Raw genomic sequence first — 90870 nt, 5'->3', positions numbered from 1 at the left:
AACTAGAAAATCCGCAACCACGTCAAGCGCCAAGACGTTATGGGCAAGGCTGCAGAAAAAACACGAAAAACCTTTAAAAAACAAGACTTTTTAATGAATGGAATTGACTAAATAATTGTAAAAAACAAAGATAATTAACACATTAATATAACTTCAAAAAATGAAAAATAAATTTTTACTTCAAATTATTAACAATAAGGTTTACATCTTTATTTTAATCCTATTTTGTTTACTTATTACAAGTTGTAATAATTTACCACCAGACTTACAAAGTAAAAAAGATGCTTGTAATGCTAAATATAAAGAATTGGCAGATAAGGAAGAAAATGCCTCTGAAAGCTCTGACTATAAACAATTGATTACAGATTATACTAACTTTAAGAATGAAGTTATTAGTTATACTTCTGAATGTAACCAAAGAGGAATTAGCAAAGAAAATGATAAACTAATTAATAAAATTGACGAAAAATTATCAAAATTTGAAAAATTATCGGAAAGTGATAATTCATACAGTAGTGATTCCTCATATAGCAATAGTTCATCTTATTCAAGCAGTAATACTTGCTCTTGGTGTGGTAAATCATTTAGCGGTTCACATTATACGCATCTTGGTAAAATGTCTGATTGCTACAGTACTACTTCGTCATCCTCAATTGGAATATATTGTTCTATGAAATGTTGTAGTGAGGCTAGAAGGAGTTCTTGTCCAACTTGTAGATAATTTACTTAATGACAAATCGGGTTTAAATAGCGTTTATTAAATAATTAAAGAGTAAAATAAAGATGTCAAATAGTAATACAATAGTAAAAACGATAAATATACCTTACCGTTTTATAATAGGATTTTTTTGTTGTGTAATTGTATGTTCTTGCAATAATAATGTAAAAAATGCGGAATTTCAAGAAAGTAAACAGACTAATCAAGACTCTCTAAATACAATTCAGCAAGAAAGAGCAAACTTTATTTCAGATTCAATAAAAGCATCTATGAATAATACTTGGACTATTTATTATAGCTCTTTGGGAAATATAGGTAGTATACAAAACATAGAAGCAACTGATGATAATGGATGTGCTTTTACTACGATTGCTGATATAGAAATAAATGATGGTATGCAAATATCGAAGAAAAGAGTTTTCAAATTATATAAAGTTGATAGTCTTGGTAGTTTGGAGTGGGTTAAAAAAATTTCAGACTGGGATTTCCCCACTTTAACAGTAACCAAACAGCATAATTATTTTATTGCAACAGAAAAGAAACTTCAATTGTACGATAAATCAGGAACTTTAAAAATAGAAAAAGATATTAGTTCAAGTAAAATATTGGATAACTTAAACAACGCCTATTGTTTTAATGAAAATGAAATTACTTTAGTTGGCAAGCGAGAAGAAAGAGGAATTATTATTAAATTGGATATGCAACTAAACATAATAACAAGTCAAATTTTTGGAAATGAACCTGAAAGGAAATATTATTCTGACGGAAGTTCCGAAGTCATTGGCTCTCCAGAGTATTCGCAAATAAATTCAATGTCAAAATCCAGTAATGGAACATTTTATTTTACAGGGAAAAAGAAAGGGTCATTATGGATTGGACAAGTAGACAATAATTTAAAACCAATTTGGGAAAAGAATGATTATCATTTCGAACAAAATGGAAGTTCTCCAATTGAAGGAAACAAGATTTTATGCGAAGGTGCAAATAATGTTTTTGTTTCATCCAAATACAGAGGTAACAACTTTTCCTCTCTTTTGATGTGTGTAAATTCAAATGGTAATGTTTTGTGGCACAAAACATACAAAGGACAAATAGGTGATAATGATGTTAGTTTAATGAAATTCAATAATTCACTTTTTTTAATTACATTCGATTCAGATGGAAAATACTACTCATCAGATAACCCGTTATATTCAAAATTACACAATGTAAATTTTCAGGGTGAACTATTAAATGAATCAAATATCAATGTCAATGGGAATAATATCTTAGCATTTAAAATAGTTTCCAATACAAAAAATAGTTTTTTCGTTTTAGCCAGAAATGATAGCAAAGGCAAAAATAAAAACAAAGAATTTTCTGGAAAATCATTAATTTCTAAATTCAATTCAAATGGAAAAATAGGAGAAAACATTTATGATTTTTCAGAAGAAAAAGCCAAAGAATTATCAATTGATTTAGATTTTAATAACAATCAACAATTAGCTGATTTTTTAAAAATTTATGATTTTCGTTGTTCTATCGGAAATGGTTATAGTACAGTATTATCATTTTCTCAAAACAATAATGATGTTAACTCAGGTAAAATACAGTTTACTATGTTCCGCATAAAGGGTATGGGATTCGATATAGTATCTGAACGTTCATATAGGTATACAATTGATAAAACAAAATCTCAATCTAAGATATATTTTAATACAAATATGCAAGGTGAAATTTATTTAGAGAATGATGGAACACTTATAATGAATGACATTTCAAGAAATGAACGATATGTATATCGCTACTCAAAAAAATAATTTCATTTTACACAATAGGACTTTCGTATGAAATATTATTTTACAATTATAAAATTGTTGTATTTGTTCAAAACCCTTTTATTTTTTTTACCTTCTGTATAATATATAAATACAATAACAAAAAAACTAAACCAAATTAAATGACACAAGAACAAATAGATTTCGTCACTACAATAACAGACCTTCATTTATCAACATTTTTGAACTTAAAAGAAAAACAGTTTAATAATAAGTGGACAGACGAATGTGAAAGACTGTTTTTAGAAACAAGAATTGGAATTACACAAATCGCTGAAAATTTTTTATTACAACCTGTTAGAACATTAAACCCAACTAAATTAATATTTACCTCTGAGAACGAACCTTGCAGAGCTGAAATTGCTAATATGACTTCAAAAATATTTAACACTTGGAAACAGCAGAACTAAGAAGCCGAGCCCATAACAGCCGTTTGGCAAGATTGGGGATTTAGTGGAATTAGCGTTTTTTAATCACATTTACATTAAGCCGAAAATACTCGGTTTCATAAGTTCCCAACCACGCCAAGCGCCAAGACGTTAGGCAACATAATTTGAGCTGAAAAATCCTGAAATAGGTTGACTAAAAATTAAACACTTTTAGCATACTATGGAACCCACAAAAAATGGACACTGTCCAAAAATTGAGTACAAAAAAATTGGTTTCGACCTAAAACTTTCCATCATTGACCAAATTTCAAACGGTCAAATTTCAGTAAATCACGCTTCTAAATTACATGGAATTTCTCGCTCTTCAATAACCTATTGGATGAAAAAATTGCGTTCCTTTGAACAAAATTCTAAAACAATGAGCAAAAACGATGAAATCAAAAAACTCAAAGAACGTATCGAAGAACTCGAATTCGTTAAAGACTTTCAACAAATGATAATTGCTGATTTTGAAGTCAGTACTAATCTTGATTTCGCAAAAAAGTCATTACCCGAAGCATTACTAAAAGAAGTGGAGAAAAAGAAAAAAGACCTTTTAAAATCAAATGGTTCTCACAATGCTTCGGAATAAGCAAACAGGCTTATTACAAACGAATTAACAAGCAAAAAACGCAAGAGTCACAGGCTCATATAATCAAAGAAATCATCACTCCTATTCGTCAAAAAATGGCACGATATGGAGCAAAAAAATTATACCTAGACTTGCAAGATGACTTTCTAAAAAATGATATAAAAATAGGGAGAGATAAATTCTTTTACTTTTTAAAATATCACAATTTATTAATCAAAAAAACAAAGCTATATCATATAACAACCGATTCAAAACATGGGTTTTATAAGTCAAAAGACTTACTTATTAATCTTGAAATAAAGCATGCAGAACAAGTATTTGTTAGTGATATAACATACATCAAACTGGCTTCGCAACATGCCTATTTAGCCCTGGTTACTGACGTGTATTCCAAGAAAATTATGGGATACAAAATTGATACAAATATGAGAGTTCAACTCGTCAAAGACGCACTAAATATGGCAGTTAAAAATAGAATTTATAACAACGAAAATCTAATCCATCATTCCGATAGAGGGATACAATATTGCTGTCCAGACTTTGCTGAATTTGCCAAATCTAAGAATATTATTTTAAGTACAACTCAAAACTCAAGCCCTTATGAAAACGCAGTAGCAGAAAGAATTAACGGAATTTTAAAACATGAATTTGGACTAAACAAGACTATTCCTAATTTAAAAACAGCTGAAAAAATGGTTAAACAAGCTATCGAAATTTACAATAATGAGCGTAGACATTGCTCCCTTGAAATGAAAACTCCACAATATGCACATCAAAATCAAACACACAAATACAAGTCTTATAAAAACAAAAAAAATACTACTTTAGCTACGTAGGAATGTTGACAAGTTTGGAAAAAAATCCCTTCAAAGATTTTTTCTAAACTTATCAATATTACGTCAATAATAAACTATTTTTGAAATTATTAAGTAACCAAAAATAGTCAACCTATATCAGGACAAGACAAATCGCACTGAAAAACAGAAATTTATCTAAATGAAAACTCCAAATAAAGACATAAAATTTCCTCTTGAAAATTACGAAAGACTTTGTTTTCTTAAAAATGTAATTAAAAATCCAAATATAATTGTTGGCGATTTTACTTACTACGATGACTTTGAAAATGTAGAAAATTTTGAGAAAAATGTTAAATATCATTTTGACTTTATCGGTGATAAATTAATAATTGGAAAGTTTTGTATGATAGCATCTGATGTCAAATTCATTATGAATGGCGCAAATCATCTGTCAAAATCAATTAGTTCATTTCCTTTTGCAATATTTGGTGGAAATTGGAAAAATGCAATGGATGGAAAAACATATCCAAATAAAGGAAATACTGAAATTGGAAATGATGTTTGGATAGGATTTAACACTACAATTATGCCCGGAATAAAAATTGGAGATGGAGCAATAATTGCAAGTAATTCAACTGTAACTAAAAACGTTGAACCATATTCAATTGTTGGCGGAAATCCAGCAAAAGAAATAAAAAAAAGGTTTAATAAAGAGCAAATCGAAAAACTTTTAAAAATTGCTTGGTGGAATTGGGAAATTGAAAAAATCACCGAAAACTTGCAAAATTTGACAGGCGAAAATATCGATGATTTAAAAATATAGTAAATAAAAAAGCGATCGCACAACAGCCGTTTGGCGAGATTGCGAATTCTGTGGTTAATTCATATTTTTCTTTCGCAAGATATTCTATCTTAGCCGAAAGAACTCGGTTACGAAGTTCGCAACCTCGCCAAGCGCCAAGACGTTGGCAGTAATTTTAAAACCGACAGCAGAATTCAATGACCTATGAAGAAAATATCAGTAGTTATAATTATTATATTGTTTTATTCTTGTAACAATAAAACTGAAAATAAAACATCAGTTCCACATATTATAAAATCGAAAAGCAAAATTGATAATATAAAAAAAACAGAGAATATAACATACATAGACACCATGAGCTTTATTGAATATAATGATGACGGAGATTATACTTTATTAAACGCTAAAAAAGATAAAGAAAATTTCGGATTTATTAACGATAAAATTGATGACAGAGCTTTATTAAAGGGGGATATTGTAGAAATTAAATGGAAGAACGATACTATTTATATTGCTGGCGATGGAGAAACTCCTGAACTTGCGGAATGGACTGTTTCAGTAAAAAAAATTAAAGACGGAAATGTCTCTATTTTTAGAAAAGAATACAAGAATAAAATAAAATATAATTGGTCAAATGAAAATAACTATTCTGAAAGCTACTTAGATAAATTGTATCTAATTGTTGAATATTACATTGCTAATTCGAAAAATAAAATGATTAAATCTTGTATAACAGAGAAAAAGCAATTGGAATACTCAATAGAAGAACAAACAAGAGATGGTAAAGAATATACAGTAATTGGTATTGCATACATTTTTGAACATAGAGTAAATACTATGCAATGGTTATATTATGAACATGGCGATATAAACAAATTATATGAGTACGACTTGCCAAATGAGAATTTAATAGAATTAGAATAAAAAACTACTGCCAACAGCCGTTACAAGAAATTTGGGCATTTGGCTTAATTTAAATATAGTTTTGTATTTGGAAAATTTGTGCATAATGGAAAAATCTCGCATCTTTAATCCCAAACTTCTTGTAGCGCCAAGACGTTAGTGGCAAGATTGAAAAAATACAAAATATTGAAAAACAGTATTTTAGAAAAAATTATAATAATAAAATGTGATTTTAATTGCGAAGCTTTGACGATTAATCAAATAAAAGTACAACTTTTCTTACTTTAAAACATTTGAAAAATTTTAATCAGAAATGAATAAATAATAAATTTGTATTTTAGATCAAATCTTGAAAATTATAGTCTAAAAATAAAATGTAAAAGGTGCAAACGAGCAAATTTTGAATTCAACATTAATATTAAGACGTTATTAGCTGAAAATATTATGTAAAAGGTGCAAACGAACAATTTCGTAATTAACAATCGTCTTATGTGTTATATATTTAAATTCAAATTGTAAAAAGACATAAACTCAATTTTAGTATTTAATGCAATAATTTTAAGATAGAAATCTAGAAATAAAATTAGATGTTTAACAATTAAACCTTGGAAGTAAATTACTCAAAACTACTATATTAAAAATCCTGCCACTAACAGTCGTTACAAGAAATTTGGGTATTTGGCTTAATTTGAAAATGGTTTTGTTTCAGGAAAATTTGTGTTTAATGGAAAAATCTCGCATCTTTAATCCCAAACTTCTTGTAGCGACAAGACGTTATGCCTAATGTAAAAAAAACGTTGCGAACAAGCAGAACCACAAAAATGAATTCTTTAAATAATGAAAGCTAAAATTCTATTCTTTTTAAGTATTATTTTGATATTAATAGTTTACTCTTCTGAAATAAATTTTATGCCAAATTATATTGAGAAAAGTGATTCTTGGCATTTGTTTTATTGGATAATAACATTTTATACGATATTAGTTCTTATTGCTCTTTTGAATTTGTTTTTTATGATAAAGACTAGAAAAATTATTTGGGAAACGTTAGTTATAATCGGACTTTCTTTATTGTCTTTTGGAATATTAAACAATCCTAAATCAAATTCTTCAGAAATTGGATATATTGGTTTTATAACTATATTATTTTACTTTGGTTTAAGAATATTTAAAAAACCAAACGAGAAAATACACTAGGCATAACAGCGGTTTGCATAAATGGCGAAATATGTGGTAAATTCACGTTTATCTTTCGCAAGAAATTTTATCTTAGCCGAAAAATCTCGGTTACGAAGTTCGCCACTTCTGCAAGCCGCGAAACGTTAGCGGTCAGTTGAGAAAAACCGCGTAAAAAGAGTACGTTAAAAAAATAATTATTGATTTCATAGTTAATTGAAAGAATGAGTGATATGAAAAAATCTTGGTCAGAACTAACTTGGAATGAAAAGAAGGCGAAATTTTCAATATTCGCTGGGATTTTTTTATTATTGTCAATTTTCACTTTTTTCCAAACACCACATCCCAAAATAGAAGACTTAAAAGAAATTGAAATTAAACTAGACAGAGAACCAAAATTTAAAAAATCTAGAGGAAAAAATTCAAGCAATTGGCTAGGAATTTACAGCGAAAATATTGAATACAAGTTAGATGGTATAGATTATAAATATCTTAAAATAGAAAGTTTTAATAAAAATATTCATAAAGATACAATTATCACAATCAAATTATCAGAAGAGAATATTTACGAAATGGTTTATAAAAATGAGGATTTAACAGATTATAATTTAACTCAAATTCACAAAACAAAAAATAGAACTTTTTGCCAAATAATTTTTTTCTCTGGATTTATTTTAAATTCGTTTCCACTTTTTTTTAAGCGAAATCCAGTTTACAAAAATTATTATTCAGAAAAAAAAGAGATAAATTTTATTAAAATTTTTGCCTTTTTATGGTTTAGTTCAATAATTATTGCAATCATTTATTTAGGCGATTTGAAATATATTTCAGGTTCTGAATTTATAAATCATTAATTTTATTATACTTACTTTTATATTTGAAAATGGAGTTTTAAAAAATAAAATACAAAGAAGTAGAATTAATTTGTGTACTAGAAAACAAAGTTAACGAAAAAAAACAACCGAACCGCTAACAGCGGTTTGCAAAAATGGCGAGATATGTAGTAAATTCACGTTTATTTTTCGCAAGAAATTTTATCTTAGCCGAAAATAATCGGTTACGAAGTTCGCCACTTCTGCAAGCCGCGAGACGTTGGTAGCAAGCAAAAAAAAACGGAGAATCGAATGTGTTGTTTGAGATAATTCGTAATTTTGAAAAAAATATTTTATTATGGATATTCAAAGTAGAAAAATAGAATTTGTGCAAGCTTTCCTTAAGCTTCAAAGTGAAGAAGTGATTTCTCAATTAGAAAATATATTGAGAAAGAAATCTACTATTGAGTTAGAACAAAATTCAGATTTTAAACCTATGTCTTTAAAAGAATTTAACGACAGAATTGATAAATCAGAGAATGATTTCAAAAATGGTAAGTATAAAAGTACTTCTGAACTTCTAAAGAAATACAATTAATGAGCTATAAAGTAATATGGTCAAACTTTGCAGAAAGTGAACTTGATAAAATTTTCAAATATTATATTGAAAAGGCTAATAAAAAAGTTGCTAAAAACATACTTAAAAATATTTTAGCTGAACCAAATAGACTTCTACTAAATTCAGAAATGTTTCAAATCGAAGAATTATTGATTGACAGAGAAGATGATTATAGATATATAGTTTGTGATAATTATAAAATTATCTATTCAATCGATATTGAATTAAAACTTATAAAAATTGCAGACGTATTTGATACTCGTCAAAATCCAATTAAAATAAAACGGAATAAATAAATTGCCAGCTACCAACAGCCGTTTGGCGAGATTGGGGTTTTAGTGGAATTAGCGTTTTTTATCATATCTTCGTTTCGGCAGAAAATACTCTGCTTTAAAGTCCCCAACCTCACCAAGCGCCAAGACGTTAGCGGTCAGCAGCGTTGGTGACAAATCCTGAAATAGGTTGACTAAAAATTAAACACTTTTAGCAAACTATGGAACCCACAAAAAATGGACACTGTCCAAAAATTGAGTACAAAAAAATTGGTTTCGACCTAAAACTTTCCATCATTGACCAAATTTCAAACGGTCAAATTTCAGTAAATCACGCTTCTAAATTACATGGAATTTCTCGCTCTTCAATAACCTATTGGATGAAAAAATTGCGTTCCTTTGAACAAAATTCTAAAACAATGAGCAAAAACGATGAAATCAAAAAACTCAAAGAACGTATCGAAGAACTCGAATTCGTTAAAGACTTTCAACAAATGATAATTGCTGATTTTGAAGTCAGTACTAATCTTGATTTCGCAAAAAAGTCATTACCCGAAGCATTACTAAAAGAAGTGGAGAAAAAGAAAAAAGACCTTTTAAAATCAAATGGTTCTCACAATGCTTCGGAATAAGCAAACAGGCTTATTACAAACGAATTAACAAGCAAAAAACGCAAGAGTCACAGGCTCATATAATCAAAGAAATCATCACTCCTATTCGTCAAAAAATGGCACGATATGGAGCAAAAAAATTATACCTAGACTTGCAAGATGACTTTCTAAAAAATGATATAAAAATAGGGAGAGATAAATTCTTTTACTTTTTAAAATATCACAATTTATTAATCAAAAAAACAAAGCTATATCATATAACAACCGATTCAAAACATGGGTTTTATAAGTCAAAAGACTTACTTATTAATCTTGAAATAAAGCATGCAGAACAAGTATTTGTTAGTGATATAACATACATCAAACTGGCTTCGCAACATGCCTATTTAGCCCTGGTTACTGACGTGTATTCCAAGAAAATTATGGGATACAAAATTGATACAAATATGAGAGTTCAACTCGTCAAAGACGCACTAAATATGGCAGTTAAAAATAGAATTTATAACAACGAAAATCTAATCCATCATTCCGATAGAGGGATACAATATTGCTGTCCAGACTTTGCTGAATTTGCCAAATCTAAGAATATTATTTTAAGTACAACTCAAAACTCAAGCCCTTATGAAAACGCAGTAGCAGAAAGAATTAACGGAATTTTAAAACATGAATTTGGACTAAACAAGACTATTGCTAATTTAAAAACAGCTGAAAAAATGGTTAAACAAGCTATCGAAATTTACAATAATGAGCGTAGACATTGCTCCCTTGAAATGAAAACTCCACAATATGCACATCAAAATCAAACACACAAATACAAGTCTTATAAAAACAAAAAAAATACTACTTTAGCTACGTAGGAATGTTGACAAGTTTGGAAAAAAATCCCTTCAAAGATTTTTTCTAAACTTATCAATATTACGTCAATAATAAACTATTTTTGAAATTATACAGTAACCAAAAATAGTCAACCTATATTAGGACAAGACAAAAAAACAGAGAAATATTAAAAATGAAAAAATATATTTTAACAATATTCTTATTTAGCTTTTGCCTAATTTGGTCTCAAAAATCAAAATCTCTAAAAAATCAGAAAGTATATCTAAAAGAAGCACAAGAATCTCTTAATAAATCAGATAATGCGAGTGCAATAGGATTTTACATATATGTTTATGAACTAAATCCAAATAATGATTTAGGGAAAATTGCCAAAATAAAAACAGATTCTTTAAAATCGGTACCAAGAAAAAAGTATATAGAAAGTATTATTGGTAAATGGAATCTAAATAGAACTGGTTCAAATTGGGGGTTCGAAAACTATAAAGATTCATTAAATAATCAAATATTAATTATTGAAAAAAACAAACTTATCTTTTTCAATCAAAACAAATCTACAAAGGAATTAAAACTAGTAAAATCTGAAGATTTAATTTTTTTCACATCAGTAAATGAAGATAATTACTCAAATGAGTTATTATTTTCAGACAATGAAATTTGGAGTTTTAGCATAAATAAAAATAATTCTGAATTAAGACAATTTTATTCAGGACAAAAAACTGAAAACGGAAGAACTGAAATGGTTTGTGGAAATTCTGAATTATATTATACAAGATTAGAAGACTAATAAATGCATCGCCCAACAGCCGTTACAAGATATTTGGGAATTAGACTAAATTTAAAGATGGTTTTGTACTTGGAAAACTTGTGCATAATGGAAAAATCTCGCATCTTTAATCCCATATAACTTGTAGCGCCAAGACGTTAGCAGAAAGTTTACAAAATCGCAACAAATCGACAAATGAAGACAATTGTTCAACAATTAAGAAAAGAAAAAAACTTAACGCAAACTGAACTTGCTGAAAAAAGTGGGCTTTCCTTGCGAACAATCCAGCGAATTGAAGCTGGAAATATTCCAAAAGGATTTACATTAAAAACACTTGTAAAAACTTTTGAAATCGAGCCTGAAAAATTAATTTCTGCCAAAGAAATCACAAAAATAGACATAGCAAAATTAATTAATCTTTCCTCTTTAATGGGACTTGTACTACCATTTGGTGGTGTTATATTTCCATTAATATTAACAAACAAAACTAGAGACAAAAAAAACAAAGAATTGGGTAAAAACATCGTAAGTGTGCAAATTATATTAACCGTTTTGCTTTCGTTTTCGCTTATCATAAGTCCATTTATTCAAAAGGAATTATCGCTTAGTTTTCCACTTTTTTTAATCCCATTACTTACAATTATTTCTTTAAAATTAATGATCATCATCATAAATGGCATTAGTTTAAATAAAAAAGAAGATTTAAATAAGATTTTGAAAATCAATTATTTATAAATTTTGTCGTGTAATTGACATAAAATTGGCATATCGTTTTTTCAAAAAATATGGTTTTATAAATAGACTTTTGTAGAAAAGTAATCTTATGAAAATTTTAAAGAAAATCGTGCTCGTTTTTTTGGTTGTTTTGGTTTTAGGTTTGCTCGGTGCCTATATTTATTTTGACCAAAAATTCACACCCGAAAAAAATTACCTAACTGTAGAAAACGAAAGTGGAAATATCCCTTTTACTTGGCTGGGTAATTATAAAAATGTGCTGTTACTTCCAATTCATTTCCCAAATGACACAGCAACTTATTATTTGCAATTTGACACAGGTTCACCATCAACTGTTTTTTATTCAAAAGCAATTGATAAGCTAACGCAAATTAATGTAAATCGGGAACGAGCAAAAACAATATTTTACATTGGAAAATCCAAAATAATATCGGACAAGTTCCAAATTTTGAATATTGGTAATGATGATGATAAAAATGACACTTTAAAAATTATTGGAACAATTGGAGCAGATATTTTAGAAAATCGCAAAACCGTAATAAATTTCAAGGAAAATTACATTGCATTAAATCTATCAAATGAACCAATTCAATTTCAAGGAAAATTGTTTAATTTTAAATTCAAAAAAAGAAAAATTATATTTCGTGGTTTGTTAAATGGAACTGAAGAAAAATTTTTGTTTGACTCGGGAACAAGTGCTTACGAATTGCTAACAAACAAAGAACTTTGGGAAAAGCTGAAACTTCCAAATTCAAAAATCAACATCGAAAAATCAAAATCTTGGGATAAAGTCTTGACAACTTACACCGCAAATTGCAACCAAAATATTCAATTTTGCGACAAAAAGATAAAATTAACCAATGTTACCTATGTAGAAGGATTTTCACAAACTCAATATTCGATGATGAAATTTTCGGGAATGACAGGAATGTTGGGCAACAAAATATTTTTAAATAATTGTTTGTACATTGACTGCATCGAAAACAAAATTGGAATAGAATAAAAAACCTCTGCTAACAGCAGTTTCAAGAGATTTGGGCATTTGGCTGAATTTAAAGATGTTATTGCACTTGGAAAATTTGTGCATAATGGAAATAACTCGAATCTTTAATCCCCCTACTTCTTGTAGCGCCAAAACGTTGGCAAAAATTATAAAAGATGATCCAAGATAGAAAACATTTCAGAGGAATATTTATAATTTCAATTATTATTTTAATTGTAAATGATATATTTCTAAAAAGTTATTATTCTAATTTTTTTACTGGAAAATTATCAGATGTCGCAGGGCTTTTTGCATTTCCATACTTTTTGAGTTTATTGTTTCCCGAAAAAGTAAAAATTAACTATTTAGGAACTGCAATATTATTCATTTTGTGGAAATCCGAAATAATACAACCAATTCTTGTTTTTTTTCAATCTATTGGGATTGGGTTGAATAGAACAATTGATTATTCTGATTTAGTAACATTATTAATTTTACCAATTTCATATTTATATTGGAATTCCAATTTAAATGATTACTTGACAAGTAAAATTAATTTTAAACCTATTATTCTTTCCGTATGTTCTTTTGCATTTATTGCAACATCATTGCCTAAAGTACACGGAGAAATAAAATTAAAATCAAATTTAGAAATTACCTTAAAATTAGAAAAACAAGAAGTAATAAATAAATTAAAATTGGAAAAAGTTTATGGCAGTGCTCAAGATTATAATTATGTTTTTGAACTTGAAAAATCAAAAAGTAAAATAACTTCTACAATAAAATTAAAAAAACTAGATAATGGATTGATTAGTATAAAATTGGATAGTATTTTAGAATCAGAAACAAGAGGAAGTCTGTTTTTTGGTGTAAGTAAAGATGATATAGAATATTTAGACAAACTTACAATAAGAGATTATGAAAAGATTTTTTTAGAAAAAGAAATTACAAAATTATATGAAAAATAACTTCTACCAACGGCCGTTTGGCGAGATTGGAGTTTTAGGCTTAATTTGAAGATGGTTTTGTAGTTGGAAAATTTGTGTTTAACGGAAAAATCTCGCATCTTTATTCACAAACCGCTCGTAGCTCAAAGATGTATGCAAGTTTTTAGAATGTATTCATATCAAATCCTCAAAATTCAAATAAAAAATATTTATAAAACTATGAAAAACAATAAATGTTCCTTTTTAATTGTAATTCTTATTGTGCTGTTGATAAATAATTTATCGGCACAAAATAACAAAGTAAATCAAATTGATTCGATAATGAATAAGTATTATCAAAACGGAACTTTTAATGGAAATGTACTTATTTCAAAAAATAACAAATTAATATATAATAATTCGTTCGGGTATAGTGATGAAACTAAAACAACAAAATTAACCACTGATTATAGATTTAATATTGGTTCGATAACAAAAGAATTTAGTGCTGTTGCTTTATTAAAGTTGCAGGAACAAGGAAAATTGAATTTGGACGATAAGGTTTCAAAATTTATTCCAGAATTACCAAAATGGTCAAATGAGGTTGCCATTAAGGACTTACTAAAATATACAAGTGGCATACCAGACGTAAATTGGAAAAAAATAAAAAACGACAAAGATCTTTTTGAAGATTTAAAAATAATCGACAGTCTTGACTTTATACCTGGAACAAATTACGATTACAATAACAATAATATCTTTTTACGGCACTTTATTGTGGAAAGAGTAAGTGGAATCAATTATAAAGAATATGTAGAAAAATTCATATTCAAACCTTGCAAAATGAATTCCTCATTAATGACCCCTTTTGAAAATGAGCATAATATTGCCAAGGGATTTAATAGTAATCTAATAAGAGATAAAAAAGATTTACCAATTACAGGTGGAATTTATATAACTACAACTGATTTATTAAAATGGGCAAATTTACTACACTCCGGTAAAATAATAAATAAAAAATCTCTTTATGAAATTGGTCAAAGTTTTAATTCAGAAGAAACACAATCAGCTTTAGGTAATGCAACATACAAAAATCAAAATTTAATTTTACATTCCCATCACGGAAGAGTTGGAAATTATGAAGCATTATTAATTTCAGATATTGTTGAAAAATTCACAATAGTTTTGCTTGACAATAATTATAAAGGCAAAATTTTTGAAATATCAGAAGCAATTATAACAATCTTGAAAAAATAAAAAAATAGCATATTAGAATGACTTTTTTATGAAAAATAAAATTTAACATAATTAAAGCAATTAATAAAGTTATTATTTAATAAGGGAAAAGTCTCTGATTAAACTCAACAATGTCAACATCATATTATAAATCATTCAAAAAAAAATGCTTAAACTTTTAACAAAAAGATTAATTTTAATTCCTTTTACGATAGAAATATGTGAAACCATTTTGAAATCAGATTTTAGAAATTTACATTCCTTAAAATTAAATAGAGCCTTGGGTTGGCCGGATGCAGAGGTTCTTGAAACTTTACCAAAAATCATTGACAATTTATCAAAAGTGGAAAATCCTACGGGGTTTGAATCTTGGATGATTATCAAAAAAGAAAATTATGAAATAATTGGAGACCTAGGATTTAAAGGCTTTAATCCTCAGGATAATAATATAGATCTTGGCTATGGTATTATTGAGGAAGAACAAAAAAATGGATACGCTCTTGAAGCAACAAATGAACTTATTGCTTGGGCTTTTTTAAATCCAATTGTAAAAGAAATTACTGCTAGATGTTTAATGGAAAATGAGGCGTCTATTCATTTACTAAAAAAATTAAATTTTAAAATAATAAAACAAGATAAAGAAATGATTTATTGGTGTTTGCCAAAAGTTTCTTTTAACTATTAAAATTAAATACTATCAAACTCAAAAAAAATAGTAATAACTATTTTAATCATTTTTTATCTTAATACTAAATTTTTCTTACAATAATAAATTCCTTTAGATTATATTTGAATGAAAATCTCTGATTTTTAATCTATTAATCATTTTTTAAAAAGTAATAAAATGAAAAAAAATATTGGAATATTTATTGTTTCATTTCTTATTTTTTCCTGTAACAATTCTGCCAAAAAAGAGCAATCTGAGGGAAAGGTAATTGATAGCTTACCCAAAATAGAAAATAAATCAGATGCTAAAATTAAAACAAATGTTGATTTTAAAATTGATGACATTGCTGAATCTTCTGCTGAACTTGGTGTTTTTCCCTATATAAATCCACCAGAAAATTATACTTATGGTTACGACAAAAATATTAATAAAAAATACATACGAGATTTTGATAGAGAATATTTTGCAGTTGCGGGCAAACTAATTCCTGTTGATGGAAAAACTTTTAAATCGACTATAGAGAAAGATAGAAGTGATGGAAAAAGATTTAATAGTTTACTAGTTGGAAAAAGCTTTGAAGAAGCAATTTTAGATTTAGGTGGTGTTAATGTTAATAACGTAACGGTTCCAAAATCAGAAATTGAAAGAATTGGCAATACAGAATTAATAGACAAACATTATGGTTTTTCTATAGATTATAACTTATTAGACGCAATCAACACATATATAATTAAAACCAAAGACAAAGAAATTTGGATTCAATATTATCTATTAAATGATGAAAGTGGTGCTATTGCAATTTTAGAAAAAAATACCAATAAAAAAACTTAAAATTTAAAAACAACACTTTTAGAAGATTCATAAATAACAGAATAAATGTCTACAATATTAATTATAAATTAGACAAATCACTAGATCTTTTTGATGGCAAAATAGCAGTATAATTACTTACAGCTGATAAAAAAATAAGACAAATAAATAAAAAGATGAAAACTATATTGTTTGTTATTCCACTACTGTTATGTAACAGCATTTTTGGACAAAATTTACACACTAGTGATACTATTGCAATGGGTCTTAATGAGTATAACACCATTTTTATAAAAGCTATTTTTAACCATAAAGACACTTTAAATTTAAATTTTGATACTGGAACAACAGAACTCGTTTTAACAAATGATGTTCTGAATAATAAAGTGAAGACAAAACCAGCACTTTATAACACTTTGTACGATTTACAAATAGGAAATACTACTTACAAAACTAAAGTTTATGATGCCGAATTAGCAGGACATGGAACTGAAGGAAGGTTTGGCTGGGATTTTTTTAAAGGAAAAGTTGTTGAAATTAATTACGATAAAAAGTATTTGATTATACACTCTTTGATGCCATCTTATGCATTGTTGGATTCTAACTTCACTTCATTAAAAATGGAGTTTTACAAAACTTTATTTTTTGTGTCAAGTGAAATAAAGCAGGGTGGAAAAATGGTAAAAGACCTTTTTCTATTCGATACTGGATTTGAAAGAACGCTTATGTTAGACCATAATCTCTTGCAAGCAGCTCACTTTCCTATTACAAAAATGAGATTTATAAAAAAAATAGTAATGAAAGGCGCACAAGGAAACGAAATATCGGTAACTACTTCAAACCTGAATCGTTTTAAGATAGGAAAATACGAACTCAAAGATATTCCTGTTCAGATCACAACTGCACAAAAACCAGTCTGGGACAAAAATGTACACGTTTTAGGAAATGAAATTTTAAAACAGTTCACGATTTTACTTGATTTTCAAAATAACCTTGTATTGATGAAACCTAATGCTTTATTCAATGATCCTTATATTGACCAAAAATAAAATAAGTTGTAAGATAAAGCAATTTGACCTCTTGTATTAATAGTGCTTTTAGAGTTTAATGAAAGTACTATTTTTAAGTTTTTAATTGTAATTAAAATACGTTTTAAATCTTAAAAAGTATTCAATTAATACAAACCTCGCTTGTTTTTTTTAAACGAGGTTTTACTAATTTCAGTTAATTAATCTAAAATTTGTGCTGCATGTTCTTTTGTCTTTACTTTTTCTATGACTGAATCAATAATTCCATTTTCATCAATAACAAAAGTGGTTCTGTGAATACCATCATATTCTTTGCCCATAAATTTTTTAGGACCCCAAACACCAAATGCTTCAATCACAGACTTATCTTCGTCTGCTAAAAGAGGGAAAGGAAATTCATACTTCTCTTTAAATTTTAATTGCGCTTTTGAAGAATCGGCACTAACACCCAGTAATTCATAATTGTTTGCTTGAAAACGTTCGAAATTATCTCTTAAATCACATGCTTCGGCTGTACATCCTGGTGTGCTTGCTTTAGGATAAAAGAAAACTACTAATTTTTTTCCCGCATAATCCGATAATTTATGCAATTGACCATCTTGATCTAATCCTGAGAAATTAGGCGCTTTATCTCCTTTTTTTAATGTTGTCATACATTTTATTTTAAATTATTTATAAATTCTTTCTGTATTGTGTACTTGCCCCAGATGGCACTGAAAAGCCCGGATTGAAAAAAACTATTTTTTCTTGTTTATAAAGAGCGACCGGCAGGAAGCTCCTTTATAAATTTAGAAAAAAAGTTTTATGAAGGAGGACTTGTAAGGAACAGCTGGATTAGGCACATCTTAAAAATTACACTATTTTTACAGTGCTAAAAATACAAAAATGAACAAACAGGAACGGGTAACTTTTGTTATAAATACGTTAAAAGAATTATATCCAACCATTCCGGTACCACTTGATCATAAGGATCCTTATACGTTGTTGATTGCGGTTTTATTGTCAGCACAATGTACTGATGTTCGCGTCAATCAGATTACTCCATTGCTATTTGAAAAGGCAGATAATCCGTATGATATGATTAAAATGTCTGTAGAGGAAATTAAGGAAATCATTCGGCCTTGCGGTTTATCACCTATGAAATCTAAGGGAATTCATGGTTTATCTCACATTTTGATTGACAAGCATGATGGGAAAATACCTCAAAGTTTTGAGTTTTTAGAAGAATTGCCAGCTGTTGGTCATAAAACGGCTAGTGTGGTGATGTCTCAAGCTTTTGGAGTACCTGCTTTTCCGGTTGATACACACATTCATCGATTGATGTATCGATGGAATTTGACTAATGGAAAAAATGTGGTTCAAACAGAAAAAGATGCCAAACGAATCTTTCCAGAAGAAATATGGAATGATTTGCACTTGCAGATCATTTGGTATGGAAGAGAATATTCGCCCGCACGTGGCTGGGATTTAGAGAAAGATATTATTACTAAAACCATTGGAAGAAAAACAGTTTTAGACCAATATTATAAAAAAAATAAATAAAAAAATCCCAATATTTAAACTTGAAAATATTGGGATTTTTTTATCTAATTAATACGTAATTAAGTATTTAATTAGAAATAATTTCGAAACTTTTATTATCAATTTTTACTATGCTTAATGCTTTAGAATAGCTTAATAAAAAAGAAACTGTTTCTTCACTAGGTTTCATTACTTTTGAAACTAATGCTTTTTTTGAGTAAATTTTTGCCATATCGTAATCCCTATTTGCTTTTATATAACAACGCAGGTCACTAAAATATATTGTTAATTGGTCAAAATAATTTGGTGTTTATCAATCACTTTTCTCAAATTCATCAGTGCATAACGCATTCTTCCTAATGCAGTATTGATGCTAACTCCCGTAGATTCTGAAATTTCTTTGAAACTCATATCCTGATACATACGCATCACTAAAACCTCTTTCTGGTCAATAGGAAGTTCTTCTATTAGTTTTTTGAGATCAATTTCTACTTGATCAGCAATGATTTTGTTTTCGATATTCATAGCATCATCAGACATAATAGAGAAAATAGAAAACTCTTCAGTTTCTCTATACAAAGGCATTTTTTTGTTTTTACGAAAATGATCTACTACTAAATTATGAGAAATACGCATTACCCAAGGTAAAAATTTACCTTCCTCATTATACGAATTTGATTTTAAGGTTTTAATTACTTTGATGAAAGTATCTTGAAAAACATCGTTAGTAATGTCTTTATCTGCTATTTTAGAATAAATGAATCCGTAGATTTTTGACTGGTGCCTTTTTATTAGTGTAGCTAAGGCATCCTCATTACCTGCAACATATTCCTTAACTAATGTCGCGTCTGGAAGTTGTATATTAACCATAATAATACTTTTTAGTTTTTAATTAAAATTGGTAGATTGCTCTAAAAAGTAGTTTTTGATTATAGGCTTTGTTTATTTGGGTTATTGTGTGGTCAAATTTAACTAATTATTATTTGAAGAAGCAAGTAATGTTAAAAAAATTTAACATATTAAAATTATAATTTGTTACAATAGCTCTTACTACTTTTCGACTGATGTAGGATTTTTTAATTTTTCAATGATACTGTAACTTAAGCTAAATTAGGTACATAAAAAAAAGAGTTAAAATAACTATTGATTATCAGAGAATTAAATTCACCCTTTATCATAGTTCTGGTTTACATTATAAATATTTTAGTACCAAGAAAAGTAAAAAGCAGTTATCGGAATAAGAAAATGAAAGTTGTGGGTTTTAATGGTTTTTGTTTAATTATTATTTTTAAAAAATTAGAATTTATTTTTTTAATGGTAAATACAAATACCTCACACCAAAAAAAGAGTATTTCCTCCCTACTTTAATCATTATTTGTGATTTGTTCATTCCTCTTTCTCTGTTTAAAATTGTTTACTTTTGTAAAAATTATCATTTTTATGCAAGTTGACCTTTCTAAATTAGATCCAAAGAAAAATATCATTATAAAAGGAGCACAAGTACATAACTTAAAAAATGTAGATGTTGCGATTCCTAGAAATAAATTAGTTGTTATTACTGGACTTTCAGGTTCGGGAAAATCAAGCTTAGCATTTGATACGCTTTATGCCGAAGGACAACGTCGCTATGTAGAAAGCTTATCTTCTTACGCGCGACAATTCTTGGGAAGATTAGACAAACCAAAGGTAGAATACATAAAAGGAATTGCTCCAGCTATTGCTATCGAACAGAAGGTAAATACAACCAATGCGCGTTCTACTGTAGGAACCTCTACAGAAATCTACGATTATATAAAACTACTTTTTGCTCGAATTGGAAGAACGTATTCCCCTGTTTCTGGTCGGGAAGTCAAAAAAAATACGGTAACAGATGTTGTTTCTGACGTAAAAACTTTTGAATTAGACAGCAAATGGTTACTCCTCGCTCCTATTCATTTAGAAGAAGGAAGAAAATTAGAAGACAAACTAAAAGTACTTTTGCAGCAAGGTTTTGCAAGAATTTTAGTAAATAACGAAATGGTTCGCTTAGATGATTTACCCGAATCATTACATAAAAAAGAAATACTTTTAATCATTGACAGAATTGTAGTTAAGGAAGAAGAAGAGTTTTATAATCGTCTTGCCGATGCCGTACAAACTGCTTTTTTTGAAGGCAAAGGAATTTGTTATTTACAGGAATTAAACGCTGATAAAAAATACTCCTATTCTAATAATTTTGAAATGGATGGCATTACTTTCTTGGAGCCAAATGTTCATTTATTCAGTTTTAATAATCCGTATGGAGCTTGTCCGGTTTGCGAAGGCTACGGAAATATTATAGGAATTGATGCCGAATTAGTAGTTCCTAATACTACTTTATCGGTTTTTGAAAATGCCATTTTTCCATGGCGTGGTGAAAGCATGAGTTGGTTTAGAGATGAATTGGTAAATAACGCTTATAAATTTGATTTTCCGATTCACAAACCTTTCTTTCAGTTATCTGAAGATCAAAAAGAATTAATTTGGACTGGAAATGAATATTTTCAAGGATTAAATGGCTTTTTTAAGGAATTAGAAGAAAAAAATTATAAAATACAAAATAGGGTAATGCTCTCTCGTTATCGCGGTAAAACCAAATGTTATTCTTGTAAAGGAAAACGCTTGAGAGTGGAAGCATCCTATGTAAAAATCAATTCAAAAACAGTTTCAGATTTGGTAGACTTACCAATCAAGCATTTGGTTCGCTTTTTTGAAAGTATCGATTTAGATGTTTATGAAAAACAAATTGCCAAACGTTTATTGCTAGAAATAAACAATAGATTATCGTTTCTAACCGAAGTAGGATTGGATTATCTAACACTAAATAGAAATTCTGCAACTCTTTCTGGTGGAGAATCACAACGTATTAATCTAGCCACTTCATTAGGTAGTAGTTTGGTGGGTTCGATGTATATTCTAGACGAACCTAGCATTGGTTTACACCCAAAAGACACAGAGCGATTGATAAAAGTATTGCTTTCTTTAAGAGATTTAGGAAATACTGTTATTGTGGTAGAACACGATGAAGACATTATGAAAGCAGCCGACATGATTATCGATATTGGTCCAGAAGCAGGAACTTTAGGAGGAAATCTTGTCGCTCAAGGCACATTTGAAGAAATTCTAAAATCGACTTCATTAACCGCAAAATATTTAAATGGAGACTTAGAAATTTCAGTTCCTAAAAAACGAAGATTATTTAAAAACTACATTGAAATAAAAGGAGCGAGAGAAAATAATCTTCAAAATATAGATGTTACTTTCCCTTTAGATGTTTTAACAGTAATTACTGGAGTTTCTGGAAGTGGAAAAAGTACCTTGATTAAGAAAATTTTGTTTCCAGCCATGCAGAAAAAGTTGGATAATATAGGCGAAAAGGCGGGTCAATTCACTGAAATAACTGGTTCTTTTTCTCAAATTAAACATATTGAATATGTAGATCAAAATCCTATTGGTCGCAGTTCACGCTCTAATCCGGTTACGTATATCAAAGCTTATGATGACATTAGAGAATTGTATGCAAAAGAAAAACTATCAAAAATAAGAGGATATCAAGCCAAACATTTTTCATTTAATGTAGATGGTGGGCGTTGTGAAACTTGCAAAGGAGAAGGTTCTATAAACGTAGAAATGGTCTTTATGGCCGATGTACAATTGCCTTGTGAAACCTGCAACGGAAAAAGATTTAAAAAAGAAGTACTAGAAGTTAACTTTGAAGGCAAAAATATACACGATATTCTTACGATGACTGTTGATGATGCAATTGCTTTCTTTATCGCTAACAAGCAAGCTAAAATCATTCAGAAATTACAACCGTTGCAAGATGTTGGATTAGGATATGTACAATTAGGACAATCTTCCTCAACACTTTCTGGTGGTGAAGCACAGCGTATTAAACTAGCCTCTTTCTTAGTAAAAGGAGCCACGAAAGACAAAGCACTTTTTGTTTTTGATGAGCCTACAACTGGATTGCATTTTCATGACATCAAGAAATTACTAACCTCTTTTGATGCTTTACTAGAGAAAGGACATTCTATTATTGTTATTGAACATAACCTTGATCTTATAAAATGTGCCGACTGGCTGATTGATCTAGGACCTGAAGGAGGAGAAAATGGAGGTCAATTATTAGCCGTTGGAACTCCTGAAGAAGTTGAAAAAAATAAGAAGTCTGTTACCGGAACCTATTTGAAAGCAGTATTAAAGAAATAAAAAAAAGCCGATAAATACAAAATCATTTATCGGCTTTTTTTATGTTATGGATTAATTAGAATCTGTAACCTAAGCTTAAACCGCTTCGAACTCCGCCCCATGGTCCACTGATGTTAATTGTAGCCCCGTTTGCATTAGCTTTAGCTTTAACATCTCCTAAAGGAAGATCAATATCGTCAAGTTCTCTTTGAAGTTGAGATTGCTCATAAGGTGTCAATAATCTATCTGTTTTTCCAACAAAATCACCTTTTGAAGTACCGTAATGTGGTCCTACGATCCACCAGTCAAGAATAATGTGTTTTCCTAAATTAAATTGAGCTCCAAACTGCAATCCAAAAGTATTTGCAGTAAGTTTACCACCCATATCAATATCTTCTTTTTGAGTACTAAGATCACTATTATATTCAAAATTAATTCCCGAAATATCATATTTTAAGTGTCTGTAAAAAGGAGCAATGTAAAATCCTTTTCCGTATCCTTGTCCTAGATAAAAACGAATTTCTGGTGTAATTGCTGAATATCCTAACTCTGTATTGTTAAGCATTCCTTGGCCTTCACTGTTATTAGAAACTAGCTCGTTTAATTGTGATTTGAATGGTACAGCACCTTTATTTATAAAGCTATATCCAATTACAACTCCAATACGTTTAGTTAAACTTCTTTCGTACTGTAATTGAAAATTTTTGAATGCAAGACTAGTTAAACTAATTTTTACATTATTTTTTTTAGGTCCATCAATATCATCCTTCACTGAAACTAAAGAACTTGAAACAGCAGTTATTGAAGTAGTCTGCGAAAAAGCGATTGCAAAATTAAATAAAATTGCAATAATTGTAAGTAAAGTTTTTTTCATAAGTAAATGTTAAAAATATATAATTCGGCAAATATATATTAAAAACACTTCTCTTCAAAAGGATTTCCATCTTCGTCAATCGCGATCAGAATTTTTTTGGCTTTAGAGGAAACTTGAGTTATATAAATCCAAGCAATAGACCATAATCCGAGTGTTGCACAGAACATAAAAAAATTAGATATATGATCTACTTTTTTCTTATTCTTCATTAAAATTGCATAAGGTAATTTATCATTTCTTTCTAATACTACAAATCCACTGTTCATTTTGTTTGTTAGAATAGATGAAAATTTTCTTAAATCTTCATCAATTTTACTTTTAGTCCTTTTCATATTCTAGCAGATATTTTTTGTCTTTTTTTCTTATTAAAGCTATTTCTAGCTCTTACAAATTTAAAGGCAAATTTAAAATCCTACAATACCCACTTTTAGTGATATTTGAGTTTTAAAAGGGATCAAAAACTATTTTATTTTTTTTAGAACGGAGTCAATAGCGTTATTAATTTCTTTAGAAACAACAAATTTATAATTAATGTAGACATAAAAAATAGTTACTAAAATTGATTTTAAACCTATTGAAATTATCGGATTAAAGGGAAATTCCCAGAAGTAAAACAATAAAAATAACAAAAAAGTAATTCCAAGAGAATGTAACGTTTGAACTGTAAAAGGAAACAAATGCAGTCGTTTAACCACAAAGAGCAACTTGGCTAAACTGTATAAAGTTATAGATAATAAAGTGGCAAAAGCACAACCCATAATACCATACATAGGAATAAATAACATATTTAAGCCAATCGCTACTGCTACTAAAAGAACACCAAGAAATAATACTGCTCTGTAATATTTAGTATTAAAAATAATAGCATTATTATTTCCTAGAATCAGATCAAAGTATTTTGATATTCCAATCATAAATACTACTAAAATTCCACCACTATATTCCTTAGGAACCATTTCGTACAATTGATTTATATTGACAAATATCCCTAACATCACATAACCACCAACTACTTGCAGATTAATAGAGGTTTTTTTATACAGAACATTTAGCTCTTTAAACTTATTATCGTGCATTAATTTGGCTGTAATAGGATATACAATTTGATGCATCGCTCGACTCGGGACTGAAATTACTAACGCGATAAAAGTAGCGATTGAATAAAAAGCAATATTATCGATAATCATATACTGGTTGAGCATTATTTTGTCTCCATCCAATAGTAAGTTAGCTACACTTCCTGACAAAATAATATAAAAAGTATACGTCAATATATCTTTAGTATTTTTGGGGAGTGCCAATTGAAAAGTTGGTTTTTGAATTCGAAAAGCATATAACATAGTGACTACAAATGCCAAGAAATACAATCCAGCAGTTGCATAAACAAAACCTTCAACGCTCATCCAATCGAAATAAACGCCAATTAATAGAACTAAAGAAAATAGTCTTAAACCTACTTCTTTTATAAAATTACCAAAAACAGAGTGCATGTGAACTCTTGCCCAAGCATAAAATATTTCGAAATAGGCCATACATAAGCCAATAAAAGGAATCAACCAAACATAATTTTTGACAATTTCATTCTTTTTTGAAAGAAAGAACAATATTTCGTCATAAAAATAAAGTGCTGTTAAAACCATTGGTACTATCACCACTAATGGAAATAATACCGTAAAAGATAAAAACCTAGATTTTTCAGCATCGGTTTCATACTGAGAATAAAATTTAACTAAAGTATTTTGCATACCAATGGCAAACAAAGGCATGATCACATTAGCGCAAGAAGTAATATAATTTGTTAACCCATAAAATGTAGCACCCAAAAGTACCGGATATAAATAAAGCGTATTTATGGCTCCAATCCCAAAACCCAAATAAGTAATTATTGTATTCTTTAAAGATTGATTTAGTACGATTCCCATGAAAGGTTAAGGGTGTTAGGTTTGATATTAAAAAGGGGACTGAATCAAATGAGCCAGTTCTTTGGTTAAACTTTTTCTAGAAAACTTTTGAAGTCCTACTCCATTTGATTGTAATTTCCCTTCTAAAAATTGATTATAAAAGTCTAAAATTACACTTTTTAACTTCATTTTTTCGGAATATTTGAAGAACACTCCGGTATTCGTATCGGTTATAATTTCTGCAAAATCAGAACCTTCAGGTCCAATAGCAATAATAGGTCTGTTAGAAACCATATATTCGAATAATTTGCCTGGAATAATACTTTTTGTATCCTCAGAGTCAATTTCTATCAACAATAAAACTTGCGATTTTCTTTGATGCGCTATGGCTTCTTTATGTGAAACGTATCCTAAATTATTTAAATAAAAATTTAAACCAAACTGAGTTATCGTTTCTAAAACCTCTTGGCTAACTGCGCCAATTAATTTAATTTCTAAATGCGATTTGAAATCAGGTATTTCTTGGACTAATTCTACTAAACTCTCCCATAAAATCAACGGATTTCGTTCCGATAGAAACGAACCAATATGAGCCAAACTGAATTTAGAATCTAAAGTCTGTTTCTCCACTTGTTCGGCATCATAACCATTTGTAATCACTGTAATTGGTTTTGCGGTAATTGCCTCAAATTCGGTTTTAGTTGTCTTACTTGTTACAATAATCATATCGGCTGAATTCAGAACTTGGTGTTCTAAAACTTTGTGTTTTTTTGCAGCAAAACTTGATAAACGCAACGATTTATGATAGCCAATAGTAGTCCATGGATCACGGAAATCAGCAAACCATTTTAGATCTAATTTCTGTTTTAATTCTAAACCAATAAGATGCAAACTATGCGGTGGCCCAGAAGTAATAATGGTATCAATATTATTTTGTACAATATATTTTTCTAAATAGGAAACAGAAGGTTTAACCCAAAACACACGGGCGTCTGGTATAAAAAGATTTCCTCGAATCCAAAGAAAGGTTTTGTCTAAAAAAGACTGTTTCTTTTGATTTGGAATAATGCCCGAGCTTATTTTTTTAGTTTTATTTTTGGAAAGAAATGAAGCCAGTTGATACGGTTCGAATATTTTATTTCTTAGAATAATTACTTTATCTGAAACTTCCTTTACCAAATTTTCGTCCACAATAGGATAAGTTGGATTTTCAGGAATATAAACAATAGGCTGAATTCCAAAATCTGGCAAATATTTCACAAATTTCAACCAACGTTGTACGCCAGGTCCTCCCGCAGGTGGCCAATAATAGGTTATTATAAGGATTTTTTTATTTTCCAAAAGTACATGGTCTATTAATATAATAAATGATTAAAGATTAACGAAGTTGGATTGTAGATTTAAGAAACCTTAAATCTACAATCGTTAATCAAAAATCCTAAATCTGAACTCTTTTCTTTCTTTCAAAATAAACTCCTCCCACTAAAAGCAATAAGATTCCAAAACCACTAACTAAAGTAATTGTACTTCCTGTTTGTATGACTTCCGGTTCAAATTTGAATTCTATTGTATGTTTTCCTGCTGGAATTTGCAATCCTCTTAGAACGTAATCTACTCGAATATGTTCTGTTTTCTTTCCATCGATATACGCATTCCATCCTTTTTTATAATACATTTCAGAAAAAACAGCTAAACCTTCGTTCGAATTATCTGACTTATATATTAAATGGTTGGGCTTGTAAGAATTCAAAGTAATTCTTGCTAGGCTATCTTTGGCGAAAGCCTTACCACTAATTTTAAAATCTTTATTATTGATAACAGCCACATTCTTAGAATCTAAACTGTCCAACGCTTTCATCTCTTGATCTGGAGAAGAAACGATTTTTACTTGACTCACAAACCAAGCATTCCCATTTGCATCTGGATTTACTGTTGGAAATTCATTTCCTTCTTTATCTCTTTGGATAACATACTTAACGTTAAGCATGCTTAGAATTTCGATATTGTTTTTAGCGATTTGATAATCTACTAATTGTTGCATTCTTCGAGGTCTAACAGCACTATAACCACCGATAGATTTATGAAAATAGGAAGCTCTTGCGCCTAACAAATCAGCTACTTCAAAAACTCTGTAATTAGAAGTATCTTTCAAAATCTGTGCATCTGCTGGTGTTTCAGTAAATGGCATTGTTACTTCACTACCTCTTACAAAATCTTTTGCAGAGACGTATTTTTTGTCCACAAAAAACAAATCAGAAACCATAATTAAACCAATAATTATAATAGCGGTTTTTTGAGCCAGTTTGTCTTTCATTGCAAACCACAAAATTCCTCCTGTCAATAGCATGAAGAATCCTGAACGCAATAAATCGGCACTGTATAAACTCATACGATCTAACTTAAGTGCCGCTACAAAATCAGGTCCGTAACTTTCTCTGTAAGCAGCATCACTGCCTCCAGAAAAACTAAACATACTTTTACTCAGGAATAGAATTATTATAATTCCTAAACCAAGAATTGCAGTTTCATATAGAGCTTTCCATTGTAGTTTTTTATCCAATTTAAAGTAGGATTGTAAACCCATGATAGCCAATACTGGAAAACACAACTCTAAAACAACTTGTATAGAAGAAACAGCCCTAAACTTATCATATAAAGGAATGTAATCTATAAAAAAGTTAGTCACAACAGGGAAGTTTTTCCCCCAAGAAAGAATTAATGCTACAATAGCTCCTGAAAGGAATACATATTTTATTTTACGTTGATCTATAAACAAAGCCAAAATCGCTAGAAAGAAAACTACAGCCCCAATATATGCGGGAGCTGCTACGATAGGCTGATCTCCCCAATAGGTTGGCATTCCCGATACAAAATCAGTTGCTTGCGCTTCAGGAACTCCTTGGCCAATCATAAATTCGTACATATGACTGTCCTTGCCTACCGCTTCATTATTAGAACCTCCAAATAATCGTGGGGCAATCAAATTGAAACTTTCCATAATCCCATAACTATACTCCGTAATATAGTCTCTACTCATTGAACTTGTTGTTTCGTTCTTTGAACCATTAGGATTAAAAGTCAATTCGCTTTTACCACGAATACTAAAATCGGTATATTCTGTTGTTGCTAATAAATTTGTAGCATTGGCGCCAATGGCAAAAATTCCAGCAATTGCTAATGTCCCCAAAGAGTAAAGCATCGCTTTGTACTCTTTATCTTTTATTTGTTGATAGATGAAATAAGCGCAAAGTATCAATAAGAAAATTAGAAGGTAATACGTCATTTGAAAGTGATTCGCACTAATTTCTAATGCTGTCGCAAAAAGGGTAAGAAGACCTCCGAGAATATACTTTTTTTGAAAAACTAAAATAAACCCCGCAATAACAAGAGGCATGTAAGCAATAGCATGTGCCTTTGCATTATGCCCTACTCCGAGAATAATAATCATATAAGTGGATAATCCGAACGCTAAGGCTCCAAAAAAAGCTTTCAAAGGATCTACTTTAAGGACTAACATTAGTCCATAAAAACCTAAAAAATATAAAAATAAATAATCGGCAGGACGCGGTAAAAAACGCAATGCATCATCAATAGCACCTATGTAATCATGAGGATATTTAGCCCCCAATTGGTAGGTTGGCATACCACCAAAAGCAGAGTTTGTCCAATAAGGTTCCGCATTATCAGTAGCTCTAAAGTCGTTTTGTTCTTTAGCCATTCCAGTATATTGCACAATATCTGATTGTGAAATTTGCTTTCCTTGCAATACAGGATAAAAATAGATTAAAGAAACCAATACAAAACCAAAAATGGCAAGTGCGTGCGGATAGAACTTATTTATTATTTTCAATTTAAAAAAAGTTTGAATTAAAGTATATTAGGTATTAAAACGGCAAACTTAATCTATTTCTTCGTAATCAACATAATCTCCAACTTTTTTGGTCTCGCGTGGATTTTTACTAGAGTTGCTATTGTATAAGATTTCCTCCTTAGTTTGAGTTTTTTGCCAAGTATCTTGTTGTTGCTGTTGCATATTTTGTCCTGCTTTTTCTACCACTTTTTTAACTAATAAAGGCAAAAACAACTTTGCCAAAAAGCGGAAAATATAGTAGAAAGCGATCATATAAAAAATTGCTTTTATAAAACCAGTAAAAGAAGCTGTTTGCATAAATATATTTTTTTTTTCAAAATTAATAAATCAAACGTTCAAAAGTAAGATATCATTCTTAAATAAATAATAAAATATAGTACATTTGAAAAGCATTGTTACTTTCTAATCTAAAAAACAATATGTCTAGAATTAAAATCACACTTTTGACTGCCTTTTTAATGTTTCCAATCCTACATTACGGGCAACATACGGATCAAATAAACTCTAATAGACCAGGTGAAACTATGTCTGCTTTTGCTGTTGGAAAATCAGTCATTCAAATAGAAACTGGAATTTACGGTATAAAACAAAATCATAGTCTTTTAAATTATGACGCCAATGGTTTCGGTTTAGACGCAACTTTAAGATGGGGTTTGTTCTTGGAAAATCTTGAATTGATTGCCGATATTCAATATCAAAATGAGAAATATACTTCTCTGTTTAAAAACACCAAGATAGCCGATTTTAAACAAACTGTTCTGGGAGCCAAATATTTGATTTACGATCCTTTTAAGAATTATGAAAAAAAGGTTAATCTATACAGCTGGAAAGCAAATCACGGTTTCAACTGGCGCCAATTTGTGCCTGCATTCTCTATTTTTGCTGGTGCAAATGTAATCATGAAAGACAATCCTTACTCGTTTTCTCCCCAATCTAGTGTGTCTCCAAAAATTATGTTAATTACTCAAAATCATTTTGGCGATGGTAAATGGGTTTTTGTAACCAATATTATTGGCGATTATATTACAACTGATTTTCCAAGTTATGGTTATGTGCTAACCCTTACTAGAGGATTTAATGACAACTGGTCTGGATTTATAGAAAATCAAGGTTTTAAGAGTGATTTTTATAGTGACGCAATCGTAAGAGGTGGCGCTGCCTATTTAGTCAATAAAAACATGCAAATTGACGCATCAATTAGCTCGAGTCTAAAAAATACACCTTCTATACTTTATGGCGGAATTGGTCTTTCTTGGCGTTATGATGCAAAATACAAAGAAGTAAGAATGAAAATTGATACAGGAAATGCTGCCAATCCTGATATCAAAGGAGATAAAAAAGCAAAAAAAACACAAAAAAAAATAAAAAAAGGATAATTGAATTTTAAAAAATAGCATGATTACAATTGAAGAAGCAAAATCGAAGAAGGAATTAAAAGAATTCATAAAATTTCCCTTTACATTATATAAGAACAATAAAAATTTTGTTCCACCTTTGATATTAGATGAGCTCGAGAGTTTTGATAAAATAACAAATCCCGCTTTTGAAACGGCAGAAGCCTATTTTTACGTTGCTAAAAAAAATAATGAAATAGTAGGAAGGATTACCGCCATCATTAACTGGAGTGAAGTAAATGATCAACAAAAAAAGAAGGTTCGTTTTGGTTGGTTTGATGTAATTGACGATATTGAAGTTACAAAAGCACTTTTAGAGAAGGTCTATGAACTAGGTCGAAAACACAAGTTGGATTACGTAGAAGGCCCTATGGGTTTTTCTAACCTTGACAAAGTAGGCGTATTAACAGAAGGATTTGATGAAGTAGGAACAATGATTACATGGTATAACAGTCCTTACTATGCTACACATTTTGAACAGTTGGGTTACGTTAAAGAAAAAGAATATATTGAAAGCAAGTTTCCTTTTGAAAACGTAAAACCTGAGTTTTTTGAAAAAGCGAATGATTTAGTAAAAAGAAGGTATCAGTTAAGACCTCTTAATTTTAAAACTACCAAAGAAGTAATGCCACTTGTGGACCAAATGTTCGATCTATTTAATAAATCTTACGCTTCTTTATCTACTTTTGTAGCTATTTCTGACACACAAAAAGAATATTTCAAAAAAAAATACATCAGCTTCATCAATCCTGAATTTATCAAATTTGTAATTGATAAAGACGATAACATTGTAGCATTCAGCATCGTTATGCCCTCTTTTACAGAAGCGTTGCAAAAAGCAAATGGAAAGTTATTTCCCTTTGGCTTTTTACATTTGTTAAGAGCGAAAAAACAAAGTAAAGATGTGCTTTTTTATCTTATAGGAGTACTTCCAGAATATCAAAATAAAGCAGTTACGGCTGTTATATTTAAAGAATACTACGAAACTTTTAAAGAAAAGGGAATCATTAATTGCTTTAGAACGCCTGAGTTAGCGGATAACGCTGCTAGTATTAATTTATGGAAACACTTTAACACAGTGGTACACAAAAGAAGATGTACCTACAAAAAAAGTTTAAACTAGATGATATAAAAAATCCCATTCACAAATTGTCAATGGGATTTTTTAATTATAAACTTTAAATTAAAAAAAAGACTACTTACACGCTGTTTTTGCAAGTACTAATTTTCCATCAAAAATTAATTTTTTCTTATCTTTAAATTTTACTTTTCCTTTATTATCATCAACGGTTTCACCAAAACCTTCAATATAATTATTACCTTCCTTTAAAAAAACAACTTCACGCACAGATAAAACACCTTCTGAGGTAAAAGTATAGTCTGCAAAAAGTGTATCTCCTTTTAACTGTCCAACAATCGAACCTTCATTTTTATCTTTTTCATAAAAATTATAAATTAAATTACCAGAAATCAGTTGATTCCCTTCAAAATTCAAATGCATTAAAACACTATCTTTTTTAATAACACCCAAGTAACATTCCGGAGTATTTACTTTTTTAATAGTATTTTTTTCTAGTTGGAGTTGATGGTCTTTACTTTCCTTTTTACACGAAATAAAGAAACTTATTAGTACGGCGCTAAAGATTATTTTTTTTATATTTTTTATTTAGAGTTCAATAAAGATAGATTATTCAATATGGATTTTAACAAAAAAAATCCATTCTTTGAAGAATGGATTTTTTTAAATCTACAGCTTTAAAAATTTTATTTTTATAAAATTAATTTGCTAGAGATTTTAACGAATAAAATTTAAGCGTCTAAATCTACTTTGGTTTTAGAAGCAATTTCTTTGTAAGTTCCGTTTTCTAATTTTTCACGAATGGCTTCAAAAGCAGTTAAAGTTTGATCAATATCTGCTAATGTATGCGGTGCAGTAGGGATTACTCTTAATAAAATCATTCCTTTTGGTATTACAGGATAAATTACAATAGACAAGAAAATACCGTAGTTCTCTCTTAAATCATTTACCATAACCATCGCTTCGGGCACACTTCCTTCTAAATAAACAGGTGTTACACAAGTATTTGTATCTCCAATATTAAATCCTTTACTTCTTAATCCGCTTTGTAATGCATTAACATTTTCCCATAATTTATCTTTCAATCCTGGGTTATCACGCAACAATTGTAAACGTTTTAATGATCCAATAGTTTGAATCATTGGCAATGATTTTGCAAACATTTGAGAGCGCATGTTGTATTTTAAATAATCGATAATATCTTTATCAGCAGCTACAAACGCACCAATATTTGCCATCGATTTAGCAAAAGTAGAAAAATAAACATCGATATCATCCTGAACTCCTTGCTCCTCACCTGCTCCAGCACCAGTTTTACCTAAAGTACCAAAACCATGTGCATCATCAACTAGTAAACGGAAATTATATTTTTGCTTCATAGCAACAACTTCTTTCAATTTTCCTTGCTGACCACGCATTCCAAAAACACCTTCTGTGATGAATAAAATTCCTCCACCAGTTTCTTCAGCTAATTTTGTTGCGCGTTGCAGGTTTTTCTCCATACTTTCCACATCGTTGTGGCGGTACGTAAAACGTTTTCCCATGTGCAAACGAACTCCATCTATAATACAAGCATGAGCGTCAACATCATAAACAATCACATCGTTTTTAGTAACTAAAGCATCAATTATTGACACCATTCCTTGGTATCCAAAATTCAATAAATAAGCGGATTCTTTCATTACGAAATCTGCCAACTCATTTTCTAACTGCTCGTGGTATTTAGTTTGTCCGCTCATCATACGAGCTCCCATTGGGTAAGCTGCACCATATTTAGCCGCTGCTTCAGTATCAACTTGACGCACTTCTGGGTGATTAGCAAGTCCTAAATAATCATTCAAACTCCAGTTCAAAATATCCTTTCCACCAAACTGCATTCTTGGACCTAGTTCTCCTTCTAATTTAGGAAAAACAAAATAACCTTCTGCTTGAGAAGCCCATTTTCCTAAAGGTCCTTTATTGTTTTGAATCCTTTCGAATAAATCTTTTACCATAATATATTAAGTAATAATTTTAATTTTAAGAAGTTGCAAAATTAATTATTTAAATCGTATAAAGGACTTGAAAATAAATTTATTTTTCGATGCTAAATTTAATCCTAAGCAACAGTAATATTCATGTAAACTATATCTTATAATCAAAATAAAAAATACTGCAAACGCTTTGATAATGGCATAAAATTAAATGGAATTTCTTTCTTTAATTTTAAAAAAAACTCCTGCAGTTTGTAAATTTAGAAGAAACAGAACATAAAAATGCACTTTAAATTTAAATTTTATCAAATTAATTTTTCTAAAAGAGCGCTAATAAGCAAAGTTTTATAAATTGTTAAATATCAAAAATCTTACTATTAAATTAAAAAAAGAAAGTCAATTCAATTGAAAAATGTTTTAATAATTTGGTTAATAGAATTACTACTTAAAAAATAAAAATACCAATTAAAATATTTATTTTTACCCTAAATCTGAGAATAAACCAACACGAATATAAATGTCACAAGATACAAAAGAATTAAAATTAGCTGTTTTGATTGATGCCGATAACGTTCCTTACAGCAATGTAAAAGGAATGATGGAAGAAATAGCTAAATTTGGAACACCAACTACTAAGCGTATTTATGCCGATTGGACTAAACCTAATGCAGGTGGGTGGAAAAGTGTTTTATTAGAGCACGCTATTACTCCCATACAACAATATAGCTATACTGTAGGTAAAAATTCTTCTGATTCGGCAATGATTATTGATGCCATGGATTTATTATACTCTGATAAAGTAGATGGTTTTTGTATCGTATCAAGTGATTCTGACTTTACCAGATTAGCCATTCGTTTGAGAGAATCAGGAATGAAAGTAATTGGTATAGGAGAGCAAAAAACTCCAAATTCTTTTATTGTTGCTTGCGATCGATTTATTTACATCGAAGTTTTAGATGGAGCTATTAAGAAAAAAGCTAAAAAACCTACTGCAGATACTAAAAAACCAATTGGTAAACCAGTTGAAAAACCAGTTGAAAAATCATTAAATAAAGTAGACGTACACACTATAGAACTTATAGAAACTACAATTGAGGATATTTGTGATGATGATGGTTGGGCATTTCTAGGAGATGTTGGAAACCTAATCGTAAAAAGAAAACCAGAATTTGACCCTAGAAATTATGGCTTTGCAAAATTAACTCCTATGTTGAAATCATTAACCGAAATCCTAGAAATAGATGAAAGAGATTCTGATAAAAAAGGAATAAAACATGTTTATGTTCGCCTGCGTTTCAGTTAATCTATTTTTTTAAACAGCATTATAAAAAGCTTCTTTCTAAACAGTAAGAGCTTTTTTTTTATAAAAGAATTAAATATTTATAAATAAAGTCTTTAAAATAAAAAAAGATTTAATTTTCTTAGTATTTTAGAGGATTAAACAAAAAATGAAATGAGAAATAAATTTTTTATTATAGGAATATCTATTTTAGTGCTAACTACAATTGTCTATATTTTATATGATGTTGGATTGGTTTTTATGGTTATTCTAACCTTAATATTGCTGGTAGGATACGCCAATACAATACAACAAAAACATGCTATTCTTAGAAATTTTCCGGTATTAGGTTATTTTAGATATTTATTTGAAATGATAGCTCCAGAAATTCAGCAGTATTTTATAGAACGTACTACTGATGGAAAACCTTTCTCTAGAAACCAACGTACAATTGTGTATCAAAGAGCAAAAAACATTGATGCAACCACTCCTTTTGGAACACAATTAGACATTAACCAATCAAATTATGAAGGCATAAAACATTCTATATTTCCAACTGTTGTAAATGAAGAATTGCCTCGTGTTTTAGTTGGAGGTCCCGACTGTAAACAACCTTATTCTGCCTCTTTGTTGAATATTTCAGCAATGAGCTTTGGTTCATTGAGTGAAAATGCAATTGTTGCACTAAACAAAGGAGCTCGGAAAGGAAATTTTTATCACAATACAGGAGAAGGCGGATTAACTCAATTTCATCAGCAAGGTGGCGATGTTACATGGCAAATTGGTACAGGATATTTTGGATGCCGTAACGCAAACGGAGGTTTTGATAAAGATAAATTTACCGAAAAAGCCAATTTGCCTGAAGTAAAAATGATAGAAATAAAACTTTCTCAAGGTGCAAAACCTGGTCATGGAGGAGTTTTACCTGCATCAAAAAACACAGAGGAAATAGCAAAAATAAGAGGGGTAGAACCGCATACAACGATTCTTTCTCCACCAGGACATTCCGCATTTTCAGATACGAAAGGATTAATAGAATTTGTTGCTCAACTTCGCCTACTTTCCAATGGAAAACCCATAGGTTTTAAATTATGCATTGGTAAAACCTCTGAATTTGAAGCCATTTGTCAAGAAATGATCACCCAAAACTGTTATCCTGATTTCATTACTGTTGATGGTGCCGAAGGAGGAACAGGTGCTGCTCCGCTTGAGTTTAGTGATGGCGTTGGAATGCCATTTGAACCAGCGTTAATATTCGTTAATAAAACATTAGTCTTTTTTGGCATCAGAGATAAAATTAGGGTGATCTGTAGCGGAAAAATAATTTCAGGTTATTCTATCCTTAGAGCTATAGCTTTAGGAGCAGATATTTGCAATAGCGCCCGTGGTTTTATGTTTTCATTGGGATGCATACAAGCCTTGCGATGCAATACTAACACTTGTCCTACCGGAGTAGCAACACAAGATAGAATGCTTATGAAAGGATTGGTAGTAGCCGATAAATACGAACGTGTTTACCATTTTCATAAAAATACCTTGCATGCAGCCAACGAACTTCTAGCGGCCGCTGGAAAAAATAGTTTTGCAGAAGTCGATATTAATATTTTTATGCGCGGTGATGAGTTTTCACACCTTTCTGACTTGTATTTCCCTGACAATTTAAAAAGTGTAACTCGGTATTAAATTATTTAAATAGTTAATATAACTTATAAAAATATAATTTTAAAAATAGCTTTACTCACTAATTAGGAGTTCTTCTATTTAATTTAAACAAAATCTTGAAATGAATCATAAAACAGAAATAAACAACAGAAAAGAATCTTTAAAAAAATTATTGCACATCATAATAGAGCAGGAAGATGCTATTATCAAAGCTTTGTATGATGATTTTAAAAAGCCCGCTTTTGAAGCGGTCTTAACCGAAACTAATTATGTAATTAGTGATTTAAAAGAAACTATTAAGAACATCGATTCATGGGCAAAACCCAAAAGAGTTTGGGGTTCTTTGCTGAACTTCCCTTCATCAGACTATATCTATAGTGAACCTTATGGGAATGTATTGATACTTTCTCCATGGAATTATCCTTTTCAATTGGCACTATGTCCATTAGTAGCTGCAGTAGCTGCGGGAAACAAAGTGACACTAAAACCTTCTGAACATACACCCAATACATCGGCAATTATATCTAAAATTATACGAGAAGCATTTCCGGTACAAGAGGTAGTTGTAATTACTGGAGACGCAACGATTGCAGCAGAATTATTAAAAAAGCGTTGGGATTATATATTTTTTACGGGAAGTGTTGGTGTTGGCAAAATTGTTGCAAAAGCTGCTGCTGAAAACTTAACGCCAGTTACCCTAGAATTAGGAGGAAAAAGCCCTTGTATTATTGATGAAACTGCCAATTTAGAACTGAGCGCTAGAAGAATTGTTTGGGGAAAAATCATCAATGCAGGACAAACTTGTGTGGCTCCAGATTATATTTTAGTACATAAAAAAGTAAAGCAACCTTTTACAAAATTTTTAATTGAGGAGATTGAGAAAGCACTGGGCAAAAATCCAGAAGAATCTGCAGATTTTGCTAGAATAATTAATCTAAAGAACTGGCAGCGTCAATTAAATCTGATTGAAAATCAAAATATTATTTATGGAGGTCAATCAAATAAAGAGTCTCTTTACTTGGCTCCTACCCTTCTTGATCAACCGTCAATGGATAGTTTAGTAATGAAAGAAGAAATTTTTGGACCTGTACTTCCTATTCTTTCCTATGAAACTAAAGAGGATATTGATAAAATTATAACTCAATTTGACAAACCGTTGTCCTTATATTTATTTTCTCAAAATAAATCTTTTACCGACGAAATTTTAAAAAAATACTCTTTTGGTGGTGGCTGTATCAATGACACAGTTATTCACTTGGTAAATCATAGACTCCCTTTTGGAGGTGTAGGAAATTCAGGTATGGGTGCATATCACGGAAAACTAAGTTTTGATATTTTTTCACATAAAAAAAGTGTTGTAAAACGAGGGACTTGGCTTGATGTGCCTTTGCGTTATGCTCCTTATAATGATAAGTTAAAAACCATTCGAAAAGTATTAAAATGGATTTAGACAAATTGATAAAAGCTATTTAAAGGACAAAATTAACTATTTCTGGCTAAATCAAATGTTTAATATTAAGACTTGGGTTTAAACAGTTTTATGTTGCTCAGTAATGCTAAATCAAAATTATATAACCAAAAAAAAGAATTGAAAAACACCCTCTTTTTTACTTTAAGCATACTGTCATTATTAATCATAATTGTAACATCTACAATTATGATTAATAGTAACGGCATGAACGATAGGCTGCAAGGTTGGGTAAATTTACTTTGGTTAACATTACCTATTTTGATACTAATAATTGACAGAATTTTTATAAAAAAATATGAAACAAAAAGAGTAAATAAGTTCCAATTCTTGGTGTTATTGTTCTTGATGCTAGTTTTTCTTATTAATTACGTCAGACTACAATTACAATCTTAAGTAGCAATATAAAACATAAATAAAATTGACGTTTTAAATTTGATTAAATTTTTAAAAATTAAAAATAGCTCATAAACTTGCTTGATTAAATAGCGATTATTTAAAAAAAACTTGGAAATAAACAGTAAAAATTCTCGATCTAAAGGTTCAAAAAACAAGAACTTTAAGTTTGGATGAATAAAAGGAATTTGATTTGTACTTTCATCTCTCTGGATTCTTTTTTATATAAAATAGAGTGGTATAAATCAAACTACTGTTTATAATAGGAGGAGAAATCTTAGTTGCTGTGGAATGTTTTGATTCAATGAGAATTAAAAAAATATTACATTTGCCGATTACAACAAAAATGAATGTAATTTTAACTCCATATAGAATTAAAATTATTTAAAATTAACGGAAGAAATTTCAGTATTATTATTAAAAAAACTAAAAACCAATAACAGAACCTTTATGAAAACCAACGTACAAAATCGATTAGAACAAATTAGAAAGAATGGATACGAATTAGATTTTAGTAAAGTCTTTGAGCATACATTTGAGAATTATAAAAAAATTGCGTTGTATGGAGGTTTGATAATTTTTGTGGGTGTTATTTTATTTAGCATCATTACTTTTGCTACTCTTATAGGAATTTTTGGTGCTCCAGCAATTACAGAATATCTAAAACCTGAAAATTTAAATCTTGAAAATCTTAGCTTAAACACGCTACTCATTATATCAGGAATTAGCGTTTTAATTTCGGCTTTATTGAGTCCGCTTATTGCAGGTTTAATAAAAATGGCTTATTGTGCAGAGAACGATGAAGAATTTCATGTATCAACGATGTTTGGATTCTATAAAGCCCCCTATTTTTCAGAATTGTTTATTGCTACATTTTTATTTTCATTAGTAAGCAATGCTATTGGAATAGTTACTATGTACTTCAAAATACCTTTTTTGAGTTCGATAATTTCAATACTTATTGCATTATTAACCATCATGATGATACCGCTTATTATTTTCGGAAAATTAAAAGCCTTAGAAGCTATAAATGCTAGTTTTCTAATTGTATCTAAACAACCTTGGGTTTTACTTGGACTTCTGGTAGTGTGTTCTATTGGTGTGTTGGTAGGATTTATAGGTTGCTGTGTTGGTATTTTCTTTACTTATCCAGTATTATCTTCTTTACATTATGCAATTTACAGTGAAATAATAGGGTTTGAAACCGAAACTGAATTGCAAGAAAAAAGCTAAAAACAAATTTTAAAAAAGAATAAAGGTTGAAATACACCTTAACCTTTGTTCTTTTTTAAAATAATTTCTTAAATTGAAGGCTAAAATTATTTCAAAATTTAATTTTCACAACTCAGTAAATAAAATTTATGGTAATTAACTTTAGTCCTTTATACAGTACTACCAAAGAATTAATTTTATTTTTAATAGTAAACTCTGTTGTTATTACTACCTTATTCATGGTTTTAATTCCAATTTTAATTGTTTTTTTAATTTATAGAATAATTAAAATTAAAACAGGATTAAAAAGTAGTTTAATAGAAAAAAGTACCAAAACTATTACTGAGAAAAAAGAATATCAAGTTTATATCTTATTTTTGGGAGTTATTCTTCCAATTCTAGAAATTACTCTAGAATTTTTAAAAATCAGACCTCAAAGTTTATTAATTATTAATTGCAGTTTGGGAATCATACTACTCCTAATCTATTATGCTAGCACTAAATCTAACTACATATTTAGAAATATTAAAAATATATTTACAGTACTATTTTTAATTTATTTTGTTTCAATTGGCCGAAATATTATCAATTCTACATCTGATATAGTTCCAATTACCGCTTTTATTGCTACGTTCTACTTTTCTTATACCGTTTTAAAATCTGTAAAATTATATAGGGGTTTTGTAATTGCCGTTTTTATTTATTTTTGGATTCTGTTCGTTTTTGAATTAGTCCCATTAAAAACTGTTTTAGTTTTATTTATTGATTGTTTTGTAATTTTAATCATCAATTATGTTCAATATATATTGTGGTTAAACACCACTGTTAAATCAAATTTTAATGATTTAATCATAAACAAAGGCAATTCACTGATACTCGCAACCAATAAAAAAGGAGAAGTTGTATTTTGTAGTGAAAATGTAAAAACAATTTTGGGTTACGACGTGAATGATATGCTAGGATTAGGATATTGGGAAAAAGCAGAAAATACTAATTTTTACGACAAAAATTATAATATAAAATTTACAGAAGACAGAGTATTTATTAGAACAGTAAAATGTAGCAATGGCGATTATAAATACTTTCAATGGGATGAAAAAAAATTTTCTAATGATTTATTGATCGGTATTGGCCAAGATGTAACGAGTGAAATTCATATAAAAAATCAGTATAAAGATTTAATTGAGAATGCGATTGACATCATTTTTGAAGTAGATAAGAATGGCTATTTTACTTTTGTAAATGAATTTACGATCAAATCCTTAGGATACCAAAATGATGAAATCATAAACAAAAATTACACCTCTTTTATAAGACCTGATTATATTGTCGTTATTACCAACTTTTATCTTAAACCATTAGAAAGTGATCATTATTTTCCTATAATTGAGTTTCCAATATTAAAGAAAGATGGAACTGAACTGTGGATCTCACAAAAAGTTATTATTCGGAAAAATGAATTTGGAAAAATAATTGCCTATTCTGGTATTTCTCGTGATGTTACCAAATTTAAAGACATTGATCGTGAAAATAGAATTCGCCAACAAAAGACCGAAGAATATACTGAAACAATAAAAAAACTAACAACCACAAATTTCAGTAATTATAAAAACCTAGACGTTAGTGTTATGGAAATTATTGAATCTGCTGCTAAAGTTACTCAGTGTAACCAAGTTAGTTATTGGAAACATACTAAAGAAACATTAACATGCGAAAATCAGTATAATTTAGAGACCGATAGCTATACAAAAGGATATGTTATAACAAAGGAAAATTATCCTATTTATTTTGAAGCAATTCAAAACAACACGCATATCAGTGCGTATGATGTTTCAGAAAAATTAGAGTTTTCTGAATTTAAAGAAAGCTATTTTGAACAATTTAACATTAAATCACAACTTGATATTCCAATTTTTATAAATGGAGAATTATCTGGAGTCATTTGCTTTGAAACCTCAGAAAATTATAAAAACTGGGACAATGATGATATTATTTTTGCTAGAACCATATCCGATTTAATCTCGTTAACCGTTATTTCTCAAAGTCGTTACGATGCCGAAAAGAAACTGGAATATAAAAGTGAACTTTTATCGGCAATGACACTCTGTACCGAGAAATTCTTGAATAGCAATGATATAAGTGCAATTTTTTCAGATGTTCTCATCATCATGGGAAAAGCAACCAAGTCACACAGAGCCTATTATTATGAAGATGATAATAACCAAAAGACAATAAGTCAAAAATACAGATGGATTATTCACAATAAAAAATTAACGGAAAATAATATTAATCTTCAACATATTCCTCACGCTTTTTTTGAGGAATTGCTTACTCCACTTTTAAATAATAAACCCTTTGAATCTAGGATTTCAGAAATTAAAAACGTTTCGTTAAGAAGTAAACTTGAAAGTTTAGATGTGGTGTCTGTAATATTATTTCCAATTATCATTAAAAATAAATTTCATGGCTTTTTAGGATTTGATAATACACAAGAAGAAAAACATTGGAACGAAGATGAAGTGAACATCTTGCAAACATTGGCTCGAAATATTGCCTCCTCTATTGAACGCATCACTAATGAAACAGCAATATATGAAAGTGAAGAGAAATTTAGACTTTTAGCGAATAATATACCTGGAACTGTTTATCTATCTAATTACGATGAAAACAATACCAAGATTTACATAAACGATAAAATTGAAAAATTGACCGGTTATCCTAAATCAAGTTTTATTGATAATGAATTATCATTCATTGATTTAATTCATCCTGAAGATAAATTAAACACAATAGCGGCTCAAAAAAGAGCGATTGACAGTAAAAGTCCTATTCACTTAACTTATCGAATTGTACATAAAGACAAACACATCATTTGGGTAGAGGAATTTGGTGATACTATTTATAAAGATGGTAAAATTGCTTTCTTAGAAGGTATATTTATCGACATTACGGAGCGAAAAAAAGCAGAAACAGTTGTTCAAGAAAAAGAATTAGCAGAAGCGGCCAATAAATCGAAATCAGAATTTCTAGCCAATATGAGCCATGAAATAAGAACTCCGTTAAACGGAATTATTGGTTTTACCGATTTATTGATGAAAACGAATCTTGGAAAAATTCAAGAAAAATACATGACTACCATCAACCAATCTGCACATTCTTTACTGGATATTATCAATGACATTCTTGATTTTTCTAAAATTGAAGCTGGTAAATTAGAGTTATACATTGAGAAAAATGATATTCATGAACTATTAACCCAAGTAATAGATCTTATTTTATATGAATCAAGCCAGAAAAAACTGAATTTAGAACTTATAATTGCTCCTAACATTCCTAAATATTTTTGGTTAGATAGTGTGCGCTTAAAACAAATTTTAATTAATCTTTTAGCAAATGCTGTAAAATTTACCGAAAAAGGATCTATAAAATTAGAGGTAACTCTACTTAAAAAAATAGATGAGAATAAAGACAGAATTCGATTTTCGGTAATTGATACTGGGATAGGAATATTGGAAGAAAATAAAAAGAAAATATTTAAGGCCTTCTCACAAGAAGATAGCTCGACTACACGAAAGTTTGGAGGAACAGGTTTGGGATTAACAATTTCTAACCAACTTTTAGGTTTAATGAGTAGCCAGTTAGAACTAGATAGTGCAGTAGGTACCGGAAGCATTTTCTATTTTGATTTAGAGATACAAACCAATAATGACTTGTCGGAAAGTATCATTGCAACTGAATCTGATAAAAATACTATAGAAAATGAAACTAGTATTGTACGAAGTATAACTAAAAATATTACTGTATTAATTGTCGAGGATAATAAAGTAAATATGTTGCTTTTAAAAACGATTATTAAAAATTTACCTCTAAAAACCACTGTATTTGAAGCCATAAATGGAAAAGATGCTGTAGAGCAAATTGAAAACATTAATCCTGATATTGTCTTTATGGATATTCAAATGCCAGTGATGAACGGTTATGAAGCCACAAAAATAATTCGTCAATCTAAAACTAAAGCAAATGTTCCTATTATTGCAATAACTGCAGGCACAGAGAGAGAAGAAAAAGATAAATGTATAGAAGCGGGAATGAATGATTACATTCCGAAACCAATTATTAAGGGTATTATTGAAGAAACCATCCAAAAATGGGTTCTGTAACCAAAAAAAAATATTATTATTCTTTAAAATTATGTAGTTTTATAAACACAAAGCTTATTTACAAACAAAAAAATTAATTTATGAAATGGAGTGGCAGACGTCAAAGCGATAATCTAGAAGACAGAAGAGGAATGTCGTCAGGAGGTAAAACAGTTGTTGGTGGAGGAATAATTGGTATTGTTATTTTGTTATTAAATGTTTTCGGCGGTGAAAATGGTCAGATGGTCGGTAATATTTTAGAACAAACACAAGGAACTCAAACAACACAAACCGAACAAAGAGAATTAACTGCTAAGGAAAAAGAAGAAAAACAATTCATAAACGCTATTTTAGTTGATACTGAAGATGTTTGGTCAAAAATATTCGCAGAAAACAACTTACAATATAAAAACCCTAAATTAGTATTATTCCAAAATGCAGTAGAAACAGCTTGTGGAAATGCTAGTTCTGATTCAGGTCCGTTTTATTGTCCCGGCGATCAAAAAGTCTATATGGATTTAGCTTTTTTTGAAGAACTAAAAACAAAATTTGGTGCTCAAGGAGGAGATTTTGCAACAGCTTACGTGATTGCTCACGAAATAGGACATCATGTACAAACCTTATTAGGAACCTCTGATAAAATGAGACGAATGCAACAAGGCAAAAGTCAAGCTGAAGCCAATAAATTATCTGTAGCCTTAGAATTACAAGCTGATTTTTATGCTGGAGTATGGACGCATTATAATCAACAAATGAATAATTTCCTAGAAGAAGGAGATATAGATGAAGCTCTAAGCGCTGCTCAAGCTGTAGGAGACGATGCCATTCAGGCTAAAATTCAAGGACATATTGTTCCAGAATCATTCACCCATGGAACATCTGCTCAACGCAAAGCTTGGTTTATGAAAGGTTATAAAACAGGAGATATCAAGCAAGGAGACACATTTGCAGAAATAAGATAAATGGTTTAGCAGACAAATAATTATAAAATCGGGCATTATTACCCGGTTTTTTTTTGGTTTTAACCAAAGCAAATATTGCATTAATAAAGTATTGTAATTCAAATTCACAAGGAGAGGAGAACTTCTATTGGCATTATAAACAAACAAATAATAGCAAAAAAAAAACATCGGAAAATTAGCACTACCTTTGCGCCAAATTAAAGAAGTAAACCAACTAATTGTGTTTGCTTCATAAACACCATTTATGTCATTTAGCTCATTAGGATTATCTGATGCTTTACTTAAAGCAATCAGCAAAAAAGGATACACAACACCTTCCCCAATACAACAAAAAGCAATTCCACCCGTATTAGAAGGAAAAGATGTTTTAGCATCTGCCCAAACAGGAACAGGTAAAACAGCCGGTTTTACATTACCTATTTTACAATTATTATCGCAAGGTCAACAGTTAAGACATAGACCTATTCGTGCTTTGATCCTAACGCCCACAAGAGAATTAGCAGCACAGATACTTGCTAATATCAAAGAATATAGTGAATTTTTAGACCTGAAAAGTACTGTTATCTTCGGAGGTGTCAACCAAAACCCACAAGTAACACAACTACGTCAAGGTGTAGATATTTTAGTCGCCACTCCAGGTCGTTTAATCGATTTGCAAAATCAAGGTTTAATATCCCTTGCAAAAGTTGAAATCTTAGTTTTGGATGAAGCGGACAGAATGCTGGATATGGGATTCTTAAGAGATATTGAGCGCATATTGAAAGTTTTACCTTCAAAAAGACAAAATTTACTATTCTCGGCTACATTTTCTAGAGACATCAAGAAATTAGCAATGGGTATTTTACACAATCCTGTGCAAGTGGAAGCAACTCCAGAAAACACTACTGTTGATGCTATCATACAAAAAGTATATCCGGTTGCCAAAGAGAAAAAAACAGAACTAATAATTAAATTGATTACAGAAGGAAACTGGAAGCAAATTTTAGTTTTTACACGTACAAAGCAAGGCGCAAATAAACTTTGTGAAAGTATGATTGAATCCGGAATCAAAGCAGCTGCTATACATGGTAATAAAGGCCAAGGTGCGCGTACCAAGGCATTAGCTGGTTTTAAAGATGGAAGTTTAACTGCTTTAGTAGCAACTGATATTGCTGCTCGTGGTTTAGATATTCCTTTATTACCCCATGTTGTCAATTTTGAATTACCTAATATTCCAGAAGATTACGTTCACCGAATTGGTAGAACCGGAAGAGCTGGAGCAAGTGGAGAAGCTGTTTCTTTATTCAGTCCAGATGAAACTGTTTTTTTAAGAGATATTGAAAAATTGATTGGAATTAGATTGCCAATGGAACAAATCGCAGGATTTGAACCAGATCCTAATGCCTCAAAAGAACCGATAAAACAAGGACAAGGAAGACAACAACGAAATTCTACTCCAAGAACTCCAAAGTCTACCAATACAACTAAAACAGAAAATACCACTAGAAGTAATAATAGTTTTGGTCCGAGACGCCCAAGTGCGGGTAACGATAGACGTTCTAACGAACGAAGAAGTTAATAAAGAATATTGTCAAAAAAAAAAGTCCACGTTTTAAACCGTGGAATTTTTTTTGATTATTAACCCAACCATCCATCTCTATCTAAACTTCTATACTGTATCGCTTCAGCAATATGACTAGAAATAACTGTTGGCGCAGCATCAAGATCAGCGATAGTTCTTGCCACTTTCAAAATACGATCGTAGGCTCGAGCTGAAAGGTTCAGTCGTTCCATTGCTGTTTTTAATAGTTGTTTAGAAACATCATCAAGCGCACAATGTTCCCTAATGTGTTTGGTATTCATTTGGGCATTATAATGAATATGATCCATTTGTTCAAATCGTGCGGTTTGAATTTCACGCGCTGCCGTTACTCTTTCACGAATCGCTACACTACTTTCTGCTTTTTGATCATCTGATAATTTTTCGAAAGGAACTGGAGTCACTTCTATATGAATATCAATTCTATCCAATAAAGGTCCTGAAATCTTACTTAAATACCGTTGCATTTCATGTGGAGAAGAGGTTTGTGGTGCATCTGGATCATTAAAAAAGCCACTTGGACTAGGATTCATACTTGCCACCAACATAAACGAAGAGGGATACGTAACGGTAAACTTAGCTCTCGAAATCGTTACTTCGCGATCTTCTAATGGTTGGCGCATTACTTCAAGAACATCGCGTTTAAACTCTGGTAATTCATCTAGAAATAAAACCCCATTGTGCGCCATCGAAATTTCTCCTGGCTGCGGATAACTTCCTCCCCCGACAAGTGCAACATTTGAAATAGTATGATGTGGACTGCGGAACGGACGTTGATTCATTAAGCCTACTTCTTTTAGTTTTCCGGCTACACTATGAATCTTTGTAGTTTCTAGGGCTTCACGCAAAGTCATTGGTGGCAAAATACTAGGCAAACGTTTGGCTAACATCGTTTTTCCTGCACCAGGCGGGCCTATTAAAATGATATTATGACCTCCGGCTGCCGCAATTTCCATACACCGTTTGATACTTTCTTGTCCTTTTACATCCGAGAAATCAAATTCAGGAAAGTCTAAAGTCTTATAAAATTCGGCACGCGTATCAATCGTTGTGGGTTCCAGAGTGCCTTTTCCTTCAAGGAAATCAATGACTTCTTGCACATTCTCAACGCCATAAACATCAATACCAGCCACAATCGCTGCTTCTTTTACATTTTGTTTTGGAAGAAAAAAACCTTTGAAGCCCTCTTCTTTAGCTTTGATTGCAATTGGTAAAGCACCACGAATGGGTTGCAAACTCCCATCAAGCGAAAGCTCGCCCATAATAATATATTTATCTACTTCATCTGCTTTTATTTGACCTGATGCTACTAATATTCCTATCGTTAAAGTCAGATCATAAGCTGAGCCTTCTTTACGTAAGTCGGCAGGAGCCATATTTATAGTGATTTTTTTTCCTGGCATAGCATAGCCGTTATTTTTCAATGCGGCTGCAATTCGATAGCTACTTTCTTTAATCGCATTATCTGGCAAACCAACTAAATGATATCCAATGCCTTTGTCTATATTTACTTCAACGGTAATTGTTGTGGCTTCAACCCCAAAAACAGCACTTCCAAAAACTTTAATTAGCATAGTTTCTTATTTTGAATCTAAAAATAACTAAAATTTTTAATTATTAGTACAAATCTTTCAAAATATAAAATTGATTAAATTGATCTTTTTTAAAATTTAAACTATGGTATAAATTTAGTATTTTATTATAATTACTGTATAAATAAAGGTGTTTTAAAGGAAATAAATACAATATGTGCATTTTTAAATAAAATTTTACAGTAATTATTAAAAAATAATTGGTTAAACATTAACATTTTAATACTTTTAGGAATTAATTACAAAACTATATTATGAAAAAAACCCTACTTCTACTCATTTTCAGTTTTTTACTGCCAAAAATTTACGCACAGGAATATTTTCCTAATAATGAAGGCGTACCAAACAAAAACACAAATTTTAGCGCCTTTACCAACGCAAAGATTTATGTTTCACCGACTCAAGTTATTGAAAAAGGAACACTAATAGTACAAAATGGTAAAGTAATTGCAACAGGAACAAATATTGAAATCCCTAAAAATTGCACAACTGTAAACCTTGAAGGAAAATCAATTTATCCCTCCTTTATAGATATGTATTCCAGTTTTGGAATTGAAAAACCGAAAAGAAATACAGAAAGAAATCCGTTATACGATACTAAAAGAACTGGTTTCTATTGGAATGAAAGTATTCGTTCTGAAGTGAATGCGTATGAAAATTTCACCTATGATGAAAAGAAAGCAGAAGAACTATTAAAAGCAGGTTTTGGAGTTATAGGTTCTCACGTTCCAAACGGAATTGCCCGCGGAACGGGTACATTGATAGCGTTAAATAACTTTGATAAAAGCAGTCAATTGTTATCGGACAAAATAACCAATCATTTTGCCTTTACCAAAAGTCCTACTACAAACCAAGCCTATCCTAGTTCCTTAATGGGAATGATGGCCTTATTACGTCAAATGTATTTTGATTTAGACTGGTACAAAAAAGGAAATGCGACAAATAAAGATTTATCATTAGAAGCATTGTCTAATAATGAAAAATTAATACAAATATTTGCTTCAGAAGATAAATTGAATAGTCTAAGAGCTTCTAAAATAGCAAAAGAATTTGGTTTAAATTACGTTCTGAAAGGAAACGGAAATGAATTTGAAAGAATTCAAGAAATCAAAAAAACGAATGCTAAATTTATCATTCCAATCGATTTCCCTGCAGCTTATGATGTTTCAGATCCAAATCAAGCCGATCAAATGGAATTGAAAGATTTGCGTTTCTGGAATCAAGCACCAACTAACCTAAAAATACTTTCGGATAATGGTATTGTATTCGCTTTAACTACGGATAAGTTAAAGAAAATAGAAGATTTTAGAACCAATCTTTTGAAAGCCATTAAATATGGTTTTGACAAAACAAAAGCACTTGAAGCCTTAACTACAATCCCTGCCGCTATTTTGGGGAAAAGTAACGAAATAGGAACTTTAAAAACAGGTAGTTTAGCAAATTTTGTAATTACATCTGGCGAAATTTTCGATGAGAAAACCACGCTATACGAAAACTGGGTTCAAGGAAATAAATTCGTAGTTAATGACATGACTACTAAAGATATTCGTGGTAATTATGATTTAACTATTGATAATGAGAAATTTAAATGGAAAATAGATGGAGAAATTGCTGCACCAAAATCAGAAATAACCACTACAGATTCTAAAAAAATCAAATCAAAACTTACGATGTCTAATAATTGGCTTTCAACGGTTGTAAAACCTAATGACACGTTAAAAACCAATTTTACAAGGCTTATTGGATATGTTGAAAACACACAAGATCTTTCTGGGAAAGCAGTTTTATTTAACGGTACAGAAGTAAAATGGACTGCCACAAAAACAGCTCCTTTTGTAAAAACAGCAGATTCAACAAAAGTAGAAAAGAACAATAGACTTATGCCTATTACTTTTCCTAATGTTGCCTATGGTAATTTAGAGAAACCACAAGCTCAGACTTTACTTTTTAAAAACGCTACTGTTTGGACGAATGAAAAAGAAGGTATTCTAGAAGAAACAGATGTGTTAATTAAAAACGGAAAAATTGCCTCTATCGGAAAAAACATTTCGGATGCTTCAGCAACTATTATAGATGCAAAAGGAAAGCATTTAACAAGTGGAATTATTGACGAACATTCTCACATTGCTATTTCTAATGGAGTAAATGAAGGCGGACACAACTCAAGTGCGGAAGTAACTATTCAAGACGTTGTAAACTCAGAAGATATTAATATTTACAGAGATCTAGCAGGAGGAGTAACCATTTCTCAATTATTACACGGTTCAGCAAATCCTATTGGTGGACGCTCAGCAATTGTAAAATGGAAATGGGGCGCATCGGCTGAAGAAATGCTTTATAAAGACCAACCCGGATTTATCAAATTTGCTTTAGGAGAAAATGTAAAACAAGCCAATTGGGGAATTACAAATCCAACTCGTTTCCCTCAAACCAGAATGGGAGTCGAACAAGTTTTTACAGATTATTTTCAACGTGCAAAAGAATATGATTTAGCTTGGAAAAAATACAATTCAAGCGGTAAAAAAGGAAAAGAAAAAGCACCAAGAGTAGATTTAGAATTACAAACCTTAGCCGAAATATTAAATAAGGAGCGTTTTATTACTTGTCACTCTTATGTACAATCAGAAATCTTGATGTTAATGAATGTAGCAGATAAATTTAACTTTAAAGTAAACACTTTTACGCACATTTTAGAAGGTTACAAAGTTGCGGATAAAATGAAAGAACACGGCGTGGGAGCTTCGACCTTCTCGGATTGGTGGGCTTATAAGTTTGAAGTAAACGATGCAATTCCTTTTAATGGACCTATTATGCACAATGCTGGAATTGTAGTAGCATACAACTCTGATGATGCTGAGATGTCAAGAAGATTGAACCAAGAAGCTGCCAAAGCAGTTAAATATGGTAATATTTCTGAAGAAGATGCTTGGAAATTTGTAACATTAAATCCAGCAAAATTATTGCACATCGACAATAAAGTAGGAAGTATAAAAGTAGGTAAAGATGCCGATGTTGTATTATGGAATAATAATCCGCTATCTATTTATGCAAAAGCTGAAAAAACCTTAATTGAAGGTGTTGTTTATTATGATAGTAAGAAAGATGAAGAAAATAGAATTGCTATTGCAAAAGAACGAAACGAATTAATTGGTCAGTTGCTACAAGAAAAGAACAAAGGAATGACTACTCAACAACCTAAAAAAACAGAAAAAGTAGCCTATCATTGTGATACTATGGAAGAGTAAATACTGAATTAAAATTTTAGTTTTTGTCTTTACACCAGATGCAACTGAATTGAAATCTTACTAAAGCTTTAAAATTATTGAAGCAATAATAAAAAACAAATATGATGAATAAAAAAATATATCTTTTACTATTGGTATTTAGCATATCAATACTGACAAAAGCGCAACAAACTCCTGCTGCAGCACAATCAAAATCAGTTTTGATTATGAATGCTACAGCCCATTTAGGAAATGGCAAAGTTATAGAAAATAGCGCTATAGGATTTGTGGATGGAAAAATAAACTTAGTTGCCGATGCTACCTTAATTCGTTTAGCTAAAGATGCTTACGACATTACAATTGATGCGGGTGGAAAACACATTTATCCAGGATTTATCGCACCAAATTCCACATTAGGTTTGGTTGAAATTGATGCCGTAAAATCATCTGATGACGAAGGAGAAATTGGTGAAATGAAGCCACACATTAGAAGTATTATTGCTTATACAGCAGATTCTAAAGTAATAGAGACAGTAAGACCAAACGGCATTTTGATGGCACAAATAACACCTCGCGAAGGAAGAATTTCTGGTACCTCATCAATAGTTCAATTGGATGCCTGGAACTGGAAAGATGCTTTGATAAAAGAAAATGACGGGATTCACTTGAATTTTCCTGCTACATTTAAAAGAAGTGGATCTTGGTTTGAACCAGGAGGAATTGAAGCAAATAAAGATTATAGTAAGCAAATTGCTGAATTAGCCTCTTTTCTGGCTGATGCTAAAGCGTATTTAGGGGCTAGTTCTAAAGAAAGAAATTTAGTCCTTGAAGCTACCAAAGGATTATTTGACGGAAGTCAAACACTATTCATTAATGCGAATGATGAAAAGCAAATCACAGATGCGGTTCAATTTTCTAAAGAAAACGGCATTAAAAAAATGGTTATAGTTGGAGGTTATGAAGCCTACAAGGTTGGTGAGCTATTACAAAAAAACAATGTAGGTGTTTTTCTTAGACGAGTACATGAAATGCCAGAAAATGATGATGATGATATAGATTTGCCTTTTAAAGCTGCTAAATTATTGACCGATAAAGGCGTTGTAGTAGGTTTAGAAAATAGTGGATCTCACGAAAGAATGAATACAAGAAACTTACCTTTCTTAGCCGGAACTTGCGCAGCTTATGGACTTGATAAAGAGGAAGCATTAAAATTAATTACTTCAAATACGGCTAAATTACTTGGAATTGATGCGCAATGTGGTACCTTAGAGCAAGGAAAAGATGCAACATTATTCATTTCTGAAGGAGACGCACTAGATATGAGAACTAACAAATTGACAAATGCCTTTATTCAAGGTAGAATGATTAGTTTAGAAACGCATCAAACAAAGTTGAACGACAGGTACAAAACAAAATACAATCAAAAATAAACGAAAATAATGGGACTATTTAATGCCATAATGGGCAATGCTTCTGAAGTTACTATTGATAATGTTGCTAAAGAATTTGAACCACTTTTAATAGATGGTGAAACAATAGAAAAGGCTTACAAGCTTATAAGAGACATGTTCCTTTTTACTAATAAAAGATTAATTCTTGCTGAGAAACAATTAGTTGGAACTAAAGTAGAATACATGACAATTCCGTATTCGAGTATAAAGAAATTTTCAAAAGAAAGTGCTGGAATATTAGACATGGATGCCGAACTGAAAATTTGGTTAAATCATGATAATGCTCCAATTATCAAACAGTTCGGAAAAAGTGAAAATAATATTAATGAAGTTTATAAAATATTAAGTCAACACACTTTAAAATAAAATTACAAACTAATATTAAAAAAGCACCAATTGTACTCTTTTACAATTGGTGCTTTTTTTGATTTCAACTCAACTAAAATTTATTTTAAAACAGTAAACTCAATTTTTGAATCATTATAAATTCTATGCGTTTGCTTTTGGAAATCTTCTGGCTTAGCGTAAAAAATATTATCAACAAAAGTCTGCGGATTCAAATCGATCAAAGGAAACCAAGTGCTTTGAACTTGAATCTGTATTTTATGCCCTTTTTTGAAAGTATGAAAAACATCTTGTAATTTGATATTTACGGCCGTTTTCTCATTGGCTACAAAAGGCTCCGGTTTTGAAAAACTATTTCTAAATCGGCCTCTCATTACTTCACTTCTAACCATCATGTGGTAATTACTCATTTTTAAATAAGGTGCAATTTCCTTTGTTTCTGGTTCATCATTAGGAAAAACATCAATTACCTTAACGATCCAATCTGCATCTGTTCCTGTCGTAGCTACTTGAAGTTTCGCTAAAATGGCACCAGCTAAAGTAGTATCATCAGTTAGCACTTCGGTTTCAAACACCACTACATCCGGTCGTCTAGCAGCAAAACGTTGATCATCCGTCATATATTTTCTTGGTGTCATGCCTTGTTGTTTGATATCCTCAGAGTAAGGAACTGGCTTTTTAGGATCACTAACAAACTCTTCAAAAGCTATATTTCTTTTGGCCATAGTTGTCAACTTATTTTCTTGCAAAAAGAAATCCTGTTTCACTGTATTTTTTGGAGGCCAAGCATCAAATGTTTTCCAATCTTTTATACCTGAATCAAAAACATAAGCTTCAGGCAATTTGTTTTCTCCTTTACCATTATTTTTTAAGAAGTGACGGAAGAAATTAGCTTCAATATTTTTCTGATAAAATCCAGAAATACTATCTCCAAAATTAATATTACCAATCACTTGTTTTGGAGAGTTTCTAGCCCAATCACCATGACTCCAAGGTCCCATAACGATTGTATTGTAATTTTTACTATTCTTTTCAATTGTAGAATAAGTATTTAATGGTCCGTACAAATCTTCTGCATCAAACCAACCTCCTACAGTCATTACAGCTGGCTTTATATCTTTTAAATGTTGTAAAATACCGCGTTTTTGCCAGAAATCATCATAACTTGAATGCTCTTTTAATTGCTGCCAAAATTCGTTATCTTTTCCATAAAATTTGTCTAGATTAGATAATGAACCCGCATCTAAAAAAAACTGATAATCATCATTAGTTCCTATTTCAGGAAATTTAAACCATGAATCTGTAGTACGCTTTGTTTTTTGCGGACCAAATAATGGTGTTACTTTCCAATAACTCAAAAGATAAGCACCATTATGATGAAAATCATCAAAAAAGAAATCTGAAATACAAGCTTGTGGAGAAACTGCTTTTAAAGCGGGGTGATTACTTAACAATGAATAAGTAGCATAAAATCCTGGATATGAAATTCCCCAAGTTCCAACATTTCCGTTATTGTTAGACACATTTTTTACCAACCAATCGATGGTGTCATAAGTATCTGATGCTTCATCAATAGCCGTTTTTCCTTTTTTATTGGGAACAAAAGCGCGCATATTATCATATAAACCATCACTCATATACCTTCCGCGAACATCTTGATATACTACAATGTAGCCCTCTTTCATCATGGTTTCGCTTGGAGAAATACTTCTCTTTAGCTGACCTTCGCCATAAGGACCCGAATTATAAGGCGTTCTTTGCATAATAATTGGATACTTTTTAGTAACGTCTTTTGGCGAGTATATTGCAGTAAATAATTCTACGCCATCACGCATTTTGATGTGTACTTCTTTTTTAGTGTAATTATCAGCAACATACGTGCTGGCATTACTTTGAGCGAAAATAAACACACTAAAAAAAAGTACGCTTATAGTTAATAGTTTTTTCATAAATTTTTTTGAATTTAAATAGTTTTTAAAGATAAATAAACTGTTTCAATATTCTGTGATCACTTTAGATTTTTTAAAATTATGAATTACAATTTCACACAAAAAAAGCACTATACAAATTTATTAAGACTTCGTTTTAGAATAAAGCACTACTCGGTTAAAGACTAATTTTAAGCTAAATATCCATTTTTATTACCAAATTGAAATAATTCATTAATTTTTTCATAAATGAATAACATTATCAAATTAAAAACAATAAAAAAACACGTAAACAACTAACTATAAATACTTTAAAACCTTTAATAATTTTTAATTTTTATATCAAATTAAACAAATAAAACATTTGTTCAGATTCAGAAAAACACACTAAAGCCATTTTATAGCTCATAAAGCGGATTTTTATCTTATCTTTGTGAAATACCTAATTATGTTTTGCAGTTTATTTAAGTTCTTTTTTAAAACTTTCAACTCAAAACTAAGATTTTATTTTTCAGACAAAACACTGAATAAATCTTAACTATTTTTTGCAGATTTTCTGCATCTTTTGCCTTTAGAAAAATTCTAATTACAGGCTAATAAATAATCAAAATTAAGTTTTACTAAATGGCTTTCATTTACTGAAAGTCAGCGAATAAGTATTGCTTATAATTTAATATTAAATTATATAAAATGGAATTCAAGCAAATTAATAATACCACTGGAGAAAATACAATCTATTCGAATAAAACCATTGCTCAGTTTCTATGCACCCATTTAGAACAGTACGGAGATACTATCGAGGATATTACAAAATGTATAGATTATGTAATGAACCCTAATAAAGGGGGAAATATTGTGGTTGGAATTGATGATCAAAAAATTGTAGGTGTTGTGATCCTAAACAATACTGGAATGAAGGATTTTATTCCTGAAAATATTTTAGTTTATATCGCTGTAGATAATTCACAGCGTGGAAAAGGATACGGAAAGCAATTAATGCAAAAAGCCATATCTATTGCTGAAGGGAATATTGCTCTTCATGTAGAATCTGATAATCCCGCTAAAAAATTATACGAAAGTTTAGGATTTACTAATAAATACCTAGAAATGAGATTGATTAAATAAATCAAAATGGAAAATTTAAGCGCACTTACAATTTTACGTAAAGAACTACATCAAAATCCAGAGGTATCAGGAAACGAATTTAATACAGCCAAACGTATTGTTTCCTTTTTACAAAAGTATCCTCCGGATGAGATTATTACAGCAGTTGGAAAAACGGGCATTATTGCAACCTATAATGGTAAGAAAAAAGGTAAAACGGTACTTTTTAGAGCGGAACTAGATGCTTTACCCATAGAGGAAACCAATCTGTTTGAGCATAAATCTTTAAATAAAGGAGTTTCTCATAAATGCGGACATGATGGCCATAGTGCAATTTTATGTGGTTTAGCTCAAAAACTACATGCTGAAAATCCTGAATTTGGAACTGTTATTCTAGTATTTCAACCAGCGGAAGAAGATGGTAGTGGTGCAAAAAAAGTGGTAGAAGATAATCGTTTTCAAAATATAAAACCAGATTATGCTTTTGCTCTTCATAATTTACCAGGTTTTAAAATGCATCAAATCATCGTTAAAGATCATATATTCTCTTGCGCAGTCAATAGTATAATTATAAAGTTAAAAGGAAAAACAGCTCATGCAGGTGAACCTGAAAAAGGGTTCAATCCAGCTATGGCTATTGCAACTATTATTACTGAATTTAATGCTTTAATTCAAAGTGATATTGCTAAGAACAATTACTGTTTGATTACCCCAATTTATAGTAAATTAGGTAAAAAAGCATATGGCGTTTCTGCAGGTATGGGAGAAATTCATTTTACAATACGAAGTGACAGTAATTTAGAAATGACAAACATTGAAACTACCTTAGAAAATTTAGCCAAATCAATTGCTAAAAAAAATAATTTAAAATGTAAAGTCAAATGGACTCAAAGTTTTAAGGCGAATAGAAATAACATAGAGGCTGTAGAATTAATTAGAAGAGCTGCTAAATACAATTCATTAGACATACTAGAAAAAGAATATCCTTTTACATGGGGAGAAGATTTTGGTTTGTTCACAGAACACTATTCTGGTGCCATGTTTGGAATTGGATCTGGAATTAATACTCCTGCCCTACACAACCCTGATTATGATTTTCCAGATGAAATTATACAAACTGGAGTCAATATGTTTCATCAAATAAGCAAACAAATTACTGATGCATACTAATTCAATTATAGAACTTAGTGAAACGGCGTATCAAAAAAACGTCGATTTTTTAAAAACCACTTTTGGTAAAAAAGTAATCGTTTCCTCTGTGGTAAAAGGAAATGCTTATGGCCATGGTATAGCAGAGTTTACAAGTATGGCTTATAACTGTGGAATTAATCACTTTTCAGTTTTTGATGTGCAAGAAGCAAAAGCAGTCAAAGAAGTATTGGAAGATAAGGTTACTGTAATGGTTATGGGTTTAGTGAATGATGAAGACATGCAATGGGTTATTGAAAATAATGTTGAATTCTTTGTTTTTGATAAAAGCCGACTCAATCAAGCAATAAAAATTTCAAAAAAAAGCAATAAAAAAGCAATATTACATATTGAAGTCGAAACAGGAATGAATCATACTGGTTTTGATAAAAAAGATCTAAATGCAGTAATTTCGATAGTAAAAAAAGAAATACAACATCTTTATTTAAAAGGACTTTGTACGCACTACGCTGGTGCCGAAAGCGTCGCTAACTATTACAGAGTTGATAATCAAATTAAGAAATTTGAAGAGATATATGAGTTGTTTTGTAAAAATGACTTAAAGCCAGAGATGAGACATTCTGCTTGTTCTGCTGCTTCAATTATGTTTCCTCAAACTAGAATGGATTTAGTTAGAATTGGAATAATGCAATACGGTATGTGGCCGAGTCCAGAAGTATTTGTAACCTATTTGCAAGCTAAAAAAAATAAAATTGATCCTTTGCAACGAGTAATCAGTTGGAAAAGTAAAATTATGAGTGTAAAGAATGTACAAACAGGTGATTTTATAGGATATGGAACCAGCTTCATGGCCAAACGAAACATGAAAATTGCAGTAGTACCTATTGGTTATTGTCACGGATATAGTCGATCTTTAAGTAATCAAGGTCGTGTGCTAATACACGGGCAGCGGTGTACTGTTGTAGGATCTGTGAATATGAATATGATGACAGTAGATGTAACCGATGTTGATATTGCTAAAAAAGAAGATGAAGTAGTATTGATTGGCACTCAAAAAACACTGGCAGTCTCAGTTGCTTCATTCAGTGATTTTAGCAACCAACTTAACTATGAATTATTAACACGGATTTCAACAGCAATCCCACGAAAAATTAAACAATAATGGCCTTTATAAAATTATATAGAAAAAAACTAGAAGAAAATTACGCTTTTCTTGACAACACTTTTAAATCCAGAAACATAGAATGGGGTGTCGTTTCAAAACTGTTATGTGGTAATAAAATTTACTTAAAGGAAATCATCGCTTTAGGTGTACGCGAAATTCATGACTCTAGAGTTAGCAATTTAAGAAAAATTAAAGCACTTGATCCTGAAATTCAAACGGTTTACATCAAACCTCCCGCAAAGAGAAGCATAGAAAGTATTGTACGTTATGCAGACATCAGTTTTAATACTGAAATATACACCATACAATTACTTTCTGATGAAGCTGTGAGACAAAATAAGATTCACAAAATCATCATAATGATAGAGATGGGCGATTTGCGTGAAGGTGTTATGGGCGAAGAATTAATTGCTTTTTATGGTACAATTTTGAAGATGCCTAGTATTGAAATTTCAGGAATTGGAACTAATTTAAATTGCCTAAGTGGAGTTATGCCAACACAAGACAAACTAATTCAGTTGAGTTTATACAAACAATTAATTGAAGCTAAATTTGATATTAGCATTCCGTTTGTCTCTGGTGGAACTTCCGTTGCCATTCCGTTAATACTTAAAAATGCAAATCCGATGGCTGTAAATCATTTCCGAATAGGAGAAGCACTCTTTTTTGGTAAAGATTTATTTACTGGTGACACAATTGAAGGAATGCATAATGATGTTTTCAAATTATTTGCAGAGATCATAGAAATTACGGAAAAACCCAATACACCAACAGGAGAATTAGGCGAAAACGTAGCAGGAAATTCCTTTTCTATGAATGATGTAGAAGATTTGGGAATAACTTCTTTACGAGCCATTTTAGACATTGGATTATTAGATATGCAACCCCAATATATAGAATCTGATGACGCTGATATTACTATTGTAGATGCGAGTTCGGATATGTTAGTAATAGATATTTCTAATTCTAAAAAGAACTATAAAATTGGAGACCTTGTAGCTTTTAAAATAAGATATATGGGTGCATTATATCTTTTGAATTCGGATTATATAGAAAAAACAATAGAATAGAAAAGTTCGATATTGATTTCCTTTATTACCTCAAAAAAAATGCGCTAAATTCCATCATAAATATATGGAGCTTAGCGCAATTCTTTTATAAAATAAAATCTAGAAGTTTTTTTATTTGGTCTTTTTATAACGATCAATTCCTTCTCTTAACCATCCTTTGTAAGCGTTGATATCCGAATTATAACTTTCTGGCTTATCAGACAGCATATTGCCGTCATTGTCTAAAATAATATAATACGGTTGTGCATTTGCTTTGAACTTTGTGATTTGAAAATCACTCCATTTATTCCCTACACTTGTAATTTCTTTCCCCGTTTCTTTAGAAACATATTGCTCGTTTTGAGGCAATTCTTTTTTATCATCAACATACAAAGAAATCAATACCACTTCACCTTGTAATATTTTAAGAATATTAGTATCCGACCAAACGTAGTCTTCCATTTTTCTACAATTTACACAAGCATAACCTGTAAAATCTAATAAAATAGGTTTGTTTACCGATTTTGCATAAGCGACTCCTTTGTCGTAATCATCAAAAGCTATTAAATCATGTGGTCCTAAATGTGCTCCATCAGGTAAAACTTGTGTTGATGCATTTGATCCTCCTTTTGAACCAGAAACGCCATAAGGGCTTTCGCTATAGGTCATTGGTGGTGGAAAACCAGAAATCACTTTTAAAGGTGCTCCCCAAAGACCCGGAATTAAATAGATTGTAAAAGCAAGAACTACTAAACCAAATGATAATCTACCCACCGAAATGTGTGTCATTGGACTATCATGAGGTAATGTAATTTTTCCGAATAAATAAAATGCCAATGTTCCAAATATTGCAATCCAAATGGCTAGAAAAACTTCTCTTTCTAAGAAATGCATTTGTAATACTAAATCCGCATTAGATAAAAATTTGAATGCCAAAGCCAATTCTAAAAATCCTAATACAACTTTAACGGTATTCAACCACCCACCCGATTTTGGCAATGAGTTTAACCAACCAGGGAACATAGCAAATAACATAAACGGTAAAGCTAAAGCTAATGAAAATCCAAACATACCAATAATTGGTGCAATTCCGCCTTTAGAAGCAGCTTCAACTAAAAGTGTTCCTACGATTGGGCCAGTACAAGAGAAAGATACAATTGCTAGCGCTAAAGCCATAAATAAAATACCGATCATTCCTCCTCTATCGGCTTGACTATCTACTTTATTTGCCCAAGAATTTGGCAACATTATTTCGAAAGCTCCCAAAAAGGAAGCCGCAAAAGTTACTAATATGATAAAGAAAATGATGTTAAACCAAACATTAGTAGACAGAGCATTTAGCGCATCAGCACCAAAAATACCAGTTACTACCAATCCTAATATTAAATATATCGCTATAATCGAAATTCCGTAAATAATAGCATTGCGAATTCCTTTTGCTTTTGTTTTACTTTGTTTTGTAAAAAAACTAACGGTCATCGGAATCATCGGAAATACACAAGGAGTAAGCAATGCAGCAAATCCAGATAGAAAAGCAATAAAGAAAATAGACCACAATCCTCTTTTCTCTGCGGGTTTATTATCATGCGGAACTACTTTTTCTGGTGCAACAGTATTCGTAGTTACTTCAGGCGAAGCTGATGTAGCCGCTGTAGTTGTTGTATCTACTTTTGCAGCTTCAATATCAACTGGAAGTACTGTTTCTGAAGTCGCAATTGCTGAAGCTGGGATTTTGAACGTGAAGTTTTTTTCTATATTAATACAAACCTCTTTACAAACTTGGTAATTAAAATCGACTTTAACTTCAGTTAGTTTTGGGTTAGTAATTGAAATTTCTTGTCGCACTTGACCTTTCTTTTCAAAAAAGGTTTCGTTAACTTCAAATATATCATTATAAGCAGTCCTCGTTTTGCTTTCTATTGCTTTACCTACTAAATTAAAATTTCCTTTTTGATTTTTAAAAGTAATCTCTAAAGGAAGTGGTCCACCGTCTGGAGTAGTTTGTGAATACAAATGCCAATCGTTTTCTATAACGGCATCAAATATTAAAATATAATTCGTTTCTGATTTTTTTTCAATTTTAGTAGTCCATTTGGCTGGATCTAAAATCTGAGAATTTCCTTTGGCAAAAGCCAAAAAAGCGATAAGTATAAATAATAATTTCTTCATTAGTCTAATTGTATTTTAAGTATATTCTTTGTTGTATTATCAATTTTAAAGCGTTCATCTTGACGAAAACCTATTATCCAAACGATAGTATTATTGGAACATAAAAGCCAAGTATTTTCTTTTTCTAGCAATGATAATTTTTCATCTTTAAAAAACTTACTTATCTTTTTTGATTTTCCATTCATACCTAAAGGTTGAAATTGATCTCCTTCGTTCCAACGACGTAAAACCAATGGATACTCTAATTTATCAGAATCGACAAATATAGTTGTATTTGAAGCGATACTAATATCGGTTGCTACCGAAAAGGAAATATTTAAGGGAATATTAACTTCTTTTTGATCTTGATTGATAAAATATTCCTGTTTTTCATTTGAAAAATCCAAAGGACTCAAGATTAAACTTTCTCTATCTTTTAGCAATCGATAATTAGCCGATAGCACAAATTTACCGGATTGACTTTCTACTAAATCATAAATATCATTCCATGCTGTAAATCCAAATTCATTTAACCATTGGTACAAATACGATTTGTAATTGGGTAATTTCATTAATTTTTTTAAATCAAAACTAATATTTTCATCTTGTTGAACTGCCACTTGTTGGTAAATCATAATAGCAGCATCATCTACCATATCTTGGGCTTCCTGCAAATAACTTTGTGTTTTATGAAAGGACAATAAAAAATTAGGATTTAATTCCTTTAACAGCGGAACAAGATGGTGTCGAATTTTATTTCGAACATATTTATCAGAAGCGTTACTGCTATCTTCTCTCCATTTAATAGCATTTAGTCGCGCATATTCTTCTAAATCGTGTTGAGTAAAGGCCAAAAGCGGACGAACTACATTTTCATTTTGTTCTGGAATACCCGTTAATCCATCTAAACCCGTACCGCGAGATAAATTAATCAGAAAGGTTTCTAGATTATCATCTGCGTGATGTGCTGTTACAATATAATCGTAATTTTCTGTTTCCAGTAATTCATAAAACCAATTGTATCGCAATTCTCGAGCGGCCACTTGTGTAGAAAGTTTGTAATCGGCTGCAAAAGCTTTCGTATCGAATTGAGTAATATATACCGGAATACCATTTGCATCAGCGTAATCCTGAATGAATTTTTGATCCTCAAAACTCTCTACGCCACGCAATTGAAAATTACAGTGTGCAATACCTATTTTATAATCCAATTGCTCCAATAAATGCAACATAACCATGCTATCTATTCCGCCACTTGTAGCAAGAAGCAACTTTTTATTACTTAAAAACTTAAATCTATCTAGCAGATGATTTTGGAACTTTTGTAGCATTTTCAAATTTAATTAATTCGTATTTATAGATTCCATTACCTCACGCATTGCTTTTGCTTTAAGCAAACATTCCTCATATTCTTTTTCAGGAACAGACTGCGAAGTAATCGCACTACCTACTGAAAAAGACACATATTTTTTTTCTTGATTGTACAAAATACTGCGAATAACCACATTGAAATCGAAGTCGCCACTTGGCGTGAAATAACCTACCGCTCCACTGTACAAACCTCGTTTTGTTTCTTCGAGTTCTTCAATAATTTTCATGGCTTCTATCTTGGGTGCTCCTGTCATACTTCCCATTGGAAAACTAGTTTTAATTACATCGATAGCAGCATATTGCGCATCTAATTTTGAAGTAATCGTAGTAATCATTTGGTGTACCTGCAAGAAAGAATAAATACCACACAACTCTTTTACCTCAACGCTTCCTTTTTGTGCCGTTTTAGATAAATCATTCCGCACAAGATCAGTAATCATGATATTTTCTGAGCGTTCTTTAGGATCTAAAGCCAAATCATTTTTTGATTTTTCATCGGCTATTGGATCTAAAAAACGTTTTGAGGTTCCTTTTATAGGTTGCGAAATTATATTTTCGCCCTCTTTTCTTAAATAACGTTCTGGTGTTGCAGAAAGTAAAAAATGCTTGTTATTTTTAAAAAAAACAGCCAATGGTGGTTGTGATATGGCATTTAGTGTACTAAACTTTTCAAATGGATTAATCATTGCATTATCGGCAAAGAATTCCATGCAAAAATTAGCTTCGTAAATATCTCCACGATGAATGTGCTCAAGCACTTTTGTGACTTTTTCGAGATAATTCTCTTTAGAAATTCGTTGTTGAATACTTATTTTTGATGCTAATTCTTCTCGAGCAATTTCAGTTTCTGTTATTTCTTTAAAATCTGTTTCTACCTCATCATCACAGCAATTTAGGTATTGTATTTCTACTTGATTTCCTTTAAGTAAAAACAACTTCTTAGGTTGAAAGAAAAACAAATCAGGAAAATCTAATCCATCAAAGTTTCTGGAAATTAAAGACTCGGTATTATTTTTTAAATCATACGATAAATACCCAAAAAGCCAATCTCTGGTTGTTTGCTGATATTGTTTTAAATCTTCGAAAGCATTATGATAATCGGTTTTTATAGAAGTAAATGCATCCAAAGCAACCAGACAATCATAACTAGAATAGTCTTGTGGATAATCATTGCTATCCAAATAAATGATTTCTCGAAATTGTTGCGACCAAAATAAAAGCTGTTGCTTAAACAATTTTGGATTTTGGATAGACTTATGGATTAAAGTTCTCAAAAATAGCTGTGTTTAAAATTCAAAAATACAATAAAAAAAAACCTCCAATAATAGATTTCGCAATTAGGTTCGTGTATTTTTGATAAATCAATTAAAAAGGTTCTTATTCAACAGTTTTGAAAATTACTTTTTATTAAATATTATCAATCACTTCTTTCATTAATTGAACACTTTTCAATTTATAATCATGGTTATAAATGGGGCTTGTAATCATTAATTCATCTACTTGAGTGTAATTTATAAATTGTTTCAGCTCTGCCTCCACTTTATTTTTACTTCCTATAAACGAACAAGCTGTCATTTGGTTGACATGAAAATGCTCTTCCTCAGACATAATTCCATCTAAAGTATTTACTGGTGGTTGCAATGGTTTTCTGTCATTGCGAATTAAATTTAGAAACATTTGAGTTAAACTCGTAGACAAACGCGCAGCCTCTTCATCAGTATCCGCAACAACTGCATTAATGCAAGCCATCGTTTTAGGTTGTTCTAAATATTTTGAAGGTTCAAAATTATCACGATAAAACTGGAATGCTTGATGCATTTGCTTAGGAGCAAAATGCCCTGCAAAAGCATACGGCAAACCTTTGGATGCAGCCAAAGCCGCACTATCCATGCTAGAACCTAGAATCCAAATCGGAACATTAGTGCCTTCTGCAGGAAAGGCTCTCACATTAGCGTCAGCATTATCCTCTGAGAAAAATTCCTGAAGCGCTGCAACATTTTGAGGAAAGCGCTGTGATTGCTCATAAAAATCTTTCCTAATGGCTTGTGCAGTCAATCCATCGGTTCCAGGAGCTCTCCCTAAACCTAAGTCGATGCGATTGGGATATAAAATTTCTAAAGTTCCAAATTGTTCAGCAATAATTAAAGGTGCGTGGTTGGGTAACATAATCCCACCGGAACCCACTCGAATGTTTTTAGTTTGACCGGCAATGTAACCAATAAGAATTACAGTTGCAGTACTGGCCACATGAGCCATATTGTGGTGCTCCGCCAACCAAAATCTTTTGTATCCGAGTTCATCTGCAAGTTGTGCAAGTGCTTTTGTTTTTTCAAAGGTTTCTTTAGCGTTACTATCTTGTGTAATAATGGCTAACTCTAGTATAGAAATTGGTATATTCTTTTTCATAAATTGCTATTTAATGGTTCTGTGCGTAACCTATAATCTATTTACTATTTTAAGTAATAAATCAATACTGAAGTTATGCATTTCTTTCCCATTTTAAAATGGAGTACAAAATTAAGCTTTTCGTTTCAGCCCAAAAATTATCAGATGTTAAGAGATTTGTAATGTTTAGGAATTGAATTATTAACTACATTTAAACCCATAAAAAAACCTGCAACTTTTGAGTGCAGGTTTGCTATTTTATTTTTATAAAATCTTATTTACCATCTACATAATCTTGTAAATAACTAAATCTAGGTGTTAGTTTTCCTTTCTCAGTAACTTTGGCTCTGCTTAAAATACCATCTTTATCATCATTAAAAAAAGCAGGAATAACGTGCTCAAGAAACATTTCCCCAAATCCTTCACTAGCATCTTTTGGTAATTCACATGGCAAATTATCTACCGCCATCACTACAATTGCCGCTGGATGAAAAACATCAACCTCTTTATTCTCATCTGGAAGATAACCATACAAAGGTTCAGCGATTGTTGATGATCTTAAAGTACAAGCAATTGGACCATTAACATCACAAGAAATATCTGCAACTACTTTTATTTTACAATCATTTGCTTTTAGCATTTCTCGCGTAAGTATCACAGGCGCATCATTGCCATAAAAATGTCCGGTAAGATATATATCAGATACTTTTGTGAATCTTTCGAAATCTGAAATATATTCTGTGGGATTTTGATAAAAATCTGTAAAGTCTAAAACTTGCCCATCCTTGCGTTTATTATAATCTAAAACGTCAATTTGAGTATAAACTGCTTGTGTGTAGTTTTTTGTTAAGTAATTCTCAACAGAAACTTCTTTGATTTTTATAGCGTCTAAAACTTCTTTTGCACCATTTCCGACTTTTCCAGTACCAGTAATTACAAATTTTAAAGGAGGTAGAATTACTCGTTTTAAATGACTAATAAGTGCTTCTTTACCAGCAAGTGTTTCAGCTTTTGGCAATTTAAATAATTCAAATTTTATTCCAAAAGCTCTGATTCCATTATAAGCGCCTACTATTCCTGCATATCTTCCAAAACCGATTAACCTACGATTTTCTGCATCTACTATTGTTTCATAATCATACAAATCGATATTTTTTTCTAAAATAGCTTGCAATAATTTTCTATTGTAAGGCTGTTTCTTAATCGTGTGTGAAAAGAAGAAATACGATTTATTTGGAATTAAATTTTCAACAGGAACTTCCTTTACCCCAAATAAGATATCGCAATCACTAACATCATCAGTCATTTCAATACCTAATTTTTCATACTCAGCATCTTCAAAAATTCTAATATCAGAACGTTCCACTGTTGCAGATAAACTTGGATAGTTTTGCTTTAAAAGCGTTAACTCATTAGGTGAAAATATAACTCTTCTGTCCGGTGGACTTTTTCTTTCTTTTAGAATTCCGAATTTCATAAACATTTAAGGCTTTAAAATTAACTAAATATAACTTTACAGTAAACATTTGTTACAAATATAACAATTTAAAGTAAATTGAATTTATTTTTCAAATAAAATTAGTGGTTTGTAAATTACTATCGACTGATGTACAAAATGATACAAAAATAACGTTTGATATTTACTAATAAAATAGTGTTAAGGTTTAAAAAAACAATGAATCAAAAGACATTGATTCTATATATTTGCCTTTCTAGCACTACAGAAATGAATTTTATAAAAAAAACAAATATACTACATATATCCTTGCTCTTTTTGGTTTTAAGTTCTTGCGCCCAAGAGAAAAAGAAAGTTGAGTTAAGTGATGGAGAACTTCCTAAGAGTACCATGCCTAAAATGAAGCCTTTAACGGAAGCTGAAGATAAACTCACTCCAGAATACATTACTTTAAAAAAACAAGAAATAGACTCTTTCTATAACAAGAATTGGCCAAACAATAGTGCCAATGGAAGTTTTTTAGTAGCTAAAAATGGTCAAATTATTTATGAAAAATATGAAGGTTTTGCTAATTTTAGAGACAAAACATTAATTACTAAATCAACACCATTACACCTGGCGTCTGTTAGTAAGGTAATTACTGCAGCTGCAGTTTTAAAATTAATTAATGCAAAAAAAATAGAATTAGATCAAAAAGTAAATACCATATTAAAAGAATTTCCTTATCCAGAAGTAACGATCAAAACACTATTAAATCACAGAAGTGGAATGCGCAATTACGCCTATTTTACAGACAGAGATAAAACGGTTTGGGATAGACACAATATATTGACAAATCAAGATATCTTAACCATTATGGCTACTAAAAATATTGGCCTTGAGTTTAAAACAGATACTCGTTTTAGTTATTGTAATACCAACTATGCCATGTTGGCTTTAATTATAGAAAAAATCACCAAGCTTTCGTACGAAAAGGCTATGAATCAAATAATTTTTGAGCCATTACATATGAAGAATACTTATGTATTTGATTATGCAAGAGACAAAGATTCAGCTGTTACCTCATACAAAGGCAACAAAGTAGAAATAGGGAAAGATTATTTAGATGCTGTTTATGGAGATAAAAACATCTACTCTACACCAAGAGATTTATTAAAGTTTGATAGAGCAAGAAATAGTCCTGGTTTTCTAACTCCTGAATTAACTGCAATGGTTTATAAACCGTACAGTAATGAGCGAAAAGGAACTAAAAACTATGGTCTTGGAATTAGAATGGTTAATTGGGAAACGGGACAAAATTTTTATTTTCACAACGGATGGTGGCACGGAAATACATCCTCTTACATTACCTTACAAAAAGAAGGAGTTACCATTATAGCACTATCAAACAAATTCACAAGAAAAACATATGATGTTCGAAAATTAGCCCCGTTATTTGGCGATTATCCTTTTAAATTAAAAGACGAATAAAACAGGAATGATTTTTGCAAACTAGTTGAGATATTTATACCAGAAATTAGAGTTTAAAATTGTATATTTGCCAACTCAAAATTCAAGTTATAGATTTTGAAAAAAAAAGGGGTCGACTGGTTTTGACAGCAAGTCGAATTGATCAGTAAGCACGTCGAGCATTGAGACCTTGCTCGTAAATATAAGATCTTATCATTTTACACGGCGAAAATAACTACGCTTTAGCTGCATAATCCGAATTATAGTAAGATTAAGCCACGTTCCTATCAGATAGGAAAGCTGGATTCTCCTTGAAAGCCTTGGTTTGTGGCGGTCAATTTAGGGGAACCGTAAAAATAAACCTAGATTTCCATGAGCTTCGGGTGGATTTCGAAATTAAGAAGATAAGTAGCGTGTGGCTGTTTCTGGCCTAGCACACTATCGAAAACTCAATCAGGAAATAAACGTGTAGAAAGCTTTTTAGTTGCTTGTTTGGACCCGAGTTCGATTCTCGGCGACTCCACAAAAAAAACTCTTAATCAACCGATTAAGAGTTTTTTTTTTGTGAACATCATATTTTTATTCTATTTTAAAATCTTAAAGTTCAATCAATACTATGTTTATTGCTCACTACTATTATGATTATATCGTATTTTTATTTTACTATTGATATCGTGTTTTTATGTTTTGTATGTGGGATCAATTTTTTAACTGTACAGCGTTAAAATAAAAATTTTTAGTAATTAGTTTCTATTTACATCCATATTGAAAGTTATTTTTACTATCAAAACACTTTAATTGTACGAATAGGAAAATCTTGAGTGATAATCTAAATAAAGAAGCCTTTTGAATTTAATTTAAAAGACATAATTTCTTTAGGAATAGAATTGATTTCTGAAAGTATATTTTAAAACTTCAACTTTTTTGCTAAGAAGTCAATTCAAAATATGCAACAATGCTTATTTGTTGCTTTTATCTATAATAATTTTGATTATTTCCTCTTTAGATAATGCTCCAGATTGTCTCCATAATTGTTTTCCTTGCTGATATAATATCATCGTGGGTACACCGCGAACTTGATATTTTGAAGCTAATTGTTGGTTTTTATCTACATCAATTTTTATGATTGAGATTCTATCTCCAAGGCTATCTTTTACTTCTTTTAAAACAGGTGTAAGCATTTTGCAAGGTCCGCACCAAGTAGCAAAAAAATCTATTAAAACTGGTTTTTCTGAATTTATAATTTTTTCAAAATTACTCATCTCTTACTGTATTTGTTATTAGGGATTGCGCAACCGTTTGGTCCACATCCTAAGTTAAAAATTACTTGAATTAAAAAAAACAAACCAATTCCAACAAAAATCCAATCTTTCATGAGGTAGGCTTGACTAAATAAAAATAAAACTATTGCTAGTCTTACAAATCTCATAAGATGCCAATTTGTAAATAATAAATTTTTCATTTTTTAAAATTTTAAATTTAAATAATTATTGTTTACTTTTCAATTCTATATTTTTCATCATAAGATATTAATTCCCTTAACGTATCAATAGTAACCTCATTTCGGCTACAAATTAGCACTGATGTAAAATTGCTATTCATACTTACATTAACAATTTTGCTTATTGTTAAAAATTTTTCTGTAATAGTGTTTGCGCAATCACTGCAAGTAATACCGCTCATAGTATACAAGTTGACATTTACTTGATTATTTTTTTTAAACTCAATGAATAATTCAGAATTTGATCTAGGAGCAACTGAATCTAAACAAATATCCATTTGTAAAAAATCAAAAGAAGCTTTAAAAAGCATTTCATATTCAGTTTTATCACCTCCAAAAGGTGGATTTATTTCAAATCTTCTATTGAATAATAAACCCGCCAAAATTCCTTTATCGGCTAAAAGTTGATGCATTTTCCAAACATATTTTTGACGCATAGTTGGAGGCAGAGCGCAAAAAAATGTTTGTTCAATAATCAAATCATATTTTCCTTGATGTTCAAAAAAATCTCCTAGTAGTATAGTAATATTTGAGTTATTACTGAATTTCTTTATCAACTCAGCAACAAGTGTAGGAGCTACATCTATAACCGTAATGTTGGTAAATCCTTTCTTTAAAAGATATTCTGCTTCGTATGTATTTCCACATCCCGGTATTAAAATAGCGGATTCTTTATTCTCTAAAGTATCTATATATTTCTTTATAGGAGGGGAAATATCTCCTAAATCCCATCCAATACTTTTAGATTGATACTGTGCTTCCCAATAGGAAGCATCTAAAGGTTTTTCACAAGAAACAACACAACATTTTATATCTTCCATTTTATATTTTTGGGTGTTAAAATTCCAAATGGGTCTTACAATGCATAAAAAAAGATCAATCTAATAGAATAAAAAGATGTACTAACACACCTAAGTATAATAAAATTAATCAATTATTAATATTTGTACAGTATCGCTATTAATACTAATAGCGATACTTTTAATTTTTTCTATTTAATCACTATTTTTTATTAGAAAGCTCTTTAGTGATCATTGTTATTTCAAGATTTTACTCTGACAAATGAAATCTGTTTTGGGTAAACTTGTTTTTGCAATAGCATTAAATCCACCTTCAATTTCTGTAAAATTTCTGAAACCACGAGCCTCTAGAATTGATGCAGCAATCATACTACGGTATCCTCCGGCACAATGCAAATAAAAATGTTCGTTTGTATCGACATCTTTAATCCAATCATTAATAAGTGCTAAAGGTTTGTTGTAGGCATCTTCAACATGTTCCGCACTATATTCAGTTTCTTTACGAATGTCAATTACTTTGCTTTGACCAATTTTTACTTCTGTAGCAAATTGTTCAGCTGTAATCCTTTTTACGACATCAATTTCTTTTCCGGCTTTTTGCCACGAATCATAACCACCTGCTAAATGACCAATTAAGTTATCAAAACCTACTCTGCTCAATCTTGTAACGGTTTCTTCTTCTTTTCCAACTTCACAAATAATAAGTATTGGTTGTTGTACATCAGCAATTAAAGCACCAACCCAAGGAGCAAAGTCTCCATCGATACCAATATTTATAGACTGTGGTATAAACCCTTTGGCAAACTCACCGTTTTTTCGAGTATCTAACAATAAAGCTCCAGTTTCTTCTGCAGCTGTTTCAAATTCAATAACAGATAAAGCACGCATTCCTAGATCTAAAACATGCTCGAAACTATCATAACCTTTTTTATTCATGGCTACGTTCATTCCAAAATAAGCAGGAGGAGGTAATAAACCATCTGTAACTTCCTGTATAAATTCGGTTTCAGTCATATCAGCTCTTAATGCATAATTTTTTATTTTTTGTTCTCCAATTGTAGAAACAGTTTCTTTACTCATGTTTTTACCACATGCACTTCCTGCACCATGAGCAGGATAAACGATAACATCATCAGCTAAAGTCATGATTTTGTTTCTAAGCGATTGGAATAATATTCCGGCTAATTGCTCCTGAGTCATCGAAGCCGCTTTTTGTGCTAAATCTGGTCTTCCTACATCACCAATAAACAAAGTATCTCCAGAGAAAATAGCATGATCTTTTCCGTTCTCATCAATTAAAAGATAAGTGCTACTTTCCATTGTGTGTCCTGGAGTGTGTAGGACTTTTATTTTTATATTTCCAATTTCAAATTCCTGACCATCTTTAGCAGATATGCATTCAAATTCACATTTTGCGTTTGGACCATAAACAATTGGAGCACCTGTTTCTTTACTCAAATCAACGTGTCCCGATACAAAATCAGCATGAAAGTGGGTTTCAAAAATATATTTCAACTTCACACCGTCTCTTTCTAGACGGTCTAAATAAGGTTTCGTTTCACGCAATGGATCAATAATTAATGCTTCTCCATTTGAAGTTATATAGTAAGCGCCTTGTGCCAGACATCCTGTATAGATTTGCTCTATTTGCATGATTGTTTTTTTTTAATTTTATAATACAAATTTACTGCTGTTTTTTTATATAAACAGTGATAATTGTTACATTCACTTTTTTATTTTAAGAAAAACTCCTTTATGATAATGTAAACTCCCATTACTAATACAAACCAACCAAAGGCCGGTTTTAATTTTGCTCCATCAATTTTTTTAGATAAATAGGTTCCGATAAACATTCCTACAAGCGCTATCGATGTAATAGTAAAAAGAAGTTTGTAATTGATATCGATTCCATTTAAAACATCTCCGCCAAAACCAATTAATGAATTGATAAAGATAATTAGCAAGGAAGTTCCAATCGCTTGTTTAATAGGTAAATTTGCAAAGAATAATAATGCTGGAATTATTAAAAAACCACCACCTGCACCTAAGAAACCAGTAATAAAACCGACAAAAAGACCGATAATTGCTATCCTGATATGATCATCTCTTTTTTCTGTTTTCTCAGGTGTCGAAGTTCTTATCATTGATAAAGATGCCGCAATCATAAGAAAAGCAAATACGGTCATTATCACCAAGTTTTTTGATATTTCAAAGGAATTAATGGTAAGGATAATGGCAGGGATTTTGGGTAAAATTACGTCTCTTACAAACAGCAAAGAGAGCACAGAAGGTACTGCAAAAACTAGTGCGGCTTTAATTTTTAAATTCCCTAGTCGATATTGACTATAACTCCCAAACATAGCTGTTATTCCAACGATAAATAACGAATAACTTGTGGCTTGTTCTGGATGAATCTTAAAAAGATAGACTAAGATAGGTACAGCTAAAATAGAACCTCCACCACCAATTAAGCCTAATGAAATCCCAATAATTACAGAAAGAAAATAACCTAAATATTCCATTATTAATTTTTTGAAGTATAGCTTCTTATGATTTATTTAAAGTAAGATTTTAATTTAATTTTAAAATCTCAATGTTATTGCGATATAAGGTAATTAAGCCACGCTGTTCCATTTTTTTGAGTAATCGAGAAATTACTTCTCTAGAAGTATTTAATTCGGATGCAATTTCTTGATGTGATAGTTTTAATTCTTTGCACCCACAAACTTCTGCATGACGTTTTAAGTAAAACTCTAATCGCTCATCCATGGCTCTAAAAGCAATATTGTCAACTACTTCTAATACTTCTTCAAAACGACTGCGATAAGTATCTATTACAAATTCATACCAGCTTCTATGTTGCATCATCCATTTGTCCATTAAGGGTAATGGCACCATGATGAGTTCAACATCTTCAACCACTTTGGCCATGATTTGGCTCTTTTCATTTTTCGTGGCACAGATCATAGAAATGGCACAGGCTTGACCAGGTTGCAAATGATACATAAAAAATTCACTTCCGCTTTCATCCTCTCGGTACACTTTAATTTTACCACTTATTACTAATACTGTGTTTTTTATATATTGTCCAGTTCGTATAATAATTGTATCGGTTGGAAAGGATTGTATTACTGCACTATCTTCAATTTCTTGAATCAATTCAGTCGAAAAAGAAGGAAATATTTTTTTTGTAGGAACAAGCATTTTAATCTTTTTTCTGTAGTTTGTTTTGTAAAAGTAGTTTAAATAAGTTAGATAAGAATGCTAATTTTAAGACAAATAAGAGATTTTACAGGTCTTTAAAAAAAAATAGGCTTTCAAATTTCCTATAGGTTTTATAGGTTATTTTCATAAAAATTACTCACTAATTTGTACTTTATTGATAGTTACTGTTTTTCGAAAACGATTTCTTAAAAATATCTTTCAATTAACATTTAGCCATTCCTTTTTTGTTAAAATCTTTGTATTTTTACAAAAAAAGAGACTTATGAATTTATCACAAGAAAATTGGGTTTCACAATTTGAAGCTGACGAAAATGCAATTATACTCGATGTAAGAACGAAAGACGAGTGTGATGATGGAATTATACCTAACGCAATAAATATTGACATTCATACGGGTCAAGATTTCATAAATGCTATAGAGAAATTAGATAAAAATAAGAACTATTATGTTTATTGCCGTTCCGGTATGCGTAGTGCCAAGGCTTGTGAAATTATGAATCAGCTGGGTTTCGAAAATGCTTATAATCTAACTGGAGGCATTATAGAATGGGAAGGTGAAGTAGTACAACCCTAAAAGCGAAAGAGGCAGTAGCCTCTTTTTTTATTTAAATTATTAACAATATAACCTTTAGACATGACTTTAATACCAGAAGAATATCAAATTAAAACACTATTAAATCAAGATACCTATTTAGTTGATGGTGAGTTAAAAAATTGGGAAGGTCAAACTACTCCTGTTTTTTCGACTATATCATCAACTGATGATTATGCTCCAACCATATTAGGATCCATACCTAATATGGGTGAAAAAGAAGGTCTTGAAGCAGTTGCTGCAGCTAGTGCAGCTTACAATAACGGTCAGGGTTTATGGCCTACTATGAAAGTAGCAGACCGTATTAAATGCATGTCTAACTTTGTTGCGCAAATGAAAATTACTCGCAATGAAGTGGTCAAGTATCTAATGTGGGAAATTGGGAAGTCATTAGGTGATTCACAAAAAGAATTTGACCGTACGGTAGAATATATTTATGATACTATCGAAGATTATAAATTATTAGACAGTAACAGTTCTCGTTTCACTAAGAGTCAAGGTGTAAATGCATTGGTACGTCGTGGTCCTCTTGGTGTTGTATTGTGTTTAGGCCCTTATAATTATCCATTGAACGAAACCTTTTCATTGCTTATTCCGGCTTTGATCATGGGAAATACAGTCATATTCAAACCTGCTAAACATGGTGTTTTATTAATTTCTCCTTTATTAGAAGCTTTTAGAAGTAGTTTTCCTAAAGGAACAATCAATATTGTTTATGGGCGCGGCCGCGAAGTTGCTTCTCCGATTATGAAATCAGGGAAAGTTGATATATTGGCTTTAATAGGAAACAGTAAATCAGCTATTGCTTTACAAGATCAACATCCAAATAAAAACAGGTTGCGTTTGATCTTAGGTTTAGAAGCAAAAAATCCTGCTATTATTTTACCCGACGCCGATTTAGATTTAGCTATTCAGGAATGTATAACAGGAAGTTTGTCATTCAATGGTCAGCGTTGTACAGCATTGAAAATTTTATATGTTCATGAAACAATAGCTGATGAATTCAACAAGCGTTTTGCTGCAAAAGTAGATGCATTAGTTTTTGGAAATCCCTGGGATTCATCAGTAATATTAACCCCATTACCTGAGAAAGACAAGCCCACTTATCTTCAAGGATTAATTGATGATGCGGTACATAAAGGAGCTAAAATAATCAATGATAATGGAGGAAAACATACTGATAACTATATTTTTCCAGCCGTTTTATTTCCTGTAAGTAAAGAAATGCGTGTGTATCATGAAGAACAATTTGGTCCAGTGGTTCCAATTATGACTTTCAAGGACATTCAGGAACCATTGAATGATATGGCGGAATCAAATTATGGCCAACAAGTGAGTTTGTTTGGAAAAGACATCAAAACTATTGCACCGCTAATAGATACATTAGTCAACTTAGTATGCAGAGTCAACTTAAATAGTTCTTGTCAAAGAGGCCCAGATGTTTATCCATTTACAGGTCGTAAAGACTCTGCTGTTGGTACTTTGAGCATTCATGATGCTTTGCGATCTTTTTCTATAAGAACTTTTGTAGCATCAAAAGACAATGATTATAATAACGGAATTTTACAAGCTTTACTAGATAGTAAGGATTCAAATTTTATTAATACTGATTATACCTTGTAAAATCATCAAAAAAATTAAAAACCGACTTTTATGAGTCGGTTTTTTTAATTTTTAGCTTATATTCTAAAATAATATGTAATTTAGATCATTAAATATTATTACTCTTCAATCCGTAGTTTTAAAATCGCAACGCAATCAAAAATAAAATTATAAATATAAAGGAGAATATTCATGAAAGACTGCGAAGAGAACCTATTCTCTCGCACCGTCATTTAAAATTTATTCCGAATGTAATGCTCAATTTAATTAGTTGTTTTGTGGCATTTTTAGTGATAGGAATTTTAATATATCTTTTATTACGTTATTTGATATTGACCTATTATCATCTAAACTGATCCATTTCTTACTAAATAATCTTTTTCAAAATCACTATTTATTCTAGAAGATAATTATCTAATTTTTTTCGGAAAGAATGACTGTTCCAATCAGCTGCACCTATTTTTGCCACCACTACATTTCCTTGCTTATCAATAAGATAGGTAGCCGGTATTGTTTGTGACTGCATTTCTAATGGAGGATTTGAAGCAGATTGATATATAGGCAAACTTAATTCTTCCTTGATCAAAAACTGATTTGCCTTTTGAAAGGAATCAGTGGTGACAAACAGAAAAACGACTTTATTTTCATAATCATCATATAATTTTTGCATACTAGGCATTTCAGCGATACATGGAGGACACCAAGTAGCCCAAAAATTGATGAAAATAACTTTTCCTTTATATTGTTGTAATGAAATAATTTCTCCTTTAGCATCAACTAGTTTCCATTGGTATGATGAGAGTTCTTTTTGATCTTGAACCGCAATAGTTTTGGGCGAAAAAAAAATAAGTCTATTGAGTTGAATTTTCACAAAAGTGCCTAAAGGTGTGAATAGAAATAAAACGATAAATAAGATAAAGGCAACGTTTTGCAGTGTTTTTTTTGAAGGTGTTTTCAATTTTATTTGTTTTTTTTTTGTTTATATGAATTAATTCGTTTCATAGTTTTGAAATAATAGGGATCAAAACAGTTGCCAATATTGATAATTCTAAAAAATAGGATACTATAAACTAAATATTTATCGCATTTTACCCTTTTGCATTTTTAAATAAATTTTTTATTAAATTTTTTAGAAATATTAATAATTTAAAAAAACAGAATCAACTCTAATTATTTTATAAATATAGAATGTAAATTTTACACTAAATGTGACTTTGGTTACAATCTTTATTTAAAATTTGAGTAGTCTATAATTACAATAAAAAAAGCAGTACAAACTAGATTTTGTACTGCTTTTTGATTTGATTGAATGAATTGAAACCAAAAAAAAATATATTGCTTAACTGTTTTAAATTACATCCATTTGGATAAAAAATCTATTAATTCTTCTCTAAGTTCTTTGAATAGTTTTTCAAAAATGGCAATACTTTCTCTATGTTTTTTATGATCTTGTAGTTTTTCATCTTCAAGATTAACATGTTTTTTGCTAAGAGCAATGTTGAGAAAAGCTTCATGACTATTGATATCATGTTTTATAATATCAATTTCTTCTCTTTGTATTATAATTTCATTGTAAAAATGATCAACTAAAGAACGTACTTCTACTGATGTGTTTTTTTCGGCTATTTCAGTAATTCTTTTTTCCATTATAACAAGCTCATCTTTATAAAAAAGAAGCTTATTTAACCATGTTTTATGTTCTTCATGAAGGTGGTCTATTGTTTTTTTATTTTCCATAGTGCTATTTTTTTATAAAAGTTGATTGCCTAATGATAGCGTCTTTTTATATCGTAAAGAATTTATAAAAAGGAATCATTGAATAACAAAAATATTTGCACTACCAATTTAAGAATATTTTGAATAGTATTAAAATTATAATCGCCTTATTTTGAGTAAATTATAAATAAAAAAAACTTCTTTCAAAAAATGCGAGAACTTTAAAGGTTTACTTTTGAAATACTTTTATTAAAAAAATGAGGATAAAAAATTAAGATTAGTTTGATTTTTTGTAGCTCCATACTGCCAATGCATTCATCACAAAGGCATAGCTACTGATGATTATGAATTGTGGTAGAATATCCAAAAAACCGGAACCTTTTAGCATTACCATACGCATTACTTCAACAAAATAACGTATTGGATTTATTAGTGTACTATTTTGTGCCCATTTGGGCATACTTTCTATAGGTGTAAATAAACCACTCATTAAGATAAAAATTACCATGATAAACCAAGCGATAAACATAGCTTGTTGTTGCGTATCAGAATGATTAGAAATAAACAGTCCGATTCCTAAAATTAAAAGTAAGTATACAGAAGTAAATAGATAAATTAAAGCCATATTACCTAACATAGGTACATCAAAAATTACTTTCGAAATTATTAAACCCACCGTTAAAATAACCAATCCTAAAACCCAAAACGGGAAGAGTTTTCCAATAATAAATTGGTATTTCTTAATTGGTGTAACATTTATTTGCTCTAATGTTCCCAATTCTTTTTCTTTAACGATATTCATAGATGATAAAAAGAGTGTTAGCATTGTTACCAATAATACTAAGATACCAGGTACCATAAAAATTTTGTAATTAAGATTTTTGTTATACCAAAAGGATGGGATTACCAAAATGTTTTGAGCAATCTCTTTATTTTCAGTAAAGTATTTTGATTGGGCTAAGATATTTTTATTGTAGGTATTTAAAATCTGATTTATATATACATTTTCAATACCTGCCGTAGCTGCATCGATAGCATTTATAGTGACTGCAATACTTATTTTATCCTCTTTTTGTAGGTCTCGATCAAAATGATTTGGTATATTTATTATTACATCTGTATTTCCTTTTTGCATTTCTTCAAGAGCTAGTTTTTCTGAGAAAAAGGAAGATCTAGCATTGAAATAGTTGGAAGATTTAAAGGATTGCTCTAATTCTCTAGAAGCTTTACTTTGATCATTATCAACAAAAATTATATCAATATTTTTAACGTCAAATGTAGCTGCATTGGATAAAATTAATAATTGTATAATGGGCAAAATAAATATAAGTTTAAGCATGTTCTTATCCCTAAAAATCTGCTTAAATTCCTTTTGTATGATGAATCCTATTGTTTTCATTTATATGATTTATTTTTCAATTTTACTCTAGTCTAATTTTATATTTTTTTATACTTAGAGTTATAAAAAAGACAGTCATTCCAATTAATATTAGGGTTTCTTTCCAGATATATTGAATGCTTACTCCTTTAAGCATAATCGCTTTTATTATTATTATAAACCATTTGGCAGGAATGATATTGCTAATAAGTTGCATAGGAATTGGCATGCTTTTTATAGGAAATATAAATCCAGATAGTAGAATAACGGGCAACATCAATCCCATCAAGGAAAGCATCATGGCTGTTTGTTGTGAATCAGAAATAGTCGAAATTAAAATTCCTAATGACAATGCTGAGATGATAAAAAGAATACTTTCAAATAACAGTAAAAAAAGACTGCCGTTTATTGGCATTCCGAAAACAAAAAAACCTAAGAACAAAATTATAATGGCATTAATGATAGAGAGAAATATATAAGGAAAAACTTTTCCAATAATTACTTGAAAAGGTTTTATGGGCGAAACTAAGAGAATTTCCATAGTACCTAATTCTTTTTCGCGAGTAATAGAAATTGAAGTCATCATTGCAGAAACCAGCATCAAAATTATGGTCATAACACCTGGAACAAAATTAAAAACACTTTTGAGTTCAGGATTATAAAACATTCTTGACTGTACTTGTACTTTTATTTGGTTATTGGATTGTTTTTTTTGTAATTGATAATTTTGAATCAAAGCTGTTGTGTAATTGGCGATGGTGCTGGCTACATTGGGTTCAGTAGCATCGGTAACGGTTTGTAAAGTAGATACTTTCTTGGTTACTAAATTTTTACTAAAGTTCGGTTCAAAGATAAGTACAGCTTTAATTTTCCCTTTTTTAAACTCACCTTCTATATCTTTTTCATTATGAATTTGATTCTCTATTTTAAAATAGGGAGAGGATTTTATTTTATTAATAATTTTTTGTGTCTCTACATCATTTGAATGGTCTAATATGGCTATATCAACATTATTTATTTCATTTGTAATAGCAAAACCAAAGAGTAATATTTGAGCAATCGGCATACCGAAAAGGATAAACAAAGAACGTTTGTCACGAAAAATGTGATAAAATTCTTTTCTTATAAAACCAATAAATCTTTTCATATTATATTTTTAAACAGGAATGCTAAAAGTCTTTCTTTAGCCATGAATGCAATCACTTTCATAAATTCAGATTCTCGAATTGTATTTTTTAATAACGGTAAATTCAGTGATTTTAGGTCTTTTTATTTATTCAATTTTTTTATGCTAGAGCCTTATTCCACATTTCTTGCTAATTTTAAAAATACCTCATTCATAGAATCAACTTTAAAATGCTTTTTTAGGTTTTTTGGAGTATCTAATGCTTCAATTTTACCATCAACCATTATCGAAACTCGATCACAATATTCTGCTTCATCCATATAATGAGTTGTAACAAAAATCGTAGTTCCTTTATAAGCTTGGCTGTATATCATTTCCCAAAATTGCCGTCTAGTTATAGGATCTACCCCTCCTGTTGGCTCATCGAGAAAGACGATTTTTGGTTCGTGTAATAAAGCTACAGAAAAAGATAGTTTCTGTTTCCAGCCCAAAGGCAAGGAACCTACTAAACTGTTTATGATGGTTTCCAGTTGTAATTCTTTAACAAGCGATTCGGTTTTTGATTTTATTTCAGTTCTTGATAAACCATAAATTCCCCCAAAAAACTGAATGTTTTCCTTAATGGTTAAATCGTCGTAAAGAGAGAATTTTTGACTCATATATCCGATATTTTTCTTCACCATTTCTGCTTTTTCTTTTACATCAAAACCTGCAACAGTTGCTTTACCCGATGTAGGATTAGAAATTCCGATTAACATTTTGATCGCCGTAGTTTTTCCAGCTCCGTTGGCTCCCAAAAAACCAAATATTTCACCTTTATAAACATCAAAAGAAATGTTTTTAACAGCAGTGAAATCTCCAAATTTTTTTGTCAAATTTTGTACAGCAATTATTTTCTCTTTTTCCATTTTTTGGTTTAACCATTAAATTATAAATCCATAAAAACATCTTCAATAGTAACAATAGCTGTTTTTATTTCTATCTCAGTATGATTTTTATCCTTTAAATATTGAAGTAATTCCTCTAAATTAAACCTCTCTTGCTTGTCGATATAATGAATGTATTCTCCAAAAGTATACACACTATATTGGCTCGGATAATTTTTTAAATCATGAATTAGTGCATGCCTGTTTTTTGTGGAAACATCATAAATTACTTTGTCATAATTTTTAGTGATGTTTTCTGGAGAATCAATTTTTAAAAGCAAACCATTCTGAATCAATGCAATTCGATCACATAAAGAAGCTTCATCCATATAAGGTGTTGAAACTAAAATAGTAATTCCTTTTTGTTGCAATCTTTTTAGCATTTCCCAAAATTCCTTTCTAGAAATGGGATCAACACCGGTAGTAGGTTCATCTAAAAAAAGGACTTTAGGCGCATGAATTAAAGCACAACACAAGGCTAATTTTTGTTTCATTCCGCCCGATAAAGCACCCGCTCTTCGTTTTTTAAACGGTTCTATTTGAATATAAATTTCTTTTATGAGATCGTAATTTTCTTCGATAGAAGTTCCAAATAGGGTTGCAAAAAAGGTAAGGTTTTCTTCGACAGTTAAATCTTGATACAATGAGAATTTACCGGGCATATAGCCCACGGAACTCCGTATAGTTTTATAGTCTTTTATCACATCAAACCCCAATACAGAAGCATTTCCCTCATTTGCTTTTAATAGTGTAGTTAGAATTCGGAAGAGCGTTGTTTTTCCTGCACCATCTGGACCAATTAATCCAAATATTTCCCCTTTCTTAACTTCAAAAGAAACGTTTTCTACTGCTTTTTTAGTTTTGTAGGACTTTGATATGTTTTGGACTATGATGCTCATTATTTTACCAATAGAAACTTGCTGTTTTCATAAGCGTCAACCCAATGTTTTATATTGGGCTCTATTTTTACATAATCACCTGGTTTTAAACTAATTTTTCTACCACTTTCATCTCCATAACTGCCACTTCCGGTAACACAAATTAGCAGAGCAGGGACTTTTGTAATGTGTTCCGATAGTTGTTTGTCTTTATTAATTTGTAAAGACATCACTTTATTCTCAGAGGGAGTAAATAAAAGTGCTGTTTGAACATCTTTTTGTTCGGTATGTAAATCTTTTAAATTCATCGTTTTTAATGGTTCTACGGGAAACGATTTACAACTGACTAAAACAAAAAGTATGAGTATTATAATTGAATTTTTCATTTTTTTTTATTTAAATATTTAGGCTTTATTTTATCCACATTTCTGCTGGCATTCCAATTTTTAAACTGCCGTCATTTTTTACTTTCACTTTTACAGCATAAACTAGATTCACTCTTTCTTCTTTAGTTTGTATAATTTTTGGAGTAAATTCTGCTTGTGAAGCAATCCAGGAAATAGTTCCTTTATAAGATTTCATTTCGTTCAAACCATCAATTTTTAAGGAAACTTCTTGTCCTATTTTGATTTGAGGTAATTGTTTTTCGCTTACAAAAACACGTAAAGTCATTTCCAAAATATTCGCAATTTTATATAAAGGTTTTCCAAAAGCAGTTATTTCTCCAGCTTCTGCATACTTTGTTAAAACGGTTCCCTGTATTGGATTTATAATTTTGCATTTTTGAAGTTGATCATCTATTTTTTGTATTTGTACATCAATAGATTTTAAATCGCTAATGATAGGAGCATTTTGTGTACCAACACTTTTTATTTGCTCTTCAATTACCTTTACTTTTCCATCAATTTCATCTACTTGGCGCTTTGTTGCTGCATTTTCAGAAAACATATTATGTATTCTATTTTTCTCTATTTCTGTGGTTTTCAATTGTGCTATTAAAACATTTTTTTGAGAAAGCACATTCATTGATTTTGAGGAAACTGTAGTTTTAGAAGCAATCAATTGTTGTTTTGATAAATACAATTGTAAGGTATCAACTAAACCAACTTGTTTTTGAAATTCTATTAAATCTCCTTCTTCAAGATTTAAAAATTCAATTTTTCCATTTGCTTCTGAGGAAACAGTAATTTCTGTGGCTTCAAAATTCCCATAACCATCTGCTTTTTCGTTATTTGTATTACAGGAAATTACTCCGGTAATAATTAAAATTAAAACGATTATTTTCTTCATTTTACTTTCTGTTTTTAGAGAATTTTTTATTTCCCATTGGTTATTTCGTAGCTTGATTTGGCTGCAGCCAATTGTACTTCGTGAGTTTTTAAACTATTTTTTGCTTCGTACAAATTGCTGAATTCAGTGAGATATTCTGATGTGGTAATTACACCATTTTTCATTTGAGCATTGGCAGACGTAACAATTTTTTCTCGAACATGAATTATATTGCTATCCAGTTCTAATAATTGTTTTGTTTTTCCTATTTCACTTTCTATCTCCCTCAATTGCATTTTATTATTCAATTCAAATGTTTCCTTTTCAGTTTCAATTATTTCTTTAGCGATGTCTAAAGTTTTTAAATCTATTTTATTTTTCCCCCAATCCAAAATAGTCCAATTTGCTTTTAAACCAGCAATATAAAAAGGTTGAAAAGAATTATCTAGCATATTAAGTCCTGGATTTCCATAACCTGCTTGCGCGAAAGCATTTATCTTAGGCAAGACTGATGTAGCTAAGGTTTTTTTGGACAATTCTAATTGTTGTTTTTGTAAATTATAAAAAACGATTTCGGGTCTATTATTTCTATTGTTTTCTAAATTAGAATTAGGAGTCAGAAGTATTGTTTGTGTATCTATTTTGGTGAAAGTTAGATCAGAAAGATTTTGTGTAATTTTTATTTTTTCAAAATCAATCTCTGTCAATTGTTGTTTTATTTTTAATAGTTCCGCTTCTAATATTAATTCTGAAGCAGGAAGTATAGCACCATATTTGACACCCGATTTAACTTCTTGAACTTTAGATTGCAGCAGTTCCTTTTTAGATTTTAATAATTCACTTTTTTCTTGAAGTAATAAAATAGAGAAGTAATATTGATGGATGCGAGTTTTTAACTGATATAAACTCACTTCAATTTGTTGCTGTTGTGTTTTAGTTTGAGCTTGTTTTAACTCACTATTAGCTTCAATCATTCCGCCGTTATAAAGTAGCTGATTTATATCTAATGTCGCTCGATATTGATCTTTGTTTATAGGAGTTACACCGGGCATTTTACTGGGAAATCCTATAACATCAGATTGGTACGTTGCTTGCGCATTGAGATCCATTTTGGGTAATTTTCCTTTAGTAATTGCATCAATTTCATAATTTGATTTTTGTTGCAATAATTCCTTTTGTTTTGCTAAAGGATAATTTTTTGTTGCTAAAGCATAACAATCCTCTAATGTCAATGTTTCTTGGGCATTTGAAATTATTGAAATCACGAATAGCAATATTAGTAGTATCCTTTTTTTCATGATTTATATTTTTATTGCATTAATAATAAAATTAGCAACATCAATTTTGCGATTTTGAATGATCTCATTGTATTTTTTTTTATCTACATTAATCAAAGCGGTTAGTAACGGTTCAGCAATAAATGGAAATACATTCAGTGACATGATATTAATAAATAATTGTTCCGCTTGAATTTGTATTATTATTTTTTTTTCGATTGCGTCGCTAACTTGTAATTTAAAAGTAGTTATAGAAGGAAAATTTTCTTGTAATCTTAATTTTTGAATGAATTCTGGATTTTTATTTAATTCTTGTATAACAAAATTGGGTAAGTAAGGATGTTTAATTACAAATGAGATATAGCTGTCTGTAAATTTTCTTATTTTATCAAATAAATCACTATCATCATTCAATACTTTATTTAATTGAGGAGCTAATAATGCAAAGGCACTCTTGAATACAGCTTCAAAAAGCAATTGTTTGCTTCTGTAATAATAGTGCAATAAGGCTTTATTAATTTTTGCCTTATCTGCAATTTCTTGCATTCTTGCACCATCCATTCCTTTTTGCTGAAAAATCTCTTTGGCAGCATTTAATATTTCTATTTCCGTATTATCTGATTTCTCCTTAGCCATTATTCTTAATTATATGGTTTAACCATTCGGTTAACAAATATATAAAAAAATTGACTTAAAATGGAACTAAGTTTTTTTATTAATTACTTATTGTTATCAGTTAACAATTCTGTAAAAAAAATTATTGCTTTGTTTTAAATTTTTGCAGTGTATTAATAGCTTCCAGAAATTCTATAGATTTATAAAGAATAGTAAATCCTATTTTTTAGAATGAATACTTATTATATTTACTTACTGTTTTTTAAAGCAAATAGTAAATCCGCTAAATTTACAACACCATAAGTAGACGAATAATCGGAAACTGCATAAGGTAAAATAAGACTATTGTTATGTATTATTGATCCACAAGAATAAACCACATTGGGCACATATCCTTCGCGTTCATCCTCTAATGGTGATAGTAAAGGTTCCTTAAGACGACCAATTTCTTTTGACGGATCCTCTAAATCAAACAAAGAAGCGCCAATACAATATCTTCTCATAGCGCCAACACCATGAGTAATGACCAACCATCCTTCGGTGGTCCAAAGTGGTGAACCACAATTTCCTATTTGTGTAAATTCCCAGGTATATTTAGGCTCTTGTATAATTACAGGATTGTTCCATTGAGTAGGTCTATCAGAAAACATTAAATAATTATTAACTCCGTCAATTCTAGAAAGCATCGCATATTTTCCTTTTATCTTTCTAGGAAACAAGGCTAAATTTTTATTTTGGGCTCCGGTCCCGTATAAAGGCATCACTCTAAAGGAATAAAAATCTTCAGTCGAAATTAGTTTTGGCAATATTACATGGCCATTATAAGCGGTATAAGTGGCCATAATACGTTCTGAATTATCATCATCTATGAATCGTACAAATCGAGCATCTTCAATTCCACGACTTTCGGATTCTGATATGGGAAAAATAACGCGTTCTGTAATATCAGAGTCATGTTTGAATTGTATATCGTAAAAAGAATCAGATAACCAAACTATCTCTTCGAGAGCAGTTTTTCTATTATGGCTTATTGTTGGATCGTTTAAAGCGTCATTGAGTAAGTTTTGTAATATAGCATACTCAAATTCCTGAGGTAATTCCTGCATAATCGAATGTGAATACTTATCACTAATATTCATTTCTCGCAGTTTCATTAAGAAACGTTGTTTGTTATACAATGTTTTATGTTCTATTTCTGCTTTATCAATATGATTACCAATTTTCATTACTCTTAGTTCATTATTTTTATCGAGAATTCCTCTTCTAAAAACAATAGATGAAATATGACCTTCTCCGGTAGCTCGAAACGATATAATTACTCTTTTTTCTCCTTCTTCAAGATCAGATTGATCCAAATCTTCAATAATTGATGGATTAAAGAAAGCAGCAGATTCTAACGAGTATTCCATTGTACAATAGGACCCAATAAGCATTTTTCTTTCCTGTGTTAAAGTACTATAATCAATTTGCATAGCTTCAATAATACTTCTTATCTTTTCACAGTGAGAAAAAAATACTTTAGAAATATTTCGGTGTCTTCTCGCAAACTCTCGCAAGGTATGTTCTAAAGTATCAATAACCTGTTTTTCTGTGAGTAACATAATACGAGCTACCATATTTTGTGTACGCTCATCACCATTCATAAAATACCTTGCAACAACTCGTTTCGCATCAGGAGCGAAAATTATATCTTTTCGTATTACTGGAATTCGCATAAAATTATTTTTAGTGTATAATTTACTTTATTAAAATAAACAAGCTTTGCTAAATTAAAACAGCTCGTTTTTTAAAAGGAAAGAAGAAGAACCTATTGGCTGAATTAAATAATTTATTCTAACTTATTAATCGCTTTTATTAAATCCGTTAAAAGAAATAATTATTATAAAGATGATTTTTTTGCAGTCCAGCTAAAGTTTTAAACAAAAAGGTCTTATTTCAAATTTACAAAAAAAAATATAGGATTTATACTTTCCATTCAATTTTACAAATTTTAAAATTTCACATATCTAAAATTTAAATAGTATAAAATACACTAATAATTATGTAACAATCATATTAGTAGTAATTTATAAATTTACAAAACAGATTTATTTGTTATCTTTAGTATTACTTTTTATACTAAACTAAAATTAGAAAAATAAGAATTTGTTGTTTTGACAAAGAATAGCTCATTAAAAATCAAAATAGATTTTAAGTATTGAATTTGAATTTGACAAAATCAAAATCTTTTATAAAGACATTAATAAACTCTTAATTAATTAATATTTCATAAGCTTAAATAGCAATTAAGCATTATGTACAACATTATTTTTAAAGTTACCTAATTCAAGATTTATATAAATATTACTAATATAAAAATTAAGAATTTAATTTTTTATAGTATTTTCAAAATGAAGCATTAATAAAATATAAAAACATAAAGATGAAAACTTTATCTACAAAATCAAAAATTGTTTTTCTTTCGACATATCCTCCAACTCATTGTGGTATTGCAACTTTTACCGAAGATACGATTCATGCCATTGATAAAATTTACGGCAAGAGTATTAGTTGTGAAATTTGCGAAATAACATTCAAAGGAGATGCAAATATAAACTCTGCTTATCATCTGCCTTCTCAAAATAAAGAAGCTTACAAAAAAGTGGCAACAGAAATTAATAATGATCCAGATGTAAAATTGGTTCATATTCAGCATGAATTCGGATTATTCGGAGGTCAATATGGAGATTATCTTTTAGATTTTCTAGATGAAATTAATAAACCAATTGCATTTACATTCCATAGTGTTATTCCAAACCCTAACGAAACTTTAAAGTCAATTGTCCAACTGCTAATCAGCTACTCCGAAGCTATTTTTGTGATGACAAACAAATCCAAACAGATCTTAATGGAAGATTATGGTTTAGCTGAAACTAGTATTGCTTTTGTACCACACGGAACGCATTTAGTAGATTATGAAACTACTCTTGAAGCTAAGAAAAAATTTGATTTTGAAGACAGAATTATTCTATCCACTTTTGGGCTTTTAGGAGAAGGAAAAAGTATAGAAACGGGACTAAAAGCGCTTCCTGAAATAGTTAAACAATTTCCAAATGTTCTTTATTTAATTTTAGGGAGAACACATCCTAATACAATTGAAAATAATATAGATAAATATCGAAATTCGCTAGAGCAGATTGTAAAAGAATTGCATTTAGAAAATAATGTTCGATTTGTAAATGAATATTTAGAAGTAAATCAACTTTTAGATTATCTCAAAGCTACTGATGTCTATTTATTCACCTCGAAAGATCCTAATCAAGCAGTTAGTGGCACATTTTCATATGCTATGAGTTGCTCTTGCCCTATTGTAGCAAGTAAAATTCCGCATACCATGGAGAGTTTAACCAGTGATGTCGGTATTTTAGTTGATATACAAAATGTAGAACAATTTGCAGCCGCTACTATCAAATTATTGGCAAATGAAAATTTAAGAAATCAAATGGCACTGAATGCTTATGCAAAAACTACCAAGACTTCTTGGGAAAATACAGCATTAAAACATATCGAAGTATACCAAAGGATTTCAAAAGGGTTAAACCAAATTAAAATATCCTATCCTAAAATTAAAATGGATCATTTGAAGAAAATGACAACAGATATTGGAATGATACAGTTTTGTAAAATTTCAGATCCAGATTTAGAGTCTGGATATACAGTAGATGATAATGCAAGGGCGTTAATTGCTATTTGCAAACACTATCAACTTACAGGAGAAAAAGACGATATAGCATATATGAAAATCTATATCAATTTCATACAAAAATGCCAAATATCAAATGGGAATTTCATTAATTATGTAGATAAAAATAATGCAATTGAGGCTAGAAATAGTGATGAAAATTTAGAAGACGCTAATGGTAGAGCTATTTGGGCTCTTGGTTATTTTCTTACTCTGGCACCATCAAAAGATCTTGAATTTCTAACTGAGAAAGCTACTGAATGCTTGAAAAAAGTAAAAGACAATTCAGAAAAATATAATTCTCCTAGAGCTATTGCTTTCGCCATTAAAGGGTTTTATTATTGGTGTAGTGTTTTTCCTTCGTTACCATTAAAAAATACAATAGAAATTTTAGCTCAAAAGATACAAGCGATGTATAGCTCTGTTAGTTCACCAGATTGGAATTGGTTTGAACATAAGTTAACCTATGCGAATAGTATTCTTCCTGAAGCACTATTATTGTCATATTTGATCACAGCAGAAGAAAAAACTAAAGAAATTGCAATAGAATCTATGAATTTTTTAATTGATAAAATGTTCGTAGATGGTCAATTCAAAATCATTAGTAATGATGGATGGCATGAGAAAGGAGTTGTTCCTAATAGCTATGGTGAACAACCCATAGAAGCTTGTTATATGATGCATGCATTGAATTTGTTTTATAAGACTATTGGCAATACAGAATACAAAGTATATATGAAGATAGCTTTTGATTGGTTTTTAGGAAAGAATCATTTAGGTCATATAATGTATAATCCTATTACTGGCGGATGTTATGATGGTTTAGAAGAGAATAATGTAAATTTAAATCAAGGAGCTGAATCAACCGTTTGCTATCTATCCGCACGATTATTAATAGAAAGTTATACTTCTAAAGGAAAAAATTCAGGATTATCAAATACCTTAAAAATGGATAAATATAAATATCCTTTGGATAAATTTCAAGAAAATTTGAATGTTAAAAATAGAGATATTAATAATAAAATAAAAAATAAGATACAATTTTAATAGTAGTGAGAAGTAATTAAACCAATAATTGAACTTTAGGTTTTTCTACCACTTTTGAAGTTAACGGCAAAATCTTACAAGTAAATTTTAATAAATTAAAAATAAAAAAAAACTTCAATTAGCAAAGCCAATTGAAGTTTTAGTACTCAGAGCGGGACTTGAACCCGCACGAACATTGCTGTTCACTGGATTTTAAGTCCAGCGTGTCTACCAATTTCACCATCCGAGCAATTAGTGGTACCTCCAGGGATCGAACCAGGGACACATGGATTTTCAGTCCATTGCTCTACCATCTGAGCTAAGGTACCTTAATTTATAAAATTATAATAAGGAAT

General features: G+C 30.4%; 77 protein-coding genes, 2 tRNA genes and 1 other RNA gene. 44 read left to right on the top strand and 36 right to left on the bottom strand.

Going from position 1 to position 90870, the window contains the following annotated elements; all coding sequences use genetic code 11:
* The first annotated feature begins 160 nt into the window (after positions 1-160).
* The 21 genes from H2650_RS15000 (at position 161) to H2650_RS14900 (ending at position 17549) form a co-directional block, all read left to right on the top strand.
* Positions 161-721: a hypothetical protein gene (locus H2650_RS15000; protein WP_188051634.1), complete on the top strand. Its 561-nt coding sequence runs from the start codon at positions 161-163 to the stop codon at positions 719-721.
* 62 nt (positions 722-783) lie between these two features.
* Positions 784-2517, top strand: a complete 1734-nt coding sequence (locus tag H2650_RS14995) for a hypothetical protein (protein WP_188051633.1) — start codon at positions 784-786, stop codon at positions 2515-2517.
* Positions 2518-2657: 140 nt separating this feature from the next.
* Positions 2658-2945, top strand: coding sequence for a hypothetical protein (locus tag H2650_RS14990; protein ID WP_188051632.1), 288 nt, complete (start codon positions 2658-2660; stop codon positions 2943-2945).
* A 199-nt stretch (positions 2946-3144) separates the two neighbouring features.
* On the top strand, positions 3145-3555 hold the full coding sequence (locus tag H2650_RS14985; protein ID WP_188051625.1) for a helix-turn-helix domain-containing protein: 411 nt from the start codon (positions 3145-3147) through the stop codon (positions 3553-3555).
* Entirely contained in the window at positions 3471-4391 is a 921-nt protein-coding gene (locus H2650_RS14980; RefSeq protein WP_188051640.1) for an IS3 family transposase, read from the top strand. Before H2650_RS14985 ends, H2650_RS14980 begins: the two co-directional genes overlap by 85 nt.
* A 160-nt stretch (positions 4392-4551) precedes the next feature.
* Positions 4552-5175: a CatB-related O-acetyltransferase gene (locus H2650_RS14975; RefSeq protein ID WP_188051631.1), complete on the top strand. Its 624-nt coding sequence runs from the start codon at positions 4552-4554 to the stop codon at positions 5173-5175.
* Between the two features lie 183 nt (positions 5176-5358).
* Positions 5359-6078 (top strand): hypothetical protein, encoded by a 720-nt coding sequence (locus H2650_RS14970; RefSeq protein WP_188051630.1) that lies wholly within the window; start codon positions 5359-5361, stop codon positions 6076-6078.
* Positions 6079-7068: 990 nt separating this feature from the next.
* Positions 7069-7251 (top strand): hypothetical protein, encoded by a 183-nt coding sequence (locus H2650_RS15815; protein WP_223151122.1) that lies wholly within the window; start codon positions 7069-7071, stop codon positions 7249-7251.
* A 212-nt stretch (positions 7252-7463) separates the two neighbouring features.
* Positions 7464-8084, top strand: a complete 621-nt coding sequence (locus tag H2650_RS14960; RefSeq protein WP_188051628.1) for a hypothetical protein — start codon at positions 7464-7466, stop codon at positions 8082-8084.
* A gap of 316 nt (positions 8085-8400) precedes the next feature.
* Positions 8401-8640 (top strand): hypothetical protein, encoded by a 240-nt coding sequence (locus tag H2650_RS14955; RefSeq protein ID WP_188051627.1) that lies wholly within the window; start codon positions 8401-8403, stop codon positions 8638-8640.
* On the top strand, positions 8640-8957 hold the full coding sequence (locus H2650_RS14950) for a type II toxin-antitoxin system RelE/ParE family toxin (RefSeq protein ID WP_188051626.1): 318 nt from the start codon (positions 8640-8642) through the stop codon (positions 8955-8957). Before H2650_RS14955 ends, H2650_RS14950 begins: the two co-directional genes overlap by 1 nt.
* A 197-nt stretch (positions 8958-9154) precedes the next feature.
* The gene (locus tag H2650_RS14945; RefSeq protein WP_188051625.1) at positions 9155-9565 is read left to right on the top strand and encodes a helix-turn-helix domain-containing protein; all 411 of its coding nucleotides are present in this window, start codon (positions 9155-9157) and stop codon (positions 9563-9565) included.
* On the top strand, positions 9481-10401 hold the full coding sequence (locus H2650_RS14940) for an IS3 family transposase (protein WP_188051639.1): 921 nt from the start codon (positions 9481-9483) through the stop codon (positions 10399-10401). Before H2650_RS14945 ends, H2650_RS14940 begins: the two co-directional genes overlap by 85 nt.
* 152 nt (positions 10402-10553) lie before the next feature.
* On the top strand, positions 10554-11165 hold the full coding sequence (locus H2650_RS14935) for a hypothetical protein (RefSeq protein ID WP_188051624.1): 612 nt from the start codon (positions 10554-10556) through the stop codon (positions 11163-11165).
* 174 nt (positions 11166-11339) lie between these two features.
* The gene (locus H2650_RS14930; protein ID WP_188051623.1) at positions 11340-11879 is read left to right on the top strand and encodes a helix-turn-helix domain-containing protein; all 540 of its coding nucleotides are present in this window, start codon (positions 11340-11342) and stop codon (positions 11877-11879) included.
* Between the two features lie 88 nt (positions 11880-11967).
* A complete protein-coding gene (locus H2650_RS14925) occupies positions 11968-12882 on the top strand; it encodes a hypothetical protein (protein ID WP_188051622.1) in 915 nt (304 codons plus the stop codon).
* 155 nt (positions 12883-13037) lie between these two features.
* Entirely contained in the window at positions 13038-13829 is a 792-nt protein-coding gene (locus H2650_RS14920; RefSeq protein ID WP_188051621.1) for a hypothetical protein, read from the top strand.
* A gap of 198 nt (positions 13830-14027) precedes the next feature.
* Entirely contained in the window at positions 14028-15044 is a 1017-nt protein-coding gene (locus tag H2650_RS14915; protein WP_188051620.1) for a serine hydrolase, read from the top strand.
* A gap of 145 nt (positions 15045-15189) precedes the next feature.
* Positions 15190-15708 carry a GNAT family N-acetyltransferase gene (locus H2650_RS14910; protein WP_188051619.1) on the top strand — a complete coding sequence of 173 codons (519 nt, stop codon included), beginning with the start codon at positions 15190-15192 and terminating at the stop codon, positions 15706-15708.
* A 159-nt stretch (positions 15709-15867) separates the two neighbouring features.
* Positions 15868-16521, top strand: coding sequence for a hypothetical protein (locus H2650_RS14905; protein ID WP_188051618.1), 654 nt, complete (start codon positions 15868-15870; stop codon positions 16519-16521).
* Between the two features lie 155 nt (positions 16522-16676).
* The gene (locus H2650_RS14900) at positions 16677-17549 is read left to right on the top strand and encodes a clan AA aspartic protease (protein ID WP_188051617.1); all 873 of its coding nucleotides are present in this window, start codon (positions 16677-16679) and stop codon (positions 17547-17549) included.
* A gap of 179 nt (positions 17550-17728) precedes the next feature.
* Here the strand turns inward: H2650_RS14900 and bcp are convergent, their stop codons facing one another.
* Positions 17729-18181 (bottom strand): thioredoxin-dependent thiol peroxidase, encoded by a 453-nt coding sequence (gene bcp / locus H2650_RS14895; RefSeq protein WP_188051616.1) that lies wholly within the window; start codon positions 18179-18181, stop codon positions 17729-17731.
* 232 nt (positions 18182-18413) lie between these two features.
* On the opposite strand from bcp, the gene nth reads away from it, so the two are divergent.
* On the top strand, positions 18414-19070 hold the full coding sequence (gene nth / locus H2650_RS14890; RefSeq protein WP_188051615.1) for an endonuclease III: 657 nt from the start codon (positions 18414-18416) through the stop codon (positions 19068-19070).
* Between the two features lie 67 nt (positions 19071-19137).
* Here nth and H2650_RS14885 read toward each other — a convergent pair whose 3' ends face one another.
* Both H2650_RS14885 and H2650_RS14880 read right to left on the bottom strand, forming a co-directional pair.
* A complete protein-coding gene (locus tag H2650_RS14885) occupies positions 19138-19281 on the bottom strand; it encodes a hypothetical protein (protein ID WP_188051614.1) in 144 nt (47 codons plus the stop codon).
* 53 nt (positions 19282-19334) lie between these two features.
* Entirely contained in the window at positions 19335-19919 is a 585-nt protein-coding gene (locus tag H2650_RS14880; protein WP_188051613.1) for an RNA polymerase sigma factor, read from the bottom strand.
* A 570-nt stretch (positions 19920-20489) separates the two neighbouring features.
* Between H2650_RS14880 and uvrA the strand changes: the two genes are divergently transcribed.
* Positions 20490-23279 carry an excinuclease ABC subunit UvrA gene (gene uvrA, locus H2650_RS14875; RefSeq protein WP_188051612.1) on the top strand — a complete coding sequence of 930 codons (2790 nt, stop codon included), beginning with the start codon at positions 20490-20492 and terminating at the stop codon, positions 23277-23279.
* Positions 23280-23334: 55 nt separating this feature from the next.
* Here the strand turns inward: uvrA and H2650_RS14870 are convergent, their stop codons facing one another.
* The 6 genes from H2650_RS14870 to H2650_RS14845 form a co-directional block, all read right to left on the bottom strand.
* Complete coding sequence (locus H2650_RS14870; protein WP_188051611.1) at positions 23335-24132, bottom strand: DUF3575 domain-containing protein; 798 nt, start codon at positions 24130-24132, stop codon at positions 23335-23337.
* Between the two features lie 38 nt (positions 24133-24170).
* A complete protein-coding gene (locus H2650_RS14865; protein ID WP_188051610.1) occupies positions 24171-24464 on the bottom strand; it encodes a hypothetical protein in 294 nt (97 codons plus the stop codon).
* Between the two features lie 129 nt (positions 24465-24593).
* A complete protein-coding gene (locus H2650_RS14860) occupies positions 24594-26054 on the bottom strand; it encodes a lipopolysaccharide biosynthesis protein (RefSeq protein ID WP_188051609.1) in 1461 nt (486 codons plus the stop codon).
* Positions 26055-26081: 27 nt separating this feature from the next.
* A complete protein-coding gene (locus tag H2650_RS14855; protein ID WP_188051608.1) occupies positions 26082-27374 on the bottom strand; it encodes a glycosyltransferase family 4 protein in 1293 nt (430 codons plus the stop codon).
* Between the two features lie 97 nt (positions 27375-27471).
* A complete protein-coding gene (locus H2650_RS14850) occupies positions 27472-29883 on the bottom strand; it encodes a YfhO family protein (RefSeq protein WP_188051607.1) in 2412 nt (803 codons plus the stop codon).
* A gap of 48 nt (positions 29884-29931) precedes the next feature.
* Complete coding sequence (locus H2650_RS14845; RefSeq protein WP_188051606.1) at positions 29932-30201, bottom strand: DUF4834 family protein; 270 nt, start codon at positions 30199-30201, stop codon at positions 29932-29934.
* 122 nt (positions 30202-30323) lie between these two features.
* Here H2650_RS14845 and H2650_RS14840 point away from each other — a divergent pair, with 122 nt between their 5' ends.
* Complete coding sequence (locus tag H2650_RS14840) at positions 30324-31280, top strand: transporter (protein WP_255462928.1); 957 nt, start codon at positions 30324-30326, stop codon at positions 31278-31280.
* Between the two features lie 19 nt (positions 31281-31299).
* Positions 31300-32421 (top strand): GTP cyclohydrolase, encoded by a 1122-nt coding sequence (locus H2650_RS14835; RefSeq protein WP_188051605.1) that lies wholly within the window; start codon positions 31300-31302, stop codon positions 32419-32421.
* Positions 32422-32493: 72 nt separating this feature from the next.
* On the opposite strand, the gene H2650_RS14830 is transcribed toward H2650_RS14835, so the two are convergent.
* Positions 32494-32799: a hypothetical protein gene (locus tag H2650_RS14830; protein WP_188051604.1), complete on the bottom strand. Its 306-nt coding sequence runs from the start codon at positions 32797-32799 to the stop codon at positions 32494-32496.
* Positions 32800-33107: 308 nt separating this feature from the next.
* Positions 33108-34370 carry an aminotransferase class I/II-fold pyridoxal phosphate-dependent enzyme gene (locus H2650_RS14825; RefSeq protein ID WP_188051603.1) on the bottom strand — a complete coding sequence of 421 codons (1263 nt, stop codon included), beginning with the start codon at positions 34368-34370 and terminating at the stop codon, positions 33108-33110.
* A gap of 496 nt (positions 34371-34866) precedes the next feature.
* On the opposite strand from H2650_RS14825, the gene H2650_RS14820 reads away from it, so the two are divergent.
* From H2650_RS14820 to H2650_RS14790, 7 genes are all read left to right on the top strand, one after another.
* Positions 34867-35652 (top strand): NYN domain-containing protein, encoded by a 786-nt coding sequence (locus H2650_RS14820; protein ID WP_188051602.1) that lies wholly within the window; start codon positions 34867-34869, stop codon positions 35650-35652.
* Positions 35653-35802: 150 nt separating this feature from the next.
* The gene (locus tag H2650_RS14815; RefSeq protein ID WP_188051601.1) at positions 35803-37311 is read left to right on the top strand and encodes an FMN-binding glutamate synthase family protein; all 1509 of its coding nucleotides are present in this window, start codon (positions 35803-35805) and stop codon (positions 37309-37311) included.
* A 100-nt stretch (positions 37312-37411) separates the two neighbouring features.
* Positions 37412-38740: an aldehyde dehydrogenase gene (locus tag H2650_RS14810; RefSeq protein ID WP_188051600.1), complete on the top strand. Its 1329-nt coding sequence runs from the start codon at positions 37412-37414 to the stop codon at positions 38738-38740.
* 864 nt (positions 38741-39604) lie between these two features.
* Positions 39605-40387, top strand: coding sequence for a hypothetical protein (locus H2650_RS14805; protein WP_188051599.1), 783 nt, complete (start codon positions 39605-39607; stop codon positions 40385-40387).
* A gap of 128 nt (positions 40388-40515) precedes the next feature.
* Positions 40516-44526 (top strand): PAS domain S-box protein, encoded by a 4011-nt coding sequence (locus H2650_RS14800; RefSeq protein ID WP_188051598.1) that lies wholly within the window; start codon positions 40516-40518, stop codon positions 44524-44526.
* Between the two features lie 80 nt (positions 44527-44606).
* Positions 44607-45467: a neutral zinc metallopeptidase gene (locus H2650_RS14795; protein WP_188051597.1), complete on the top strand. Its 861-nt coding sequence runs from the start codon at positions 44607-44609 to the stop codon at positions 45465-45467.
* A gap of 244 nt (positions 45468-45711) precedes the next feature.
* Positions 45712-47025 (top strand): DEAD/DEAH box helicase, encoded by a 1314-nt coding sequence (locus tag H2650_RS14790; protein WP_188051596.1) that lies wholly within the window; start codon positions 45712-45714, stop codon positions 47023-47025.
* A gap of 59 nt (positions 47026-47084) precedes the next feature.
* On the opposite strand, the gene H2650_RS14785 is transcribed toward H2650_RS14790, so the two are convergent.
* On the bottom strand, positions 47085-48620 hold the full coding sequence (locus H2650_RS14785; RefSeq protein WP_188051595.1) for a YifB family Mg chelatase-like AAA ATPase: 1536 nt from the start codon (positions 48618-48620) through the stop codon (positions 47085-47087).
* A 272-nt stretch (positions 48621-48892) separates the two neighbouring features.
* Between H2650_RS14785 and H2650_RS14780 the strand changes: the two genes are divergently transcribed.
* The 3 genes from H2650_RS14780 (at position 48893) to H2650_RS14770 (ending at position 53679) form a co-directional block, all read left to right on the top strand.
* Complete coding sequence (locus H2650_RS14780) at positions 48893-51883, top strand: amidohydrolase family protein (RefSeq protein WP_188051594.1); 2991 nt, start codon at positions 48893-48895, stop codon at positions 51881-51883.
* 104 nt (positions 51884-51987) lie between these two features.
* Positions 51988-53292 (top strand): amidohydrolase family protein, encoded by a 1305-nt coding sequence (locus H2650_RS14775; protein ID WP_370566881.1) that lies wholly within the window; start codon positions 51988-51990, stop codon positions 53290-53292.
* Between the two features lie 9 nt (positions 53293-53301).
* Positions 53302-53679, top strand: coding sequence for a PH domain-containing protein (locus tag H2650_RS14770; RefSeq protein ID WP_188051592.1), 378 nt, complete (start codon positions 53302-53304; stop codon positions 53677-53679).
* 80 nt (positions 53680-53759) lie between these two features.
* Here H2650_RS14770 and H2650_RS14765 read toward each other — a convergent pair whose 3' ends face one another.
* On the bottom strand, positions 53760-55607 hold the full coding sequence (locus H2650_RS14765; RefSeq protein ID WP_188051591.1) for a CocE/NonD family hydrolase: 1848 nt from the start codon (positions 55605-55607) through the stop codon (positions 53760-53762).
* Positions 55608-56276: 669 nt separating this feature from the next.
* Here H2650_RS14765 and H2650_RS14760 point away from each other — a divergent pair.
* The 4 genes from H2650_RS14760 to H2650_RS14745 are packed head-to-tail and all read left to right on the top strand — an operon-like array spanning position 56277 to position 60074.
* Positions 56277-56711 (top strand): GNAT family N-acetyltransferase, encoded by a 435-nt coding sequence (locus tag H2650_RS14760; RefSeq protein WP_188051590.1) that lies wholly within the window; start codon positions 56277-56279, stop codon positions 56709-56711.
* Positions 56712-56717: 6 nt separating this feature from the next.
* The gene (locus tag H2650_RS14755) at positions 56718-57860 is read left to right on the top strand and encodes an amidohydrolase (RefSeq protein ID WP_188051589.1); all 1143 of its coding nucleotides are present in this window, start codon (positions 56718-56720) and stop codon (positions 57858-57860) included.
* Positions 57850-59001 (top strand): alanine racemase, encoded by a 1152-nt coding sequence (alr, locus tag H2650_RS14750; protein WP_188051588.1) that lies wholly within the window; start codon positions 57850-57852, stop codon positions 58999-59001. Before H2650_RS14755 ends, alr begins: the two co-directional genes overlap by 11 nt.
* Complete coding sequence (locus tag H2650_RS14745; RefSeq protein WP_188051587.1) at positions 59001-60074, top strand: alanine/ornithine racemase family PLP-dependent enzyme; 1074 nt, start codon at positions 59001-59003, stop codon at positions 60072-60074. The genes alr and H2650_RS14745 overlap by 1 nt, the downstream gene beginning before the upstream one ends.
* 111 nt (positions 60075-60185) lie before the next feature.
* Here H2650_RS14745 and H2650_RS14740 read toward each other — a convergent pair whose 3' ends face one another.
* The 5 genes from H2650_RS14740 to H2650_RS14720 all read right to left on the bottom strand — a co-directional run bounded on the left by H2650_RS14740 (position 60186) and on the right by H2650_RS14720 (position 67434).
* Positions 60186-62222 carry a protein-disulfide reductase DsbD gene (locus H2650_RS14740; RefSeq protein WP_188051586.1) on the bottom strand — a complete coding sequence of 679 codons (2037 nt, stop codon included), beginning with the start codon at positions 62220-62222 and terminating at the stop codon, positions 60186-60188.
* On the bottom strand, positions 62222-63532 hold the full coding sequence (tilS, locus tag H2650_RS14735; RefSeq protein ID WP_188051585.1) for a tRNA lysidine(34) synthetase TilS: 1311 nt from the start codon (positions 63530-63532) through the stop codon (positions 62222-62224). The genes H2650_RS14740 and tilS overlap by 1 nt, the downstream gene beginning before the upstream one ends.
* A 12-nt stretch (positions 63533-63544) precedes the next feature.
* Entirely contained in the window at positions 63545-64846 is a 1302-nt protein-coding gene (locus H2650_RS14730) for an anthranilate synthase component I family protein (protein ID WP_188051584.1), read from the bottom strand.
* A gap of 133 nt (positions 64847-64979) precedes the next feature.
* On the bottom strand, positions 64980-65978 hold the full coding sequence (locus H2650_RS14725; RefSeq protein WP_188051583.1) for an LLM class flavin-dependent oxidoreductase: 999 nt from the start codon (positions 65976-65978) through the stop codon (positions 64980-64982).
* A gap of 253 nt (positions 65979-66231) precedes the next feature.
* On the bottom strand, positions 66232-67434 hold the full coding sequence (locus H2650_RS14720) for an NAD(P)-dependent oxidoreductase (protein ID WP_188051582.1): 1203 nt from the start codon (positions 67432-67434) through the stop codon (positions 66232-66234).
* A 198-nt stretch (positions 67435-67632) separates the two neighbouring features.
* Between H2650_RS14720 and H2650_RS14715 the strand changes: the two genes are divergently transcribed.
* Together H2650_RS14715 and ssrA are read left to right on the top strand one after the other, a co-directional pair.
* Positions 67633-68883 (top strand): serine hydrolase, encoded by a 1251-nt coding sequence (locus tag H2650_RS14715; RefSeq protein WP_255462927.1) that lies wholly within the window; start codon positions 67633-67635, stop codon positions 68881-68883.
* Between the two features lie 108 nt (positions 68884-68991).
* Positions 68992-69388: a transfer-messenger RNA gene (gene ssrA / locus H2650_RS14710) on the top strand.
* Positions 69389-69821: 433 nt separating this feature from the next.
* Here the strand turns inward: ssrA and trxA are convergent.
* The 5 genes from trxA to H2650_RS14685 form a co-directional block, all read right to left on the bottom strand.
* Complete coding sequence (gene trxA / locus H2650_RS14705; RefSeq protein ID WP_188051581.1) at positions 69822-70124, bottom strand: thioredoxin; 303 nt, start codon at positions 70122-70124, stop codon at positions 69822-69824.
* 232 nt (positions 70125-70356) lie between these two features.
* Positions 70357-71184 carry a methyltransferase domain-containing protein gene (locus tag H2650_RS14700; RefSeq protein WP_188051580.1) on the bottom strand — a complete coding sequence of 276 codons (828 nt, stop codon included), beginning with the start codon at positions 71182-71184 and terminating at the stop codon, positions 70357-70359.
* A 216-nt stretch (positions 71185-71400) separates the two neighbouring features.
* Positions 71401-72816, bottom strand: a complete 1416-nt coding sequence (locus H2650_RS14695; protein WP_188051579.1) for a rhodanese-like domain-containing protein — start codon at positions 72814-72816, stop codon at positions 71401-71403.
* Positions 72817-72896: 80 nt separating this feature from the next.
* Complete coding sequence (locus H2650_RS14690) at positions 72897-73685, bottom strand: sulfite exporter TauE/SafE family protein (protein WP_188051578.1); 789 nt, start codon at positions 73683-73685, stop codon at positions 72897-72899.
* 49 nt (positions 73686-73734) lie between these two features.
* A complete protein-coding gene (locus tag H2650_RS14685) occupies positions 73735-74367 on the bottom strand; it encodes a Crp/Fnr family transcriptional regulator (protein WP_188051577.1) in 633 nt (210 codons plus the stop codon).
* Positions 74368-74650: 283 nt separating this feature from the next.
* On the opposite strand from H2650_RS14685, the gene H2650_RS14680 reads away from it, so the two are divergent.
* Together H2650_RS14680 and H2650_RS14675 are read left to right on the top strand one after the other, a co-directional pair.
* Positions 74651-74962, top strand: a complete 312-nt coding sequence (locus H2650_RS14680; RefSeq protein WP_188051576.1) for a rhodanese-like domain-containing protein — start codon at positions 74651-74653, stop codon at positions 74960-74962.
* A gap of 60 nt (positions 74963-75022) precedes the next feature.
* Complete coding sequence (locus tag H2650_RS14675; protein WP_188051575.1) at positions 75023-76603, top strand: NADP-dependent glyceraldehyde-3-phosphate dehydrogenase; 1581 nt, start codon at positions 75023-75025, stop codon at positions 76601-76603.
* Between the two features lie 373 nt (positions 76604-76976).
* On the opposite strand, the gene H2650_RS14670 is transcribed toward H2650_RS14675, so the two are convergent.
* From H2650_RS14670 to H2650_RS14620, 11 genes are all read right to left on the bottom strand, one after another.
* Positions 76977-77540, bottom strand: coding sequence for a TlpA disulfide reductase family protein (locus H2650_RS14670; RefSeq protein ID WP_223151121.1), 564 nt, complete (start codon positions 77538-77540; stop codon positions 76977-76979).
* A gap of 395 nt (positions 77541-77935) precedes the next feature.
* Positions 77936-78319 (bottom strand): hypothetical protein, encoded by a 384-nt coding sequence (locus H2650_RS14665; RefSeq protein ID WP_188051574.1) that lies wholly within the window; start codon positions 78317-78319, stop codon positions 77936-77938.
* 256 nt (positions 78320-78575) lie between these two features.
* On the bottom strand, positions 78576-79697 hold the full coding sequence (locus tag H2650_RS14660; RefSeq protein WP_188051573.1) for an ABC transporter permease: 1122 nt from the start codon (positions 79695-79697) through the stop codon (positions 78576-78578).
* A 22-nt stretch (positions 79698-79719) separates the two neighbouring features.
* On the bottom strand, positions 79720-80823 hold the full coding sequence (locus H2650_RS14655; RefSeq protein WP_188051572.1) for an ABC transporter permease: 1104 nt from the start codon (positions 80821-80823) through the stop codon (positions 79720-79722).
* Between the two features lie 152 nt (positions 80824-80975).
* Positions 80976-81710: an ABC transporter ATP-binding protein gene (locus tag H2650_RS14650; RefSeq protein ID WP_188051571.1), complete on the bottom strand. Its 735-nt coding sequence runs from the start codon at positions 81708-81710 to the stop codon at positions 80976-80978.
* Positions 81711-81730: 20 nt separating this feature from the next.
* Positions 81731-82627, bottom strand: coding sequence for an ABC transporter ATP-binding protein (locus tag H2650_RS14645; protein WP_188051570.1), 897 nt, complete (start codon positions 82625-82627; stop codon positions 81731-81733).
* Positions 82627-82992 carry a hypothetical protein gene (locus H2650_RS14640; protein ID WP_255462925.1) on the bottom strand — a complete coding sequence of 122 codons (366 nt, stop codon included), beginning with the start codon at positions 82990-82992 and terminating at the stop codon, positions 82627-82629. The genes H2650_RS14645 and H2650_RS14640 overlap by 1 nt, the downstream gene beginning before the upstream one ends.
* Positions 82993-83017: 25 nt before the next feature.
* Positions 83018-83896 carry an HlyD family secretion protein gene (locus H2650_RS14635; protein WP_188051569.1) on the bottom strand — a complete coding sequence of 293 codons (879 nt, stop codon included), beginning with the start codon at positions 83894-83896 and terminating at the stop codon, positions 83018-83020.
* A gap of 26 nt (positions 83897-83922) precedes the next feature.
* Positions 83923-85173 carry a TolC family protein gene (locus H2650_RS14630; RefSeq protein ID WP_188051568.1) on the bottom strand — a complete coding sequence of 417 codons (1251 nt, stop codon included), beginning with the start codon at positions 85171-85173 and terminating at the stop codon, positions 83923-83925.
* Between the two features lie 3 nt (positions 85174-85176).
* A complete protein-coding gene (locus H2650_RS14625) occupies positions 85177-85788 on the bottom strand; it encodes a TetR/AcrR family transcriptional regulator (protein ID WP_188051567.1) in 612 nt (203 codons plus the stop codon).
* A 227-nt stretch (positions 85789-86015) separates the two neighbouring features.
* Positions 86016-87482 carry a glycoside hydrolase family 130 protein gene (locus H2650_RS14620; RefSeq protein WP_188051566.1) on the bottom strand — a complete coding sequence of 489 codons (1467 nt, stop codon included), beginning with the start codon at positions 87480-87482 and terminating at the stop codon, positions 86016-86018.
* A 707-nt stretch (positions 87483-88189) separates the two neighbouring features.
* On the opposite strand from H2650_RS14620, the gene H2650_RS14615 reads away from it, so the two are divergent.
* A complete protein-coding gene (locus tag H2650_RS14615) occupies positions 88190-90535 on the top strand; it encodes a glycosyltransferase (protein WP_188051565.1) in 2346 nt (781 codons plus the stop codon).
* 143 nt (positions 90536-90678) lie between these two features.
* Here the strand turns inward: H2650_RS14615 and H2650_RS14610 are convergent.
* Positions 90679-90764, bottom strand: a tRNA-Leu gene (locus tag H2650_RS14610).
* 6 nt (positions 90765-90770) lie between these two features.
* Positions 90771-90843 (bottom strand) — tRNA-Phe (locus tag H2650_RS14605).
* Between the last annotated feature and the right edge of the window lie 27 nt (positions 90844-90870).

Origin of the sequence: Flavobacterium sp. GP15 (assembly GCF_014281985.1) — a bacterium.
Classification (GTDB): domain Bacteria; phylum Bacteroidota; class Bacteroidia; order Flavobacteriales; family Flavobacteriaceae; genus Flavobacterium; species Flavobacterium pygoscelis.
This window is presented reverse-complemented; position numbering and strand designations above follow the sequence as displayed.

Coding starts and splice junctions, on each gene's coding strand:
- H2650_RS15000 (WP_188051634.1), top strand. CDS start 161: ATGAAAAATAAATTTTTACTTCAAATTATTAACAATAAGGTTTACATC.
- H2650_RS14995 (WP_188051633.1), top strand. CDS start 784: ATGTCAAATAGTAATACAATAGTAAAAACGATAAATATACCTTACCGT.
- H2650_RS14990 (WP_188051632.1), top strand. CDS start 2,658: ATGACACAAGAACAAATAGATTTCGTCACTACAATAACAGACCTTCAT.
- H2650_RS14985 (WP_188051625.1), top strand. CDS start 3,145: ATGGAACCCACAAAAAATGGACACTGTCCAAAAATTGAGTACAAAAAA.
- H2650_RS14975 (WP_188051631.1), top strand. CDS start 4,552: ATGAAAACTCCAAATAAAGACATAAAATTTCCTCTTGAAAATTACGAA.
- H2650_RS14970 (WP_188051630.1), top strand. CDS start 5,359: ATGAAGAAAATATCAGTAGTTATAATTATTATATTGTTTTATTCTTGT.
- H2650_RS15815 (WP_223151122.1), top strand. CDS start 7,069: ATGATAAAGACTAGAAAAATTATTTGGGAAACGTTAGTTATAATCGGA.
- H2650_RS14960 (WP_188051628.1), top strand. CDS start 7,464: ATGAAAAAATCTTGGTCAGAACTAACTTGGAATGAAAAGAAGGCGAAA.
- H2650_RS14955 (WP_188051627.1), top strand. CDS start 8,401: ATGGATATTCAAAGTAGAAAAATAGAATTTGTGCAAGCTTTCCTTAAG.
- H2650_RS14950 (WP_188051626.1), top strand. CDS start 8,640: ATGAGCTATAAAGTAATATGGTCAAACTTTGCAGAAAGTGAACTTGAT.
- H2650_RS14945 (WP_188051625.1), top strand. CDS start 9,155: ATGGAACCCACAAAAAATGGACACTGTCCAAAAATTGAGTACAAAAAA.
- H2650_RS14935 (WP_188051624.1), top strand. CDS start 10,554: ATGAAAAAATATATTTTAACAATATTCTTATTTAGCTTTTGCCTAATT.
- H2650_RS14930 (WP_188051623.1), top strand. CDS start 11,340: ATGAAGACAATTGTTCAACAATTAAGAAAAGAAAAAAACTTAACGCAA.
- H2650_RS14925 (WP_188051622.1), top strand. CDS start 11,968: ATGAAAATTTTAAAGAAAATCGTGCTCGTTTTTTTGGTTGTTTTGGTT.
- H2650_RS14920 (WP_188051621.1), top strand. CDS start 13,038: ATGATCCAAGATAGAAAACATTTCAGAGGAATATTTATAATTTCAATT.
- H2650_RS14915 (WP_188051620.1), top strand. CDS start 14,028: ATGAAAAACAATAAATGTTCCTTTTTAATTGTAATTCTTATTGTGCTG.
- H2650_RS14910 (WP_188051619.1), top strand. CDS start 15,190: ATGCTTAAACTTTTAACAAAAAGATTAATTTTAATTCCTTTTACGATA.
- H2650_RS14905 (WP_188051618.1), top strand. CDS start 15,868: ATGAAAAAAAATATTGGAATATTTATTGTTTCATTTCTTATTTTTTCC.
- H2650_RS14900 (WP_188051617.1), top strand. CDS start 16,677: ATGAAAACTATATTGTTTGTTATTCCACTACTGTTATGTAACAGCATT.
- bcp (WP_188051616.1), bottom strand. CDS start 18,181: ATGACAACATTAAAAAAAGGAGATAAAGCGCCTAATTTCTCAGGATTA.
- nth (WP_188051615.1), top strand. CDS start 18,414: ATGAACAAACAGGAACGGGTAACTTTTGTTATAAATACGTTAAAAGAA.
- H2650_RS14885 (WP_188051614.1), bottom strand. CDS start 19,281: ATGGCAAAAATTTACTCAAAAAAAGCATTAGTTTCAAAAGTAATGAAA.
- H2650_RS14880 (WP_188051613.1), bottom strand. CDS start 19,919: ATGGTTAATATACAACTTCCAGACGCGACATTAGTTAAGGAATATGTT.
- uvrA (WP_188051612.1), top strand. CDS start 20,490: ATGCAAGTTGACCTTTCTAAATTAGATCCAAAGAAAAATATCATTATA.
- H2650_RS14870 (WP_188051611.1), bottom strand. CDS start 24,132: ATGAAAAAAACTTTACTTACAATTATTGCAATTTTATTTAATTTTGCA.
- H2650_RS14865 (WP_188051610.1), bottom strand. CDS start 24,464: ATGAAAAGGACTAAAAGTAAAATTGATGAAGATTTAAGAAAATTTTCA.
- H2650_RS14860 (WP_188051609.1), bottom strand. CDS start 26,054: ATGGGAATCGTACTAAATCAATCTTTAAAGAATACAATAATTACTTAT.
- H2650_RS14845 (WP_188051606.1), bottom strand. CDS start 30,201: ATGCAAACAGCTTCTTTTACTGGTTTTATAAAAGCAATTTTTTATATG.
- H2650_RS14840 (WP_255462928.1), top strand. CDS start 30,324: ATGTCTAGAATTAAAATCACACTTTTGACTGCCTTTTTAATGTTTCCA.
- H2650_RS14835 (WP_188051605.1), top strand. CDS start 31,300: ATGATTACAATTGAAGAAGCAAAATCGAAGAAGGAATTAAAAGAATTC.
- H2650_RS14830 (WP_188051604.1), bottom strand. CDS start 32,799: ATGCATTTGAATTTTGAAGGGAATCAACTGATTTCTGGTAATTTAATT.
- H2650_RS14825 (WP_188051603.1), bottom strand. CDS start 34,370: ATGGTAAAAGATTTATTCGAAAGGATTCAAAACAATAAAGGACCTTTA.
- H2650_RS14820 (WP_188051602.1), top strand. CDS start 34,867: ATGTCACAAGATACAAAAGAATTAAAATTAGCTGTTTTGATTGATGCC.
- H2650_RS14815 (WP_188051601.1), top strand. CDS start 35,803: ATGAGAAATAAATTTTTTATTATAGGAATATCTATTTTAGTGCTAACT.
- H2650_RS14810 (WP_188051600.1), top strand. CDS start 37,412: ATGAATCATAAAACAGAAATAAACAACAGAAAAGAATCTTTAAAAAAA.
- H2650_RS14805 (WP_188051599.1), top strand. CDS start 39,605: ATGAAAACCAACGTACAAAATCGATTAGAACAAATTAGAAAGAATGGA.
- H2650_RS14800 (WP_188051598.1), top strand. CDS start 40,516: ATGGTAATTAACTTTAGTCCTTTATACAGTACTACCAAAGAATTAATT.
- H2650_RS14795 (WP_188051597.1), top strand. CDS start 44,607: ATGAAATGGAGTGGCAGACGTCAAAGCGATAATCTAGAAGACAGAAGA.
- H2650_RS14790 (WP_188051596.1), top strand. CDS start 45,712: ATGTCATTTAGCTCATTAGGATTATCTGATGCTTTACTTAAAGCAATC.
- H2650_RS14785 (WP_188051595.1), bottom strand. CDS start 48,620: ATGCTAATTAAAGTTTTTGGAAGTGCTGTTTTTGGGGTTGAAGCCACA.
- H2650_RS14780 (WP_188051594.1), top strand. CDS start 48,893: ATGAAAAAAACCCTACTTCTACTCATTTTCAGTTTTTTACTGCCAAAA.
- H2650_RS14775 (WP_370566881.1), top strand. CDS start 51,988: ATGAATAAAAAAATATATCTTTTACTATTGGTATTTAGCATATCAATA.
- H2650_RS14770 (WP_188051592.1), top strand. CDS start 53,302: ATGGGACTATTTAATGCCATAATGGGCAATGCTTCTGAAGTTACTATT.
- H2650_RS14765 (WP_188051591.1), bottom strand. CDS start 55,607: ATGAAAAAACTATTAACTATAAGCGTACTTTTTTTTAGTGTGTTTATT.
- H2650_RS14760 (WP_188051590.1), top strand. CDS start 56,277: ATGGAATTCAAGCAAATTAATAATACCACTGGAGAAAATACAATCTAT.
- H2650_RS14755 (WP_188051589.1), top strand. CDS start 56,718: ATGGAAAATTTAAGCGCACTTACAATTTTACGTAAAGAACTACATCAA.
- alr (WP_188051588.1), top strand. CDS start 57,850: ATGCATACTAATTCAATTATAGAACTTAGTGAAACGGCGTATCAAAAA.
- H2650_RS14745 (WP_188051587.1), top strand. CDS start 59,001: ATGGCCTTTATAAAATTATATAGAAAAAAACTAGAAGAAAATTACGCT.
- H2650_RS14740 (WP_188051586.1), bottom strand. CDS start 62,222: ATGAAGAAATTATTATTTATACTTATCGCTTTTTTGGCTTTTGCCAAA.
- tilS (WP_188051585.1), bottom strand. CDS start 63,532: ATGCTACAAAAGTTCCAAAATCATCTGCTAGATAGATTTAAGTTTTTA.
- H2650_RS14725 (WP_188051583.1), bottom strand. CDS start 65,978: ATGAAAAAGAATATACCAATTTCTATACTAGAGTTAGCCATTATTACA.
- H2650_RS14720 (WP_188051582.1), bottom strand. CDS start 67,434: ATGAAATTCGGAATTCTAAAAGAAAGAAAAAGTCCACCGGACAGAAGA.
- H2650_RS14715 (WP_255462927.1), top strand. CDS start 67,633: ATGAATCAAAAGACATTGATTCTATATATTTGCCTTTCTAGCACTACA.
- trxA (WP_188051581.1), bottom strand. CDS start 70,124: ATGAGTAATTTTGAAAAAATTATAAATTCAGAAAAACCAGTTTTAATA.
- H2650_RS14700 (WP_188051580.1), bottom strand. CDS start 71,184: ATGGAAGATATAAAATGTTGTGTTGTTTCTTGTGAAAAACCTTTAGAT.
- H2650_RS14695 (WP_188051579.1), bottom strand. CDS start 72,816: ATGCAAATAGAGCAAATCTATACAGGATGTCTGGCACAAGGCGCTTAC.
- H2650_RS14690 (WP_188051578.1), bottom strand. CDS start 73,685: ATGGAATATTTAGGTTATTTTCTTTCTGTAATTATTGGGATTTCATTA.
- H2650_RS14685 (WP_188051577.1), bottom strand. CDS start 74,367: ATGCTTGTTCCTACAAAAAAAATATTTCCTTCTTTTTCGACTGAATTG.
- H2650_RS14680 (WP_188051576.1), top strand. CDS start 74,651: ATGAATTTATCACAAGAAAATTGGGTTTCACAATTTGAAGCTGACGAA.
- H2650_RS14675 (WP_188051575.1), top strand. CDS start 75,023: ATGACTTTAATACCAGAAGAATATCAAATTAAAACACTATTAAATCAA.
- H2650_RS14665 (WP_188051574.1), bottom strand. CDS start 78,319: ATGGAAAATAAAAAAACAATAGACCACCTTCATGAAGAACATAAAACA.
- H2650_RS14660 (WP_188051573.1), bottom strand. CDS start 79,697: ATGAAAACAATAGGATTCATCATACAAAAGGAATTTAAGCAGATTTTT.
- H2650_RS14655 (WP_188051572.1), bottom strand. CDS start 80,823: ATGAAAAGATTTATTGGTTTTATAAGAAAAGAATTTTATCACATTTTT.
- H2650_RS14650 (WP_188051571.1), bottom strand. CDS start 81,710: ATGGAAAAAGAGAAAATAATTGCTGTACAAAATTTGACAAAAAAATTT.
- H2650_RS14645 (WP_188051570.1), bottom strand. CDS start 82,627: ATGAGCATCATAGTCCAAAACATATCAAAGTCCTACAAAACTAAAAAA.
- H2650_RS14640 (WP_255462925.1), bottom strand. CDS start 82,992: ATGAAAAATTCAATTATAATACTCATACTTTTTGTTTTAGTCAGTTGT.
- H2650_RS14635 (WP_188051569.1), bottom strand. CDS start 83,896: ATGAAGAAAATAATCGTTTTAATTTTAATTATTACCGGAGTAATTTCC.
- H2650_RS14630 (WP_188051568.1), bottom strand. CDS start 85,173: ATGAAAAAAAGGATACTACTAATATTGCTATTCGTGATTTCAATAATT.
- H2650_RS14625 (WP_188051567.1), bottom strand. CDS start 85,788: ATGGCTAAGGAGAAATCAGATAATACGGAAATAGAAATATTAAATGCT.
- H2650_RS14620 (WP_188051566.1), bottom strand. CDS start 87,482: ATGCGAATTCCAGTAATACGAAAAGATATAATTTTCGCTCCTGATGCG.
- H2650_RS14615 (WP_188051565.1), top strand. CDS start 88,190: ATGAAAACTTTATCTACAAAATCAAAAATTGTTTTTCTTTCGACATAT.